Source organism: Staphylococcus sp. MI 10-1553, assembly GCF_010365305.1.
In the GTDB taxonomy this organism is placed as follows: Bacteria; Bacillota; Bacilli; order Staphylococcales; family Staphylococcaceae; genus Staphylococcus.
The window spans coordinates 1,441,784-1,557,126 of record NZ_CP048279.1; the positions used below are offsets into that span (position 1 = coordinate 1,441,784).

General features: G+C 36.4%; 117 protein-coding genes, 1 other RNA gene, 1 pseudogene and 1 other annotated feature (2 of these 120 running past the window's edge). Of the genes and pseudogenes, 112 read left to right on the top strand and 7 right to left on the bottom strand.

The genetic code is table 11. The annotated features are described in order from the left end of the window. The 22 genes from mreC to GZH82_RS06765 form a co-directional block, all read left to right on the top strand. Positions 1 to 794: the 3' portion of a rod shape-determining protein MreC gene (gene mreC / locus GZH82_RS06660; RefSeq protein ID WP_162681821.1), read on the top strand. Its footprint begins 43 nt before the window's first position; 794 of the gene's 837 nt are visible here — the last part of the coding sequence; its start codon lies beyond the left edge, outside the window; it ends in the stop codon at positions 792 to 794. Beyond that, positions 794 to 1,309 carry a rod shape-determining protein MreD gene (mreD, locus tag GZH82_RS06665; RefSeq protein WP_162681822.1) on the top strand — a complete coding sequence of 172 codons (516 nt, stop codon included), beginning with the start codon at positions 794 to 796 and terminating at the stop codon, positions 1,307 to 1,309. Before mreC ends, mreD begins: the two co-directional genes overlap by 1 nt. Before the next feature lie 35 nt (positions 1,310 to 1,344). Then, positions 1,345 to 1,418: a sequence feature (ribosomal protein L21 leader region), on the top strand. Between the two features lie 11 nt (positions 1,419 to 1,429). After that, the gene (gene rplU / locus GZH82_RS06670; RefSeq protein WP_014613714.1) at positions 1,430 to 1,738 is read left to right on the top strand and encodes a 50S ribosomal protein L21; all 309 of its coding nucleotides are present in this window, start codon (positions 1,430 to 1,432) and stop codon (positions 1,736 to 1,738) included. Between the two features lie 2 nt (positions 1,739 to 1,740). After that, on the top strand, positions 1,741 to 2,061 hold the full coding sequence (locus GZH82_RS06675) for a ribosomal-processing cysteine protease Prp (RefSeq protein ID WP_162681823.1): 321 nt from the start codon (positions 1,741 to 1,743) through the stop codon (positions 2,059 to 2,061). A 10-nt stretch (positions 2,062 to 2,071) separates the two neighbouring features. Further along, on the top strand, positions 2,072 to 2,356 hold the full coding sequence (gene rpmA, locus GZH82_RS06680; protein WP_014613716.1) for a 50S ribosomal protein L27: 285 nt from the start codon (positions 2,072 to 2,074) through the stop codon (positions 2,354 to 2,356). Positions 2,357 to 2,484: 128 nt separating this feature from the next. After that, complete coding sequence (gene obgE, locus GZH82_RS06685) at positions 2,485 to 3,774, top strand: GTPase ObgE (RefSeq protein WP_162681824.1); 1,290 nt, start codon at positions 2,485 to 2,487, stop codon at positions 3,772 to 3,774. A gap of 27 nt (positions 3,775 to 3,801) precedes the next feature. Then, positions 3,802 to 4,245: an ACT domain-containing protein gene (locus GZH82_RS06690; RefSeq protein ID WP_162681825.1), complete on the top strand. Its 444-nt coding sequence runs from the start codon at positions 3,802 to 3,804 to the stop codon at positions 4,243 to 4,245. 13 nt (positions 4,246 to 4,258) lie between these two features. After that, positions 4,259 to 4,858 (top strand): Holliday junction branch migration protein RuvA, encoded by a 600-nt coding sequence (ruvA, locus tag GZH82_RS06695; RefSeq protein ID WP_162681826.1) that lies wholly within the window; start codon positions 4,259 to 4,261, stop codon positions 4,856 to 4,858. Positions 4,859 to 4,871: 13 nt separating this feature from the next. Then, positions 4,872 to 5,870 (top strand): Holliday junction branch migration DNA helicase RuvB, encoded by a 999-nt coding sequence (ruvB, locus tag GZH82_RS06700; RefSeq protein ID WP_162681827.1) that lies wholly within the window; start codon positions 4,872 to 4,874, stop codon positions 5,868 to 5,870. A gap of 17 nt (positions 5,871 to 5,887) precedes the next feature. Further along, entirely contained in the window at positions 5,888 to 6,913 is a 1,026-nt protein-coding gene (gene queA / locus GZH82_RS06705) for a tRNA preQ1(34) S-adenosylmethionine ribosyltransferase-isomerase QueA (RefSeq protein WP_162681828.1), read from the top strand. A gap of 17 nt (positions 6,914 to 6,930) precedes the next feature. Continuing rightward, the gene (gene tgt / locus GZH82_RS06710; protein ID WP_162681829.1) at positions 6,931 to 8,070 is read left to right on the top strand and encodes a tRNA guanosine(34) transglycosylase Tgt; all 1,140 of its coding nucleotides are present in this window, start codon (positions 6,931 to 6,933) and stop codon (positions 8,068 to 8,070) included. 16 nt (positions 8,071 to 8,086) lie between these two features. Further along, complete coding sequence (gene yajC, locus GZH82_RS06715) at positions 8,087 to 8,350, top strand: preprotein translocase subunit YajC (RefSeq protein WP_162681830.1); 264 nt, start codon at positions 8,087 to 8,089, stop codon at positions 8,348 to 8,350. A 141-nt stretch (positions 8,351 to 8,491) separates the two neighbouring features. Then, entirely contained in the window at positions 8,492 to 10,771 is a 2,280-nt protein-coding gene (gene secDF, locus GZH82_RS06720; RefSeq protein WP_162681831.1) for a protein translocase subunit SecDF, read from the top strand. A 116-nt stretch (positions 10,772 to 10,887) separates the two neighbouring features. Continuing rightward, entirely contained in the window at positions 10,888 to 13,173 is a 2,286-nt protein-coding gene (gene recJ / locus GZH82_RS06725) for a single-stranded-DNA-specific exonuclease RecJ (RefSeq protein ID WP_162681832.1), read from the top strand. 11 nt (positions 13,174 to 13,184) lie between these two features. Beyond that, a complete protein-coding gene (locus GZH82_RS06730) occupies positions 13,185 to 13,703 on the top strand; it encodes an adenine phosphoribosyltransferase (RefSeq protein ID WP_096545126.1) in 519 nt (172 codons plus the stop codon). 380 nt (positions 13,704 to 14,083) lie between these two features. Further along, positions 14,084 to 16,273, top strand: a complete 2,190-nt coding sequence (locus GZH82_RS06735; protein ID WP_162681833.1) for a RelA/SpoT family protein — start codon at positions 14,084 to 14,086, stop codon at positions 16,271 to 16,273. A 12-nt stretch (positions 16,274 to 16,285) separates the two neighbouring features. Beyond that, positions 16,286 to 16,738: a D-aminoacyl-tRNA deacylase gene (gene dtd, locus GZH82_RS06740; RefSeq protein ID WP_162681834.1), complete on the top strand. Its 453-nt coding sequence runs from the start codon at positions 16,286 to 16,288 to the stop codon at positions 16,736 to 16,738. Continuing rightward, the gene (locus tag GZH82_RS06745; protein WP_162681835.1) at positions 16,735 to 17,610 is read left to right on the top strand and encodes an N-acetylmuramoyl-L-alanine amidase family protein; all 876 of its coding nucleotides are present in this window, start codon (positions 16,735 to 16,737) and stop codon (positions 17,608 to 17,610) included. The genes dtd and GZH82_RS06745 overlap by 4 nt, the downstream gene beginning before the upstream one ends. A 360-nt stretch (positions 17,611 to 17,970) precedes the next feature. Further along, a complete protein-coding gene (gene hisS / locus GZH82_RS06750) occupies positions 17,971 to 19,242 on the top strand; it encodes a histidine--tRNA ligase (RefSeq protein ID WP_162681836.1) in 1,272 nt (423 codons plus the stop codon). Then, entirely contained in the window at positions 19,242 to 21,008 is a 1,767-nt protein-coding gene (aspS, locus tag GZH82_RS06755; RefSeq protein WP_162681837.1) for an aspartate--tRNA ligase, read from the top strand. Before hisS ends, aspS begins: the two co-directional genes overlap by 1 nt. Before the next feature lie 70 nt (positions 21,009 to 21,078). After that, a non-coding RNA gene (gene ssrS, locus GZH82_RS06760) (6S RNA) lies at positions 21,079 to 21,271 on the top strand. Positions 21,272 to 21,353: 82 nt separating this feature from the next. Then, positions 21,354 to 22,121 carry a tRNA threonylcarbamoyladenosine dehydratase gene (locus tag GZH82_RS06765; RefSeq protein ID WP_162681838.1) on the top strand — a complete coding sequence of 256 codons (768 nt, stop codon included), beginning with the start codon at positions 21,354 to 21,356 and terminating at the stop codon, positions 22,119 to 22,121. Positions 22,122 to 22,188: 67 nt separating this feature from the next. On the opposite strand, the gene GZH82_RS06770 is transcribed toward GZH82_RS06765, so the two are convergent. Then, entirely contained in the window at positions 22,189 to 23,460 is a 1,272-nt protein-coding gene (locus GZH82_RS06770) for a replication-associated recombination protein A (protein WP_162681839.1), read from the bottom strand. Between the two features lie 109 nt (positions 23,461 to 23,569). On the opposite strand from GZH82_RS06770, the gene cymR reads away from it, so the two are divergent. The 7 genes and pseudogenes from cymR to GZH82_RS06800 all read left to right on the top strand — a co-directional run bounded on the left by cymR (position 23,570) and on the right by GZH82_RS06800 (position 27,775). Beyond that, the gene (gene cymR / locus GZH82_RS06775; RefSeq protein WP_162681840.1) at positions 23,570 to 23,989 is read left to right on the top strand and encodes a cysteine metabolism transcriptional regulator CymR; all 420 of its coding nucleotides are present in this window, start codon (positions 23,570 to 23,572) and stop codon (positions 23,987 to 23,989) included. Positions 23,990 to 24,029: 40 nt separating this feature from the next. Further along, positions 24,030 to 24,860 carry an aldo/keto reductase gene (locus GZH82_RS06780; protein ID WP_162681841.1) on the top strand — a complete coding sequence of 277 codons (831 nt, stop codon included), beginning with the start codon at positions 24,030 to 24,032 and terminating at the stop codon, positions 24,858 to 24,860. A gap of 67 nt (positions 24,861 to 24,927) precedes the next feature. Further along, positions 24,928 to 25,113 carry a CsbD family protein gene (locus GZH82_RS06785; protein ID WP_162681842.1) on the top strand — a complete coding sequence of 62 codons (186 nt, stop codon included), beginning with the start codon at positions 24,928 to 24,930 and terminating at the stop codon, positions 25,111 to 25,113. Between the two features lie 37 nt (positions 25,114 to 25,150). Next, the gene (locus tag GZH82_RS13935; RefSeq protein ID WP_203232796.1) at positions 25,151 to 25,312 is read left to right on the top strand and encodes a hypothetical protein; all 162 of its coding nucleotides are present in this window, start codon (positions 25,151 to 25,153) and stop codon (positions 25,310 to 25,312) included. Positions 25,313 to 25,513: 201 nt separating this feature from the next. Continuing rightward, positions 25,514 to 26,063: pseudogene (locus GZH82_RS14515) on the top strand (group II intron reverse transcriptase/maturase); the annotation flags it as partial. A gap of 540 nt (positions 26,064 to 26,603) precedes the next feature. Next, a complete protein-coding gene (locus GZH82_RS06795; protein WP_162681843.1) occupies positions 26,604 to 26,972 on the top strand; it encodes a hypothetical protein in 369 nt (122 codons plus the stop codon). Beyond that, positions 26,939 to 27,775: a serine/threonine-protein kinase gene (locus GZH82_RS06800; RefSeq protein WP_162681844.1), complete on the top strand. Its 837-nt coding sequence runs from the start codon at positions 26,939 to 26,941 to the stop codon at positions 27,773 to 27,775. The genes GZH82_RS06795 and GZH82_RS06800 overlap by 34 nt, the downstream gene beginning before the upstream one ends. Here GZH82_RS06800 and GZH82_RS06805 read toward each other — a convergent pair. Then, positions 27,755 to 28,249: a GNAT family N-acetyltransferase gene (locus GZH82_RS06805; protein WP_162681845.1), complete on the bottom strand. Its 495-nt coding sequence runs from the start codon at positions 28,247 to 28,249 to the stop codon at positions 27,755 to 27,757. The genes GZH82_RS06800 and GZH82_RS06805 overlap by 21 nt on opposite strands. A gap of 37 nt (positions 28,250 to 28,286) precedes the next feature. Between GZH82_RS06805 and GZH82_RS06810 the strand changes: the two genes are divergently transcribed. The 5 genes from GZH82_RS06810 (at position 28,287) to GZH82_RS06830 (ending at position 34,264) form a co-directional block, all read left to right on the top strand. Further along, positions 28,287 to 28,736, top strand: a complete 450-nt coding sequence (locus GZH82_RS06810; RefSeq protein ID WP_162681846.1) for a class III lanthionine synthetase LanKC N-terminal domain-containing protein — start codon at positions 28,287 to 28,289, stop codon at positions 28,734 to 28,736. Further along, positions 28,733 to 29,248, top strand: a complete 516-nt coding sequence (locus tag GZH82_RS06815; RefSeq protein WP_162681847.1) for a hypothetical protein — start codon at positions 28,733 to 28,735, stop codon at positions 29,246 to 29,248. Before GZH82_RS06810 ends, GZH82_RS06815 begins: the two co-directional genes overlap by 4 nt. 3 nt (positions 29,249 to 29,251) lie before the next feature. Then, positions 29,252 to 30,460: an MFS transporter gene (locus GZH82_RS06820; protein WP_162681848.1), complete on the top strand. Its 1,209-nt coding sequence runs from the start codon at positions 29,252 to 29,254 to the stop codon at positions 30,458 to 30,460. A 27-nt stretch (positions 30,461 to 30,487) separates the two neighbouring features. Beyond that, complete coding sequence (locus GZH82_RS06825; protein ID WP_162681849.1) at positions 30,488 to 32,524, top strand: HelD family protein; 2,037 nt, start codon at positions 30,488 to 30,490, stop codon at positions 32,522 to 32,524. Positions 32,525 to 33,121: 597 nt separating this feature from the next. Next, positions 33,122 to 34,264 carry an MFS transporter gene (locus tag GZH82_RS06830; RefSeq protein ID WP_162681850.1) on the top strand — a complete coding sequence of 381 codons (1,143 nt, stop codon included), beginning with the start codon at positions 33,122 to 33,124 and terminating at the stop codon, positions 34,262 to 34,264. 204 nt (positions 34,265 to 34,468) lie between these two features. Here GZH82_RS06830 and GZH82_RS06835 read toward each other — a convergent pair whose 3' ends face one another. Further along, positions 34,469 to 35,482: an LLM class flavin-dependent oxidoreductase gene (locus tag GZH82_RS06835; RefSeq protein ID WP_162681851.1), complete on the bottom strand. Its 1,014-nt coding sequence runs from the start codon at positions 35,480 to 35,482 to the stop codon at positions 34,469 to 34,471. A gap of 213 nt (positions 35,483 to 35,695) precedes the next feature. Between GZH82_RS06835 and GZH82_RS06840 the strand changes: the two genes are divergently transcribed. The 32 genes from GZH82_RS06840 (at position 35,696) to holA (ending at position 66,302) form a co-directional block, all read left to right on the top strand. Further along, positions 35,696 to 36,841, top strand: coding sequence for a cysteine desulfurase family protein (locus GZH82_RS06840; protein ID WP_162683024.1), 1,146 nt, complete (start codon positions 35,696 to 35,698; stop codon positions 36,839 to 36,841). Between the two features lie 32 nt (positions 36,842 to 36,873). Then, positions 36,874 to 37,953 carry a tRNA 2-thiouridine(34) synthase MnmA gene (mnmA, locus tag GZH82_RS06845; protein ID WP_457853117.1) on the top strand — a complete coding sequence of 360 codons (1,080 nt, stop codon included), beginning with the start codon at positions 36,874 to 36,876 and terminating at the stop codon, positions 37,951 to 37,953. Between the two features lie 15 nt (positions 37,954 to 37,968). Next, the gene (locus GZH82_RS06850) at positions 37,969 to 38,643 is read left to right on the top strand and encodes a tetratricopeptide repeat protein (protein WP_162681853.1); all 675 of its coding nucleotides are present in this window, start codon (positions 37,969 to 37,971) and stop codon (positions 38,641 to 38,643) included. Between the two features lie 2 nt (positions 38,644 to 38,645). Continuing rightward, positions 38,646 to 41,045 carry an SF1B family DNA helicase RecD2 gene (gene recD2, locus GZH82_RS06855; protein ID WP_162681854.1) on the top strand — a complete coding sequence of 800 codons (2,400 nt, stop codon included), beginning with the start codon at positions 38,646 to 38,648 and terminating at the stop codon, positions 41,043 to 41,045. Between the two features lie 247 nt (positions 41,046 to 41,292). Then, complete coding sequence (alaS, locus tag GZH82_RS06860) at positions 41,293 to 43,923, top strand: alanine--tRNA ligase (RefSeq protein ID WP_162681855.1); 2,631 nt, start codon at positions 41,293 to 41,295, stop codon at positions 43,921 to 43,923. A gap of 62 nt (positions 43,924 to 43,985) precedes the next feature. Further along, positions 43,986 to 44,258 (top strand): IreB family regulatory phosphoprotein, encoded by a 273-nt coding sequence (locus GZH82_RS06865; RefSeq protein WP_014613743.1) that lies wholly within the window; start codon positions 43,986 to 43,988, stop codon positions 44,256 to 44,258. Further along, positions 44,251 to 44,679 carry a Holliday junction resolvase RuvX gene (gene ruvX / locus GZH82_RS06870; protein WP_162681856.1) on the top strand — a complete coding sequence of 143 codons (429 nt, stop codon included), beginning with the start codon at positions 44,251 to 44,253 and terminating at the stop codon, positions 44,677 to 44,679. Before GZH82_RS06865 ends, ruvX begins: the two co-directional genes overlap by 8 nt. Positions 44,680 to 44,692: 13 nt before the next feature. After that, a complete protein-coding gene (locus GZH82_RS06875; RefSeq protein ID WP_162681857.1) occupies positions 44,693 to 45,019 on the top strand; it encodes a DUF1292 domain-containing protein in 327 nt (108 codons plus the stop codon). 937 nt (positions 45,020 to 45,956) lie between these two features. Then, on the top strand, positions 45,957 to 46,601 hold the full coding sequence (locus GZH82_RS06880) for an O-methyltransferase (protein ID WP_162681858.1): 645 nt from the start codon (positions 45,957 to 45,959) through the stop codon (positions 46,599 to 46,601). Next, a complete protein-coding gene (locus GZH82_RS06885; RefSeq protein WP_162681859.1) occupies positions 46,594 to 47,523 on the top strand; it encodes a peptidase U32 family protein in 930 nt (309 codons plus the stop codon). Before GZH82_RS06880 ends, GZH82_RS06885 begins: the two co-directional genes overlap by 8 nt. A gap of 18 nt (positions 47,524 to 47,541) precedes the next feature. Beyond that, on the top strand, positions 47,542 to 48,807 hold the full coding sequence (locus GZH82_RS06890; RefSeq protein WP_162681860.1) for a peptidase U32 family protein: 1,266 nt from the start codon (positions 47,542 to 47,544) through the stop codon (positions 48,805 to 48,807). Positions 48,808 to 48,810: 3 nt separating this feature from the next. Further along, on the top strand, positions 48,811 to 49,434 hold the full coding sequence (gene udk, locus GZH82_RS06895; RefSeq protein WP_014613750.1) for a uridine kinase: 624 nt from the start codon (positions 48,811 to 48,813) through the stop codon (positions 49,432 to 49,434). A gap of 26 nt (positions 49,435 to 49,460) precedes the next feature. Further along, a complete protein-coding gene (gene greA, locus GZH82_RS06900; protein ID WP_162681861.1) occupies positions 49,461 to 49,937 on the top strand; it encodes a transcription elongation factor GreA in 477 nt (158 codons plus the stop codon). Positions 49,938 to 50,206: 269 nt separating this feature from the next. Next, complete coding sequence (gene pxpB / locus GZH82_RS06905) at positions 50,207 to 50,941, top strand: 5-oxoprolinase subunit PxpB (RefSeq protein WP_162681862.1); 735 nt, start codon at positions 50,207 to 50,209, stop codon at positions 50,939 to 50,941. Continuing rightward, positions 50,931 to 51,956 carry a 5-oxoprolinase subunit C family protein gene (locus GZH82_RS06910; RefSeq protein WP_162681863.1) on the top strand — a complete coding sequence of 342 codons (1,026 nt, stop codon included), beginning with the start codon at positions 50,931 to 50,933 and terminating at the stop codon, positions 51,954 to 51,956. Before pxpB ends, GZH82_RS06910 begins: the two co-directional genes overlap by 11 nt. Next, positions 51,947 to 52,393 carry an acetyl-CoA carboxylase biotin carboxyl carrier protein gene (locus GZH82_RS06915; RefSeq protein ID WP_162681864.1) on the top strand — a complete coding sequence of 149 codons (447 nt, stop codon included), beginning with the start codon at positions 51,947 to 51,949 and terminating at the stop codon, positions 52,391 to 52,393. The genes GZH82_RS06910 and GZH82_RS06915 overlap by 10 nt, the downstream gene beginning before the upstream one ends. Before the next feature lie 12 nt (positions 52,394 to 52,405). Then, positions 52,406 to 53,776, top strand: a complete 1,371-nt coding sequence (locus GZH82_RS06920) for an acetyl-CoA carboxylase biotin carboxylase subunit (protein WP_162681865.1) — start codon at positions 52,406 to 52,408, stop codon at positions 53,774 to 53,776. Next, on the top strand, positions 53,766 to 54,524 hold the full coding sequence (gene pxpA, locus GZH82_RS06925) for a 5-oxoprolinase subunit PxpA (protein ID WP_162681866.1): 759 nt from the start codon (positions 53,766 to 53,768) through the stop codon (positions 54,522 to 54,524). The genes GZH82_RS06920 and pxpA overlap by 11 nt, the downstream gene beginning before the upstream one ends. Before the next feature lie 3 nt (positions 54,525 to 54,527). Further along, positions 54,528 to 55,766, top strand: coding sequence for an NRAMP family divalent metal transporter (locus GZH82_RS06930; protein ID WP_162681867.1), 1,239 nt, complete (start codon positions 54,528 to 54,530; stop codon positions 55,764 to 55,766). Between the two features lie 250 nt (positions 55,767 to 56,016). Further along, entirely contained in the window at positions 56,017 to 56,703 is a 687-nt protein-coding gene (locus tag GZH82_RS06935) for a 5'-methylthioadenosine/adenosylhomocysteine nucleosidase (protein ID WP_162681868.1), read from the top strand. Between the two features lie 72 nt (positions 56,704 to 56,775). Next, entirely contained in the window at positions 56,776 to 57,303 is a 528-nt protein-coding gene (locus tag GZH82_RS06940; RefSeq protein WP_162681869.1) for a YqeG family HAD IIIA-type phosphatase, read from the top strand. Beyond that, complete coding sequence (gene yqeH / locus GZH82_RS06945; protein WP_162681870.1) at positions 57,304 to 58,404, top strand: ribosome biogenesis GTPase YqeH; 1,101 nt, start codon at positions 57,304 to 57,306, stop codon at positions 58,402 to 58,404. Positions 58,405 to 58,419: 15 nt separating this feature from the next. Beyond that, on the top strand, positions 58,420 to 59,232 hold the full coding sequence (aroE, locus tag GZH82_RS06950; RefSeq protein WP_162681871.1) for a shikimate dehydrogenase: 813 nt from the start codon (positions 58,420 to 58,422) through the stop codon (positions 59,230 to 59,232). A 10-nt stretch (positions 59,233 to 59,242) separates the two neighbouring features. After that, the gene (gene yhbY, locus GZH82_RS06955; protein WP_162681872.1) at positions 59,243 to 59,536 is read left to right on the top strand and encodes a ribosome assembly RNA-binding protein YhbY; all 294 of its coding nucleotides are present in this window, start codon (positions 59,243 to 59,245) and stop codon (positions 59,534 to 59,536) included. 2 nt (positions 59,537 to 59,538) lie between these two features. Next, entirely contained in the window at positions 59,539 to 60,120 is a 582-nt protein-coding gene (gene nadD, locus GZH82_RS06960; RefSeq protein ID WP_162681873.1) for a nicotinate (nicotinamide) nucleotide adenylyltransferase, read from the top strand. After that, positions 60,098 to 60,682, top strand: coding sequence for a bis(5'-nucleosyl)-tetraphosphatase (symmetrical) YqeK (gene yqeK, locus GZH82_RS06965; protein ID WP_162681874.1), 585 nt, complete (start codon positions 60,098 to 60,100; stop codon positions 60,680 to 60,682). The genes nadD and yqeK overlap by 23 nt, the downstream gene beginning before the upstream one ends. After that, positions 60,683 to 61,039, top strand: a complete 357-nt coding sequence (rsfS, locus tag GZH82_RS06970; RefSeq protein ID WP_162681875.1) for a ribosome silencing factor — start codon at positions 60,683 to 60,685, stop codon at positions 61,037 to 61,039. Further along, a complete protein-coding gene (locus GZH82_RS06975) occupies positions 61,039 to 61,761 on the top strand; it encodes a class I SAM-dependent DNA methyltransferase (RefSeq protein ID WP_162681876.1) in 723 nt (240 codons plus the stop codon). The genes rsfS and GZH82_RS06975 overlap by 1 nt, the downstream gene beginning before the upstream one ends. A 53-nt stretch (positions 61,762 to 61,814) precedes the next feature. Further along, complete coding sequence (locus GZH82_RS06980; RefSeq protein WP_162681877.1) at positions 61,815 to 62,483, top strand: helix-hairpin-helix domain-containing protein; 669 nt, start codon at positions 61,815 to 61,817, stop codon at positions 62,481 to 62,483. A gap of 87 nt (positions 62,484 to 62,570) precedes the next feature. Next, positions 62,571 to 63,032, top strand: a complete 462-nt coding sequence (locus GZH82_RS06985; protein ID WP_162681878.1) for a ComE operon protein 2 — start codon at positions 62,571 to 62,573, stop codon at positions 63,030 to 63,032. A 140-nt stretch (positions 63,033 to 63,172) separates the two neighbouring features. Then, the gene (locus GZH82_RS06990; RefSeq protein WP_238989538.1) at positions 63,173 to 65,260 is read left to right on the top strand and encodes a DNA internalization-related competence protein ComEC/Rec2; all 2,088 of its coding nucleotides are present in this window, start codon (positions 63,173 to 63,175) and stop codon (positions 65,258 to 65,260) included. A gap of 67 nt (positions 65,261 to 65,327) precedes the next feature. After that, complete coding sequence (gene holA, locus GZH82_RS06995; protein WP_162681880.1) at positions 65,328 to 66,302, top strand: DNA polymerase III subunit delta; 975 nt, start codon at positions 65,328 to 65,330, stop codon at positions 66,300 to 66,302. A 181-nt stretch (positions 66,303 to 66,483) separates the two neighbouring features. On the opposite strand, the gene rpsT is transcribed toward holA, so the two are convergent. Continuing rightward, positions 66,484 to 66,732, bottom strand: coding sequence for a 30S ribosomal protein S20 (rpsT, locus tag GZH82_RS07000; RefSeq protein WP_014613771.1), 249 nt, complete (start codon positions 66,730 to 66,732; stop codon positions 66,484 to 66,486). A gap of 321 nt (positions 66,733 to 67,053) precedes the next feature. Here rpsT and lepA point away from each other — a divergent pair, with 321 nt between their 5' ends. From lepA to recO, 19 genes are all read left to right on the top strand, one after another. Further along, on the top strand, positions 67,054 to 68,877 hold the full coding sequence (gene lepA, locus GZH82_RS07005; protein WP_162681881.1) for a translation elongation factor 4: 1,824 nt from the start codon (positions 67,054 to 67,056) through the stop codon (positions 68,875 to 68,877). A gap of 67 nt (positions 68,878 to 68,944) precedes the next feature. Beyond that, positions 68,945 to 70,066, top strand: coding sequence for a radical SAM family heme chaperone HemW (gene hemW, locus GZH82_RS07010; protein WP_162681882.1), 1,122 nt, complete (start codon positions 68,945 to 68,947; stop codon positions 70,064 to 70,066). 103 nt (positions 70,067 to 70,169) lie between these two features. Next, on the top strand, positions 70,170 to 71,159 hold the full coding sequence (hrcA, locus tag GZH82_RS07015; protein ID WP_162681883.1) for a heat-inducible transcriptional repressor HrcA: 990 nt from the start codon (positions 70,170 to 70,172) through the stop codon (positions 71,157 to 71,159). 14 nt (positions 71,160 to 71,173) lie between these two features. Next, entirely contained in the window at positions 71,174 to 71,815 is a 642-nt protein-coding gene (gene grpE / locus GZH82_RS07020; RefSeq protein ID WP_162681884.1) for a nucleotide exchange factor GrpE, read from the top strand. 63 nt (positions 71,816 to 71,878) lie between these two features. Beyond that, a complete protein-coding gene (gene dnaK / locus GZH82_RS07025) occupies positions 71,879 to 73,714 on the top strand; it encodes a molecular chaperone DnaK (protein ID WP_162681885.1) in 1,836 nt (611 codons plus the stop codon). Between the two features lie 109 nt (positions 73,715 to 73,823). After that, positions 73,824 to 74,957, top strand: a complete 1,134-nt coding sequence (gene dnaJ / locus GZH82_RS07030; RefSeq protein ID WP_162681886.1) for a molecular chaperone DnaJ — start codon at positions 73,824 to 73,826, stop codon at positions 74,955 to 74,957. Between the two features lie 3 nt (positions 74,958 to 74,960). Continuing rightward, complete coding sequence (prmA, locus tag GZH82_RS07035; RefSeq protein WP_162681887.1) at positions 74,961 to 75,893, top strand: 50S ribosomal protein L11 methyltransferase; 933 nt, start codon at positions 74,961 to 74,963, stop codon at positions 75,891 to 75,893. A gap of 1 nt (position 75,894) precedes the next feature. Beyond that, positions 75,895 to 76,647, top strand: a complete 753-nt coding sequence (locus tag GZH82_RS07040) for a 16S rRNA (uracil(1498)-N(3))-methyltransferase (RefSeq protein ID WP_162681888.1) — start codon at positions 75,895 to 75,897, stop codon at positions 76,645 to 76,647. A gap of 4 nt (positions 76,648 to 76,651) precedes the next feature. Then, positions 76,652 to 78,001: a tRNA (N(6)-L-threonylcarbamoyladenosine(37)-C(2))-methylthiotransferase MtaB gene (mtaB, locus tag GZH82_RS07045; protein ID WP_162681889.1), complete on the top strand. Its 1,350-nt coding sequence runs from the start codon at positions 76,652 to 76,654 to the stop codon at positions 77,999 to 78,001. A gap of 209 nt (positions 78,002 to 78,210) precedes the next feature. After that, positions 78,211 to 78,387, top strand: a complete 177-nt coding sequence (gene rpsU, locus GZH82_RS07050; RefSeq protein ID WP_002471046.1) for a 30S ribosomal protein S21 — start codon at positions 78,211 to 78,213, stop codon at positions 78,385 to 78,387. A 384-nt stretch (positions 78,388 to 78,771) separates the two neighbouring features. After that, the gene (locus GZH82_RS07055; RefSeq protein WP_238989693.1) at positions 78,772 to 79,431 is read left to right on the top strand and encodes an NfeD family protein; all 660 of its coding nucleotides are present in this window, start codon (positions 78,772 to 78,774) and stop codon (positions 79,429 to 79,431) included. Between the two features lie 18 nt (positions 79,432 to 79,449). After that, positions 79,450 to 80,445, top strand: coding sequence for a flotillin-like protein FloA (gene floA / locus GZH82_RS07060; RefSeq protein WP_014613783.1), 996 nt, complete (start codon positions 79,450 to 79,452; stop codon positions 80,443 to 80,445). A 13-nt stretch (positions 80,446 to 80,458) separates the two neighbouring features. Then, complete coding sequence (locus GZH82_RS07065; RefSeq protein ID WP_162681890.1) at positions 80,459 to 81,073, top strand: hypothetical protein; 615 nt, start codon at positions 80,459 to 80,461, stop codon at positions 81,071 to 81,073. Between the two features lie 349 nt (positions 81,074 to 81,422). Further along, complete coding sequence (locus tag GZH82_RS07070; RefSeq protein ID WP_162681891.1) at positions 81,423 to 82,367, top strand: PhoH family protein; 945 nt, start codon at positions 81,423 to 81,425, stop codon at positions 82,365 to 82,367. 3 nt (positions 82,368 to 82,370) lie between these two features. Next, the gene (ybeY, locus tag GZH82_RS07075) at positions 82,371 to 82,832 is read left to right on the top strand and encodes an rRNA maturation RNase YbeY (protein WP_162681892.1); all 462 of its coding nucleotides are present in this window, start codon (positions 82,371 to 82,373) and stop codon (positions 82,830 to 82,832) included. Then, entirely contained in the window at positions 82,832 to 83,179 is a 348-nt protein-coding gene (locus GZH82_RS07080; protein ID WP_162681893.1) for a diacylglycerol kinase family protein, read from the top strand. The genes ybeY and GZH82_RS07080 overlap by 1 nt, the downstream gene beginning before the upstream one ends. Positions 83,180 to 83,194: 15 nt before the next feature. Next, on the top strand, positions 83,195 to 83,602 hold the full coding sequence (cdd, locus tag GZH82_RS07085) for a cytidine deaminase (RefSeq protein WP_162681894.1): 408 nt from the start codon (positions 83,195 to 83,197) through the stop codon (positions 83,600 to 83,602). Further along, positions 83,599 to 84,495 (top strand): GTPase Era, encoded by an 897-nt coding sequence (gene era, locus GZH82_RS07090; protein WP_162681895.1) that lies wholly within the window; start codon positions 83,599 to 83,601, stop codon positions 84,493 to 84,495. Before cdd ends, era begins: the two co-directional genes overlap by 4 nt. A gap of 24 nt (positions 84,496 to 84,519) precedes the next feature. Then, complete coding sequence (recO, locus tag GZH82_RS07095) at positions 84,520 to 85,290, top strand: DNA repair protein RecO (protein WP_162681896.1); 771 nt, start codon at positions 84,520 to 84,522, stop codon at positions 85,288 to 85,290. A gap of 634 nt (positions 85,291 to 85,924) precedes the next feature. Here recO and GZH82_RS07100 read toward each other — a convergent pair. After that, positions 85,925 to 87,319, bottom strand: a complete 1,395-nt coding sequence (locus GZH82_RS07100; protein WP_162681897.1) for a glycine--tRNA ligase — start codon at positions 87,317 to 87,319, stop codon at positions 85,925 to 85,927. Positions 87,320 to 87,815: 496 nt separating this feature from the next. Here GZH82_RS07100 and GZH82_RS07105 point away from each other — a divergent pair, with 496 nt between their 5' ends. From GZH82_RS07105 to GZH82_RS07130, 6 genes are all read left to right on the top strand, one after another. Next, complete coding sequence (locus GZH82_RS07105; protein WP_026066959.1) at positions 87,816 to 88,436, top strand: transcriptional regulator CcpN; 621 nt, start codon at positions 87,816 to 87,818, stop codon at positions 88,434 to 88,436. A gap of 14 nt (positions 88,437 to 88,450) precedes the next feature. Further along, positions 88,451 to 89,278 carry a pyruvate, water dikinase regulatory protein gene (locus tag GZH82_RS07110; RefSeq protein WP_162681898.1) on the top strand — a complete coding sequence of 276 codons (828 nt, stop codon included), beginning with the start codon at positions 88,451 to 88,453 and terminating at the stop codon, positions 89,276 to 89,278. 72 nt (positions 89,279 to 89,350) lie between these two features. Beyond that, a complete protein-coding gene (gene dnaG, locus GZH82_RS07115; RefSeq protein ID WP_162681899.1) occupies positions 89,351 to 91,138 on the top strand; it encodes a DNA primase in 1,788 nt (595 codons plus the stop codon). A 17-nt stretch (positions 91,139 to 91,155) separates the two neighbouring features. Next, positions 91,156 to 92,265 carry an RNA polymerase sigma factor RpoD gene (gene rpoD / locus GZH82_RS07120; RefSeq protein ID WP_162681900.1) on the top strand — a complete coding sequence of 370 codons (1,110 nt, stop codon included), beginning with the start codon at positions 91,156 to 91,158 and terminating at the stop codon, positions 92,263 to 92,265. Between the two features lie 75 nt (positions 92,266 to 92,340). Continuing rightward, positions 92,341 to 93,018 (top strand): tRNA (adenine(22)-N(1))-methyltransferase, encoded by a 678-nt coding sequence (locus tag GZH82_RS07125; protein WP_162681901.1) that lies wholly within the window; start codon positions 92,341 to 92,343, stop codon positions 93,016 to 93,018. Next, on the top strand, positions 93,015 to 94,118 hold the full coding sequence (locus GZH82_RS07130) for a Nif3-like dinuclear metal center hexameric protein (protein ID WP_162681902.1): 1,104 nt from the start codon (positions 93,015 to 93,017) through the stop codon (positions 94,116 to 94,118). Before GZH82_RS07125 ends, GZH82_RS07130 begins: the two co-directional genes overlap by 4 nt. Before the next feature lie 255 nt (positions 94,119 to 94,373). On the opposite strand, the gene GZH82_RS07135 is transcribed toward GZH82_RS07130, so the two are convergent. Beyond that, a complete protein-coding gene (locus GZH82_RS07135) occupies positions 94,374 to 95,342 on the bottom strand; it encodes a 4-hydroxy-3-methylbut-2-enyl diphosphate reductase (protein WP_162681903.1) in 969 nt (322 codons plus the stop codon). Positions 95,343 to 95,522: 180 nt separating this feature from the next. On the opposite strand from GZH82_RS07135, the gene GZH82_RS07140 reads away from it, so the two are divergent. From GZH82_RS07140 to GZH82_RS07160, 5 genes are all read left to right on the top strand, one after another. Then, positions 95,523 to 96,857, top strand: a complete 1,335-nt coding sequence (locus tag GZH82_RS07140) for a DEAD/DEAH box helicase (RefSeq protein ID WP_162681904.1) — start codon at positions 95,523 to 95,525, stop codon at positions 96,855 to 96,857. 24 nt (positions 96,858 to 96,881) lie between these two features. Then, entirely contained in the window at positions 96,882 to 97,775 is an 894-nt protein-coding gene (locus GZH82_RS07145) for a deoxyribonuclease IV (protein ID WP_162681905.1), read from the top strand. Between the two features lie 185 nt (positions 97,776 to 97,960). Further along, entirely contained in the window at positions 97,961 to 98,731 is a 771-nt protein-coding gene (locus GZH82_RS07150) for a metal ABC transporter ATP-binding protein (RefSeq protein ID WP_162681906.1), read from the top strand. Beyond that, positions 98,728 to 99,615: a metal ABC transporter permease gene (locus GZH82_RS07155; protein WP_162681907.1), complete on the top strand. Its 888-nt coding sequence runs from the start codon at positions 98,728 to 98,730 to the stop codon at positions 99,613 to 99,615. Before GZH82_RS07150 ends, GZH82_RS07155 begins: the two co-directional genes overlap by 4 nt. Further along, positions 99,578 to 99,985, top strand: a complete 408-nt coding sequence (locus tag GZH82_RS07160; RefSeq protein WP_162681908.1) for a Fur family transcriptional regulator — start codon at positions 99,578 to 99,580, stop codon at positions 99,983 to 99,985. The genes GZH82_RS07155 and GZH82_RS07160 overlap by 38 nt, the downstream gene beginning before the upstream one ends. Before the next feature lie 274 nt (positions 99,986 to 100,259). Here GZH82_RS07160 and ispG read toward each other — a convergent pair whose 3' ends face one another. Continuing rightward, positions 100,260 to 101,366, bottom strand: a complete 1,107-nt coding sequence (ispG, locus tag GZH82_RS07165; RefSeq protein ID WP_162681909.1) for a flavodoxin-dependent (E)-4-hydroxy-3-methylbut-2-enyl-diphosphate synthase — start codon at positions 101,364 to 101,366, stop codon at positions 100,260 to 100,262. Positions 101,367 to 101,712: 346 nt separating this feature from the next. Here ispG and GZH82_RS07170 point away from each other — a divergent pair, with 346 nt between their 5' ends. The 16 genes from GZH82_RS07170 to comGB all read left to right on the top strand — a co-directional run. Then, positions 101,713 to 102,312 carry a superoxide dismutase gene (locus tag GZH82_RS07170; RefSeq protein WP_096547006.1) on the top strand — a complete coding sequence of 200 codons (600 nt, stop codon included), beginning with the start codon at positions 101,713 to 101,715 and terminating at the stop codon, positions 102,310 to 102,312. A 291-nt stretch (positions 102,313 to 102,603) separates the two neighbouring features. After that, positions 102,604 to 104,658 (top strand): peptidoglycan D,D-transpeptidase FtsI family protein, encoded by a 2,055-nt coding sequence (locus GZH82_RS07175; RefSeq protein WP_162681910.1) that lies wholly within the window; start codon positions 102,604 to 102,606, stop codon positions 104,656 to 104,658. Positions 104,659 to 104,912: 254 nt separating this feature from the next. After that, positions 104,913 to 105,872 carry a PstS family phosphate ABC transporter substrate-binding protein gene (locus GZH82_RS07180; protein ID WP_162681911.1) on the top strand — a complete coding sequence of 320 codons (960 nt, stop codon included), beginning with the start codon at positions 104,913 to 104,915 and terminating at the stop codon, positions 105,870 to 105,872. 118 nt (positions 105,873 to 105,990) lie between these two features. Then, on the top strand, positions 105,991 to 106,917 hold the full coding sequence (pstC, locus tag GZH82_RS07185) for a phosphate ABC transporter permease subunit PstC (protein WP_162681912.1): 927 nt from the start codon (positions 105,991 to 105,993) through the stop codon (positions 106,915 to 106,917). A 2-nt stretch (positions 106,918 to 106,919) separates the two neighbouring features. Then, entirely contained in the window at positions 106,920 to 107,798 is an 879-nt protein-coding gene (gene pstA, locus GZH82_RS07190) for a phosphate ABC transporter permease PstA (protein WP_162681913.1), read from the top strand. Between the two features lie 17 nt (positions 107,799 to 107,815). Next, positions 107,816 to 108,658, top strand: a complete 843-nt coding sequence (gene pstB, locus GZH82_RS07195) for a phosphate ABC transporter ATP-binding protein PstB (protein WP_162681914.1) — start codon at positions 107,816 to 107,818, stop codon at positions 108,656 to 108,658. Position 108,659: 1 nt separating this feature from the next. Then, positions 108,660 to 109,310 carry a phosphate signaling complex protein PhoU gene (gene phoU, locus GZH82_RS07200; RefSeq protein ID WP_162681915.1) on the top strand — a complete coding sequence of 217 codons (651 nt, stop codon included), beginning with the start codon at positions 108,660 to 108,662 and terminating at the stop codon, positions 109,308 to 109,310. A 71-nt stretch (positions 109,311 to 109,381) separates the two neighbouring features. Beyond that, a complete protein-coding gene (gene rpmG / locus GZH82_RS07205; protein ID WP_014613813.1) occupies positions 109,382 to 109,531 on the top strand; it encodes a 50S ribosomal protein L33 in 150 nt (49 codons plus the stop codon). A gap of 148 nt (positions 109,532 to 109,679) precedes the next feature. Then, entirely contained in the window at positions 109,680 to 110,219 is a 540-nt protein-coding gene (locus GZH82_RS07210; protein WP_162681916.1) for a 5-formyltetrahydrofolate cyclo-ligase, read from the top strand. A gap of 18 nt (positions 110,220 to 110,237) precedes the next feature. Beyond that, complete coding sequence (locus tag GZH82_RS07215) at positions 110,238 to 111,677, top strand: rhomboid family intramembrane serine protease (protein ID WP_162681917.1); 1,440 nt, start codon at positions 110,238 to 110,240, stop codon at positions 111,675 to 111,677. Position 111,678: 1 nt separating this feature from the next. Further along, positions 111,679 to 111,882 carry a YqgQ family protein gene (locus GZH82_RS07220; RefSeq protein ID WP_014613816.1) on the top strand — a complete coding sequence of 68 codons (204 nt, stop codon included), beginning with the start codon at positions 111,679 to 111,681 and terminating at the stop codon, positions 111,880 to 111,882. Continuing rightward, a complete protein-coding gene (locus GZH82_RS07225) occupies positions 111,879 to 112,865 on the top strand; it encodes an ROK family glucokinase (protein ID WP_162681918.1) in 987 nt (328 codons plus the stop codon). Before GZH82_RS07220 ends, GZH82_RS07225 begins: the two co-directional genes overlap by 4 nt. After that, the gene (locus GZH82_RS07230; RefSeq protein WP_019165228.1) at positions 112,866 to 113,177 is read left to right on the top strand and encodes an MTH1187 family thiamine-binding protein; all 312 of its coding nucleotides are present in this window, start codon (positions 112,866 to 112,868) and stop codon (positions 113,175 to 113,177) included. A 12-nt stretch (positions 113,178 to 113,189) separates the two neighbouring features. Further along, on the top strand, positions 113,190 to 113,819 hold the full coding sequence (locus GZH82_RS07235; protein WP_162681919.1) for an MBL fold metallo-hydrolase: 630 nt from the start codon (positions 113,190 to 113,192) through the stop codon (positions 113,817 to 113,819). A 159-nt stretch (positions 113,820 to 113,978) separates the two neighbouring features. Beyond that, a complete protein-coding gene (gene comGA / locus GZH82_RS07240; RefSeq protein WP_162681920.1) occupies positions 113,979 to 114,953 on the top strand; it encodes a competence type IV pilus ATPase ComGA in 975 nt (324 codons plus the stop codon). After that, positions 114,922 to 115,343, top strand: the 5' end (the start) of a protein-coding gene (comGB, locus tag GZH82_RS07245; protein WP_162681921.1) for a competence type IV pilus assembly protein ComGB. Its footprint extends 646 nt past the window's final position; 422 of the gene's 1,068 nt are visible here — the first part of the coding sequence; it begins with the start codon at positions 114,922 to 114,924; its stop codon lies beyond the right edge, outside the window. Before comGA ends, comGB begins: the two co-directional genes overlap by 32 nt.

The following is a 115,343-nucleotide window of genomic DNA, read 5'->3' on the forward strand; positions in this document are numbered from 1 at the left end:
GTGCATTAATACTATTTATCGCTTTAATTGGATTATCAATTCGTTCGCACTCACAATCAGTTGCTGAACAGTATGTCAGTGATACCACTTCTTTTGGACAGAGGGTTTTCTCTTATCCAATTCATTTTATTGCTGGTTCAATTACGGACATTTTTCATAAGACTGAAAAGCCGACGAATAAAGAAAAACAATTAGAAGCTGAAAATGAACGTCTTAAATCAGAAAATAAAAGTCTCAAAAAAGAATTAGATATGAGCGATATTTCTGAATATGAACCCATTACTGCAGCTGTCATAGCGCGACAACCTGATCAATGGTTAAATACGATTGTCATTGATAAAGGGAAAAAATCTGGCATCAAAGAAAACATGGCAGTAATGACAGCAGATGGTTTAGTCGGCCGTGTCGCAAAAGTGAATCAATTTTCATCTCAAATTCATTTAATCACAACTAAAGGGCGCACAAATCGCCTATCTGTTAACGTACAACATGATGGGCATGAGGTTTTTGGTTTAATTGATCATTTCGATGAGAAAACGAACCATCTCATTATTAGTGATATTGATAATAATGAAGATATTAAAGCCGGAGACAAAGTCGTGACGAGTGGCTTAGGCGATCAGTTACCTAAAGGGCTTTACATAGGAGAAGTGAAAAAAGTTCAAAATGATCAATACGGTTTGTCTAAACAAGTTGCGATTGAAACAGGTGCGAATATTAATCATTTTGATCACGTTTATATTGCAAAGAGAGATCCTAAAACGATTGTTAATGATGAGGGTGACGGCTCATAATGAAATCTATTTACTATATTCTCGTTGCGATACTCATGTTCTATTTGGATACCGTTTTAACTTTCTTATCACCGATTATGATAGGGGGGCATCGCTTCATTTTAGTGCCCCATCTCGTGTTTTTATTTTTAGTGTTGATTACGGTTTATAAAAAAACCAGTATCGCTTTAATTCTCGGTGTATTATTAGGCACAGTTCACGATTTGTTTTTTGGACAGATTTATGGTGTCTATCTATTTGGTTATATCGTATCAATGTTATTTGCTGATAAGTTTTTAAAAGTATTTTTTCGTGATCATGTGATGGTCTATGTGATGACGTTGATTGGTGTGGTTTTTCTAGAAGTTTTTGTCGTTATGCTTTATTTGATTGTCGGCTTAGTTGAGTTCAATCTCATTCAATTTATCGTATTTCGTATATTGCCGACATTATTACTCAATGCGATTTTACTTACATTCCTTTACTTCGCTGCAAACTATTTTTTAAATCCTACACGTTCTATTGACACGAAGTAAAACGAATGGTATGATGCAATAGTTGAGTAGTTCATAGCTACATACAACCGCTCAAACATAGGTTTTAAGTACACTTTGTCACCTATGTATGGCGTGACTTATAATTAGGAGGTGCAAAGTATGTTTGCTATTATTGAAACAGGTGGAAAACAAATCAAAGTAGAAGAAGGTCAAGAGATTTTCGTTGAGAAATTAGACGTAAACGAAGGTGACACTTTCACTTTTGATAAAGTTTTATTTGTTGGTGGAGACAACGTTAAAGTTGGCGCGCCTACAGTTGAGGGTGCTACAGTTACTGCAACTGTTAACAAACAAGGTCGTGGTAAGAAAATCACTGTTTTCACTTACCGTCGACGTAAAGACTCTAAACGTAAAAAAGGCCATCGTCAACCTTACACTAAATTAACAATCGACAAGATTAATGCATAATCATGATTAATGTTGATATTAAGTTAAACGACGAAGGTCAAATTACAGATATCATTATGGATGGTCACGCAGAATATGGTGAACACGGTCAAGATATTGTTTGTGCAGGTGCATCAGCAGTTGTTTTTGGTAGTGTGAATGCCATTATAGGCTTAACTTCTGAACGTCCAGATATTGATTATTCTGAAGATGGTGGGTATTTTCATGTGAGAGTTGTCGATACAAATAACGAACAGGCTCAGTTAATACTCCAATCATTACTTATTTCTTTACAAACAATTGAAGAAGAATATAATGAGTATATTAAATTAAATCTGAAGTGAGGTGTAACTCATGCTAAAATTAAACCTACAATTTTTCGCATCGAAAAAAGGGGTGAGTTCTACTAAGAACGGTCGTGATTCTGAATCTAAACGTTTAGGTGCTAAACGTGCTGACGGTCAATTCGTTACTGGTGGTTCTATCTTATTCCGTCAACGTGGAACTAAGATTTACCCAGGTGAAAATGTTGGTCGTGGTGGCGATGATACATTATTCGCTAAAATCGACGGCGTTGTTAAATTCGAACGTAAAGGTCGAGACAAAAAACAAGTTTCTGTTTATGCAGTTGCTGAATAATTTGTCAATCTTTGACACCAGAAGGTAACTTCTGGTGTTTATTTTTTATATTAAACGAACCTATCGTTATATCATATCACGTGATAGGTACGTATCATTAAAGAAATTAAAGTAAAAGAGGTGAAAACATGTTTGTCGATCAAGTAAAAATATCATTGAAAGCTGGTGATGGCGGTAATGGTATCACAGCATACCGTCGTGAAAAATATGTCCCATTTGGTGGGCCAGCTGGCGGTGATGGTGGACGTGGGGCTTCAGTCGTGTTTGAAGTGGATGAAGGCTTGCGTACATTAATGGATTTTAGATATCAACGTCATTTTAAAGCTAAAAAAGGTGACAATGGGCAAAGTAGTAACATGCATGGTAAAAATGCTGAGGATCTCGTTTTAAAAGTACCACCAGGAACGATTATTAAAGATGTTGAGACTGGTCAAACGCTAGCTGATCTCGTTGAACATGGTCAAAGTGCGGTTGTTGCTAAAGGTGGACGTGGTGGACGTGGAAATTCTCGTTTCGCGACACCTAAAAATCCTGCTCCTGATTTTAGTGAGAACGGTGAGCCAGGTGAAGAGATTGAAGTGACATTAGAGCTTAAATTGTTGGCAGATGTTGGATTGGTCGGTTTTCCAAGTGTGGGTAAATCTACATTATTATCAATCGTTTCTAAAGCGAGACCTAAAATTGGCGCGTATCATTTTACTACGATTCAACCGAACCTAGGTGTAGTGGAAACACGTGACCAACGTAGCTTCGTCATGGCTGATTTACCGGGGTTAATTGAAGGTGCCTCTGAAGGTATAGGATTGGGTCATCAATTTTTAAGACATGTGGAACGTACAAAAGTCATTGTTCATGTTATTGATATGAGTGGCATGGAAGGGCGTGACCCATATGAAGACTACCAAATTATCAATCATGAGCTTAAAGCATATGCGCAACGATTAGAAGATCGTCCACAAATCGTTGTTGCTAATAAAATGGATATGCCAGATGCTGAAGCACAACTCGAAATGTTTAAAGAGCAACTTAATGATGAGACGGCAACTATTGTACCGATTTCGTCTTATACGCGAGAAAATATTGATCAATTGCTCTATGAAATTGCAAATACACTTGAAGAAGTAAAAGATGTTGATTTCTCAGGGAAAGAAGAGGTCGGCGTCAACCGTGTCCTTTATAAACATACACCGTCTCAAGATAAGTTTACAATTACACGTGATGACGATGGCGCATATGTCGTAAGTGGTAATGCAATTGAACGTATGTTTAAAATGACTGACTTTAACAGTGAACCAGCGATTCGTCGTTTTGCGAGACAAATGCGCTCAATGGGGATTGATGATGCATTGAGAGAACGTGGCGCTGAAAACGGAGATATTGTACGTATTCTAGGTGGAGAATTTGAATTTGTCGAATAATATTGAGAGTGGAGGTTGCGATGGTAGATGAAACATCAATTTTATATTATTCGTGAAGATGTGTTGCCCTATGTTGTGAAACGTGTGTTACAAGTGAAATCCTCTTTAAAAGCAGATCAATCACTCACGATTCAAGAAGCTGTAGATATGCATGATTGTTCACGTAGTGCGTTTTACAAATATAGAGATACTATATTTCCGTTAGCAGATGTTCAGCAACAGACCGAAGTTTTTACGATTATTTTATTTGTGACAGATAAAGTGGGTATATTAGCTCAAATACTCGAAAAACTTTCTGAATTAAACCTTTCTGTATTAACGATTCATCAAAGTGTCCCTACTGACCAAAAAGCATCAATTACGTTATCTTTAGACGGTCGAAATGCCAAGTGGGGGCCGTATCAAATCATTAATGAACTGCGCCAAATGGAAAATGTATATAACGTAGACATTATTGGAATGAACATGTAAGGAGTGCTATTGAATGTATGCATATATTTCTGGAAAATTAACAGCACTATATCCGACTCATATCGTCGTTGAAACGACATCTGGTATAGGGTATGAAATTCAAACACCAAACTCATATCGCTTTCAAAAACATTTAGAGCAAACAGTGAAAGTGTATACTTCGCTCATTGTACGTGAAGATGCGCAATTGCTTTATGGTTTCATTGATCAAGAAGAAAAAGATATGTTTTTAAGTTTGATTAAAGTGACAGGGATAGGTCCTAAGTCGGCGTTAGCCATATTAGCAGCAAGTTCGCCAAATGACGTGAAACGTGCAATTGAAAATGAAAATGATGCCTATTTAACGCAATTTCCAGGTATCGGTAAAAAGACTGCCCGTCAAATTGTACTCGATCTGAAAGGTAAAGTAGTTGTCTCAGAAGAAGTGAGTGAAGGGTTATTAGATATAGCGACAGAACAATATAATCATGCCGTACAAGAAGCTTTACTTGCGTTAGAGGCGTTAGGGTATTCTAAACGTGAACTGAAAAAAGTTGAAAAAGCGATGCAACAACAAACATTTAGTGATGTCGACGAAGCTGTTAAATATGGCTTAAAACAATTGATTTCATAAAGAGGTGAGGTAAATGAATCGAGACCGAATGATGGATGGACATGAGCAAGTAGATGAACACACATTTGAATTGTCATTAAGACCTGAGCGTTTAAGACAATACATAGGTCAGTCTGCAATTAAGTCAAACCTTGATGTGTTTATACAAGCTGCTAAAATTCGTGAGGAGCCATTAGATCACGTCTTGCTTTTTGGCCCACCTGGTTTAGGTAAAACCACTTTGTCACACATTATTGCAAATGAAATGGATGTCAATTTGCGTACTGTTTCCGGTCCGTCGATTGAACGCCCAGGTGATTTAGCTGCAATTTTAACAGGTCTGCAACCCGGTGATGTCCTTTTTATTGATGAAATTCATCGTTTAAGTAGTGTTGTTGAAGAAGTGCTTTATCCAGCGATGGAAGACTTTTTCTTAGATATCATAGTAGGTAAAGGAGAAGAAGCGAGAAGTATTCGTATTGACTTGCCTCCATTTACTTTAGTAGGTGCAACGACACGTGCCGGTAGTTTAACGAGTCCATTGCGTGATCGTTTTGGCGTGCATTTAAGGCTTGAATATTATACTGAAGAAGAATTAACACAAATTATTATACGAACAGCAGAAGTATTAGGAACAGCCATTGATGAAGAAAGTGCCATAGAAATTGCGAAAAGAAGTCGTGGGACACCGCGTATTGCCAATCGTCTGCTGAAACGTATTCGAGATTTTCAGCAAGTCAAACAAGACGATATGATTTATATTGAGACGACAAAGCATGCATTGAAACTACTTCAAGTGGACGATGAAGGATTGGATTATATCGATCACAAAATGATGGCTTGTATTATTGAACAATATCGTGGCGGCCCAGTGGGATTAGATACGATTGCTGTTTCAATAGGTGAGGAACGTGTAACGATTGAAGATGTTTATGAACCATTTCTCATACAAAAAGGATTTTTAGAGCGTACCCCTAGAGGCCGAAAAGCGACACCTTATGCGTACGAACACTTTAAATATATGAGCCAATAAGTGAAGGAGTCATTATTTTGAACATAGAAGAATTTGATTATGAATTACCAGAATCACTCATCGCCCAAACCCCTCTTAAACAGCGTGATCAAAGTCGTTTGTTGTATTTGAATCGCGAGACTGGGGAGACAGAGGATTTACATTTCAAGGATATTACGCGTTTTTTCAAAACTGGAGATACGTTGGTACTAAATGATACACGTGTGATGCCAGCGCGTTTATTTGGCATTAAAGAAGAAACGAATGCCAAAGTAGAAATGTTAATGTTGACGCAAATTGAAGGTGATGATTGGGAGGTCCTTTTAAAACCTGCGAAACGTATTAAACTAGGACAAACACTGAGTTTTGGGGAAGGCAAAATTAAAGCAACTTGTATTAAAGAATTGGATCAAGGTGGACGTGTGATGCGTTTAAGTTATGAAGGGATTTTACAAGAGCGCTTAGATGAACTTGGTGAAATGCCATTGCCTCCATATATTAAGGAACGTTTAGATGAAAAGGATCGCTATCAAACGGTTTATGCTAAAGCAGCAGGTTCAGCAGCTGCCCCGACAGCTGGTCTTCACTTTACAGATGCCTTATTAGAAGACATTCGAAATCAAGGGGTTCAAATTGCATTTGTGACGTTACATGTCGGTTTAGGAACGTTTAGACCTGTCAGTGTCGATAATATCGGTGATCACGAAATGCATAGTGAATATTATCAAATGTCACAAGAAACTGCCGACATTTTAAATGAAACGAAAGCATCAGGGCATCGTATTATTTCTGTTGGAACGACTTCAACACGAACGCTTGAGACGATTCGGACACAATTTGATACATTCAAAGAGACAAGTGGTTGGACAGATATTTTTATTTATCCTGGATTTGAATTTAAAGCGATAGATGGTTTGATTACGAACTTCCACTTACCGAAATCGACGTTAGTTATGCTTGTTTCGGCGTTTAGTTCACGTCAATTTGTGTTATCAGCTTATCGTCATGCCGTTGCTGAAAAGTATCGATTTTTTAGCTTCGGTGATGCGATGATTATTATTTAGTTTGAGAGGAGAATATGATGCCTGCAGTAACATATGAGCATATTAAAACTTGTAAACAGTCGGGTGCACGTTTAGGGATTGTGCATACCCCTCATGGTTCATTTGAAACGCCAATGTTTATGCCAGTTGGAACAAAGGCAACGGTTAAAACAATGAGCCCTGAAGAATTAAAACAAATGAACACTAAAATTTTATTAGGGAATACGTATCATCTATGGTTACAACCTGGTAATGATATTGTGAAAAAAGCTGGAGGGTTACACAAGTTCATGAACTGGGATGGCCCTATTTTAACAGATTCAGGTGGCTTCCAAGTGTTCAGTTTAAGTAACTTGCGTAAAATTACAGAAGAAGGTGTAGAATTCCGCCATCATACAAATGGTTCAAAATTATTTCTATCACCTGAAGATTCTATTAAAATTCAAAATGATTTAGGTTCGGATATAATTATGGCATTTGATGAATGTCCGCCGATGCCTGCTGGATATGATTATGTGAAAAACTCATTAGAACGTACAACACGATGGGCAGAGCGTTGTTTAGTTGCACATCAACGTCCTGATGACCAAGCTTTATTTGGTATTATTCAAGGTGGCGAATATAAGGATTTACGTCAACAATCTGCCGAAGAACTTGTAAAACTTGATTTTCCTGGTTATGCGATTGGCGGATTGTCTGTTGGAGAACCGAAACCTGTCATGTACGAAATGGTAGAACATACGGAGCAGTTTATGCCGAAAGATAAACCGCGCTATTTAATGGGCGTTGGTTCACCGGATGCATTGATTGAATGTAGTATTCGCGGTATGGATATGTTTGACTGTGTACTGCCTACACGTATTGCACGTAATGGGACATGTATGACATCAACAGGGCGACTTGTTGTAAAAAATGCACAATTTAAAGATGATTTCCGTCCTTTAGATGAAAATTGTGATTGTTATACATGTCAGAACTATACGCGTGCATACTTGCGACACTTGATTAAAGCAGATGAAACGTTTGGTATTCGTCTTACTACTTACCATAATCTGCATTTTCTGTTAAAATTAATGGAGAACATTAGACAGGCTATTCGAGAAGACCGTCTTTTAGATTTTAAAGAGGAATTTTTCGAACAATATGGTCTGAATGTTGATAATCCGAAAAATTTCTAGATAGGAGTTATGATTTATGTCTTCACTTATTAGTTTATTGCCATTAGTATTACTGTTTGTAGTGATGTGGTTCTTTATGATTCGTCCACAACAAAAACGTGCGAAAGCGCATCGCCAAATGGTTGAACAATTACAAGCAGGTCAACGTGTGACTACAATCGGCGGCATCAAAGGTACAGTTCGTGCAGTAGATGAAACATCAGCGGTTATTACTGTAAACGGTAAAGGTACAGAATTGACTTTTGAAAAGCAAGCCATCAAGCAAGTTGACCCATCATAATCATTGATTGTATCCATAAGTTTTCATACAATAAAGGACATGGCTTAACACCATGTCTTTTTTATTGGTTGCTCAAAATGACTTGCACTAATCGGAATATTTCAAGTATGCTTGTGACATAAGATTAAATGAGGTGTTCATGTGAAAAAAGTAAGTAGACTGATTGCCTTTATATTACTTGTAGTACTCTTGTTTGCGGGCATGGGTGCGACATACAAAAGCGTAATCAAAAATGTTAACTTAGGACTTGACCTTCAAGGTGGATTTGAAGTGTTGTACCAAGTTAATCCACTTGAAGATGGTGACAAAATTGATAACACCGCAGTACAATCGACAGCTAAAACGTTAGAGCGTCGTGTCAATGTTCTCGGGGTATCAGAACCTAAAATTCAAGTTGAAGATCAAAACCGTATCCGCGTTCAGTTAGCAGGGGTGCAAGACCAAAACCAAGCGCGTAAAATTTTATCTTCACAAGCGAACTTAACGATTCGTGATGCAGATGACAAAGTTTTATTAACTGGTAAAGATCTTGTGCAAGGTTCGGCTAAGCAAGAGTTTAAACAAAACACGAATCAACCCGCTGTTACTTTCAAATTAAAAGACAGTGATAAGTTTAAAAAAGTAACAGAAGAAATTTCTAAAAAACAAGAAAATGTGATGGTCGTTTGGTTAGACTTCGAAAAAGGCGACAGTTATGAAAAAGAAAAAACAAAAGAAGATCCTAAATTTATTTCTGCTGCTTCTGTAAACCAACCGATCAATTCTACTAACGTTGAAATTTCTGGTGGATTCCAAGGTGAAAAAGGTATTTCTGAAGCGAAACAAATTGCTGACTTATTAAATTCAGGTTCACTTCCTGTAGAATTAAAAGAAATTTACTCAACATCAGTGGGTGCGCAATTTGGACAAGATGCTTTAGATAAAACAATTCATGCTTCTATGATTGGTATCGGCATTATTTTCTTATTTATGTTGCTATTCTATCGCTTACCAGGTATTGTTGCTGTGATTACGTTAACGACGTACGTATACTTAACAATGGTTGCATTTAACTTTATTTCTGGTGTGCTCACATTACCAGGTTTAGCCGCACTCGTTCTTGGTGTCGGTATGGCCGTCGATGCAAACATCATTATGTACGAACGGATTAAAGACGAAATTCGCATCGGTCGCACATTAAAGCAAGCGTATAAAAAAGCAAATAAGAGTTCGTTTATCACAATTTTCGATGCCAACTTAACAACTGTGTTAGCGGCAGCTGTACTCTTCTTCTTTGGAGAAAGTTCAGTAAAAGGGTTCGCTACTATGTTATTACTTGCGATTCTGATGAGTTTCGTGACAGCTGTATTTTTAACACGTATTTTATTATCACTCATTGTACATTCAAATGTCTTTAAGAAAAAATTATGGTGGTTTGGTGTTAAACAATCACAAATCCATGATATTAATAAAGGTTATGATGTGCATGAATTAAGTACGCCGTATGATAAAGCGGATTTCGTGAAATGGGCAAAACCGTTATTCGCTCTGAGTGGCGTCGTTATTTTAGCTGGTGTGATCATTCTTGCTATATTCAAGTTGAACTTAGGAATTGATTTCACATCAGGTACACGTGTTGACATACAAAGTAATCAAAAATTGACACAAGCACAAGTTGAAAAAACGATGGAATCCATTGATCTTAAACCAAATCAACTTTCTATCGGTGGTAGCAACAACGAAAATGCTTCAATGCAATTTAAACGTGACTTGAATAAAGATGAAGTGGCAAAAGTAACAGATACATTGAAATCGCAATATGGTAAAGAACCGTCAGTCAATACGGTTTCACCAGTCATTGGACAAGAATTAGCGAAAAATGCCATGTTAGCCGTACTTATCGCTTCAATCGGCATGATTATTTACATTTCGTTACGTTTCGAATGGCGTATGGGTATTGCCTCTATCATTTCACTGTTACACGATGCATTTATGATTATTGCAGTCTTTAGTTTGTTCAGACTAGAGGTTGACATTACGTTCATTGCAGCGGTACTGACGATTATCGGTTATTCGATCAATGATACAATTGTAACGTTTGACCGTGTACGTGAGATGTTATCGAAAATAAAAGTGATTACGAAAGAAGAACAAATTGACTACATTGTAAATAGTTCCATTCGCCAAACATTGACGCGTTCGATTAATACGGTGTTGACAGTAGTCATCGTGGTCATCGCCTTACTCGTGTTGGGTGCGTCTAGTATTTTCAACTTCTCACTCGCGCTGTTAATCGGACTATTATCTGGTGTATATTCCTCAATCATTATTGCCGTACCATTATGGGGCATGTTGAAGAAACGTGAATTACGTAAATCACCGCATCACAAACTTGTCGTGTATAAACGTAAACGTACGAACGAAGAAAAAGTATTAGTATAGATTTCACACATTTTACAAAGAGGGGTTAAGACTGATTAGATGTCTTAGCCTCTCATTCTTTTTATTTTGGTAGATTTTCGATATAATACTGTGTGTAGAAAGTGGCGGTGAATGATATGATAAAATCTAAATTTCAATGGCAAACCGATACAAATCATCAATCGATGGACGACGCATTGGTTGATCAATATAAATTAACCCCTTTGATGCGCTATATTTTAGAAAGTAAAGGCTATACTGAGTCAGCACAGCTCGCACAAATATTAGCGACATCTAAAGAGAATATGTATGATCCAAGTTTGATGAGTGATATGGATAAAGCCGTTGAACGTATACATACAGCGATTCAAAATCAAGAAAAAATATTAGTGTACGGTGATTATGATGCAGATGGTGTGACGTCTACAACGATTATGGTCAAGACACTTCAGCAACTCGGGGCGATCGTCGGTTGGTATATTCCAAACCGTTTCACTGAAGGCTACGGTCCGAGTGAGCCCGCGTTTAAAAATGCGTATGATGAAGGTGTTTCTCTCATCATTACGGTAGATAATGGCATTCAAGGTCATGCAGAAATCGAAATGGTCCAAAATCTAGGTGTTGATGTGATTGTGACTGACCACCATGAAATAGGCGATACATTACCAGTGGCGTATGCGATTGTTCATCCGATGCATCCGGATTATGACTATCCTTTTTATAGTCTGTGTGGTGCCGGTGTAGCACTGAAATTAGCTCAAAGTTTGCTTGGGGATGTTCCGAATGTATTTTGGATTTATGCGATGATTGGTACCATTGCGGATCTTGTTTCATTAACAGATGAAAATCGTTTTATTGTTAAACATGGGTTGAAATTATTGAATGAAAGTCCACCTGCTTCAATTGCAGCCATACTCATTCAAGCGCAATTTAATGATACAGTTACGGAAGAGACGATTGGCTTTATCGTTGGGCCGAGATTAAATGCTGTAGGACGGTTAGACGATGCGACACTTGCTGCAGAATTACTCATGACAGACGATGAAGACGAAGCACTCTTTTTAGCTGAACAGGTCGAACATTTCAATGTTGAACGTAAAGATATTGTACAAAAGATTGTTGATGAAGCTATGGTAATGGCTGAAGATGCAGTCCAAGCGGGCGAACACTTTTTAGTTCTCGCAAAAGAAAATTGGCATGAAGGGGTCCTTGGTATCGTTGCCTCAAGAATAGTCGAAACTTTCCATTTACCAACAATGGTATTAAATATTGACCACGCGCAACAACATGCGAAAGGCTCTTCACGTAGTATTACACAAGTATCAATGTTTGAAGCATTAACATCACAACAAACATTGATTTCTAAATTTGGTGGGCACCATATGGCAGCAGGTTTAACGTTACCTATCGACCAAATCTCCGCGTTACGTGAAGGATTAAACACCTGGATGAGCACGCACATTGATACAACCGCAATACAACCGATTCAAAAAGTGGATGTCACTGTAGATGTTGGACACATTACGGTAGAACAAATCCAGTCGATTGAGCGTTTACGACCGTTTGGGACAGATTTTAAGCGACCGATCATTCAAGTTAATGGTCTGACTGTGCTACAAAGTAAAGGTATTGGGCAACAACAAGCACACTTAAAAATGACCTTTATCGAACAAAATTTACAAGCGTTATTTTGGAATCAAGGTGCGTTATCAAGTGAGTTAATGCCTTACCAACATGTCGATGTGACTGGTGAACTTCAGATTAATGAGTGGAACGGTAATCGTACAGCACAAATGGTTTTAACAGATATGAAAAGTAATGAGCGTCAAATTTTAGATTATCGTAGTAAAAATAAACGTTTGCCTGTATTTGATGATGATCAACACGTCTGTTATTTAATCCACCCGAATCAAGATAAAGCATCACCGCATGAATATTACTACGGTGAAAACGTTCCACAACAGTATGATAAATGTGTGATGCGTGACTTGCCTTTAACAATTGAAGATATTAAGTTATCTTGTCATTATTTAAATACATCCCAAGTTTATTTAGTGTTTCAACATGAACGTTCGATTTATTTTGAAGGCTTACCACAGCATGCAGATTTTAAAAATTGTTATAAAGCGTTGTATCAAAAAGGACAAACCGATTTACAAAAAGACGGGGTTGCTTTAAGTCAATTTATTAACGTTAAGCCGATGATGCTCAAATTTATTTTAAAGGTTTTTCTTGAACTTGGAATCATTTCTCAAAAAAATGGTATAATCGAGATTGTGCATTCAACAGATAAACAACACATTACTTCTAGCCGTGTTTATCAAGCACGTGTACAGCGGATTGAGGTAGAAAAACAGTTACTCTATGAAGAATTTGGCGCCATTAAGTCTTGGATAGAAAATGAACTGGCACGGAATGAATGAGGAGGATTTTAATGGATTTAAAACAATATGTATCAGAAGTAAAAGATTGGCCGAAAGCAGGGGTTAATTTTAAAGATATTACAACAATTATGGATAACGGTGAAGCATACGGTTATGCGACAGATCAAATCGTTAAGTTTGCGAAAGAAAAAAATGTGGATATCGTTGTTGGACCGGAAGCCCGTGGTTTTATTATCGGTTGCCCAGTTGCCTATGCGATGGGAATTGGATTTGCACCTGTACGTAAAGAAGGAAAATTACCACGTGAAGTCATTCGTTATGAATATGACTTAGAGTACGGTAGCAATGTATTAACGATGCATGCTGATGCGATTAAACCTGGTCAACGTGTCTTAATTACAGATGATTTATTAGCGACAGGTGGAACAATTGAAGCGGCGATTAATCTAGTTGAAAAGCAAGGCGGTATTGTTGCAGGTATTGCATTTATTATTGAGCTTGCATATTTAAATGGTATGGAAAAAATTAAAGATTATGATGTAATGTGCTTAATTAAGTATGACGAATAATCGTTAATATGATGAAACAGCTTCATGCCGTGATGTGTGGAGTTGTTTTTATTTATAATGAGATGATTCAGATTGTGTAACATTTGAAGGTATGCTGTGAAGCCATTTTTTAAATGCCTCAACTTGCATGATATTGTGTTGTTCTATTTCTCTTCGCATGTCGAACTTTGGTGTCATTTTTCCATTCATCGTTCGCACATTATTATTACAAAATAGTGCTTTTTCACTACAAATGATACATTTTGATGACTTTCCGTAAGAAAAATGAAGGATATTTTATAAATTACGGACTTTCTCTGAATTATGCGTTATGATTCGGTTCAATTATTTCAATTCATGTAGTATGATAGTATTATTATTGATAACGTGGGGGTGACCATATGAATAACGAATATCCATATAGTGTTGACGAAGTTTTACATAAAGCGAAACAATATTTAGATAAAGAGCAGTATGAATACGTGCTTAAAAGTTATCATATCGCTTATAAGGCACACGAAGGACAATTTCGTAAAAACGGTTTACCATATATTATGCACCCCATCCAAGTCGCAGGTATCCTAACAGAAATGCATCTTGATGGGCCTACGATTGTTGCTGGTTTTTTACATGATGTGATTGAAGACACACCTTACACTTTTGATGATGTCGCGGAAATGTTTAATGTAGAAATTGCAACGATTGTAGATGGCGTAACCAAATTGAAAAAGGTGAAGTACCGTTCTAAAGAAGAGCAACAAGCTGAAAATCATAGAAAATTATTCATTGCCATCGCTAAAGACGTGCGTGTCATTTTAGTGAAATTGGCAGACCGTTTACATAATATGCGAACATTGCGTGCGATGCCTCGTGAGAAACAAATTCGCATTTCTAAAGAGACATTAGAGATTTATGCGCCATTAGCACATCGTTTAGGGATTAATACAATTAAATGGGAGCTTGAAGACATTGCTTTAAGATATATCGATAATGTGCAGTATTTCAGAATCGTCAATCTCATGAAGAAAAAGCGTAGTGAACGTGAGGCATATATTGAAAATGCGATTGAAAATATCCGTAAAGAAATGGATATTATGGATATTGATGGTGACATTAATGGTCGTCCAAAACATATTTACAGTATTTATCGCAAAATGATGAAGCAAAAAAAGCAATTCGATCAAATTTTTGATTTACTTGCTGTCCGAGTTATCGTTCATTCAATTAAAGATTGTTATGCCGTTTTAGGTCTCGTACATACTTTATGGAAACCGATGCCAGGCCGTTTTAAAGATTATATTGCGATGCCAAAGCAAAATATGTATCAATCACTGCATACAACTGTAGTAGGCCCTAATGGTGATCCCCTTGAAATTCAAATTCGTACATTTGAGATGCACGAAATTGCAGAACATGGTGTCGCTGCACATTGGGCTTATAAAGAAGGCAAACAAGTTGATAAAGATAATGAAAACTATAATAAAAAGTTAAACTGGTTGAAAGATATTGCAGAAACGGATCATACGTCTTCAGATGCACAAGAATTTATCGAGTCGATGAAGTTCGATTTACAAAGTGATAAAGTGTATGCTTTTACGCCGGCAAGTGATGTTATTGAGTTACCTTATGGTGCAGTGCCTATTGATTTTGCATATGCCATCCATAGTGAAGTCGGCAATAAAATGATTGGTGCAAAAGTAAATGGTAAAATTGTACCGATTGATTACGTGTTGCAGACAGGGGACATTGTCGAAATTCGTACGAGTAAACATTCGTATGGTCCTAGTCGAGATTGGTTAAAAATTGTCCGCTCTTCAAGTGCGAAAAGTAAGATAAAAAGTTTTTTCAAAAAGCAAGACCGTTCTTCCAATATTGAAAAAGGTAAGTTTATGGTCGAAGCAGAATTGAAAGAACAAGGATTTAGACCAGAAGAGTTATTGACTGAAAAAAATATTAGAATTGTGAATGATAAATACAATTTCGCTAATGAAGATGATTTATATGCTTCAGTTGGATTTGGTGGTGTGACAGCACTACAAATTGTAAATAAACTGTCTGAGCGCTTACGTATTGAGCATAAACAAAAAGCGTTGAATCAAGCGCAAGAAGTGACAAAAGCTGCACCGATTAAAGATTCTATTACGACAGATTCAGGCGTCTATGTGGCGGGCCTGGATAATGTATTAATTAAATTGTCTAAATGTTGTAACCCGATTCCTGGTGACCGTATTGTCGGTTATATTACGAAAGGTCACGGCATCAAAGTTCACCGTACAGATTGTCCGAATATAAAAAACGAAAATGAACGGTTAATCGATGTAGAATGGGTGAAATCTAAAGATGCTTCACAAAAATATCAAGTCGATTTAGAAGTAACTGCATACGATCGCAATGGCTTACTCAATGAGGTGCTTCAAGCTGTTAACAGTACCTCAAGTCAATTGATTAAAGTTGCTGGGAAATCGGACGTTGATAGAAATGCTGTCATTCATTTAAGTATTATGGTAAAAAATGTACATGAAGTATATAAAGTTGCAGATAAAATTAAACAACTCGGGGATATTTATACAGTGACGCGAGTTTGGAAATAGGAGTGCATAAAGATGAAAATCGTTGTACAAAGAGTTCAATCTGCAAGTGTTAAAAATTATCAAATAGAGCGCACAATACAACAAGGATTTTGTCTACTCGTCGGTATTGGTGAAGGGGACACTCAAGCAGATGCGGAAGTTTTAGCGAAAAAAATTGCGAACTCTCGAATTTTTGAAGATGAAAACGAAAAACTTAATTTAAATATTCAACAAATCAATGGCGAGATTTTATCTATTTCGCAATTTACATTGTATGCGGATGTGAGAAAAGGAAATCGCCCAGGTTTTACGCAAGCGATGGCGCCTGATCAAGCAAATGAACTGTATGAATATTTTAATGATCAGCTACGTGCATTTCAAATTCCAGTTGAGACAGGTGAATTTGGAACAGATATGCTTGTCAATATTCAAAATGATGGTCCTGTGACGATTATTTATGAGAGTATAGATGGCAAAGTCGTATGAAAAAGGTTGATCAGTGGTTAAAACAAAAACGCATCCATCCGCAACGTTTTTATGGCGCGTGCTTCACGATCGCATTAGTTGGTATTCTTGTCGTGTCGTATTTTGTGTTGAGGCATAGTGACGATGATCATGTCAATTTAATTGAGGACGCGGAAATTCGTACAGGTCCAAACGCAGCGTATCCAGTACTTTATCAAGTGCATAAAGGCGATGAATTTCATCAAATTGGTAAACAAGGTAAATGGATTGAAGTACGTTCAGCTCATGGTAAGCAAAAGGGATGGATTGCGGGATGGCATACAAATCTCGACATACCTGCAGATGTCAATCCACAGGCGAATCCATTGAAAAATAAAACCATTGTTCTTGATCCAGGCCATGGTGGTGGTGATCAAGGTGCCTCTAGTCGACAAGGTGACAAAACTTTAGAGAAAGATATCACATTGAAAACAGGGTTAGAACTGAAATCATTGCTTGAAAAGAAGGGCGCTAACGTGAAAATGACGCGTTCGACGGATGAATATGTAAAATTAAAAGACCGTAATCTTAAAGGTGATGTCTTTATTAGTATTCATAATGATGCTCTAGAAACACCGAATGCCAATGGCGCGACTGTCTATTGGTTTCATGAACAACAAGAAGGGCTCGCTCAAACGTTAAACGCGAGTATACAAAAGAAAGCGATGTTATCGAATAGAGGTACGAGACAAGAAAATTATCAAGTGTTACGACAGACGGAAATTCCTGCTGTATTGCTTGAATTAGGTTATATTAGTAATCCGACTGACACCGTGATGATGAAAGACGAAAATCATCGTCAAGTCGTTGAACAAGCGATTGTCGACGGGTTAGAAAGTTATTTTTTAAGTTAATGTCTTGAAACTGATTGAAAAAACAGTTATGATTAACAGTGAATTTTATATTTAACACCGTTTGTATTCTTGAATGAACTAAGCAAAGAACGATGTAAGAAGAGAGTCTGTCCATTGGCTGAAAGATAGACCGTCGTGCTTAGTGAGATGAACACAAGGAAAGGTACTTTATGAAAGTAAGGTCGTGTCGCTCGCGTTAAGAGTCTAGAGTGAAGAACAGTCTATATTTGATTGTTCTTAATTAGGGTGGCAACACGGCATAATAAAGTACGTCCCTTGTATGTTTAGTGCATACAGGGGGCTTTTTTTATTCAAACAAATGGCTGAAGTTAAGAATAGAAATGAAAAGGAGCGATAAAGATGATTCACATTCCACGTGGGACGCAAGATATTTTACCCGAAGAAACTGCGAAGTGGCGATATATTGAAAACCAATTGCACAAATTGATGGAAGTTTATAATTATCAAGAAATCAGAACCCCAATTTTTGAAAGTACCGATTTATTTGCGCGCGGTGTGGGTGACTCTACAGATGTCGTACAAAAAGAAATGTACACGTTTAAAGATAAAGGCGATCGTAGTATTACGTTACGTCCTGAGGGAACAGCTGCTGTCGTACGTAGCTATATTGAAAATAAAATGCAAGGATTACCGAACCAACCGGTGAAATTGTACTATAATGGTCCGATGTTTCGTTATGAAAGAAAGCAAAAAGGGCGTTACCGTCAATTTAATCAATTTGGTGTAGAAGCGATTGGTGCTGAAAACCCAAGTATGGACTCAGAAGTGCTTGCTATGGTAATGCACATATATCAATCATTCGGTTTGAAAAAATTAAAATTAGTGATTAACAGTGTGGGGGATGCAGAGTCACGCGTGGATTATCAAAATGCATTACGTGAACATTTCCAACCGGTCATTCACAATTATTGTAAAGACTGTCAACAACGTATCAAAACGAATCCTATGCGTATTTTAGATTGCAAAGTGGATCGTCATCAGCCTGAAATTCAAACGGCACCGTCAATTACTGACTTTTTAAATGATTACTCCAAAGATTATTTTGAAGCGGTTAAATCACACTTAGATCGTCTTGGCGTTCCATACGAAGTGGATCCAAAATTAGTGAGAGGTTTGGATTACTACACACACACTGCCTTTGAATTGATGATGGATAACGAAGCCTATGATGGTGCGATTACGACTTTATGTGGTGGTGGTCGATACAATGGCTTACTTGAATTGCTAGATGGACCGAGTGAAACGGGAATTGGTTTTGCGTTAAGTATTGAAAGATTATTACTGGCATTAGAAGAAGAAGGCATTGAATTCCCACAAACTGAGCATATTGATTTGTTTGTAGCGACGATGGGAGAGAAAGCGGATGACTTTGCAGTAACACTCCTTAATCGTCTCAGACACGCTGGCATTTCAGTGGATAAAGATTATTTATCTCGCAAGTTGAAAGGTCAAATGAAACAAGCAGACCGACTTAATGCAACCTATACGATTGTTATTGGAGATCAAGAGCTTGAAGTAGGTGAAGTCGCTGTGAAACATATGGCGACAGGTGAATCTCAAACGATGAAATTTGAAGAAATAGAAAGTTATATTCATGGAGGTAAAGAATAATGGCAAAGCGCACGACTTACTGTGGTTTAGTGACAGAAGAATTATTAGGACAAGAAATGACGTTGAAAGGATGGGTACACAATCGTCGTGATTTAGGTGGCCTTATCTTTGTAGACGTAAGGGATAGAGAAGGTTATGTACAAGTCGTTTTCAACCCAGATTTTTCAAAAGAAGCGCTTGAAGTAGCTGAACGCATTCGCTCTGAATATGTCGTTGAAATTACAGGGACAGTGACTAAAAGAGACGATGAAACAATCAATCCTAAAATTAAAACAGGACAAGTGGAAGTCCAAGCGAAATCCATTGAAATTATCAATCAATCTGAAACACCTCCGTTTGCAATTAACGAAGAAAATTTAAATGTTGATGAAAATATCCGTTTGAAATATCGTTACCTCGATTTACGTCGTGAAAAATTAGCGCAAACATTTAAAATGCGTCACCAAATTACACGTTCAATTCGCCAATTTTTAGATGGAGATGGTTTCTATGATGTTGAAACGCCTGTATTAACGAAATCTACGCCAGAGGGTGCACGTGACTATCTCGTGCCTTCACGTGTACATGACGGTGAATTTTATGCGTTACCACAATCGCCTCAATTGTTTAAACAACTTTTAATGATCAGTGGTTTTGATAAATATTACCAAATCGTCAAATGTTTCCGTGATGAAGACTTGCGTGCTGACCGTCAGCCTGAATTTACGCAAATCGATATTGAGATGAGTTTCGTTGAGCAAGAAGACGTGATTCAATTAGGTGAAGCGATGGTTAAAAACGTACTTGCGGATGTAAAAGGCATTGAAATGACTGATGCATTCCCACGTATGACTTATGCTGAAGCAATGTCACGTTATGGTACAGATAAACCTGATACACGTTTTGGTATGGAATTGTTAGACGTATCAGAATTAGGTCAAATCATGGACTTTAAAGTATTCAAAGGCGCAGTGGAAAGTGGCGGTCAAGTGAAAGCACTCGTTGTTGAAAACGCTGCAGTTGACTATACACGTAAAGATATTGACGGTTTAACAGAATTTGTAAATATTTATGGTGCGAAAGGTTTAGCGTGGGTAAAAGTAGTTGATGACGGCTTAAATGGTCCAATCGCACGTTTCTTTGATGAGAATCATGTTGCTAAATTACAAGCATTAACAGGCGCTAAAGCGGGCGACTTAGTCTTATTTGTCGCTGATTCTAAAGATGTCGTTGCACAAAGTTTAGGTGCATTACGTAATAAACTTGGAAAAGAACGCGGACTCATCGATCCAGAACAATATAACTTCTTATGGGTGACTGATTGGCCATTACTTGAATATGATGAAGAAGCACATCGTTATGTGGCAGCACACCATCCATTCACATCGCCTAAAGTAGAAGATATTGATTTATTAGAAACAGCCCCTGAACAAGCACAAGCACAAGCTTATGACCTTGTATTAAATGGTTTCGAATTAGGTGGCGGCTCAATTCGTATTCACGACGGTGAACTTCAACAACGTATGTTTAAAGCATTAGGATTCTCTGATGAAGCAGCGCAAGAACAATTCGGTTTCTTATTAGATGCGTTTAAATACGGTGCACCTCCACATGGCGGTATCGCTCTAGGCTTAGACCGCTTCGTCATGATTTTAAGTGGCCGTACAAACCTACGTGATACAATTGCGTTCCCTAAAACAGCATCTGCGACAGATTTAATGACAGATGCACCGAGTACGGTATCAGAAAGACAATTAGACGAACTATCATTACGTATCAAACATTAATTTAAATACACTGTGCGCAAACTTTTTTCTTGAATAATCATTAAAGTGTGATATGATTAACTCATAAGATAGTCATCTGTAGTGTTCGTAAGTTCGCTTTATGTATTTTGACCTAACACTCTTTGATCAGGGAGCCCAATGGGTTTTCTTGCAGCGCACACGCCTCTTTAGGAGGACGTGCAAAACAAGAAACAGGGCACCCACCTGTATATAGCAGGCCAAAATGATCAAGCACTTTACAACTACGGCATAACGGATCTATCGGTACGCAGGGCCTCGTGTCTTGCGTATTTTTTATGTGTTCATTTAAAAGGGTATATAAATTTGTAATTAAAGGAGTTTAATATGAAACATCAATTTTCTCGTAACGAACTGGCTATCGGACAAGAAGGGCTCGACAAATTAAAACAAACAACAGTCGCTGTATTAGGTGTCGGCGGGGTAGGTTCTTTTGCTGCAGAAGCTTTAGCGCGTACGAACATCGGACATATTATTTTAATAGATAAAGATGATGTAGATATTACAAATGTGAACCGCCAATTGCATGCGTTAATGACAACAGTAGGACAAAGTAAAGTGAGTCTGATGGAAGAACGTATTCGCTTAATTAACCCTGACTGTAAAGTGACGCCATTACATATGTTTTACACAGAAGAAACGTACGAACAACTTTTTGAAGATTATGATATTGATTATGTCGTTGATGCGAGCGATACAATTATTTATAAAGTGCACTTAATGGAACAATGTTTAGCGCGTGGTATTCAAATCATTTCAAGTATGGGTGCAGCGAACAAAACAGATCCAACACAATTTGAAATTGCTGATATTTCAAAAACACATACGGATCCTATTGCACGTATCATTCGAAATAAATTAAAGCAAAAAGGGATTAAAAAAGGGATCCCGGTTGTGTTTTCAGGTGAAAGCCCAATCGTGATTCGTGAAGATGTGAAGGCGGTAGTGGGTGATGCTCAAGGTAAAAACCGAAAAGCACAAATGCCGCCATCATCAAACGCTTATGTGCCAAGTGTGGTCGGTTTGATTTGTGCAAGTTATGTATGTAATGACATTTTGAAAGATATAACTGTACAACGTATTAAAGATAAATAAGTCGGAAACATTAAAAGGGGTTCATACAATATCACGTCAGAGCCCCTTTTAATATTGAAATTCACTTTCACAATTCGTTTTGCTGTTGTTTAATATTTTCGTATATTTGTTTAAATTGTTGTTCTGACTTCGATGTGTCTTTAGGTGTATAATATTGTCTTTTCTTCAACAAGTCCGGCAAATATTGTTGTGCCACGAAGCCATTTGGATAATTGTGTGGATATTGATAGCCCACTGCACGTCCTAATGCTTTAGCCCCTTGGTAATGACCATCTTTTAAATAGTCCGGCACTTGACCGACATGCCCTTTACGAATGTCACTTAACGCGGCGTCAATAGAACGAATCGCTGAATTGGATTTTGGTGAGAGACATAGTTCAATGACTGCTTGACTGAGTGGAATGCGTGCTTCTGGAAATCCTAATCTTTCAGCGGATTCGATTGCAGCTAATGTCCGTTGACCGGCACCCGGAGAAGCTAAGCCGATATCTTCATAACTGATGACAAGCAGTCTTCTCGCAATTGTAGGAAGGTCACCTGCTTGAATGAGACGTCCTAAGTAGTGAAGTGCAGCATCCACATCACTCCCTCGAATGGATTTTTGAAATGCACTCATCACGTCATAATGCATATCTCCATCTTTATCACTTAAAAACGCCCCGCGCTGTAAACAATCTTCCGCATCTTGCAATGTAATATGAGGAGGCTGGTCGTTTGCACTTAGTACTGCTAACTCTAAAGCATTTAAAGCACTGCGCACGTCACCTTGACTTTGTGTTGCAAAATATTCAAACGCATCATCGTCAATTGTACCGTTGAATTGTTTTAAGCCTCTTTCTTCATCTTCTAGTGCATTAGCTAATGCCACTTTAATATCATCTTTATCGAGAGGAAATAATTCAAAAATTTGGGCTCTTGAACGAATCGCTGGGTTAATAGCGTGATAAGGATTTGAAGTTGTTGCGCCGATGAGTACAATTTTTCCATTTTCTAAATGTGGTAATAAAAAATCTTGTTTGGCTTTGTCTAATCTATGAATTTCATCCAGTAATAAAATGACTTGTCCTGACATTTTTGCTTCATCGACAATCATTTGCATATCTTTTTTCGTGTTCGTTACAGCGTTCAATTGTCTAAACTTGAAAGCAGTACTGCCCGCTATCGCTTGAGCAATACTTGTTTTTCCGATGCCTGGAGGACCGTAAAATATCATAGATGACAACCTTTTCGCGTTGACCATACGACGAATAATCCCCGTTTCTCCAACGAGATGTTGTTGTCCAATGACTTCATCAATATTCCGTGGACGCATTCTGGAAGCGAGTGGTTCAGTCAACATCGTTATCCCTCCATTGTTATTAGTTTTGTACTCTTATATACAATGGTATTATATTAATATAAAAAATGCTAAAATAAAAATAAATCGGATGATGTAAGGTGAGGTAAAAATGAAAATATCCACTAAAGGAAGATATGGTTTAACATTAATGATCGCTTTAGCCAAACGACACGGAACAGGTTGTGTGTCATTAAAAACGATCGCAGAAGAAAATGGTTTGAGTGATCTCTATTTAGAACAACTCGTAGGCCCATTAAGAAATGCGGGTCTCATTAGAAGTGTGAGAGGTGCAAAAGGCGGGTATGAATTAAAGGTGCCAGCTACTGAAATTACTGCGGGTGATATTATCCGCTTACTTGAAGGCCCATTGACTATCGTAGAACGTATGGAATCTGAACCACCTGGTCAACAACAATTATGGTTACGCATGCGCAATGCGGTGAGAGAGGTACTTGATCAAACGACATTACAATCTCTAGCTGATTATCAAGATAAAGATGCTTTAGAAGGCTACATGTTTTATATTTAATCTCATTAGGTGCAATTTGCCAGAATTTAAGGAGGATATTATGGAACAGTTTACTTTGAAAGATGGACAATCTATCGATCAATTAGGCTTCGGTACGTATAAATTAAATGGAACAAAAGGTGCTCATGCGATGACGGATGCATTGAATTTGGGTTATCGTTTATTAGACACGGCATACAATTATGAAAATGAAGGTGCTGTTGGGAGAGCGATTCAAAATAGTCACGTGCATAGAGACGAGATTTGGGTCACTTCAAAATTACCTGGACGCTACCAAAGTGAACCGCAAGTTTATGAAACCATTCAAGAATCATTATATCGTCTTGGTTTAGACTATCTTGATTTTTACTTAATTCATTGGCCTAATCCGAAACAAGGTAAATTTGTAGAAGCATGGAAAGCAATGATTGCAGCACAAAAATCTGGATTAGTCAGATATATCGGCGTTTGTAATTTCCTACCTGAACATATTGAGCAACTTGAAAAAGAAACAGGTGTGTTACCAGCGATTAACCAAATTGAGTTACATCCTTATTTTAACCAAAAAGATATGATCGCCTATCATGAAAAGAAAGGCATCTTAACACAAGCGTGGAGTCCATTAGGTCGAGACAACGGTGTGATGGACGAACCTGTATTAAAACAACTTTCCTCAAAATATGACAAGACGGTCGCTCAAGTCATTTTAAGATGGCATATTCAAAATGGAGTCATGCCAATCCCGAAAGCGACATCATCAAAACGTCAACTTGAAAACTTTGACATTTTTGATTTCCATATCACGGATGAAGATTTACAAGCGTTTGACCAACTGACACGTGTTGACGGTCGACGCAAGAACCAAGATCCCGCTGTTTACGAAGAATTTTAATAAGATGTTTAAGCCTCTGTAGAATGTGGAATAGTTACATTGAAACATTCTTAAGGAGGCATTACTTATGGCAGATCAAGAGAATAGATTTGAACAAGCTAAAGGTAACATCAAAGAAACAGTTGGTAATGTAACAGACAACCAATCATTAGAAAATGAAGGTAAGCAAGATAAAGCTTCTGGTAAAGCTAAAGAAGTCGTTGAAAATGTAAAAGATAAAGCAAATGACATGATTGATAAGTTTAAAAAATAATTTTTGGTTAAAAAAACATGATGAAAGGATGATTATAATGGATAAAAATCAAGGTGAAGAATATTTAAACAAAGCAAAAGACGCTTATGATAAATATCAAGATAGTCAAAAAGGTGACAACAAAGATAATAAAGATGGCGGTAGTTTAGTAGATAAAGCGAAAGATGCTTTAGATAAATTTACTGGCGGCAATAAATAATCAATAGATGACAGCGGTTGTAGGTATGTGCCTACAGCCGTTTTTTGGGTGCACCCGGCATGGGTAACACCTTGACGGTGAAAGTCCGTTACAGGCTTGGTAGTAGGAACTGTTAGCGAAAGACAAGGGTGTCCATTGTGAAGTGGAATCTGAAGGAAGTCGGACGCAAACACTCGCACCGACGAACAGAAACATCATACTAAGGCTATGTGGAATGTAACAAAATTTATTGAGAAACAATTAAAGTTGATTGTCAATGAAGACAAAAGCAGAGTCGGAGCAGTCACTCGTTTAAAGTTCTTGAGTTGTCTAATAACCAAGGTCAATGGGGTTTATCGTTTCAGACCGACTACGGAAGCAAAAAGAAATTTAATACGCGCCTTAAGGAAAATAACGAAACGAAATAGACCCGGTACTTTCAAGGATATTATCACTGAAATTAACCAAGTGACGCGCGGCTAAATGTAGAGGTTTTATCAGAGGATTTATTGAAACCACTCAATCTTGGCTAAACCGCCGACTTAGACAACGCATTCTTAAACGGTGGAAAAGAGTAAGAACTCAATATAAGATGTTGCGCCAATATGGTCTTGAGCATAGAAGTGCAATGAAAATCCCACAGTCTCGCAAAAAATACTGGCGATTATCGATCACGCTCGAGGTTCATCGTGCACTTACAACAAAACAACTCCACATGTGGGGACTGATACCATTAGCCCAGCTTGCAGAGTTGGCTTACGCAAGATATTGAACCGCCGAGTACGGAACCGTATGCTCGGTGGTGTGAGAGGACGAATAGTCAGTTAATGGCTATTCTCCTACTCGATTATTTGAAGAAACTAATCCTCAATGTCCCAGCCCCTTCCGAAGTACGCTATTAATCTTGTCATATAAGGATTGATTTTAATGGTAAAAGTATTGTCTTTTTCTGTAAAAGTTAAATCTTTATTGTCCATATAATGAGCACCTACCACTATTATCATATTTTTATTATCATTGAGTGAATCACGAGTGAGAATTAGACCTAATATGTTAGTTTTAGAGACTCTGCACAAAAGTAGATAAATCATAAAAACGCTTACTTTCATAGCTTAACAATACATTCACACAGGCAAATAGTCCAACTAAGAAAATTTCATTTTACTATTTAGGAATGTATAGTATTTTGTTTATTAAAATTATGGTTAATAGCCGAAGTAGCTTATTAGTATGAAAATATTCTAGAAATAAAAAAGCGTTTACTTTTCAGAAAATAAAGAATATAATGAAACTTAAAAAGGGGGGTATTAACATGAAAAACATTGAATATGAAATTGCAGAATTAGAATTAAAGAAGTTTTTTTCATTAGTAGACAATGATCAAATGTATTATATGCCAAGATGTGTAGTAGACAAGGTGTGGCATGAGAAGTTAGAAAACGAAGAAGAATATAAAGAATTTTGCAGAAAATATAGTGAAGCTTATATACAACATAAAGAAAATAAAGGAGAAGGTATCCTTCCTTGGGTACCAAAATACGAAAACAAATTTGGTAAGCTCTCGCCTGCATGGTTTACCAATGAGGAAGGAAATGTTAATACAGAAATATATGATAAATATATAAAAGAAGGGGATATAAGAGTAGAATGGGACTGCGCACCTATATCGACTACAGACTAAAAAATATAGGACAAGAACTATATAGTTTTTGTCCTATATTTTATAATCAGAGATTTTATGACGAAAACAATGGTCAGCTTGTTAGTATAAGTAAACACAATGAAATATGGAAAATAAAAAAAGGCTCAGATTATTACATTTTAAAGAAAGCAATAAATAATAATAATATTATAATAAATAACAATAAATTGATAGAAGAGGGGAGAAAATTAAAGAGATTAAGACATGAGAATATAATTAAATGTCATAAAATATATAATTATTCTGATGTGTACTTATTATTAGAATATATAGAGGGAAATACGCTAGAACATATACTTAAATCCAGGAGACTGAATATATCATTTATATATAAGATAACAGTAGAATTGTTAACTGCAGTGAATTATTTGCATGAAAAAAATATAATTCATAATGATTTGAATCCAAGCAATCTTATATTCTCACATAAAGAAAATAAGATTGTAGTAATTGACTTAGGAATTGCTACGTATGCCAGTTCTCGAAAAAATCAGATGGGGGCGGAGCAGTTCTCTGCGCCTGAGCAGTTATTAAAACAAAAGACAACTTTTAAAACTGATGTTTGGGCCATAGGTTGTATATTATTCTATTGTATCGAAGGCCATAGACCGTTTAGAAGAAAGTATGAGCAGTTTTATAAGGATAAGCCAGTAATTTTAAAATGTATTCCTAAGTCTTTTAAAACACTCATATTATCAATGTTAGAAAAAGATCCTCACAAACGACCAACTATTCCTGAAAGCATGGAGGAAATAAACAAGTTAAAAGAATTTTATAAATGATATATCACTATCATTTATAGTTAGTTCAGAGAAATGTAAATTTTTTAAAGTTTTAATGCATCTGTGGTTATTATAATTTGTATAAGCGATGATACTTTTAAAGTCATTTACTTCTTTGGAAAGTATGTGAAAAGCTTCAACTATGTATCCGTTACCAACATGTGCGCTATCTAACCAAAACCCTAATTCGGCTTGTAGTAATGACATGTTAATTTTACGTAAAGTAATGGAGCCAATTAACTCTTGATTTTCTATTTCGAAAATATAAAATCTATACTCTTTATTTTGGGCAAAAAAATTCTGATATCCAATAATCATTTGTTCAATGTCATTAATACTTTTTACTTTCTGAACCCATGGTAAAAAAAGATTGAAGTTTAAAAAATTATTGTTAACCAAATCAAATATATCTTTTGCCATATATAAATCTGGAGATCTTAATTCAATTCTATCTCCGATAATTAACTTCTTCATAAAAGACCTCCTTTAGTTATATGAAAGGTGAGAATAAATGGAAAATTACAATTCAATTTTACATAAAATAGTAGGAGAAAGTAAAGGGAGAATCGACATTACACTCAAGAGATACTGGTTAGTTTTTGGGAATAGAGCTGATATACCTAAAGCAGGAAAAAAGATACATGTATCTATTGGTAAAAAAATAGATAGTGATTTTATTATAAATATTAGCTCGATGTTAAATAGACATGGACATGTTTGGAAAATTCCGAATGATATATATATAGCAAAATATTTAATGAGTGATAGTGATAATTATAGAATAAAAGGTAAATTTTTCACAATTTATCCTAGAGATAATAAAGAATTTTTTGAAGTAATAGGTAGACTATTACTTGTTGATGAAATATTTGATGATTGTATAGATGTAAAAGGTGAGTATAGAATTTTAAATTCTAGGATCTTTTTTAGATATTATGATAAAGAGGTGGAATCTATATGAAGTTATCCAATATAGTAGATAAATACAAAGGAGATTGTCCATATCTAATGGAGGCATATAATAAAAATCTGATTGATTACTTTATAATCGATTTGTTCAATGTTGAAACAAAGAACCAAAGAAATTATATAATTAATGTCATTTCATTTTATACAGATATCCTTATTAAAAGAATTTACCATTCAAATTGCGATAAATTTTTGGTTTCTACTGTTATAAGGTTTAATAACATTCAGATTGAAGAAGCTGTATACAGTCAGGCTATTCATTTTAATAAAGTTCTTTATAAAAAAGCCCCTTTAGTTTATGGGAAAGTTTATTCTAAAAAATTTAATATTTTTATGGTTATTATCAGGCCCTATTTAGGAAAGATAGACAATAAATTTTTTAGAAATCACCCTGATGTAAAAGAGGGAAAGATTACAAACTTATCTTTTAAAAATGTAAAAACTCTTTTAAAATATGACAAAAATAGAAGTATTGATGGCAATCATGATAAATCAGGTGTATGAACGATGAAAATGAATATCATTAAATTTGTGACAAATGACTTTTTAGTAGGATTAGGGAGTAGTATTTTCAATTTGGCTATTATGTGGTACACGCTAGAAAAAACGGGTTCAGCTTTTCATACGGCGTTGATTGGTTCTTTGTCTCATATCGCTCAAATTAGTGTCGGATCATATGCAGGAATTAAAGCTGATCAATTTAATCAACCTATTAGGATGATGAAGTATAGCTTAAGAATAAATAGCTTAGTTTTATTACTGATATGTATCTTAATAGGAACTTCAGAAATTAATATATTTATATTAATTTTTTTGTTGTTAATAAGAGAAATAGTAATGGTTTTTCAATTTCCAAATCAGAACAAGCTCATACCTAAATTAAGTTACTCAAGAGAGAATGTTAAACGTATCCTTAGCTATAGGAGTTTAACTAAAAGTGTATCAATGATGATAGGTTTTTCTATGGCTGGTATTTTATTTGCGAAAATCCCCTTTCTATGGCTACTTAGTAGTATCATTATCATATTTCTAATTAGTTCTGTCATTATCAGTCAAATCAATATTTCTCAAAATGAAAACTTTAAAGAGACCCATTTGAATAAAAGTACCAATAAGGAACAGTTTTTAATGACGCTTGAAATGATTTTAAGTGATTATTATCTAAAAAGAGTTTTAATAAGTTCAATATTTTTAAATGTCATTAGTATGGTAGCACCCACATTTATCGTTTATTTTAATCAGTATTTGGAGGCAAACTCTAGTGATTATGGTATGTTTCAATTTTTGATAGCTCTAGGGAGTATATTGGCCGCTACATTAGGCATCAAAATGAAAAAGGTAATACCGCCTTATTCTATTTTGCTCAGTTTTTGGTTAGCTATGAGTATTACATTTATATATATGTATATTAATAGTTCTATCCATTTTGCGATCATGCTTGGCGTGATTATAGGGGTTTGTCTTACACTGCCAAATATCTTATTTAGCACTTATAAGATTGTGATTATAGAAGACGAATATAGAGGAAGAATATCTGGAATGATTCAATCTATAAGTACGATATTTATCCCATTTTCATATTATTTTTCAGCATATGTATCAGACTATTTTGGGGCTAATGTCGTATTTTTAATTGCAGGTTTGATGCAACTATTCATTTTGGCTATGCTCTTATTTGATAAGAAGTTAAGAGTGAATTTTAATAAGATGGTGTAATACCTACAACAGGATGGTGCATGTTTTATGTTATTAAACTTTAATGATGAAAAGAATTTTTTAAAAGAAACGGTTTCTTTTATTGAAAATGAAATTAAAAGCTTAAACTCGTATCACCTTAATGTAAAAAAGAAGATTATTAATCAACGTAAAAAGATGAATGATAATGAAAATTGGATGTTAAATTTTGACAGCGCAAATGCCGTAGATAATGTTCAAGATTTGACGTTTTTAAGGTCAGAAGAATCAAATTATAATCATATTGATGAAAAACTGACCATTTATAAAAGGCTGCTAAATCGGCCTTATTTTGGAAAAATCATGCTAGAAGAAGAATCAATATATATTGGCACACAGACAATTGTAGACAATGATTACAATATTTTGGTGTGTGATTGGAGAGCGCCAATCGCAAGTCTGTTTTATGAAACTGGAGTTGGTGATTTACAGTATAAAAGTGAGGATGGGAGGAAGATAAAGGAGTATGTGAAAGGAAGAAGACAATTTAAAATTAAAAATGGGGAGTTATTAAGTTTTGTTGACAGTGACGTATTTATTGGAGATTCGGAACTGATTAATTACAAAATAAAGTCTACAGACAGTAAACTAACTAATATTGTTAATACGATTCAACAAGACCAAAATGAAATCATTAGATTGCCAATCAATGAGGATGTCTTAGTTTTAGGCCCACCAGGAAGCGGTAAAACAGCGATTGCTATGCAAAGAATAGCTTATCTGCTTTTTAAATATAAACATAAGATCACTCATGATAATTTGATGTTCATTGCACCTAATCGCATATTTAATGATTATGTATCGAATGTCTTACCTGAATTAGGTGAGAAAAATATTCAAATTGATAGTTTGAAAAGTATGATTGCTAAAATATTGTATTTTAAAAATATGCGTGTGGAATCAAAAGCGAGAATGATTGACCGATTGTACGCGAGCAAAGAAGATTCAGATGTGTTTTATAAAAAAACGAGTGGTGAATTTTTGGATTTTATGAGAGATGAATTAGCCGAGGATAAATGTGATTTTCACTTTAAAGATGTCAAAGATGAACAGCACCATATCATAATAAATAGTACGACATTGCAGTCAATGTTTTTGGAGTTAAGAGAAAAACACGACGTCAAGACAACCATTCAAAAAATTAAAAATAGGTTAGTTAATGCATATAATAAGGAATATCAAAAAATATATAAGACTTTATTTATAAAACTTAATAGCAATGATGCTTATATAGGAGAAAAATCTGATCTCGATAAGCAAGCTAAAAAAGAAGCATCAAGAATGTTAAAACGAGCTAAGCGTACGATTAATAATTATCAATTTATCGATATACCTAAGATGTATCGTGATATATGTCATCATTATCAACTAGATTTCGAATATAAACAGAAAGAAATGTATCAGGAAGATTTTTGGGCACTGGTATGGCTATATACAAAAATAATAAAAGTATCGAACAATGATTTTAAACATATCCTCATTGATGAAGTACAGGACTATAGCATCATTCAGTTAGATATCATACACCAGTTATTTCCAGAAGCCCATTTCACTTTTCTGGGCGATATGAATCAAAGCTTTTTAGTTAAGTCTATAATAGATTTTTCAAAAATGACTATAAATACTAAAACTTTAACAACATCGTATCGATCTACAAAATCAATTAATCGCTATCTACAGACATTAAAATCAACCGACACAAAAGTTGTAGGAGAAGAAGGAAAGGATGTAGTGGAGGCGTCTCATGTGAGTACTTCATATATAATCGATATTGTTACGCAGTCTAGCGGTTCAGTAGCTATTGTAGTGCCGTCACAAAAAGAGGCACAAAGTTTATACGAAGAATTATCAGATAATATCGAAATTTATTTGATAGAAGAAAATGATACTTTTGTACCCGAAGGAAATGTTTTGATACCTTATTATCTCGTTAAGGGGTTTGAATATCACACAGTCATATCTTGGGGACATCATCACTATAATCAGAACATAAAATATATAATTGGATCTCGTGCGATTTCTCAACTTTATCTGATAGATACTTAGAAAAAGTATTACGACTTTACACGTCAAGCTACTAATAGTTTTTAACAAATTTACGGAATGTTGTGAATTCGCACAAGGTTTACTATTAACCTGATTTGAAAGTAGGTGTTTTAATCTTATATTTTTAGAGCAGTTAATTTGGTTTGTTTCATTAGAAAAATTGAAGTTACTTGAGGTCATGTTTTATGAAGTTACTAAGATTTAATGAAAATTTTCGCTTTTTTGGGTTCTAGTACACTTACTGCCGTCGGATCGGTATTATTTAACTTGATTTATATTGAATCTATGTCAAGAATCCAGACACAGATCCATACCTTTCATAACCCATTCGATTTTTATAAGTTAGGCATATGTTGAAAGAAATGGGTGTTACTATTCGTCTCATGTCAAAGTATTTTTGTCCAATAAAGTGATAAAAAGTATGCGTATTGAAGTATGGCAATGGGAGTGTAGCTCGGCTCAATGATATAACTATAAAAAATTAGGGAGATATAGATGTATTTATAGGGTGCATAAAGAAGCATGCATGTTGCAAGTGTATTATTTTAGCCATAGACTTAAAGTAGGAATAAATAATAATTTAAGAAGGAATGAAATATGCATAAAGAAGTCCATAGTCAATTACGTTTAACCATTGCGTGGATTACACTCTTTTTAGTAGGAACAGATTTATTTGTGGTGTCCCCATTACTTCCAAGTATGATCCACGAATTTAATATATCCGCACAACAAGCGAGCTGGATAGTCACATCATTTGCGGTGATTTATGCCGTCATGGCGCCGATATTTGGTGTTTTAGCAGATCGATGGGGCAAAAAGAAAAATATTGTGGTCGGACTCATCTTATTTTCTTTTGCAAATGCGCTTACGTTTATCGCAAGTTCATATTTAATGATGATTTTAAGTCGTATTTGGGCAGGTGGCGCTGCGGCAATGATTACATCTTCTGTTTTTGCGCTTACAGGTGATTTAGCACCTAAAAATAAAAACGGATTGTATCTTTCTATAGCTACATCAGGTTTTTTAACAGCGATATGGGTCGGCGCACCGGTGGGTAACTTAATTGGGAACATCACGGACTGGCGAACGGTTTTTATCATTTTAGCAACAGGTACCTTAGTATTAAGTGCTTTAAATGGTTTCGCTTTTCCAGAGCGTATAAATACACAACAACGTCAACCTTTGCATTTCGAACAATTCAAAAGTATGGGCCGTGATGTACTTGTCACGACGTTTTGGGCGTTAGCCGTCTATGGTGTATATACTTTTCTTGGTGAAATTTTCAAAAACGTGACGGGTTTATCTAGAGTAATGTCGAGTGTTGCATTTACATTTTATGGCATTGGGGCCCTATTCGGTAGTGTATCTGGAGGATGGCTATCAGATAAACTAGGCAATGATCGTGTAATCAAAATAGGGATGACGGGTTTAGGACTACTACTCATTGCTGTAGGATTCACTGTGACACATCCCTTACTCTTGTTTCCGCTTCTCACACTATGGGCTTTCAGTGGCTATTTTATGTTCTCGTCATATCAATCTTTCATCGCTAAGCGAAACGCTGCATTTTCAGGACGGATTATGGCTTGGAATCAAACGGCTATGTATGTCGGTATTACATTAGGTTCATGGCTTGGTGGGGGATTAATCGCGTATCATTATATCTTCTTATTATTTGTCTCATGCGCAGCCTCAGCTTTTATGGGATTAATATGGTATCGCTTCAAAATCATCTCATAAGTATAAAAAGGGATGGAACATTGATTTATAACTCATTGAAATAAACATACTAAGATTAGCTGTGAAGAGATTTATGACGATAGATTTCTTCACAGCTATTTTTTATATAGGAAAACTTGCCAACGCTTTTAATCAAATACGAAACGTTGGCAAATTAAAGTGAGTGCACTAAAAATAAAGTGCTCCTGTTAATATAATGACGTTTTATTGTTTTTGGTTACGTTCGTCAATCAATTCTTTAAAGTAACGATATGAGCGATGTTGCAATGCGGTGTCATAAATATAGCTGATGACCATCATTTCATCAATCCAACCGTGTTTTTGTAAAAAGGCGTCTAATTGTTGATTGACAGATGCTTTATCGCCAATCAGTGAATGCTGTAGACGTGCTTCAGCTATTGCAATTTCTCTCGGTGATAACAGTTGACTCAAATCTTCAGTAGGCGGTTGCATTTTATTCATTCTACCTTTTAATATACTTGCAAAGATTTGGGATTGCGTCGTAGCAAGATACTGTGCTTCTTCATCTGAGTCCGCCATAATGACATTTAAACAGACGATGACATATGGCGCTTGTAAATATTCGGATGGTTCAAACAGATCTTTATAGATTGCAATGGCTTCTTGCATTTGTTGTGGTGCGAAATGACCTGCAAAAACGTAAGGCAATCCTTCTCTAGCAGCTAAATGTGCAGAGTCCGTTGAAGAGCCGAGAATATAAATCGGTACGTTTTTGTCAACTGCAGGAATTGCTTTTACATAGCCTTGTTTCGTATCTGGACCAAAATATTGCAGTAACTGTTGCACTTCATCAGGAAATTGATAAACACCTTGATGTTGATCTCGACGGAGTGCACTTGCGGTTGCCATGTCTGTACCAGGTGCGCGCCCTAAGCCAAGATCTACACGATCCCCATATAACGTGTTTAACGTACCAAATTGTTCAGCTACAACAAGTGGGGCATGATTCGGTAACATAATGCCTCCTGAGCCAATTCTCATTTCGTTCGTATGGTGTAATGCATGTTGGATAAGCAATGCAGTCGCTGAGCTCACAAGATTTGGTGCGTTGTGATGTTCTGCAATCCATAATCGCTCGTATTGATGCTGTTCTAAATGCTGAGCGAGTGCCACCATTTGTGCGATGGCTTCTTTTTCATTATTACCTTTTCTAATCGGAACAAGATTTAATGCTGAGTATTTCATTGGATTTGGCATCGTTATAACACTCCTTTTCATAGCGATAGTATATCATTAGTATCATCATCAACACACAAAAACTGCTTTTTGGCATACATTGAATTATAAAGATGTAAAGATTACAATAGAAATGACTATAAACGTAAAAAACCACGCAATCACTGTACTAGAATTTTTAGAAAGCAAGTGCTAAAATAGGAACATTGATTATAAGAAAGGGCTGACGTAATGATGGGTGTTTATGCAGATTATGCGGCAACAACGCCGGTAAAACCTGAAGTTGCTGAAAAAATGATGGCTGTCTATCAAATACATTTTGGTAATCCTTCTTCGATACATTCACAAGGGCGAGATGCGAGAAGATTACTAGATGAATCTAGAAGAACGGTCGCACAATATTTGAATGCGAAACCGAATGAAGTAATTTTTACAAGTGGGGCAACCGAGTCAAACAACACTGTCATTAAAGGCATTGCCTATGCGAACGAAGCAAAAGGGAAGCATCTCATTACGACAAAGATTGAACATCACTCTGTATTACATGTTTTCGAATACCTCGAGCAACAGGGTTTTGAAGTGACATATTTAGACGTTGATGCTGGAGGAATCATTGATATAGAACAGTTGAAGCAAAGTATACGAGAAGATACGACGCTCGTGTCAATTATGTTCGTGAATAACGAGGTTGGTACAGTTCAACATGTGTATGATATTCAAGACGTATTAGCAGACCATGACGTCTACTTTCATATGGATGCCGTCCAAGCAGTCGGTCATTTGCCTATCGATGTGGAAGATTTAGCTGTCGATGCTTTAAGTATGACGGCGCATAAATTTGGTGGTCCTAAAGGGGTTGGCGTCCTTTATGTTAAAACTGACACACGTATCACATATCCGCAATTAGGTGGCGAACAAGAAACGAAACGTCGTGCTGGAACTGAAAATGTACCGCAAATTGTAGGACTTGCGACAGCTTTAACTTTAGCTGAAGCTTCACGTGACGATAATAATGTGCATTTGACACGATTAAAAGAACAATTGATAGTCGGTTTACAAGAACGTGCGATTCCATTCGAATACAATGGTTCAATGATTGATACGACGAACCATATTATTAATTTGCATTTCCCATTTGTTGATGTGGAGACATTATTAACGTTACTCGATTTAGCAGGCGTATATGTTTCATCAGGATCCGCTTGTACCGCTGGTTCAACTATTCCTTCCCACGTTTTGTTAGCGATGTATGGTGAACAATCATCACGTGTGGATCATTCGATTCGGATTAGTTTAAATGAACAAGTCACTGAAGCAGATATTAGAGAAATTGTCATTGAAATACAGAAAATATATTTAAGATTTAAGGAGGAACAATAGTGACCAACCAAAACACACGTGTCGTAGTCGGCATGTCAGGTGGTGTAGACAGTTCAGTAACTGCCCATCTATTGAAAGAACAAGGCTACGATCTGATCGGTATATTTATGAAAAACTGGGATGATACAGATGAGTTCGGTGTATGTACAGCGACAGAAGATTACAATGATGTGATTGCTGTATGTAATCAAATCGGTATCCCTTATTATGCAGTCAATTTTGAAAAAGAGTATTGGGATAAAGTGTTTACGTACTTTTTAGATGAGTATAAAAAAGGACGTACACCGAATCCAGATGTCATGTGTAATAAAGAAATCAAGTTCAAAGCCTTTTTAGACCATGCATTAAAACTCGGTGCGGATTATGTGGCGACTGGCCATTATGCACGCGTACGTCATCATGAAGATGGTTCTGTAGAAATGTTACGTGGCGTCGATAACAATAAAGACCAAACGTATTTCTTGAATCAATTGACTGAAGCACAATTAAGTAAAGTGATGTTTCCAATTGGTGATATCGATAAGCAAAAAGTTCGTGAAATCGCGTTGGAACAAGATTTAGCAACAGCGAAGAAAAAAGATTCAACAGGGATTTGTTTCATCGGTGAACGTAATTTTAAATCATTTTTATCGCAATATTTACCTGCACAACCGGGTGAAATGCGCACACTCAATGGTGAATTGAAAGGTCAACATGGCGGTCTCATGTATTATACGATTGGCCAAAGACATGGACTCGGTATTGGTGGCGATGGGGATCCTTGGTTCGTCGTTGGTAAAAATTTAGAAGATAATATTTTGTATGTCGAACAAGGTTTCCATCACGATGCATTATACAGTGACTATTTAATCGCTTCTGATGTGTCATTTGTGAACCAAACAGACTTAACTGAGCCGTTGAAATGTACAGCCAAATTTAGATACCGTCAAAAAGATGTCGGCGTAACTGTGACTGCACATGGGGACGATGCGGTAAAAGTGACTTTTGACGAGCCAGTCCGTGCTATTACACCTGGCCAAGCTGTCGTATTTTACGATGGAGATGTATGTTTAGGCGGTGCAACTATTGATGACGTCTATAAAAAAGACGGACAACTTGATTATGTCGTATAGGAAAAGGTGATTCAAATGGAACTTGAACAGATTCATCAACTCATTCACCAAGGGCAATTCGAACGTGCATTACAAGAAAGTTTTAACAATATAGAAGCACATCCTGATGAAGTAGAAAATTATATCAATTCAGGCGTGTTATTAGCAGAAGCAGGCGAAATTGAAAAAGCTGAACGATTTTTTCAACGTGCACTGACGATTAAACCGGATAATGGTGTGATTTATTATAATTTGGCGAATGTTTACTTTAATGAAGGCCGTTTTCAAGAAGCGATCAAATTATACCAAGAAGCTTTATCGCTCCATGTAGACCATAAAGACACACATTATATGTTAGGACTGTCTTTTATTCAGCTCGATGCTAAGAAGCAAGCCTTGCCTTATTTAATGCGTGCAGCAGAGTTAGACGCTCAATTTGAAGATCTCGAAGTCCAATTTCAATTTGCGTTGCTCATGTGTGAGTTGGAAATGTTCGACCAAGCGATACCGATTTTGAATCAAATATTAGAACACGATCCACAACATGCAGATGCACAGTATAACTTAACTTTAGCGCTTTATATGCTAAATGAAAATATCGATGCGGCCATTCAAGGCTTTGAACGTGCAGTACAAATGGACGAACAACATTTACTCAGTCAGCACGCACTTAAAACATTTCGATTAATAAAAGCCGAAGAGGAGGCGTAACCATGGAAAATCCAACACTGTTTGACCATACTTTTATTAAAGGCGCTGTAGAAATGATTTTGTTTCACAATGCGGACAGCCATTATACAGTGCTTAAAGTTGAAATTGAAGAAACGAATGGTGACTTTGATGATATGGCAACAGTTGTTGGATACTTTCCAAATATGGTGGAAGATGAGACGTACACTTTTAAAGGTCAAGTCGTGCAACATGCAAGATATGGGAAGCAATTAAAAGCAGAAACGTTTCAAAAAGAAATTCCTCATACAAAAGATGCCGTTATTGCGTATTTATCCAGTGAATTGTTTAAAGGGATTGGTAAAAAAACGGCTGAATCCATTGTCAATACGATAGGTGAAAATGCGATTCATGACATTTTAAAAGACGAATCTGTCATAGAACGGGTGCCTAAACTGTCTAAAGCGAAACAACGACAAATTGTAGAGCAGATTTATGCCAACCAAGAAAGTGAACAAGTGATGATTCGATTGAACGAACTTGGTTTTGGTTCAAAGCTAGCGATGGACATTTACAAGTTCTATAAAAGTGATACGTTAACCGTGATCGACAAAAACCCTTACCAACTTGTTTATGACATTAAAGGGGTTGGTTTTAATAAAGCGGACCAACTGGCTCAACAGCTCGGTATTCATCCAGAGCATCCAGATCGATTAAAAGCCGGATTACTTTATTTAGTTGAAGATACGTGTATTAAACAAGGTCATACATATTTACCTCAAGAAGCGTTAATCAATGAAACGATTCAATTGTTGTCTCAGGACAAAGAGTCAAGTATCGATCATGACATAATGACGCAAATTTTAACTGAATTGGTTGAAGAAAAGCGTCTAGTGAATCAAGATGAAATGGTTGCCATCCCAAGTCTTTATTATTCGGAAATTAAAAGTACGCAAAATTTATATAAAATATTTGCCAATCGAGAACATTTAACAACATTTGATGCGTCAGATATTCAATTACATATTGGGGAAATTGAAGAGGTCAATGAAGTACATTATGCCCCTTCTCAAAAAGAGGCCTTAGAATATGCCATCCAACATAAAGTCATGCTCCTCACGGGTGGACCAGGTACAGGGAAAACGACTGTCATTAAAGGGATCGTCCAGTTATACGCAGAAATTCATGGTATCTCATTAGATTACGATGACTATTCAGATGAAGATGATTATCCGGTCGTTTTAGCCGCACCAACCGGTAGAGCATCCAAACGTTTACATGAAGCGACAGGGTTAGAAGCGATGACCATTCACCGTTTAATCGGTTGGAATCAAGATACGAAACCTCAAGACAAATTAGATAACGAGATTCATGCCAAATTAATTATTATTGATGAAATGTCAATGGTCGACACATGGCTGTTCCATCAATTTATGGATGCGGTCCCTATAGATGCACAAGTTGTGTTAGTCGGCGATGAAGACCAATTGCCGTCAGTCGGCCCGGGTCAAGTTTTTAAAGATCTCATTGATGCGAATGTATTACCACGCATTAATTTAACTGAAGTTTATCGCCAACAGGACGGATCAAGTATTATCGATTTGGCGCATCGTATGAAACTCGGTGAAAAAGTCGATATTACCCAACGTTTTCACGACCGTTCGTTCATTCCTTGTCAAACTGATCAAATTCCACAAGTGGTAGAAAAAGTCGTGAACAACGCGGTACAAAAAGGATATACAATGGCAGATATTCAAGTGTTGGCACCGATGTATCGCGGTAATGCAGGAATTAAAAAGTTGAATCAAATCTTGCAAGCTATTTTAAACCCATTAACAGACGAATCGCAGCGTGAAATCGAATTTGGCGATGTGCTTTTCCGTAAAGGGGATAAAGTACTTCAACTGATTAATCGACCGAATGACAATGTATTCAACGGTGATATTGGTGTCATTGTCGGTATATTTTGGGCAAAAGAAAATGCGCTCAATAAAGATGTTGTTGTCGTCGATTATGATGGGAACGAAATCACATACTTACGCTCTGATTTGACGGAATTGACACATGCATATTGTACCTCGATTCATAAAGCGCAAGGTTCAGAGTTTCCGATTGTCATTATGCCTATTGTTAAGCAGTATTATAGAATGTTGCAAAAGCCGATTTTATATACAGGATTAACACGTGCCAAACAATCAATCGTTTTTCTTGGTGATGCAGATGCTTTTAATTTCGGCTTAGCGACTGCGGGTCAAACGCGATTAACGCAATTACAAACGTTTTTAACACAATATTTTAATCCAGAAGATGGCGACGATAACGCAGATACTGATACAGATTCGGCTGAGTTCATTTTAACTGAAGCGACAATGTTTAAAGTCCATCCGATGATTAATATGGGTGAAGTAACACCGTATGACTTTTTAGAAATTGACAAAGTTTAAGCCTTTTTTATATAATTAAAGTTAAGTTCAAATGCATAGCCGAGTAAATGAGTATCCACTTCACAGAGACGTACAGGTTGCTGAGAATGTACGAGTGTGATTCATTGAACGCTACTATGTATGAGCACGTATATGATAATGAGTGATGGCAATATAGCCATAACTAGGGTGGTACCGCGAAACATTCGTCCCTTTTTTTGAGAGACGGGTGTTTTTTTGTATTTATTTGAATCAAGGAGTTGTAAAGATGAAAAATTTAAAAGCTAGTGATATTCGTCAAATGTATATTGACTTTTTTGTCGAGAAAGGACATATGGTTGAACCTTCAGCGCCATTAGTTCCGATTGACGACGATTCATTATTATGGATTAACTCAGGGGTTGCGACATTAAAAAAATATTTCGATGGCAGAGAGATTCCGAAAAAACCACGTATCGTGAACGCACAAAAATCAATCCGTACGAACGATATTGAAAATGTAGGTTTCACTGCACGTCACCATACGTTTTTTGAAATGTTGGGTAATTTCTCAATTGGTGATTACTTTAAACGTGAAGCGATTGAATTTGCGTGGGAATTTTTAACAAGTGAACGCTGGATGGCGATGGAACCTGAAAAATTGTACGTAACGATTCACCCTGAAGATACTGAGGCGTATGATTTATGGACAAAGGTAGTCGGTTTGACTGAAGATCGCATCATTCGTATTGAAGGGAACTTCTGGGATATTGGGGAAGGACCGTCTGGACCAAATACAGAAATTTTTTATGACCGTGGTGAAGCGTATGGTCAAGATGATCCAGCTGAAGAAATGTATCCAGGTGGCGAAAACGAACGCTATTTAGAAGTATGGAATCTCGTATTTAGTGAGTTTAATCATAATAAAGATCATACGTATACACCACTACCAAGTAAAAATATTGATACGGGCATGGGATTAGAACGTATGACTTCTATTTCCCAAGACGTACGCACAAACTATGAAACAGACTTATTCATGCCGATTATCGGTCAAGTTGAAGCAATTTCAGGCAAAAAATATTTAGTCGATAAAGATAACGATGTCGCATTTAAAGTCATTGCCGATCATATTCGTACAATTGCTTTTGCTATTTCTGATGGTGCGTTACCTGCGAATGAAGGTCGTGGGTATGTCTTACGTCGTTTATTACGTCGTGCGGTTAGATTTAGCCAAACGCTAGAAATAAACGAGCCATTTTTGTATCAATTGGTGGATATTGTTGCGGATATTATGGAACCTTACTATCCAAATGTTAAAGAAAAAGCAGATTTTATCGCACGTGTCATTAAATCTGAAGAAGAACGCTTCCACGAAACTTTAGAAGAAGGTCTAGCGATTTTAAATGACTTAATCCAACAAGCCAAATCTTCAAACAAAACGATTGCGGGTGAAGATGCATTTAAATTATATGACACATACGGTTTCCCAATTGAGTTAACTGAAGAAATTACATTGAACGAAGATTTAGCCATCGATATGGATTCATTTAACGACCATATGGAAGCACAACGTGAACGTGCCCGTAAAGCAAGACAAAGCAGTCAATCGATGCAAGTTCAAAGCGAAGTGTTAAAAGAAATCAACACAGCGAGCAAGTTTATAGGCTACGAAGCGTTTGAAACGCAAGCTAAAATTACAGACATCGTGCGTGACGGTGAACGTGTGACGACGGCTGATGCAGGTGAAACAATTCATTTTATTTTGGATCAAACACCATTCTATGCAGTAAGCGGTGGTCAAGTGGCTGACAAAGGAACAGTAAGCAATGCGCAATTTGATATTCAAGTGACAGAAGTAATTAAAGCGCCAAATGGTCAACATTTACACACAGGTGTCGTTCAATTTGGTGAAGTTCGTGAAGCGGCTAAAGTAACTGCAACGATTGATCGTCAAGCAAGAACGGCGATTATGAAAAACCATAGTGCCACTCACTTATTGCATGCGGCATTGAAAAAAGTTTTAGGTGAACATGTCAATCAAGCAGGTTCATTAGTCGATAGTGACCGTCTCCGTTTTGACTTCTCGCATATCGCACCAATGATAGCTGAAGAAATCAAGCAAGTTGAACAAATGGTCAACGAAGAAATTTGGAACAGCATTCCAGTTGATATTCAAGAAATGAACATTGAGGATGCGAAAGCTAAAGGTGCAATGGCGTTATTTGGTGAAAAATATGGCGACATCGTCCGTGTTGTAGACATGCAACCATTTTCAATCGAGCTTTGTGGTGGAACACATGTACGAAACACATCAGAAATTGGTTTGTTTAAAATAACAAGTGAATCAGGTACAGGTGCGGGTGTCCGTCGTATTGAAGCGGTGACTGGACAAAATGCATTCCTTTATTTAGAACACTATTTAGACCAATTCAATACGGTTAAGCAACAAGTGAAAGCAAAATCGGACGCACAAGTCATTGAAAAAGTCGAACAACTTCAATATAATGAAAAAACATTGAAACAATCGATTGAAGACAAAAACAAAGCTTTAAATGAATTGAAAATGGGCAATATTAAAGACCAAGTGGAAACGATTAACGACATGCCTGTACTCATTGTTGAAGTTGAAGTGGACAATGCGAAAGCGATGCGTACAACAATGGATGACTTTAAATCAAAATTGCAAGATAGTATCATCGTTTTAGCAAGTGATGTCGATGGTAAAGTTTCATTAATTGCAAGTGTACCGAAAGGTTTAACGAATCGTGTGAAAGCAGGAGACATTATTAAAAATATGGCACCAGTCGTTGGCGGGAAAGGTGGCGGCCGTCCTGATATGGCGCAAGGTGGCGGTACTGAACCTGACAAGATAACAGAAGCATTACAATTTATTAAAAACTATATTAAATCGTTATAATGAGTGTTGAATTCATGTAAAATGAAAGAGTAATCTCATTATGGTTTAAGGAGTGTTAGACTATGGCTAATTTTGATAAAACAATGAAATTTAACTATGATGAACTTCCAAAAGACAATGTCGAAACAGTTTTAAACAACGTCTACAATACCCTAGAAGAACGCGGGTATAATGCTGTCAATCAGATTGTAGGTTATTTACTTTCAGGTGATCCTGCGTATATTCCACGTCATAACGAAGCACGTAATCAAATTAGACATATCGATCGAGATGATATTATGGAAGAGTTAGTGTCTTACTACTTACAAAACCATAGTAAGGACGAGCATGCTTAAACATAAAATTATCGGGTTAGATGTTGGAAGCCGTACAGTTGGTGTTGCGATTAGTGATTTGATGGGTTGGACAGCACAAGGTTTAGATACACTCCAAATTAACGAAGAAGAAAATGAGCTCGGCATCGATGCCTTAATTGACATCATACAAAAAGAAAATGTGGGTACGGTTGTCATTGGATTACCAAAAAACATGAACAATTCTATTGGCTTTCGTGGTGAAGCTTCGTTAAAATATAAAGATGCACTTGCAGACCGGATGCCAAATTTAGAAATTATTATGTGGGATGAGCGTTTAAGTACAATGGCTGCAGAACGTTCATTGTTAGAAGCCGATGTATCAAGAGCAAAAAGAAAAAAAGTGATTGATAAAATGGCTGCGGTATTCATTTTACAAGGCTATTTAGATGGATTGAATTAAGGAGAGAGCGAATATGACAAACGAAAACCATAATCAAGAAATTGAAATTAAAAATGACGAAACTTTATTAACTTTGTTTGATGAAGAAGGTAATGAAGTCTTATATCGTAAAATGTTAGAGTTTTATCACCCTGGTTTTGAAAAAGAATATGTGATCCTTGCAGAAGAAGGCGCACAAGCGGATGACGAAGATTTAATTGAATTGATTCCTATGATTAACGAGCCAGACGAATCAGGAGAAGGCGGACGCTTTTTACCTGTTGAGACGGATGAAGAATGGGATATGATTGAAGAAGTTGTCAATACGAATATGGATGATGAACACGACCATGATCATTAATTGTTAATATGAATTAAAGAGTAGGCATTGAAAGATGTGCCTGCTCTTTTTTGTTACTTTAAAGGATTGTTCACCTGGTCTCGTGTTCCGAGGTGGCTCACTTCAACTAAATTTGGCGTGATTAAAGTGTACACTTGATGGAAGCCAAATTGGATTTTCGCGAGCAGTACAGAAATCTCCTATGAAATAAAGATTTCGTAGTACTAAGGCTGACTAGACTACTCAAAAGCGGGCGTATTGAGAAGTCAGACAGCTACTGCGATAAACAGCAACCACTATTAAAGTATAGTGATGGAATTTGTTTACGCATTCATCGCTGCGGAGTCTCGACCAGTTCTGCAATCTCTTAAAGGCAAAATCGTTTTAAAATATCGATTTCATTTCCATTATTACAAAAAATACATACACATCATGTGGCATGTAGATTCATAATATTAAAAGTAAGATTACCTAAAGTTTTATTCGAGACTCCTTGTAATACATCCGTATTGGGTTAGTCTTTCTATGTATTTTAATTTTGTCAGCTATTTTTAAATCACAGTAGCAATTATAGATTTTAACTTGGATTAAACAGTAAAACGTAATCAGTAACTTTTGCTCTTTTTTGCTCAAATTTCTTCTTTAAAAATCAGGGTCTAAGTTGATATGCATTTCAACAAATCCGTAAAATAGGTTAATTTTGTAATCCTTACTTCTAAAACATTTTAAATAAGGTTTATCAAATTCCATGAAATGTTTCACTAAAATGATGATTGATGCTTATCAGTCAAGCAATTATGTGATAAAATGTATAGAAGTCATTGAAAAAGTGCTATGAATGAACGGATAAATAAACAACATTTCCGTGATGCATATACAGACATCAAAGTTAAATCAGTCCAACTTGGCTGGTTTATTTTTTGATGATTTTTAGAATATAAAAAGGAAGTCAAAATACATGGAAGATAAAAATCAATCATATCTTTTAAGCTTAAAACAATATGACAATGATATCGACCAATTGCGTGACTATGCAGAGACGCATCAAGTGCCTATTGTAGATCAGCTTTCTTTAGATCTCATTCAACAAATCATTCGTCTACATCAGCCGAAAGACATTTTAGAGGTGGGTAGTGCAATTGGTTATAGTGCGATGCAATTCGCTTCAGTGAATAAAGAAATTAAAGTGACGACCATTGAGCGTAATGAAGAGATGATTCAACAAGCGAAAGCGAATATCCATCAATATGGTTATGCGGATCAAATTCGTTTAATTGAAGCAGATGCGACAGAAGCATTTGAACTCGTGAATGACCGTATTTATGATATGATTTTTATCGATGCTGCTAAAGCACAGTCACAACGCTTTTTTGAGCTTTATAGTCCGTTATTACGCGAAAAAGGTGTTATGATTACAGATAATATTTTATACCATGGTTTCGTTGCGGACATCGATGTGGTAAGAAGTCGCAATGTCAAACAGATGGTAAAAAAGGTACAACGATACAATCAATGGCTAAGTCAACAACATGGTTTTACAACGAATTTTATTCATATGGATGATGGGCTAGCGATATCAATAAAGGAGAGTAAACATGACTGAGTTATTAGTGACACCGAAGTCTTTAAGTCACATCGAAACCTTAATTGAAAAAGGGGCAGATGCATTTGTTATCGGTGAAGAAAAGTTTGGCTTGCGATTAGCCGGGGAATTCAATCGAGAAGAGATGAAAAAAGCGGTTGAAATCATTCATCATGCTGGTAAAAAAGCATATGCTGCAGTGAATGGTATTTTCCATAACTACCATATTCTAGCACTTGAAGATTATATTGCATTTTTACATGAAATTAGGGTGGATCGTATCATTTTTGGTGATCCTGCAGTTGTGATGATTGTAAAGCAACAAGAAAACCCTATTCCGTTAAACTGGAATGCAGAAACACTCGTTACGAACCATTTCCAATGTAACTATTGGGGGAGACGTGGTGCGAAAAGAGCGGTGCTTGCTCGTGAGTTGAGTTTAGAAGAAATCTTGAACATAAAAGAAAATAGTGATGTTGAGATTGAAGTGCAAGTCCACGGCATGACGTGTATGTTCCAATCGAAACGTATGCTTTTAGGCAACTACTATACATTCCAAGACCGTCAAATGAAAATTCAACGTAATGAAGCGGCGACGGACAGTCAATTATTACTTTACGATGAAGAGCGTGATAATAAATATCCAGTTTTTGAAGATTATAATGGCACGCATATTATGTCGCCGAACGATATTTGTTTAATTGAAGAGTTAGAACCATTGTTTGAAGCGGGAATCGACAGCTTTAAAATTGATGGGGTGCTCCAAACAGAAGAATATATTAATGTAGCGACTGAGCAATATCGTGAAGCTATTGATTTATACGAAGAAGATCCAGAAGCGTATGAAGATGAAAAATTTATGCTTGTAGACCCAATTGAAGCAGTACAACCAGAGCATCGACCGTTTGATGAAGGATTCTATTACAAGCAAACAGTATACTAAAGATAGGAGAGGGCATGGATGAAGGTACTTGAAGCAGTTAAGACAGCAACGAAAGCGAAAATGAAAAAGCCTGAGTTACTCGCACCTGCTGGCAATTTAGAAAAGTTAAAAATCGCCGTTCATTACGGTGCAGATGCTGTATTCATCGGCGGTCAAGAGTACGGTTTACGTTCAAATGCGGACAACTTTACAATGGACGAAATTCGTGAAGGTGTTGAATTTGCAAATCGTTACGGTGCTAAAATTTATGTGACGACAAATATTATCGCACATGATGAAAATATGGACGGTCTTGATGACTATTTAGAACAATTAGAAGCGACAGGTGCAACAGGCATTATCGTAGCAGACCCATTAATTATTGAAACGTGTAAACGTGTCGCACCGAAGTTAGAAATCCATTTATCTACACAGCAATCATTAAGTAACTACAAAGCGGTAGAATATTGGAAAGAAGAAGGCTTAGACCGTGTCGTACTTGCGCGTGAAACAGGTGCGATGGAAATGCAAGAAATTAAAGATAAAGTGGATATCGAAATTGAAGCTTTCATTCACGGTGCCATGTGTATCGCGTATTCAGGTCGTTGTACATTAAGTAACCATATGACAGCACGTGATTCTAACCGTGGTGGTTGTTGTCAAAGTTGTCGTTGGGATTATGATTTATTAACAGTTGATAATGACGGCGAACTAGATGTCTATTATGAAGATGGCAATGCCGTTCCATTTGCAATGAGTCCACGTGATTTAAAATTAATTGAATCGATTCCAAACATGATGGATTTAGGTATTGACTCACTTAAAATCGAAGGCCGAATGAAATCTATTCACTATATTGCAACAGTTGTTTCAGTTTATCGTAAAGTGATTGATGCGTATGCTGCAGACCCAGAAAACTTCAAAATTAAATCGGAATGGCTCTTTGAATTAGATAAATGTGCGAACCGTGATACAGCACCAGCATTTTTCAAAGGTACACCAGGTTATGAAGAGCAAATGTTTGGAAATGAATCAAGTAAAAAAGCACCATTTGACTTTATCGGCTTAGTATTAGACTATGATAAAGACAGTCAATTGGCGACAATACAACAAAGAAATCACTTTAAACCAGGTCAAGAAGTGGAGTTTTTCGGACCTGAAATTCAAACCTTTAAACAAGTCGTCGATAAGATTTATGATGAAGAAGGAAATGAACTTGATGCGGCACGACACCCATTACAAATCGTGCAAATCAAAGTTGACCAGCCTATTTATCCAAACAACATGATGCGAAAGGAAGTTTAAAGAATGGCAACAACGATCATTGGTATTGCTGGAGGCTCTGGTTCGGGTAAGACATCTGTGACAAATAAAATTATGAATAATTTAGAAGGCCATAGTGTTGCACTCATTGAACAAGACTATTATTACAAAGACCAATCACATCTGACATTTGAACAACGTCTTAAAACGAATTATGATCATCCATTTGCGTTTGATAATGATTTGTTAATTCAAAATCTTAAATCATTACAGTCAGGTCAAAGTGTAGAAGTACCAACCTATGACTATACAAATCATACTCGTAGCGATAAAACGATTGCATTTCAACCTAAAGATGTTATTATCGTAGAAGGTATATTTGCGCTCGAGAATGAAGAATTGCGCAATATGATGGATGTTAAGATTTACGTAGACACTGATGCAGATTTAAGAATTTTGCGCCGTCTTGTCAGAGATACTAAAGAGCGTGGTCGTACAATGGAATCTGTAATTGATCAGTATCTTACTGTTGTGAGGCCAATGCACAACCAATTTATTGAACCAACGAAAAAATTCGCGGATATTATTATTCCTGAAGGTGGTTCTAACAAAGTTGCTATTGACATTATGACAACTAAGATCCAAGCACTTGTACGTAAAAAAGATTAAATCATAGTTAAAGGAAGATGCAGACAATGGAAAACCAAAAACAATATCCAATGACGCAAGAAGGATACGAAAAACTTGAAAAAGAATTAGAAGAATTAAAAACAGTCAAACGCCCTGAAGTCGTTGAAAAAATTAAAGTTGCACGTAGTTTTGGTGACTTATCAGAGAACTCAGAGTACGATGCAGCGAAAGATGAACAAGGCTTTATTGAGCAGGACATTCAACGTATTGAAACAATGTTACGCCATGCTTTAATCATTGAAGACACAGGCGATAACCATGTTGTCCAGATTGGTAAAACTGTAACATTCGTTGAGCTTCCAGGTAATGACGAAGAATCTTATCAAATCGTGGGTTCAGCAGAATCTGATGCTTTTAACGGCAAGATTTCAAACGAATCTCCAATGGCACAAGCACTTATCGGTAAACAATTAGATGACGAAGTACGCGTACCACTACCAAATGGTGGCGAAATGAACGTTAAAATTGTAGATATTCAATAATCAATATCGTCATTTTGCATGAATAAGCATTTAAATTGATTTTACATTTTAATATTTAATGTGATGCATCGTAAGAAAATGGCTGGGAAAACTTCATTGTATCCCAGCTTATTTCTATGCCTATAGATATTATTAGAAGTTAACCATCCTAAGAGCGGGTGCCATAATTCCGAGCGATAACATCTTATATTCATCAATACTTAATTGTCACTGATACTATATAATGATAAAATATATAATTGTAAGGGCTTTCCGAAAGGGGGATGCACATGCATTTTCGACAAATTAGTGAGCAATCTTTTATGATTTATTTCAAAGCCGAAATTAGTGAATCGGTATATGAACATGTCAACGCTGTAGTGGAATTTATTCAAATGATGAACCATCCGCACATTCATGAAATCGTACCTTCTTATCGTGCAATTATGGTATATTTCGATGGCATTCAAACAGATTTCGAAATGTTAATTAAAGCACTACAACTTGATACATTCAACATGCAACTAAGCAAGGCGAGTACGGGGCAAAAAAGAATCGTTAATATCCCAGTACTATATGGTGGGAAATGGGGGCCAGATATTGAGATTGTAGCAGATCATAACAATTTAACGGTTGATGAAGTGATTCAATATCATACGGAAAGTCATTATCTTGTTTATATGATTGGTTTTATGCCCGGATTTCCATTTTTAGGCGGTTTGAGCCCTCATCTTCATACACCGAGAAAAGAAGAACCAAGAATTAAAATCGATGCAGGCTCAGTTGGGATTGCGAATAATCAAACAGGTTTATATCCATCTGATTCACCAGGAGGTTGGCAAATTATTGGACGTACACCGATTGATGTTTTTAATCCGAAACGGGAGACTAAAATTTTATATCAACCTGGCGACAGAATTAAATTTTATTCCATTAATGAAGAACAATTTTTACATATTCAAAAGTATGTGACTAAAAATCAATTAGACTATGATGAATGGGTGATGATAGAAGATGTCCATTAAAATAATCAAACCTGGATTGTTTACGACAGTTCAAGACAAAGGACGTATAGGCCATCAGTTTGAGGGTTATTCTCCTGCTGGCGTGATGGATCGCCCGAGTTATGACATATTAAACACTTTATTAGAAACAGAGGGACAACCCGCATTAGAATTCACGATGATTGGCCCAACGATCAAATTTCTCGATCAAAACTTATTTGCGATGACAGGTGCACCATTTTCAGCCACGTTAAATGGCCAACCCGTGCCACATCAAACTGTCATCAAGGTTGAAAAAAATGATGTATTAGAAATAGGGCGTGTCATTCATGGGATGCGTGGTTATATAGGATTTGCGAAACCATTAGATATTCTACTCTTTGAAGGCAGCTATGCGACACATACACGTACAGGAATTGGTGGTTTCAAAGGACGTACATTGAAAGCCAATGATATTATTCCAACACAACCCTCTTATTTAGATTATCAGCTCATCGGTCGTTCGAGTGATTTTTCAAGTTTTACCAAAGCGCGACAATTACCGATTGGATTGATGGATGGACCACAACTAGAATCGTTTACACGACGTACGATTAAAGAACTTGAGCAGTTAGAATTCACTATTTCAGAAAATTCAGATCGTATGGGTTACCGACTTAAAGGTCCATCGATACAACCTTTTACAGATGCCGACATTATTTCTGAACCAGTCGCATTAGGAAGTGTGCAAGTTCCTAAAGATGGTCACCCGATTATTTTACTCAACGACCGACAAACGGTAGGAGGTTATACAAAAATCGGAACAGTGATCGATTGTGATATTGTTGATATTGTCCAAAAACAACCTGGTGATAAGGTGAAATTTGAATGGATGACATTTAATGAGGCGAATGAAATCTTAGCACGAAAAAATAGAAAGTTAGAAGAGGCGAAAGCACAAATTCGTCAACGGCCTCAACGCTTACTGCACAACATTAGACCTACGCAACAAAAAATTAAAACGGTTCTAAAAGGAGATAGTATATCATGGACTTAAAACAAATCGAGCAAACATTAAATTTATTAAAGCAATATGGCGCGAAGCATTTTAAATATCGTGATGACGAGATGGAGCTAGAATTGGATTTATCGTCCATTCAACAAACAGAAGCGCCTGTAGACCAACAACAAGGTACGCAACTGTCAAACCATCACGTAGAACAAGCTCAGCAAACGACTGATCGTTCAGAAGATGATACAAAAGCGATTCGCTCTCAGATGATTGGCACATTTTATTTACAAGATGAAAAAGAACTAACAAAACCTGCTGTAAAAGTGGGCGATAAAGTCAATAAAGGAGATATTATCGGCTACATTGAAGCGATGAAAGTGATGAATGAAGTGACAGCAGATGAATCGGGTGAAGTCCAAGAATTGTTGGTCGGTCATGGTGAAAATATTGAATTCAATCAAGTCATCTTAACATTGAAGTAAAGGGGGGATAACATGTTTCGAGTATTAGTTGCAAACCGAGGTGAAATTGCGGTTCGTATTATACGCGCGTTAAGAGAGCTGAAAATGGAGTCCGTCGCTATTTATGCTGTTGGTGATGAAAATAGTCTCCACGTTAAGTTAGCAGATCAGGCGGTTTGTATCGGACAAGCGAATCCTTTAGACAGTTACTTAAATATACGTAAAATATTAGCTGCTGCTGAAATTACAAAAGCAAACGCCATTCATCCTGGTTATGGCTTTTTATCTGAAAGTCCTGCGTTTGCTGAAAAGATTGAAAATGAAGGGCTTTACTTTATCGGACCGACGAAAGAAACGATGCAACGAATGGGCGATAAAATTACTGCACGTCAAACCGTTGATGAAGCAGGTGTGCCGATTATACCAGGATCTAAATCATCAGTCGAATCCGTTGATGAAATTAAAGCACTTGCTGAAGAAATCGGTTATCCACTTGTTATTAAAGCGGCGAGTGGTGGCGGCGGAAAAGGCATTCGTATCGTGAAAGAAGAGTCACAACTTGAGCGTGCTTTTAAAGAGGCGAAAAGCGAAGGAAACAAATATTTCAATGACGATCGTGTCTATGTTGAAGCTTTTATACCTGTTGCTAAACATGTCGAAGTACAAGTGCTTGGAGATGGACAATCACGTTATATTCATTTAGGGGAACGTGACTGTTCAGTGCAGCGTAAAAACCAAAAACTGATTGAAGAGTCACCATGTAGTGCATTAACTGAAGAAAAGCGTGAGAAGATTTGTAATGATGCTGTAAAAGTCGCAAAAGCAGCACAATATCGGAGTGCGGGTACGATTGAATTCCTAGTCACTGAAGATGCGTATTATTTTATTGAAATGAATGCACGTATTCAAGTTGAGCATACAGTGACGGAAATGCGTACAGATGTCGACTTAGTACGTGAACAATTACGAATTATGCAAGACGGCACACTCTCACTTACACAAGATGATATTCATTTTTATGGGCATGTCATTGAAGCTAGAATTAATGCAGAAGACCCACAAAAAGCATTTCGTCCGACACCTGGTACAGTTCAAAGATTACATTTGCCACAAGGATTTAATGTACGTGTTGACTCTTTACTTTATAGTGGTTATACTGTTTCTTCATATTATGATTCACTTGTCGCTAAAGTGATCGTCAAAGGTGAAAATCGTGCACATGCGATTGAAAAATTAAAAGTAACATTAGATGAACTTGTTATTGATGGCTTTACTACGACGGCAGATTTCTTATATGCAGTATTATCTTATCCACCATATTATGAGGGCGATGCACGCGATGTAGACATTAAATTCTTAGATCGTTATCGTATTTTCAAGGAGGAGAATGAAGATGAAAGTTGATTTAAACTGTGATTTAGGAGAAAGTTTTGGTAACTATCAAATCGGTAACGACAGAAAGGTTTTACCTTTGATTACTTCTGCTAATGTTGCATGTGGTTTTCATGCCGGTGATGAAAATGTGATGTCAGAAACTGTGCGACGTGCTAAAGAAAACGGCGTGAGTGTAGGCGCGCATCCTGGTTTTCCTGATTTACAAGGTTTTGGCCGACGCAATATGGATATGTCTTTAACTGAGATTTATAACATGGTCGTTTATCAAGTGGGCGCTTTAAAAATGTTTTGTGATATTAACGGTGTTGTGCTTAATCATGTCAAACCGCATGGCGCACTTTATCAAATGGCCGTGAGAGATGAAGCAATTGCACGTACGATTGCCTCTGCTGTTTATGATATTGATCCACAATTGTATTTAGTCGGATTATCAAAATCTATACTCATTGATGCAGGCAAAGCACAAGGGCTTAAAGTTGCCTCTGAAGTATTTGCAGACCGTCGTTACGAAAGTGATGGCCAATTAGTGAGTCGTAAAAAAGATGGTGCCACGATTGAAGACAGTGAAGAAGCCATTGCGCAAGTTGTACAAATGGTAACAGAAGGCACAGTTAAAGCAGTTTCAGGTGAAGTGATTGAAATTGAAGCGGATACAATTTGCATTCATGGTGATGGTGCACATGCACTTGAATTTGTTAAAGAAATTCGTTCGCGTTTATCAGAGGTGAATGTCGATATTGTAACTTTAGGGGGTTAAGCGATGAAGAAACAATCCAATCAAATTGAAAAACCAGGTGAATTTATATTCACTAAAGCGCATAAAAGGTTGTTGCTCGGCTCTGTATTTTTAATGGCCACTTCTGCAATTGGACCTGCGTTTTTAACACAAACTGCCGTGTTTACTGAACAATTTTTGGCAAGTTTTGCATTTGCGATTTTATTATCTATCATTATTGATATTGGGGCACAAATTAACATTTGGCGTGTCCTTGTCGTAACAGGCTATCGTGGCCAAGAAATTGCTAATGAAGTGGTTAAAGGGCTAGGCACTTTTATTTCTCTTCTTATCGCATTAGGGGGATTGGCATTTAATATTGGGAATATTGCGGGAGCTGGACTTGGTTTAAACGCGATCTTTGGTTTAGATGTTCGTGTAGGCGCCGCGATTACTGCTGTCATTGCTATTCTCGTCTTTATTTCTAAAAATGGCCAGAAAATCATGGATGTCGTTACAATGATTCTCGGCGTACTCATGATTTTAATTGTTGCTTATGTCATGATTCAATCCAATCCGCCATATGTAGAAGCAGCACAACGTATGGTCTTTCCTGAAAATCCTTCAGCACTTGTTTTACCTATTATTACATTAGTGGGTGGAACTGTAGGCGGCTATATTACATTTGCAGGTGCGCACCGTATTCTTGACGCAGGGATTAAAGGAAAAGACTATTTACCATTTGTGAATCGTTCTGCTATTTCAGCGATTTTAACAACTGGTGTGATGCGGAGTTTGCTATTTTTAGCAGTACTTGGTGTTGTTGTCACAGGTGTCGCTTTAAATCCTGAGAATCCGCCAGCTTCTGTCTTTGAACATGCTATTGGGCCAATCGGTAAAAATATTTTTGGTATCGTGCTGTTTGCGGCGGCGATGTCATCAGTCATTGGTTCAGCGTATACGAGTACAACATTCATTAAAACGATGCACAACAAATTGAGAACATACGATAATTATGTAGTCGTGACATTTATCGTTGTGTCGACTTTGATTTTCTTATTTATCGGTCGTCCGGTTAAATTATTGATTATTGCTGGGGCATTAAATGGTTTGATTCTTCCTATTATTTTAGGTACCGTATTGATTGCTTCGAAAAATAAGCGTATCGTTGGAGATTATCAACACCCAACTTGGATGTTATTATTCGGCATTGTTGCAGTCATCGTTACGATCTTTACCGGTTTCTTCTCATTACAAGGTTTAGCCGCATTGTGGAGCCAATAACAATTAAATACGATTAATGATTAAGGGCTAGGACATTCAGTTGTCTTGGCCCTCAATTGATTATAAGATTTACTATAGAAACTGATTGATAGACATTAAAGAACGTATATGGATATCTTTGTTTAATAATTTGTGTTCATTAAACGACAGTCATATCTCAATGATAAAACTGAACTCAAATATATAAATATGATAAAATGACAACGGTAAATATAAAGTGAAACACCAAATTTATTGAGGAGGCATTTGAATGATTGGAATCATCGGTGCAATGGAAGAAGAAGTAGCAATTTTAAAATCTCAAATGGATGCGGCAGAAGAAATTAAAATCGCGCATACCATTTTTTATAAAGGGACATTGAATGATAAAGATATTATTTTAACTCAAAGCGGTATCGGTAAGGTGAATGTAGCCATTTCTACAAGTTTACTTATTGATCGTTTTCAACCCCAATGTATTATTAACACCGGATCAGCGGGGGGATTACAGCCTGGATTAGCGCTCGGAGATGTTGTCATTAGTCAACAAGTCGCTTATCATGATGCTGATGCACGTGCGTTCGGCTATGGTATGGGACAAATTCCAGGTATGCCGACTTATTTTGAAGCAGATACATCATTATTTGAAAAAGTAGATAATGTCTTAAAGTCTTTAAATCAAAACGGTAGAGAAGGTTTGATTGTTTCAGGTGATAGCTTCATCGGTAAGAATGAACAGCGTCAAGTCATTTTAGAACATTTTCCTAACGCATTAGCTGTTGAAATGGAAGCAACTGCCATTGCCCATACATGTCACCAGTTTAATGTGCCATTTATTGTGACACGTGCGATTTCTGATTTAGCTGACGGTGAAGCGGGAATGACATTTGAAGCTTTCCTTAAAGTCGCAGCAAAGTCGTCTAGTCAAATGGTGAATGAACTTGTGAAAATCCTTTAACAAAACACACAATTATTGCACATAAATATGCTATAATATAACGAATGAAGTCTTTTAAAGTGGAGGATGAACATGGGTATCATCAAGCAATTATTTTTACCAAATCAATATGTGAATTCGATTTATGAAATTGATTTTGACAAACTAAAACAATTGAATATCAAAGGGATTATTACAGATTTGGATAATACATTAGTCGGATGGGATGAAGCACAACCTACGCCTAAAGTTGAAAATTGGTTTAAAACTATAGATGAACAAGGATTTAAAGTCACTGTTGTTTCTAATAATAATGAACAACGCGTAAAATCTTTTTGCCAAAATTTAAAAGTGGATTATATTTTTAAAGCACAAAAACCTAGAGGGAAAGCATTACGCCGTGCGACTGAACAAATGGGCATTCAAAAAGATGAAGTGGTTGTTATTGGAGACCAAATGTTAACAGATGTATTTGGCGGTAATCGACATGGCCTATATACAATTATGGTTGTGCCAGTGAAAAATTCTGATGGTTTTATCACAAAATTTAATCGTTTAGTTGAACGACGGTTATTAAAGCATTTTAAAAGAAAAGGCTATATTAAATGGGAGGAATCGTAATTGACTGAAACTTTAAAATGTATTGGTTGTGGGTCAACACTACAATCTGACGACCCTCAAAAACCGGGTTACGTTCCAAAAGCAAGTTTAGATAAAGAAGATGTCATTTGTCGTCGTTGTTTTAGATTAAAAAATTACAATGAAGTTCAAGATGTTGGCATGGAAAGTGACGACTTCTTAAAATTATTAAATGGCTTATCAGACAAACCGGGTATCGTCGTGAATTTAGTTGACGTATTTGACTTTGAAGGTTCTTTTATTCATGCGGTCAAACGTATTGTTGGAAATAAAAAGATTATTTTAGTAGCAAATAAAATTGACTTATTGCCAAAACAAATCAATAAGCGTCGTGTAACTGAATGGTTAAGACGTTTAGCCAAGGAATACGGTTTATATCCCGAAGATGTGTGTTTAATTTCTGCATATAAAGGTATCGGTATTGATGATTTGTTACAAACGATTGAAAAACATCGTGAAGGTCAAGATGTCTATATCGTCGGTACTACTAATGTCGGGAAGTCAACGTTAATTAACAAGTTGATTGAACAAACAGTAGGCGAAAAAAATGTCGTCACAACTTCGCGAATTCCTGGTACGACATTGGCTATGATTGATATTCCGATTGATGAAGAACACTATATGTACGATACGCCAGGGATTATTCAAGAACACCAAATGACCCATTACGTGTCGACAAAGGCATTAAATACGATTATGCCTAAGAAAGAGATTAAGCAACGTGTATATCAATTAAACGAAGCGCAATCGTTGTTTATTGGTGGTTTAGCGCGTGTCGATTATTTAAAAGGTGGTAAACGTCCGCTCGTCTGTTATTTTTCGAATGAATTGAATATCCATCGCACAAAATTAGAAAAAGCAGATGATTTGTGGCGCAAACAAATTGGTACGCTATTATCACCACCATCACCTAAAGATCGTTTTGACTTTGATCAGTTAAAAACAGTTCATTTAACAACGGAAAATGAGAAAAAAGACATGATGATTTCAGGTTTAGGATTTGTCACAGTGGACGCAGGTGCAGAATTAGATGTAATTGTACCTCAAAATGTAGAAGTGACATTGAGACCTTCAATTATGTAAGGAGTGTGAGGTTGAATGAAATTTGCAGTTATTGGACATCCTATTGACCACTCATTGTCACCACTCATGCACCATGCGAATTTTAAAAGTTTAAACTTAGATTATGGCTATGAAGCACTTAATATTCCGCCTACACATTTTAAACATATTCGAAGTATTATTGATGAAAAAGAACTTGATGGCTTTAATGTGACGATTCCGCATAAAGAGCGCATTATCGATTATTTAGACGACATGTCAGATGAAGCGCGAGCCATTGGTGCAGTGAATACTGTTAAAATTGAAAATGGTAAATGGACTGGCTATAACACGGACGGTACAGGATTTGTCAAAGGATTACAGGCAAAGTACGGCGATTTAACTGACGCGCACATTTTAATTATTGGTGCAGGGGGTGCAAGTAAAGGCATTGCTTATGCGTTATCTCAAGTGACTAAGAACATGATAGCCGTTGCAAATCGCTCTATGTCCCGATTCAATGACTGGCAACTTCAAATTCAACCGTTCTCACTTGAAGATGTCGCAACTATCGCACATCAATTTGATATTATTATTAACACGACACCTGTTGGGATGCATCAATCTCAAGATAGTGTCATGTCATTTGAGCAGTTAAAAGCTGGTGTGCTCGTATGTGACATCATTTATATTCCATTTCAGACGACATTTTTAAAAGAAGCTGCTGAAAAAGAATGTTTGACTTATAATGGATTAGATATGTTTATTTATCAAGGTGCTGAAAGTTTTAAAATTTGGACGGGTTTAGATAGTGATATTACGACAATGCGTAACGCGGTATTAAATAAATTAAATCCAACAATGACTTAAGGAGGCCATTATGGCATTAACAGGTAAACAAAAAAGGTTTTTAAGAAGTAAGGCACATCATGTTGCTCCAACTTTCCAAATCGGTAAGTCTGGGATTAATGAAAATATGGTAGAGCAATTAAAAGAAACACTCGAAAATCGTGAACTCATTAAAATTCATATTTTACAAAACAATATGGATGACAAAAGTGAACTGGCACAAAATATTAGTCAAGCAACGGATAGTGAATTAGTCCAACTTATCGGTTCAATGATTGTCCTTTACAAAGAATCTCGAGAAAACAAACAAATCGAGTTACCATAAATATGGAAAAAATTGTTGTTTTTGGAGGACAATTCAATCCGATTCATAGTGGACATGAAATGGTTGCAAGCGAAGTGAATGCAGCTATTCAACCGGATCACTTTTATTTTATGCCTAGTTTTATGTCACCATTGAAAAAACATGATGAATTAATCGAGGTTGAACATCGTATTCAAATGGTTGAGTTGGTCATTGAAAATTTGGGGTTTGGGACGCTTCGTTTAGATGAAATTGAACGTAAAGGACAAAGTTATACTTATGATACTTTGTTGAATATACATCAAGAATCACCTGATGCAAAGTTGTATTTTGTCATCGGAACGGACCAATATGAGCAACTTGATCGGTGGTATCAAATTGATGCACTGAAATCTTTCGTAACGTTTGTCGTCGTGAATCGTGGTTATTTGATTCAATCAGATGACGATTCAATAATGCCGATCAACATACCAGATATGGCGATCAGTTCAACCGAAATTCGTCATAGAAGGTCTCAACAACAAACGATTCATATGTGGGTGCCACTGAACGTCGAGCACTACATATTGAAGGAGGGGTTATATGGATCGAACATTCGCGATTGAACTTGTCGAACAAAAGCTACCGAAGAAGAGATTTGAACATTCTTTGCGTGTAGCGGAAACGGCAGTTAAATTGGCAGAAATTTATGAGGGAGATAAAGAAAAAGCTGAACTTGCAGGGATTTTGCATGATTTTTGCAAATATGACGATTTGAGCTTTTTATACCAACAGGTGACACGATACGATCTCAATCATGATTTATTAAGTTATGGCTCAGAGATATTACATGGACCTGTATGTGCAGCAATATTGAAGCACCAATATGGTATCCAAGATGACGAAATTTTATTAGCGATATACAACCACACTACAGGGCGTAAACATATGACTAAAACTGAAAAATTGGTCTTTATAGCTGACTATATTGAACCCGGTCGAAATACGCCAAAAGTGGAAGAAATTCGAGATATGGTATACAATGGCGGTGGGTTAGATAAAACAATTTATGAAATTTCAAAAAGAACTGTCTTGTACCTCGTCAAAAAAGATGTCAGTGTGTACCAAGCTACTATCGATTGTCTGAATTACTATAATTTTAATGACTCTAAAATAAAGGATGATTAAATGAACGCAAAAGATTTATTAATGTTAACAGTTGAAGCAGCCGATGCAAAAAAAGCAGAAGATATTATTTCGCTTAATATGAGCGGTGTTTCTGATCTCACTGACTACTTTGTTGTATGTCATGGGAATAACGAAAGACAAGTTCAAGCAATTGCTCGTGCTGTTAAAGAAAGTGCTGAGTCACACCAAATTGAAGTGAAACGTATGGAAGGTTTTAATGAAGCACGTTGGATACTTGTAGATTTAACGGATGTTGTTGTACATGTCTTCCACAAAGACGAACGCAGTTATTACAATCTTGAAAAATTGTATCAAGATGTTGAAATGTTGGGTTATAAAGAGGTCATTAACTCATAATGCAGTATGAAAATTTAAGTGCATTTTACGACCGACTCACAGATGATCAACCTTATGATCTGTGGCTCGATTTGATACAAGAGACACTTCAACAACAAAAGGTTTCTCGTGTGCTCGACATCGGTTGTGGCACAGGGACTTTGACACAGCATTTCACACAATTTGCTGATGAAGTCATTGGTATGGATTTAAGTGTTGAAATGTTAGCTCTAGCCAAACAAAAAACGAGTCAAGTGCAATGGATTGAAGGAGACATGTCGGATTTTAATCTGAATACCGACTTTGATTTAATTACAATTCTTTGTGACAGTTTGAATTATTTAGCTAATGAAACAGCTGTGATGGCAACATTTGAACATGTTTATCAACATTTGAATTCAGATGGCTATCTCATTTTCGACGTCCATACTACGCATAAAATGACACATCAGTTTAACGGACAAGTTTATCTTGATGACCGTGAAGATTTAACATTAGTATGGCAAACTGAACCTGCTGAAGCACCATACAGTGTTTGGCATGATTTAACATTCTTTATATTAAATAAAGCACAAACTTACGTCAGGCAAGATGAATCACAATATCAGCGCACTTTTGAAAAGGATGAGTATATTGATATGCTGAATCATGTCGGTTTTAATCACATCGAAACATTTTATGATTTTAATCGAGACACACAAGATCCAGAAAGTGATCGCTTATTCTTTATTGTAAAAAAATAACAAGTAAAAAACCTTCTTCATGCGTGTGATACGTATGATAGGAGGTTTTATTTATGTTTTCTGTAGATCAATTCATCGCGTTAGTCAAACAGTACAAAATTCAAACAGCAGTCGTCATTGCTTTTCTCATTGCGATTGGAGGGTGGCTCGTCTTTAATACGGGTGAAGAAGATGCTTCAAAAGATGCTTTAGCGATGCAACAAACACAACCGATTGAAGCCCATCAAGCAAAATCGAAAAGCAAAGATAAAAAAGAGCAAAAAGAACAAGCATTTCAAAAAATTGTTGTCGATATTAAAGGTGCAGTAAAAAATCCGAATACGTATGAAATGCAATCAGACGATCGAATGAAACAATTATTAGATAAGGCAGAACCGTTGAAAACTGCTGATTTGAGTCGTGTTAATTTAGCAGAAAAGTTAACTGATCAAAAAATGATTTATATTCCTACTCATGGAGAGGCTGTTCCCTCTAACCCTGGTCATGCAACACAACAAGATCATTCGTCAGCTGGGTCTACATCACAAAACATCTCTGTCAATTTAAATACTGCAGACGAGAAGGAACTGACCCAAATTCCTGGCATAGGGCCTTCAAAAGCACAAACGATTATTAAACACCGTGAAGAAAACGGACCTTTCCAAAGTGTTGAAAATTTGAAAGATGTCAAAGGAATTGGAGAAAAAACATTTGAAAAACTAAAGGACTATTTAACAGTTTAATCCTAAAGTAGGATGTAACTAGTCGAAGCAAGTCGAATCCTTTATAATGAGAATAAAATGAACAACGATACGAGGTGACAAAAAAGCATGAAACGCATTCAATGGCATGACTATTTTATGGCACAGTCTCATTTACTAGCATTGAGATCCACTTGTACACGTCTCTCTGTTGGTGCAACAATTACTAAAGATAATCGAATCATCGCGGGTGGTTATAACGGTTCAGTTTCGGGTGAAGTCCATTGTATTGATGAAGGATGTTTAATGGAAGATGGGCATTGTATTAGAACGATACATGCTGAAATGAACGCGATACTGCAATGTGCAAAACAAGGTGTCTCCACTGAAAATGCAACAATTTATGTGACACACTTTCCTTGTTTAAACTGTACAAAATCAATTATTCAAGCTGGCATCAAAACGATTTATTATGCAGAAGATTACCATAATCATGACTACGCCGTAAAGCTATTAGAACAATCCGGTGTGTGCTATGAAAAAATCAATTTTAATCCTCAACACATTGCGGAATATTTATTAAAATCGTAATGACTTATTGGTTGCTTACATATGTTATCGGTCACATTGCATATCATCATATGTTAACTGCATGCTTCATTTATAGCGTGTTAGCATGCAGTTTGTGTTTAAAGAGAAAGCCATGGTTATTTATCATTTCGACCTTGATTATGGTACTCATTGGCTATACAGTTGAGACGATACAGCATAAAAATGAGAGTTTAACCCCAACAGCAGCAACGATTTCATCTCCCCAAACGATTAACGTCCATTTGACAACTTTACCTATCGTGACGGATCATCTTTTATCTGTGCAGGCAACATTCAATAAAGAACCAATATTTATTAAAGGACGTATAAAACCACAGCAATTTATCCCTGATGCGCATTTTCTTCTGAATCATCAATGTCAATTGACGGGTACATTTCAGCCGCCACTTTATCGTCAACAACGACCGCTCTTTATCGTTAAAAAAATAGCATTTGATCAATGTCATATCACAACACCGACGTTAAAACAACGGATTACGTATTTAAGAAATGTTGTAACTGAGAGACTATTAGATTCACAACTTTTCGGAAAAGGGGAACTTATAGCGATTGCAACGGGGAACTCGAATTATTTAGATAGAGATATGAAAGCATTAGCGCAACAGTTAGGTATTTCTCATCTATTTGCTGTAAGCGGGACCCACGTAAGTATATTCATTTTAATTTTTTATGCGATTGGCAAACGCCTCCCGTTACCTATGTTTTACACAGAAGTGGCATTAATGCTCTTTTTACCCGTATTCTTGATCTTTGTGGGTGCCAGTCCAAGTGCGACACGTGCGGTTGCTATGACGTTGGTCATGCTAGTGGTTTCAAGAAGTTTTAATATGACTTCACTCCAGTCACTTTTGCTAGTTTATTGTGGTATGAGTCTTTTAAATGGCGACTATCACTATCACTTAGGTTTTTTATACTCTTTTTTAATTTCTGGCATATTGATTTTGATGAAAAGCGTTTTTACACAGCGCCCCTTTTATCAATCACTCTTTTTAGGTTCTTATATCGCTGTTATCGCATCTATTCCTTTAAACTATGCACAACTTAATGAGATTCAATGGCAAGGTTTAATCTCAAACCTATTCTTCATCCCACTCTACAGTATGATCGTCATTCCACTGTCGTTTATGCTTGCAACCATCGCAATCGCTGCGCCTGCCTTTGTACCTTTGTTCACGCATATCACACACTTTATTTTTAATATCCAAGCTTTTTTGTTAAAACGGCTCACAGTGTTAGAAAATTTCACACTACCGATTCCAGACTTTGGAGAATTTGGATTTCTTTGCTGTACGATAGCAACGTTTATACTTCTTTATTTACTTTCTCAAAGGCGATATATCATTTCTATAGTCCTGGTTTGTTGTCTGTGCATCATACTTTGGCAAGTTCATCCCCGTTATATTAACCAAATGACAATGATTGATGTGGGTCAAGGTGACGCTATATTATTCCAAAGCCAAACAGGAGAAACACTTATGATTGATACGGGTGGCGCATATGAAAATCATCAATTTAAGCAGTCGAATATCAATATTGTAAAGAAAAACATTTATCCGCTATTTAAGAAATTGGGGATAAAGCAAATCGACTATCTCGTCATCACACATGCACATCAAGATCATATGGGTGAAATCGAACATTTATCAAAATATGTGAACATTAAAAAGGTGATTATTAATCCATCACATTTTGATGAAGGGAAGTTTCAAATGATTCAACATGTGATCGCTAGTGAACATGCAAAATTGTATTCATATGAGGACATCTCTCGTATTGTGTTAGGTGATTTTCAATTTCAATTTTTCAATACAGACATTCCTGAAAGTGATGACCCTAATGAGCATTCAATTGTGACATTAGCTACAATTCACGATATTCATGTTTTGTTGATGGGCGATGCTACGACAAAAAATGAGGATGTGCTATTGAAGCAATATACTTTACCACAAATTCAAATATTAAAAGTAGGTCATCATGGCAGTCAGACAAGTTCATCTGAGGCCTTTCTGAGACAAATTCATCCAGAAGTCACACTCATTTCTGCAGGTAAACATAATATGTATCATTTGCCACATCCTTTAACAATACAAAAATTACATGATATTCATGCAAAAATTTACAACACCGCAGATAATCATCATATTCACGTCCTGTTTGATGACTTCAATGAAACTGGTTATACGTTGCGAACAGAGCCGTTGAACTGATAATGAAGTCAGCTTATTATTCATGTTATAATACAGCTAAAGCAATGAGATAGAGAGGAATCACATCATGTTAAATATTCATGTCATTCACGGTGAAGTCCCAGAATTAATTGATCGTGAAACAGAACAACTTACCAAAAAGTATTTGGGCAATGAACCTAAAGACGACTTTAATTTTGTTAAATACAATTTGTATGAAACGTCCTTAAATACAATCATTGAAGAAGCGATCACACTTCCATTTTTTTCAGATAAAAAGATTGTCGTTGTACAAAATAGCTATGTTTTTACCGGTGAAAAACCACCTAAAGAGGCACAGGCAAACGCAGACAGTTTAATAGAGTTTATTGAAAAGTATGATGGGGCTTCTTTAATTATTTTTCAAGTTCAAGCAGCGAAGTTAGACGAAAGAAAAAAAGTTGTTAAAGCATTGAAAAAAGTGGCAAACATCAAGAAAATTGAACAAATGACTGAACAAGAAATGCAAAAATGGATTCATCAATATTTGAACCAGTCCTTCAAAGAAATTAAACAAGATGCATTAGAAGCGCTTATTCAGTTAACAGGCATTCATTATCGTATGATTAAGCAAGAATTAGATAAGTTGTTGTTATTTGTCGGAGATCGCCCAACCATTAATAAAGATGATGTCCAGACAATTGTGAATAGAAGTTTAGAACAAAACGTTTTTTTATTGACGGATTATATTCAAAAAGGACAAAAGGCACAAGCCATTTCACTCGTTAAAGATTTAATACAATTAAAAGAAGAACCGATTAAATTATTGGCGCTAATTACGAGTAACTATCGTCTTTATTATCAAAGTAAAATTCTCAATCAAAAAGGATACACTGGTCAGCAAATCGCAAAAACGGTAGGCGTCCATCCTTATCGTGTAAAACTTGCATTAAATCAAGCACGAAAATATGATTTAGAAACGTTGTTAACCATTATAGATGTTTGTGCAGAAACAGACTATCAATTGAAATCGTCTTATATGGATAAGGTGCTTATTTTAGAGCTGTTTATTGTGAAGCTGTAAATGATGGATACAACGAAATGGTTTAGAAAAGCTAGATGATGAAGACGTTTGTGTAACTTCAAAATATGGGTATGATATATACACATATACACGTGTCGTTCTCGCTTTATAAAAATGAAGTGGGGGATAGCGTTAGTCGAATAAAAAAGAGCTATACCTCAAATGGCACAGCTCTTTTTCATTATTTTGCTGACATTAATTTTGATTTCATTCTATCAGCTTTGTTAGAATGAATTAAATTCTTTTGAGCAGCTTTATCAATACGTTTCACTGCTTTGCTTACTAATTCTTGTTTATTATCAGCATTAGTTTCAATTGCTTTTTTCGCGCTTTTCACTGCAGAACGCATGTCATTTTTTTGTGAAATGTTTTTGCTTTCTGCTGTATGAGTTGTTCTCACACGTTTAATTGCAGATTTGATATTTGGCATGAAAGACACCTCCTATAATCGTCTTCGTATCAAAATAATTTGATTACAACAAGATTCATTCTATCAAAACTCTATTCATTGTGCAATAATTAATTGAACCGTTGAATTATTTTTTCGACGAGATGTACTGGAGTGACAATATCATTTCATTAATGGAAGCGTGACCTCGACAAAAATGATTTCTGTTTGAAGTTTTGAATTGACGCATTTCACACATTGTTTCGCGTCATGATGGAGTTGCAATTAACGCTTAAAAACGTTATTATAGCAAAGATGTAATCGTTAATTTACGGGTAAACTTATGAAAGTGAGTATGATGATATGGATAACCAAGAACGTTTAAATAGACGTGAAAATATCAGGAATTTTTCGATCATAGCGCATATCGACCACGGAAAATCAACATTAGCTGATCGAATTTTAGAAAATACAAAGTCTGTTGAATCTCGAGAAATGCAAGCACAACTGTTAGATTCTATGGATTTAGAGCGTGAACGTGGTATCACAATTAAATTAAATGCAGTACGTTTAAAATATGATGCTAAAGATGGACAAACCTACACGTTCCATTTAATCGATACACCAGGGCACGTCGACTTTACATACGAAGTGTCACGTTCGTTAGCTGCTTGTGAAGGTGCGATTCTTGTCGTCGATGCTGCACAAGGCATCGAAGCACAAACTTTAGCGAATGTATATTTAGCACTCGACAACGATTTAGAATTGATTCCTGTCATTAATAAAATCGATTTACCAGCTGCTGAACCAGAACGTGTGAAACAAGAGGTTGAAGATGTTATTGGTTTAGACAAAGATGATGCAGTTCTAGCGAGTGCGAAAGCCAACATTGGTATTGAAGAAATTCTAGAAAAGATTGTTGAAATGATTCCACCTCCAGATGGGAATCCGGCTGCACCATTAAAAGCATTGATTTTCGACTCTGAATATGACCCATATCGCGGTGTCATTTCTTCTATACGTGTTGTTGACGGTGTTGTCAAAGCGGGCGACCGTATCCAAATGATGGCGACTGGCAAAACATTTGAAGTGACTGAAGTCGGCATTAATACACCAAAAGAATTACCGGTTGAAGAGTTAACTGTCGGTGATGTAGGTTATATCATTGCAAGCATTAAAAATGTAGATGACTCACGTGTGGGGGACACCATTACCCATGCCAATAGACCTGCTGAAACGCCTTTAAAAGGGTATAAAAAAATGAACCCAATGGTATATTGTGGTCTTTTCCCAATCGACAATAAAGACTACAACGATTTACGTGAAGCATTAGAAAAATTACAGCTCAATGATGCATCATTAGAATTCGAACCAGAATCTTCAAAAGCGCTTGGATTTGGTTATCGTACAGGATTCCTCGGTATGTTGCATATGGAAATTATCCAAGAACGTATCGAACGTGAATTTGGAATTGAACTCATCGCAACAGCACCATCAGTTATTTATACGGTGATTTTGAGAAATGGCGATGAGATTCAAGTAGATAACCCTGCACAAATGCCTGACAGAGATCAAATTGATAAAGTGTTTGAACCTTATGTCCGTGCAACAATGATGGTTCCAAATGATTATGTCGGGGCAGTCATGGAACTGTGTCAACGTAAACGGGGTCAGTTTGTTAATATGGATTATTTAGATGATATTCGTGTGAGTATCGTTTATGAATTACCATTGTCAGAAGTCGTTTTTGATTTCTTTGACCAATTGAAGTCCAACACGAAAGGTTATGCTTCTTTTGATTATGAATTTATCGAGAACAAAGAAAGTAACCTTGTGAAAATGGATATTTTACTTAACGGCGATAAAGTAGATGCTTTAAGTTTTATTGTGCATCGTGATTTTGCATACGAACGTGGTAAAACACTTGTAGAAAAATTAAAAACGTTAATCCCTAGACAACAATTCGAAGTGCCTGTTCAAGCTGCAGTTGGACATAAAATTGTCGCGAGAACGAACATTAAATCAATGGGTAAAAACGTACTTTCGAAATGTTATGGCGGTGACATTAGCCGTAAACGTAAATTATTAGAAAAGCAAAAAGCCGGTAAAGCTAAAATGAAAGCAGTCGGTAGTGTGGAAATTCCACAAGATGCTTTCTTAGCTGTACTGAAAATGGACGATGAATAAAGCGAAAATTACATGCTCCCGCGCATCTTGAGGTGTCGAGGGGGCATATTTTATGAGGTGAATACTAATGGTGGCAAAAAGTGCGTATATTCATATTCCTTTTTGTGTAAAAATTTGTACGTATTGTGATTTCAATAAATATTTCATCCAAAATCAGCCGGTCGATCAATATTTGGCTTGCTTGGTCGAAGAGATGAAACAATCAAAAGCAACTCAACTAGAGACGATGTTTGTCGGTGGTGGTACGCCTACCGCATTATCTGAATCCCAATTAGAATATTTATTACAAGCGATTCAAGACCAGTTTGATATTAAAGGGGAATATACCTTTGAAGCGAATCCTGACGAACTGACAGAAGAAAAAGTGGCGTTATTGAAACAATATGGTGTGAATCGACTCTCACTCGGTGTTCAAACTTTTGACGATGCTTTACTTCAAACGTTAGGTCGCAGTCATCAAAAAGCTGATATTTATCAAGCTATAGAAAACGCACGTCGACACGGTATTCCATCCATTAGTTTAGATTTAATGTATCATTTGCCTGGCCAAAGCATGCAACAATTTCAAGACAGTCTAGAAGAAGCACTCCGTCTTGATATTGACCATTTATCCAGTTATGGCTTAATTCTAGAACCTCAGACACAGTTTTATAATCAGTATCGTAAAGGGAAACTGAAAATGCCTAACGAAGATGTCGGTGCAGAAATGTACCAGTATTTAATGAATCGGATGAAAAATAGTCCATTACAACAATACGAAATTTCAAACTTTGCTAAAAAAGGACATGAATCTATCCATAATCAAGTCTATTGGAAAAATGAAAGTTATTACGGCTTTGGTGCGGGTGCGAGTGGTTATATTGATGGGGTGCGCTATACGAATATTAATCCGGTCAATCACTACATTAAAAAAATTCAACAACATGAACTTCCACGTTTAACTGAAACGACACCGACTGTTAAAGAACAAATTGAAGAAGAAATGTTTCTTGGATTAAGAATGAATACAGGGATTGATAAAGCGCAATTCAAAAAGAAATACAATCAAACTATTGAAGATATTTATGCTAAAGAAATCGTCACTTTGAAAGGTCAAAACCTCATTGAACTAACAGACGCTCACATTGCCTTAACAGATCAAGGAAGAATCGTTGGAAACACGGTATTTGAGGCATTTATTCAAGTATAAAAACTTTTTTCGATAAATGATGCTTTAACATTGACTTACTTTGACCAATTTGATAAATTATAGTTAGCACTTGGGTAGAAAGAGTGCTAATGAGGTGAAAAACATGATTACGCCAAGGCAATTGAAGATTTTAACTGCAATTGTTGAAGATTATGTTGACTTAGGACAACCTATTGGATCTAACACATTAATACAAAGGCACAATGTGGATGTTAGTCCTGCGACGATTCGCAATGACATGAAGACGTTAGAAGAAAAATCACTTATCACTAAAACACATTTTTCTTCTGGTAGAATCCCATCAGAAGCAGGATTTAGACTGTATGCCAATCATTTGTTAGAACAACCCTACAATTTTGAAATGCAAGGTGATCTTGATATTCATCAGATGCTAGTGAATCATCATTATGATCTATCATCGACATTAGACACCTTTGCGAAAGTGTTTTCAAATCAAGCACATTATACCACTCTTGTAATAGGACCTGATCATTCAGAGGCCTCTATACTGGATGTGCATTTGATGAAGTTAAATCCACACCATTTAATCGTAGTGATGATTGATAAGATGGGACAAGTGAAACATTTGCATGTGACAAGTGATCAACCTTATGATGATCATTCGGTCATTAAAGTATCCAACTATCTATCCGAGCATGTTAGTCATTTTTTTGATGGCAATGACGTGCAATCGATAGAGATGTATCGTATGTTAGGTTTTAATGCGCAAGAAGCAGACTTAATCATTCGTATTGTTCACTTGCTACATCAATATCGTAACAATCAATCTACGCGTGTTTATTTAGGTGGTAAACATCAACTTATTGAAGGATTGAACGAGTCAACTGTGGCGTCCATACAACCTATATTAAAATATATTGAGTCCTATCGTATTGCCGATGTGATTCACAATATGTCTGACCAATTGATTAATGTTCGTATTGGGACCGAGATTGAACAAAATTTACACGATATTGCGATATTAAGTCGTTCATATCAAATAGACAAAGATTTAACAGGTCATATTGCTGTTATCGGTCCTACTGCTATGCATTATCAAAATGTGATACAATTGTTAAGTCGGATTTCATAACGAAGTGATACGAAATGTTTAAACGTAATGGAGGTTTGAAAATGTCGGAGGAAAAAGACATGCGTAAGGACGAAGAGATTAAAGAAACTGAGTCGCAAGAAACAACAGAAAGTTCAGAACCAGAAATGGAAAATGAAGAAGTTGCAGTAAATCAAGACTCTGAAACTGTAAATGATGCAAGTAATGATGAAACGCAAGATCCTAAAGATGAGGAAATCGCTTCTTTAAAAGCTGAAGTTGATGCGAAGGAAGAACAATATTTGCGTTTATATGCAGAATTTGAAAATTATAAAAGACGTATTCAAAATGAAGCGCAAACACAAAAGAAATATCAGGCACAAAAAGTACTCACTGATGTATTGCCAGCACTAGATAATTTTGAACGTGCTCTAAAAATTGAAGGTGATGAGGAATCATTTAATGCACTGAAAAAAGGTGTAGAAATGGTTTACGATAGCCTTTTAAAAGCACTAGAAGATAACGGATTAGAAAAAATCAAAACTGAAGGTGAACAGTTTGACCCGAACTTCCATCAAGCAGTCATGCAAGATGAAAATCCGGATTTTGTATCTGGACAAATTACCGAAGAATTACAAGCTGGCTATCAATTGAAAGATAGAGTCTTACGTGCTTCAATGGTAAAAGTAAATCAATAATTTTGACGAAGAAAACCATTTATGTGAAAATAATTATGTTTGAAAATTAGGAGGAATTTGACTATGAGTAAAGTAATTGGAATTGACTTAGGTACAACAAACTCTTGCGTATCAGTATTAGAAGGTGACGAACCTAAAGTCATTCAAAACCCTGAAGGCGCAAGAACAACACCATCTGTCGTTGCATTTAAAAATGGTGAAACACAAGTTGGGGAAGTTGCTAAACGTCAGGCTATCACAAACCCTAATACAATCCAATCTATTAAACGTTATATGGGTACAGACCATAAAGAAAATATTGACGGTAAATCTTATACACCACAAGAAATTTCTGCGATGATTTTACAAAACTTAAAAAGCACTGCAGAAAGCTACTTAGGTGAAAAAGTTGAAAAAGCTGTTATTACAGTTCCTGCTTACTTCAATGATGCAGAACGTCAAGCGACTAAAGATGCGGGTAAAATCGCTGGTCTTGAAGTTGAACGTATTATCAACGAACCAACAGCTGCAGCATTAGCATATGGTTTAGATAAAACTGACAAAGATGAAAAAGTACTTGTATTCGACCTTGGTGGCGGTACTTTCGACGTATCTATCCTTGAACTAGGTGACGGCGTATTTGAAGTATTAGCAACAGCAGGTGACAATAAACTTGGTGGGGACGATTTTGACCAAGTGATTATTGATTACTTAGTACAACAATTCAAATCTGAAAATGGTGTTGACTTATCACAAGATAAAATGGCATTACAACGTTTAAAAGATGCTGCTGAAAAAGCGAAAAAAGACTTATCAGGTGTATCTTCAACACAAATTTCATTACCATTTATCTCAGCTGGTGAAGCTGGTCCATTACACTTAGAAACAACTTTAAGCCGTGCGAAATTTGAAGAATTAGCATATGATCTTGTACAAAAAACAATGGGACCTACACGTCAAGCAATGAAAGATGCTGGTCTTTCAAACGCTGACATTGATGAAGTCATCTTAGTAGGTGGTTCAACACGTATTCCTGCAGTACAAGAAGCAATTAAAAAAGAAATCGGTAAAGAACCAAACAAAGGTGTAAACCCTGACGAAGTCGTTGCGATGGGTGCAGCAATCCAAGGTGGGGTAATCACTGGTGATGTTAAAGATGTTGTATTATTAGACGTAACACCGCTTTCATTAGGTATCGAAATTATGGGTGGCCGTATGAATACTTTAATTGAAAGAAACACAACAATCCCAACATCTAAATCTCAAGTTTACTCAACGGCAGCAGATAACCAACCAGCTGTAGACATTCACGTCTTACAAGGTGAACGTCCAATGGCATCAGATAACAAAACATTAGGTCGTTTCCAATTAACTGATATTCCACCAGCACCACGTGGGGTACCTCAAATCGAAGTGACATTTGATATCGATAAAAATGGTATTGTAAATGTAACTGCAAAAGATTTAGGTACAAATAAAGAACAAAACATCACAATCGAATCTTCTTCTGCATTATCTGATGAAGAAATCGATCGTATGGTGAAAGATGCTGAACAAAACGCTGAAGCAGATAAAAAACGACGTGAAGAAGTAGACTTAAGAAACGATGCTGATCAACTTGTATTCCAAGTCGACAAAACTTTAAAAGACTTAGGCGACAATGTGAGCAAAGAAGATAAAAAAGAAGCTGAAGCGAAAAAAGACGAATTAAAAACTGCATTAGAAGGTAGCGACATTGAAGACATTAAAGCGAAAAAAGAAGCTCTAGAACAAGTCGTACAACAATTATCAATGAAAGTTTATGAGCAAGCACAACAAGCTGCACAACAACAAGATGGCGCGAATGCTTCTCAAAACGATAGTACTGTTGAAGATGCAGAGTTTAAAGAAGTTAACGACGACGACAATCAACAAAAATAGGTCATTCGATCATATAAATTGACTGTAAAAGGTCGCTCAAAGGGGCTAGGACATTCAATCGTCCCAGCCTCTTTTTATTCAAAAAATCAATTCAAAAGGAGAGAGTGCATTGGCAAAACGAGATTATTACGAAGTCCTTGGCGTGTCCAAGAGCGCGAGTAAAGATGAAATCAAAAAAGCCTACCGCAAATTATCGAAAAAATACCATCCAGATATTAATAAAGAAGAAGGTTCGGACGAGAAGTTTAAAGAAATCTCTGAAGCCTATGAAGTATTAAGTGACGAAAATAAACGTGCGCAATACGATCAGTTTGGTCATAGTGGTCCTCAAGGTGGCTTTGGACAAGGGTTTGGTGGTCAAGACTTCTCTGGATTCGGTGGCGGCGGCTTTGAAGATATCTTTAGCCAGTTCTTTGGCGGTGCACAACGTCAACGTGATCCTAATGCGCCACGTCGAGGTGACGATCTTCAATACACAATGACTGTCACTTTTGATGAAGCTGTTTTCGGTACAAAGAAAGAAATTTCAATTCGAAAAGAAGTGACATGTCATACATGTGATGGCGAAGGTGCTAAACCAGGTACTAAAAAGAAAACATGTTCATACTGTCATGGTGCAGGGCACGTTTCTGTCGAACAAAATACCATTTTAGGCCGTGTAAGAACTGAAAAAGTTTGTCCTGAATGTAATGGTACTGGAGAAGAATTTGAAGAGCCATGTCCAACATGTCACGGTAAAGGAACGGAGTTAAAAAATGTTAAACTTGAAGTGACAGTGCCTGAAGGTGTCGATAATGATCAACAAATTCGTTTGGCAGGACAAGGTGGACCAGGTGAAAATGGTGGACCGGCTGGTGATCTTTTCGTTATTTTTCGTGTGCAACCATCTGATAAATTCACACGTGAAGGTGATGACATTTTATACAATCACAATATTAGCTTTGCACAAGCTGCATTAGGTGACGAAGTTAAAATTCCTACATTAAAAGGTCATGTCATGCTTACAGTGCCTGAGGGAACACAAACAGGCAAACAATTTAGACTCAAAGGTAAAGGAATTAAAAATGTTCACGGTTATGGCTATGGTGATTTATTTGTTAATATACGTGTTCAAACACCAACCAGCCTTAACGAGCGTCAACGTGAACTGTTAAAAGAATTTGCCGAAGTAAGTGGAGAAACAGTTAACGAACAACCTTCAAATTTTAAAGATAAAGCACGTCGTTTTTTTAAAGGAGAATAACCTATGAATTGGATTGAACTTTCAGTAACTGTTAACCAAGCAGCAGAATCTATCGCCACTGAAATTTTACAAGAAGCAGGTTCTAACGGTGTTGCGATTGAAGACTCAAGTGAGGTTTCTAAAATTCGAGAAGATCGTTTTGGTGAAATTTTTGAACTTAATCCAGCTGACTATCCAGAGCAACATATGATTGTTAAAGCTTATTTTAATGATTTACAATTTGACGAAACTTTGAAAAACAGCATATTTGCACAACTTCAAGCTTCCCCCTTGATGGACCAAAATGTGTTGGCGATAGAAGAAAAGTTCATCCAAGAGTCTGATTGGGAAAACGAATGGAAAAATTACTTCCATCCATTTCAAGCATCTGAACGCTTTTTCATAGTGCCAAGTTGGGAATCTGTCGAGCGTGATGATACGCATCTCTATATTGAATTGGATCCAGGTATGGCCTTTGGTACTGGGGATCATCCGACAACAAGTATGTGTCTCAAAGCGCTTGAGCAGATTGTCCAACCACATCATCGTGTCATTGATGTCGGTACAGGTTCTGGTATTTTAAGTATCGCTTCATATTTATTAGGTGCGCAATCGATTAAAGCGACGGACTTAGATGAAATGGCTGTCCAAGTTGCAAAAGAAAACTTTGAAAAAAATCATTGTTTAGACGCGATTGAAACGGCAACAAGTAATTTACTGACAGAGGAAAAGGGTCAATATGATGTCGTCATTGCCAACATTTTAGTGCACATTATTGAAAAAATGGTTCAAGATGCATATGATCATTTAAATCCTGAAGGCTACTTTATCACTTCTGGTATTATTGAAGAGAAACGTGAATCGATTCAAACATTAATGGAAGAAACAGGGTTCACAATTAAGGAAGTTAAAAACGATGAAGGTTGGATTTGTATCATCGGTCAGAAGGTGAATTAACATGCAAAGATACTTTTTAAATGAAAACGCTGAACACTGTCAGCGTTTTTTTATCACTAATAGTAATGATATACATCATATTAAAAGTGTGATGAGACAAACTATTGGTGATGAACTCATTATGAACTTTTTAAATGCAGTCACGTATCGCTGTAAAATTATTGATATTGAAGCACAACGAATTACGATTGAAACTGTGGAACGTATAGAAATAGAAACAGAGCTCCCTTTGAATATCACAATTTGTAGCGGTTTAATTAAAGGTGATAAATACGAGTGGCTGCTACAAAAAGCGACTGAACTCGGAGCTACATCGTTTATCACAACACAAATGGATCGTTCTGTCGTTAAACTGAATCAACAAAAAGCTGCCAAAAAGGTTGAACGTTGGCAAAAAATAGTGAAAGAAGCTGCTGAACAAAGTTATCGCCAAGTCGTTCCTCAAGTGAAATTTGTCTCGAATTTACACGAAATATATGATATGATAGGTCAATATGATTGTGTACTTATGGCATATGAAGTAGCTGCTAAACAAAATGAACGCGCTCTGTTTAAGCAACAATTACGTCAATTCAAACACGGGTCCCATGTGTTATTTTTATTCGGCCCGGAAGGTGGTTTTTCTGAGAGTGAAATCGCACTTTTTGAAGATGTTGCACAAAGCGTAGGGCTAGGACCTCGTATTTTACGTGCTGAAACGGCGCCACTTTATGCATTAAGTGCCATAAGCTACGAAATAGAATTAATGGGGTGAATCTATGTCTACAGTTGCCTTTCATACATTAGGTTGTAAAGTAAACCATTATGAAACTGAAGCAATTTGGCAGTTATTTAAAGATGCAGAATATAACCGTGTAGATTTTGAACAAAACGCGGATGTATTCGTGATTAATACATGTACAGTAACAAATACGGGTGATAAAAAGAGTCGCCAAATCATTCGTCGTGCGATTCGACAAAATCCTGATGCGGTCATTTGTGTGACAGGGTGTTATGCACAAACGTCATCAGCTGAAATTATGGAAATTCCTGGTGTCGATATTGTTGTCGGTACGCAAGATCGCCATAAATTATTAAATTACATCGATACGTATCAAGACGAACGTCAACCGATTAACGGTGTAAGTAATATTATGAAAAACCGTACATACGAAGAGTTAGATGTGCCATATTTTACAGATCGAACACGTGCATCGCTTAAAATTCAAGAAGGATGCAACAACTTTTGTACGTTCTGTATTATTCCATGGGCACGTGGCTTAATGCGTTCAAGAGATCCACAAAAAGTCATTGAACAAGCGACACAGCTCGTTAACTCAGGGTATAAAGAAATTGTGTTAACTGGTATTCATACTGGTGGCTACGGTCAAGACTTAAAAAACTACAACTTAGCACAATTATTAAGGGATTTAGAAACAGTAGATGGCTTAGAACGTATTCGTATTTCTTCAATTGAAGCAAGCCAATTAACGGATGAAGTGATTGAAGTATTGCAACAGTCACAAAAAGTGGTTCGTCATTTACACATTCCACTTCAATCGGGCTCAGACAGTGTGCTCAAACGTATGCGCCGTAAATATTCAATGGCTCATTTTTCTGAGCGTATTCAAAAATTACACGTTGCGTTACCTGGTTTAGCCGTTACAAGTGATGTCATTGTTGGTTTCCCAGGTGAGACTGAAGCAGAATTTCAAGAAACGTATGATTTTATCGTTAATCATCATTTTTCTGAATTACATGTCTTTCCATATTCACCACGAATTGGTACACCTGCAGCACGTATGGATGATCAAATTGATGAAGAAATCAAAAACGAACGTGTGCATAAACTGATTGAATTGAGCAATCAACTTGCTAAAACATATGCATCAAAATTTGAAAATGATGTATTAGAAGTGATTCCTGAAGAAAAAGGTTCTCAAACTGGCGTGCTTGTTGGCTATGCAGATAACTATATGAAAGTAGAATTTGTAGGTGACGAGTCACTTATTGGGCAAATTTGCAAAGTGAAAGTGTCACAAGCCGGTTATCCAATCAATCAAGGGACGTTGTTACGTGTCGTTGAACATGCGACAAATGCTTCAGAAAATGAAAAAGTTTTAAGTTAAGCATATGATTCAACATACTACTCGAGTAAATTGACTACTTTTATTTACATTTTTTATTATCACGTAAAAAAGATTCATATTCTGTAAAAAAATGTAAATTTGAAGATTGACCGAGAAAAAGATTTAATTTATACTATTCATTACATGGTTACTTACTGTGTAAATGATGAATAAAAGTTTTTTTGATATTTGGAGGGAGGGAAATACAGATGTCTAAAACAGTAGTCCGCAAAAACGAATCATTAGAAGATGCTTTACGTCGTTTTAAACGCTCAGTTTCAAAAAGCGGTACAATTCAAGAAGTTCGTAAACGCGAATTCTATGAAAAACCAAGCGTAAAACGTAAAAAGAAATCTGAAGCTGCGCGTAAACGTAAATTCAGATAATCATTCATTGTGTTGAACTCCCTCAACATTCAAATGATGATATAAAAGAACGCTTACTCGCGATTGAGTAAGCGTTCTTTCTAAATATGACTCTCTTATTACTATTCCTATTTCAAACTTTTAATTCCCTGAAACGTTATTACTGTCTTTTAACTAAAACTATACAACTCATATTTTCTGTGTGTTCTGCGTTACTATCAATCATTTTTCCATACAATAGAAAATCGTAATAACAATTTAAATTAAAATCAATAAAGTCAAAAACTTTTAATAAATTTTTGATAACACTACATGATTCAACATTTTTCATGTATACTACAAGGAAGAGAGTGAGGTGTGTGACATATTAATTATCTCATACATATAAACCCAATCATCGGGAAAATTATTGGATCAAATGTTTTTCGTCAACTTGTAGAATGGTTAACTTCCCAAACGATTTCGCTAATTTTAACATGTATTGTCTTTCTTGGTTTTTTATATCAACTCTATTCTCGAAAGATTAATTTTGGCGGTATCATCGCATTATTCGCTTTATTAACAATCTTTTTAGGTTTCGTCATTCAAGGTAGTTTAACGATTGTTACAATAATGTTATTCGTCATTGGTGTGATTTTAGTCATTATCGAATTATTCGTATTCGGTGCAGTGTTGGGGATGATTGGTATGATTCTCATCATCATCAGTTTTATTACACTTGGAAATGACTTATCAATGATGTTATTCAATGTCGTATTCGCATTAATTTTGACATTAATCGAGTGGGTGATTTTAGTGAAATTCTTTAAAAAGAGTATAGCGATATTTGACAAAGTTGTATTAAAAGATTCAACGAGTAAAGAATCTGGCTATACATCTCATAATGACCGCTCTCATTTCGTCGGTGAAACTGCAGTAACCTATACTGATTTACGTCCTTCAGGCATTATCATTTTGAACAATCAGCGTATTGATGCTGTTTCTGAAGGGTCATACATTAGTAAAGACACTGAAGTTACAATTATTGAAGTTGAGGGCACACGTGTTGTCGTAAGAGAAATTTAAATATAAGGAGCGAATGTAATGTTAACAAGTGGATTAATTACTTTCATCGTCATTGCCGTATTAATTATTGTTGCTTTATTGATTTTATTTTCGTTTGTCCCAGTCGGCTTATGGATTTCTGCATTAGCTGCTGGTGTAAAAGTAGGAATTGGTACATTAGTAGGGATGCGTTTACGTCGTGTTTCACCGCGTAAAGTCATTGGCCCACTAATTAAAGCGCATAAAGCAGGTTTACATTTAACAACAAACCAACTTGAGTCTCATTATTTAGCAGGCGGGAATGTGGACCGTGTTGTTGATGCGAATATCGCGGCGCAACGTGCGGATATTAATTTACCATTCGAACGTGGTGCGGCTATCGATTTAGCAGGTCGTGACGTATTAGAAGCTGTACAAATGTCAGTAAACCCTAAAGTGATCGAAACACCATTTATTGCGGGTGTTGCGATGAACGGGATTGAAGTAAAGGCAAAAGCACGTATTACTGTACGTGCAAACATTTCACGCTTAGTCGGTGGTGCTGGTGAAGATACGATTATTGCCCGTGTGGGTGAAGGGATTGTCTCAACAATTGGTTCTAGTGAACACCACACACAAGTTTTAGAAAACCCTGATAACATTTCTAAAACCGTTTTAAGTAAAGGTTTAGATTCAGGAACAGCCTTTGAAATTTTATCTATTGATATTGCTGACGTAGATATTAGTAAAAACATTGGTGCCGATTTACAAACTGAACAAGCCATTGCAGATAAAAACATTGCACAAGCGAAAGCGGAAGAGCGTCGTGCGATGGCTGTTGCGCAAGAGCAAGAAATGAAAGCGCGTGTACAAGAAATGCATGCGAAAGTAGTCGAAGCTGAGGCACAAGTACCACTCGCTTTAGCAGAAGCATTACGTTCTGGTAATATCGGTGTGAAAGATTATTATAATCTGAAAAATATTGAAGCAGATACAGGGATGAGAGAAGCAATTAATAAAAGCACTCAAAACAACAACTCAACACCTGAACAGTAATTGAGGTGATTAGATGAGCATTGGAACGATTATATTTATTATCACCATTGCCATTTCTTTATTTAGTGCAGTTAGTGATAAAAGTCATGAGAAACGCCAAAAACAAAAAAAACCTCAAAATACCAAAAAGGAAACAACACCTCAAAAAAGTGGTGGTTTCCTAGAGAAAATGCAACAAAAGCTTGAAGAGTTTGAACAAGAACTTTCAGATTTTGATGAACCAACCGAACCGTCTGAACCACAGCCAACACAACAACCGAAACGTGAAAAGATGGTAAGACCTCAACCTACTCAATACGAAAAACAAGCTGAATCGACAAATTCAAAAACGCAAGAAAAACAAGAGCAGGCTACAGAAATGCAACAGATGTTGAATCAACATATGCATGAACTCGATAAACAACTTGATAAAGAAAGACAAAAGCGAATTGCACACATTGAAAGACGCGCCAAAAATATCATTCAAGATAGCTATTTATCGAATCGTACAAAGCAATTCAAATTGAAAAAATTGTTGGAAGAAAACAATACAACCGCTATCCAACAAGGCGATTTAACATTTTCCAATAATGAGGTCGTGAATGGGCTCATTTGGTCAGAAGTTTTAAACCGACCAAAGCAGTTATAAAACTCTCTTAAGATGAGACAAGAGATGATTTCAGTAGAGAAGCTGAGATTGTCGCTTGTCTCATTTGTTTTGCTCTTTTAATGTCGAGACCGAGTAGTAACATTTGAACGGAAACCGTATCGCTTCACGGAAAAATGCACATAGCCATTCTATCTTTAAAATGTTAAAATAGATGCTCTATAAAAACGCTAAAAAGTTGTATTTCAACACTTGAATTGAATGTGATTGACAAGTAACAAATGGCGTAAACGTGCTATAATAAGTGTGTAGCAATCGCAAAATATGAATAGTATCACACATTACAATTTGATACATTGATAATAAACAATATGAGCAAAGGAGTTACTTTATGCCTGAATTGATTCAGATCGACGACATCAACCAAGCACAAGCTTTATTAGGAAACAATGATGAACACATTCAACTTATTGAAGAAGCATTTGATGTTGTCATTCATGCCAGAGGACAAGAAGTTGCAGTTAAGGGCGAAAGAGTCAATGCTGTAACCGAAGCTGAATCTGTGCTAATCAACTTATTAAAAGTCATCGAGCAAGGTGCATCCATCACTGTTAAGGATGTACAAGCTGCAATTAAAATGGCTAAAAATGGACAAATTGAGCATCTCATTGATTTATATGAAGAGGAGATTACTAAAGATGCATTCGGTAAAACGATTCGAGCTAAAACGATGGGACAACGGATGTATATCCATGCGATGAAAAATAACGATTTAGTGTTCGGTATTGGGCCTGCGGGTACAGGTAAAACATTTTTAGCAGTTGTTTTTGCTGCTAAAGCTTTGCGTGCTGGACAAGTGAAACGCCTCGTCTTGACACGTCCAGCTGTAGAGGCGGGAGAATCACTTGGCTTTTTACCAGGTGACTTAAAAGAAAAGGTTGATCCTTATTTACGTCCACTATACGATGGTTTAAATACAGTTTTAGGGACTGAACAAACGGCACGACTCATTGAACGTGGCGTAATTGAAATCGCACCTCTTGCTTACATGCGTGGTAGAACTTTAGATGATGCGTTTGTCATTTTAGACGAAGCGCAAAATACGACACATGCACAGATGAAAATGTTTTTAACGCGACTGGGGTTCGGTTCAAAAATGGTTGTCACTGGAGATAAAACACAAATCGATTTACCTCGTGGTGTTAAAAGTGGTCTGATTGAAGCTGAACAACGATTGAAAAATATTAAAGGGCTCGCTATTCAACATTTATACCAAGCTGATGTGGTCCGCCATCCGTTAGTAGGTCAAATCATCAGTAGATATGAGGAGGACTAATTGATGTTTACAATTGATTTTAGTGATCATACCGACCAAGTGAAAGATGACTGGTACACACAGATTCGAGATGTGTTAGAATTCGCTAAAAATGAAGAGGGCATTGAAGAAGACGCCGAACTTTCTGTCACTTTTGTAGATAAAGCTGAAATTCAAGAGATAAATCGTGATTACCGTCAAAAAGATAAAGTCACAGATGTCATTTCATTTGCATTTGAAGAAGATGAAGACATTTTTGAAGGAATGGATGTGCCACGCGTGCTAGGAGACATTATTATTTGTACGGATATCGCAGCAGAACAGGCACAACAATACGGACATTCTTTTGAACGTGAACTCGGCTTTTTAGCACTACATGGCTTTTTACATTTACTGGGCTATGATCATATGACAGAAGAGGACGAAAAGGTCATGTTTGGGCGTCAAAAAGACATTTTAAATCGATTTGGATTGACGAGAGACTAATGTTAAATCGTTTTAAATATGCCTTTCAAGGTTGCCGAACCATATTAACAAAAGATCGAAACTTTTTGTACCACCTTATGACGGCACTCTTGATATTCATTTTAGGATGGACACTGTCATTAAGTACGATAGAATGGCTCTTCATCATTTTAGCGATATTTCTTGTCATTATTACGGAAGCCATCAATACTGCAATAGAATATGTGGTTGATTTGGCGACACAAGATTTTCACGTTTTTGCGAAACATGCAAAAGATGTGGCAGCATTTAGTGTCTTACTTGCATCACTCTTTGCATTCATTGTAGGATGTATCATTTTTATACCGAAATTCGTTTCATTTTTATAAGAGGAGAAGATAAACATGGGCTATACAGATAAACACTACACAGAGGTTAGAAAAGCACAACAAAAAGCTTATGCACCATACAGTCAATTTAAAGTTGGCGCATACTTAGTCACTAAAGATGGACAAACATTCCATGGCGTTAACGTTGAAAATGCAGCTTATCCATCATCAATTTGTGCAGAACGTTCCGCATTAGTGGCTGCGATTTCACAAGGCTACAAACCGGGAGATTTTGAATCGCTCACCATTACAGTAGATAGTCCAGAACTTGCATCGCCATGTGGACCTTGTCGTCAAGTGATTAAAGAACTTTGTGATGACGATATGCCAGTATATATGACAAATCAAACGGGTGAAATGCGTGAAGCAACAGTAGCCGGACTATTACCTTATGGATTTTCAGGAAAGGATTTAAATATATGAGTGAATATAAGTCAGGATTTGTGACAATTATCGGACGCCCGAATGTAGGGAAATCAACGTTTGTCAATCGTGTTATTGGTCACAAAATAGCGATTATGTCCGATAAAGCGCAAACGACACGCAATAAAATACAAGGTGTCATGACACAAGAAGACGCGCAAATTGTTTTTCTAGATACGCCTGGTATTCATAAACCGAAACATAAATTAGGCGACTATATGATGAAAGTCGCTAAAAACACACTTTCAGAAATTGATGCGGTCATGTTTATGGTCAATGTTAATGAAGAAATTGGTCGCGGTGATGAATACATTATGGAAATGTTAAAAACCGTTAAAACGCCTGTCTTTTTAGTGCTTAACAAAATAGATTTAGTTCATCCAGACGCTTTAATGCCGAGAATCGAACAATATCAACGTTATATGGATTTTGCAGAAATTATACCTATCTCTGCTTTAGAAGGACATAACGTAGATCATTTCATCAATGTCTTAAAAGCTTATTTACCAGAGGGCCCGCAATATTATCCTGATGGCCAAATCTCAGATCATCCTGAACAATTTGTAGTCAGTGAACTCATTCGTGAAAAGATTTTACAAACGACAAGCGAAGAAATTCCTCATGCCATTGGTGTAAACGTTGAACGCATGACTCAGGAATCCGAAGATCGCGTCCATATTGAAGCGGTCATATTTGTGGAACGTGACTCACAAAAAGGTATCGTAATCGGAAAAGGCGGTAAAAAGCTCAAAGAAATCGGTAAGCGCGCTCGTTTGGACATTGAATATTTATTAGGTTCTAAAGTTTATTTAGATTTATGGGTGAAAGTTCAAAAAGATTGGCGTAACAAATCAAGCTTTATTAAGCAAATGGGCTATGTAGAAGATGAATAATCGTTAACCAGAGGTGGTGATGAAGTGCTCGTTAAACAAAAAGGTATCATTATAAAAGAAGTAGATTATGGTGAATCTGACAAAATCATTACCATCTTGAATGAACATGGAGCAAAGGTGCCGCTCATGGTCCGCCGTGCTAAAAAAGTTAAATCCGGCCTCCAAGCTACGACTCAAATTTTTGTACAAGGTTTGTTTATTTATAATCAGTGGAAAGGGATGGGGACGCTCACTTCTGTCGACGTCCTCAACCTCAATTATGAACTACGCCAAGACATTTATGCGCACAGTTATGCAAGCTTATGTTTGGAAACGATTGACCGTGCGATGGAAGCGGATGAAGTCAATCCAGGGATGTATCGATTGCTTAATTTCGCTTTTGATCGCCTCCAGCAAGATGTATCTCCACAACTCATAGCAAATATTGTTATGTTGAAATGTATGCCTCGTTTTGGGTTTGATGTGGATTTATCGAAATGTGTTATGACAGGTGAGACAAACCCTGCAAAGTTGACTCATTTTAGTTTTAAGTTTGATGGCATTATCGCAACAGAAGTTACACATCGTGATCCTCACGCATTGCCTTTATCGAATAAAACGATTTATTTAACGTATGTCTTAAAAGACTTACCGTTAGAAAAAATCAATTCATTGCGCATTCAAGATACGATTGTAGAAGAAATGTCTAAGCTCATCTTACTGTTATATAAAGAATATGCAGGGATGTATTTTAAAAGCCAACGTTTGATTAATCAATTGAATCGATTGAAGGTCACAGATGCCACTGATCATTGATTTGTTGAGGGGATGAGGCACAATAATTTTTGATGCTATTGATGCCGCATTCTTGTTTAACTTGCCCTCTCCTTACGATTTGTGTTTTTGATTGCCCTCATGGCTTCGCGTTATTAGGGCTGAACCTTCAACTCAATTCGGCTTGATTGAAGTGTACACGAGATAGATATCAAATTGGATTTTGGGAGCAGTACAGAAATCTCATGTGTCACAAAGATTTCGTCGTACTGCCCCCGCAAGGCTAACTAGACTTCTCAAAAGCATGTGTATTGAGAAGTCAGACAGCTACTGCGATAAACAGCGACCACTATTAAAGTAAAGAAGTGACTGTTAGCAGTATGCACTCATTCCCTCAGGAGTGTCAGCCTTCTGGGCAATCTTACATCAAACACAAGAAAACTGAGGCCAAGTTCATAAAACCAAGAAAAGCAATAGCATCATTTTTTGCTCTATTCATCTTCAATTTTCGATTGATTTATAACTATAAATGAAAAATAAAGTAGGTAGAGGCTGGGAAAACTTAATATCCCAGCTCAACCCCAGATTAAGCAGTTATTTATCAAATTCGCCATTCATAAAAAAACCTCGTCCGATAGTTCGTATCATTGGACGAGGTTTTTTTATTCTATATTGATTAGAATTTAACTTTTTCAGCTAAAAATGCATTGAGTTCGCTAATTGGCATACGCACTTGTTCCATTGAGTCACGGTCACGTACAGTCACTTGTTGATCTTCTAATGAATCGAAATCAAATGTAATACAGTATGGTGTACCGATTTCGTCTTGACGGCGGTAACGTTTACCGATAGATTGAGATTCGTCAAAGTCTACTACAAAGTCCTCACTAAGTTGCTCGTATACTTTAATCGCATCTGCAGATAATTTCTTACTTAAAGGTAACACAGCAGCTTTATATGGCGCGATAGCAGGGTGGAAGTGAAGAACAGTACGTGCATCTTTGCTTCCTTCAACGCCTTCTTCATCATAGGCATCACATAAAAATGCTAATGTCACACGGTCTGCACCTAATGAAGGTTCGATACAATAAGGAATGTATTTTTCATTCGTTTCAGGATCGTGATAGCTGAAGTCTTCACCCGAATGTTCGCTATGTTTTTTCAAGTCAAAATCAGTACGACTCGCGATACCCCATAGTTCACCCCAACCAAATGGGAAGCGATATTCGATATCTGTTGTAGCGTTTGAGTAATGTGATAATTCATCTTCATCATGGTCACGTAAACGCGTATTCTCTTTATCAAGCCCTAAACTTTCAAGCCAATTTGCTGCAAAATCTTTCCAGTAGTTTTGCCATTCGATTTCAGTACCAGGTTTACAGAAGAATTCAAGTTCCATTTGTTCAAATTCACGCGTACGGAAAATGAAGTTACCTGGTGTAATCTCATTACGGAATGATTTACCAATTTGACCGATACCAAATGGCAATTTTTTACGCATTGAACGTTGAACATTTTTATAGTTGACGAAAATACCTTGTGCTGTTTCTGGACGTAAGAAAATTTCGTTTGTAGAATCTTCAGTAACACCTTGGAATGTTTTGAACATTAAGTTGAATTGACGGATGTCTGTCCAGTTTGCAGTACCACTAACAGGACACGTAATGCCTTCTTCATCAATGATACGTTTCATTTCATCAAAACTTAAACCATCCGCGATAAAATTTTCGTCACCTTTCACATTAGCCATATAATCTTCAATTAACTTGTCCGCACGATAACGAATTTTGCTGTCTTTGTTATCAATCATTGGATCGTTAAAGTTACCTAAGTGACCTGAAGCTTCCCAAGTTTTAGGATTCATTAAAATAGCAGCATCTAAACCAACGTTATAAGGGGACTGTGTTATAAACTTTTTCCACCATGCTTTTTTAACGTTATTTTTAAGTTCAACACCTAGAGGACCGTAATCCCAAGTGTTCGCTAAACCACCATAAATTTCACTACCTGGGAAAACAAACCCTCTATGCTTTGCCAGTTGTACAATCGTATCCATGTTTTTCTTTTCCATATTTTTTACACTCCTTAAAAATTAAAAAAATCCCAAGCCAAAGAATAAACTTTGCCTTGGGACGAATTATTAGAATAATCCGCGGTTCCACCCAAATTAGTGTAGCCACTCACTTTTATTTAAATTTATCGTTACGCCAAATTGAAGTGTTAAGCTTTCACCGTCCTTAACTCGCTTTATTTTTAATTTTAAATTATACGAAAACGAAAGGCAAGGAAAAACATAATTGTCTGATAATCCATAACAAGTTATAATGGAAATTGTATTCAATAAAAAGATGCATTGATTTATACCATATGACCATTCCATGTGATGTTCCATATTTATCGTGTTTTCCGCTGATGAATATAGAGACACGTCACAAAGTAGTCAGTTCGAGTAACAAATGATGATACTAGATGTAAAAAATATAGTGCTAATATGTAAAAAGGGGGCACTTCTGCTATTTAATTAGCATAACCGCTTACTTGTTGGTTTTAAATAGACAGAGACTCAGATAGAACTCAATCCAAGACAGGAACATATTGTTGAAATTGTAAAATCTGATGGGCCTATTACTGGGGAAAAAATTGCTGAACAACTGAATTTAACACGTGCAACATTACGTCCAGACCTTGCTATATTAACGATGGCAGGATTTTTAGAGGCAAGACCGCGCGTAGGTTATTTTTATTCAGGAAAATCGAGCTCGCAACTTTTGACCGAAAAATTCAAAAAATATATTGTAAAAGACTACCAATCCCAGCCTGTCATTTTAAAAAGTAATGTTACCGTTTATGAAGCGATTTGTTCAATTTTTATTGAAGATGTTGGAACGTTATTTATCGTTAATGAAGATAATGAACTCGTGGGTGTATGTTCTAGAAAAGATTTGCTCAGAGCGTCGATGGCAGGACAAGATATTCATACGATGCCCGTCAATATCATTATGACACGTATGCCCAATATTGTTTTACTTAGAGAAAACGACCTCGTGCTTTATGCTGCGAGACAAATGATTCATAAGGAAATCGACTCAATACCTATTGTAAGAGAAAAAGATAACGGCAAATTTGAAGTCACTGGCCGTATCTCCAAAACGACGATTACGAAATTATTTGTATCGTTGTTCGATTAGTAGGAGGATAATCTATGACGAATGTAAAAATCATTATTGCTTCAGACTCAGTGGGAGAAACAGCTGAGTTAGTCGCAAAAGCGTGTATGTCTCAATTTAATTATAGCGATTGCACAAATCATATTCTTCGCTATCCTTATATTGAAACGAAAGAAAATATAGATGAAGTCATAGCGGTTGCAAGAGAGGTAGAATCTATTATTATCTATACACTAGTGCGACCAGATATTAGAGCACATATTCAAGAAAATATCGATAAATATGGCCTCAAATCTGTCGACGTCATGGGACCTATGCTCAATGTAATGGAGGATACATTCCACAAAAAACCATTGAATGAGCCTGGTGTCGTGCATAAATTAGATGAAGATTACTTTAGAAAAATTGAAGCGATGGAATTTGCAGTGAAATATGACGACTGTAAAGATCCAAAAGGGTTACCTAAAGCGGACATTGTACTTATCGGTATCTCCCGTACATCAAAGACGCCCATCTCACAATATTTAGCGCATAAACGTTATAAAGTGATGAACGTGCCGATCGTACCTGAAGTGACACCACCGGAATCATTATTTGAAGTGGACCCGAAGAAATGTGTGGCGCTCAAAATTAGCTCCGATAAATTAAATGCCATTCGAAAAGAGAGATTAAAACAACTTGGCTTATCTGATTCAGCACGTTATGCAACTGACCAACGTATTGCTGAAGAGTTAGCGTATTTCAATCAAATTGTCGAACGTATTGGTTGCCCAGTGCTAGATGTTTCTAATAAAGCGATTGAGGAGACGGCCAATAACATTATCCAAATTATTGAGCATAATCATTCCTTTACGAGTGAATAAGTTGTATAATGTTACAACTATGTGTAAATTGTACCAATAACATAGAGATGAATGGTAATACAAGGTGATGACATGAGAATACCACAAAATACGATTGAAGAAATTAAGCAACAGTCTGACATACTCGACATTGTGAGTGAATATGTAAAGCTTGAAAAAAGAGGGCGCAATTATATCGGTTTGTGTCCTTTTCATGATGAGAAGACCCCATCGTTCACTGTTTCTGAAGATAAACAAATTTGTCATTGCTTTGGGTGTAAAAAGGGAGGCAATGTCTTTCAGTTTATTCAAGAAATTGAAAATATATCCTTTACAGAAGCTGTTCAACATCTCGGTGAACGTGTCAATATAAAGGTTGATATTGGTGAGACAAATGATGATATGCATATCGCTTCCGATGATTTAAAAATGATTCAAATGCATGAAGAGATATTGTCATATTATCATTATTTGTTGAAAAAAACTGTTGAAGGTGAACAAGCTTTAAATTATTTATATGAACGTGGCTTTACAGATGATATGATTGATGCACGTAAAATTGGCTTTGCACCAGATTCATCACATTTTGCTACGGATTTCATGGAAAAGAAAGGTTATGAATTACAGCTTGGCTATGAAGCAGGTATTTTGTCCCGTAATGACACAGACTTTAATTACTATGATCGCTTTCGGAACCGTATCATTTTCCCACTTGCTAACGCACAAGGGCGCATCGTAGGCTATTCTGGTCGAACATACACAGAGCAAGAACCGAAGTATTTGAATAGTCCAGAATCACCTATTTTCCAAAAACGAAAACTGTTATACAACTTGTCTGAAGCACGTAAAAGTATTCGACAAAAAGATGAAGTTATTCTTCTTGAAGGCTTTATGGATGTGATTAAAGCCGATGATGCAGGTTTGAAAAATGTTGTGGCAAGTATGGGAACACAGCTTTCTAATGAACACATCACATTTTTAAAGAAGCTCTGTAGTCACGTCACGTTGATGTTTGATGGTGACTTCGCCGGAATTGAAGCGACAATGAAAACAGGACAACAACTTTTGCAACAACAGTTTAACGTTTATGTCGTACAATTGCCGTCAAAAATGGACCCAGATGAATATATTATGAAATACGGAGCGGAGAAGTTTAATACATTTGTGAATACTGAGAAAAAAGCATTTGTCAGTTTCAAACTTCAACAACATCAGCATGAGATTCAAAACAACGATTTAGCATATGAAAAGTACTATCACATGTTTATTGAAGATGCTGCATTAATTTCTTCTCATATTTTAAGAAATAAAGTCGTACAAAATGCTTCAGAAGTGTTTAAAGTGAGCGCTGATAGTCTAAATAAGGAAGTAGAAAGTGTTCACCCACAGCAACATTTTGAACAAGCCGGACCTGTATCGACACAAACGACACAGTGGATGCAACATAACAAATATGAAAAAGCTGAACGTGCAATTTTAAAGCATTTCATTATGGATAAAGAAGTATTTTTAAGTTTTTATCAAGATATTGATGATACAGACTTTACAAATGAATATTTTAAACGTATATTTATTACCTTACGAGAATTTTATTCAAAATTTGATTCGTTTACGATGAGTGAATTTATCACGTATATAGATCACGATATGTTAAAAGAAGTGTTGATATATTTATGGGATTATCCACTTAACCGGGAGCCGTATGAAAATGAGATTGCTGACTATATACAAGTGATGACTGAACATCGCTATTCTGAGTCGATTGAAACACTCCACGAAAAATTGCGAGAAGCGACACGTGTTGGAGATATTGCATCTCAAAAATATTATTTAGAGATGATTGTTAATAAAAATAGAGCTAGATTGAAGAGTCAAGAATAATTTTGGGAGGCCTTTTTATGTCAGATAACCAGGTAAAAGTAATCAAAAAAGAAACCATCGATCCGACACTCACATTAGAAGATGTAAAAAAACAACTTATTGAAAAAGGTAAAAAAGAAGGTCATCTAAGTCATGAAGAGGTAGCAGATAAATTACAGAATTTTGATATGGATTCTGATGAAATGGACGAATTTTTTGATATGATTAATGACAGTGACATTCAACTTGTTAACGAAAAAGACAGTTCTGATACGGATGATAAATTGAATCCTAATGATTTGAGTGCACCTCCAGGCGTTAAAATCAATGACCCTGTTCGTATGTATTTAAAAGAGATTGGTCGTGTCGATTTGTTAAGTGCGCAAGAAGAAATCGAGCTTGCGAAACGAATTGAACAAGGTGATGAAGTAGCGAAAGCGCGATTAGCTGAAGCGAACTTACGTCTTGTTGTCAGCATTGCTAAACGTTATGTCGGTCGTGGCATGCTATTTTTAGATTTAATTCAAGAAGGTAATATGGGCCTCATCAAAGCAGTTGAAAAATTTGACTTTAGTAAAGGTTTCAAGTTTTCTACTTATGCGACATGGTGGATTCGACAAGCGATTACACGTGCGATTGCTGACCAAGCACGTACGATTCGTATTCCAGTACACATGGTTGAAACGATTAACAAACTGATTCGTGTGCAACGTCAATTATTGCAAGACTTGGGACGTGATCCAGCACCTGAAGAAATTGGTGAAGAAATGGATTTACCACCAGAAAAAGTTCGAGAAATTCTTAAAATTGCTCAAGAACCTGTATCACTTGAAACACCAATTGGCGAAGAAGACGATAGCCATCTTGGAGACTTTATTGAAGACCAAGAAGCACAAAGCCCATCTGACCATGCGGCTTATGAATTATTGAAAGAACAGTTAGAAGATGTCCTCGATACATTAACTGACCGTGAAGAAAACGTATTACGCTTACGTTTTGGTTTAGATGATGGCCGTACACGTACACTTGAAGAAGTAGGTAAAGTATTCGGTGTAACTCGTGAACGAATTCGTCAAATCGAAGCAAAAGCATTACGCAAATTAAGACATCCAAGTCGAAGCAAACGCTTGAAAGATTTTATGGACTAATACAAATGAAAGGGATGGCGACAGAGGATGTCCCATTCCTTTTTATTATGATTATCAATATGAAGGAGAAACATCATGATTCCTATTAATAAACGACTGGATAAAGTAAGCGAGTTCGTGCAGGGAGACGTGCTTGCAGATATTGGTTCTGACCATGCCTTTTTACCTATTTATTGTATTCAAAATGGTACCATTCAACGTGCAATTGCTGGAGAAGTGATCAAGGGCCCTTACCAATCTGCATTAACGAATGTGACGACACATGGCTATCAACAACAAATTGATGTTCGTTTAGGCAATGGTTTAACGATATTAAAACCGACAGACCGCGTGGATACTGTGACGATTTGTGGTATGGGAGGTCCGCTCATTACACGTATTTTAAATGAAGGGATTTTATATATTTCGAATCAACCGAGACTCGTCCTCCAATCAAATATTCAAAGCGAACTGATTCGTCGTTTTTTACAACAACACGGCTATCGCATTACAACAGAAACTTTGGTGAAAGAACGCGCGCATATTTATGAAATTATCGTTGCAGACCCAGGAAAAATGCAATTATCTAACAAAGACTTTAAATTTGGTCCATATCTTCATCCAGAACCAAATGCATTGTTTGTAGAAAAATGGGAACGTGAACTCGAAGCGCTAGCAGATATTAAGAAACAATTAGATCCTGATAAGCATCATCATCGTTATCATGAAATTGAAGCTCAAGAAAACGACATTAAAGAGGTGTTATCACAATGAAATTACATGAATTGTTAACGACATTAAATCAAGAAGTGCCGTTTTATACTGCTGAATCTTGGGATAATGTCGGTTTACTCATCGGGGATAAACAAAGTGAAGTCAACGGCATTTTAACGACATTAGATTGTACTTTAAACGTTGTAGAGGAAGCTATCAACCAAAATATCAACACCATTATCGCACACCATCCGCTTATTTTTAAAGGCGTGAAAAACATTTTAGAAGATGGTGGATACGGTTCGATTTTATATCGTCTCATTCAAAACAATATCAATTTGATTGCATTGCATACGAATTTGGATGTCCATCCGAAAGGGGTAAATGCGATGCTTGCTGAAAAGATTGGGTTAAAAAATTATGAAGTGTTAGATAGACAAGCAACAGCGTATTATAAAGTACAAGTGTTCATTCCTAAAGAGAATGCAAAGGGCTTTAAAGGTACTTTAGCTGAGCATAGTTTGGCGACTGAGGGCAATTATGAATATTGTTTTTTCAATACTGAAGGACAGGGCCAATTCAAGCCAGTGGGTGAAGCGAATCCGCATATTGGACAAATTGGTAATATTGAAACCGTTAATGAACTAAAAATTGAGTTTATGATTCGCAGTGGTCAAATGACATTCGTACAAAAACTCATTGAAGACAATCACCCATATGAAACGCCTGTTTATGATTTTATACCGATGAAAAAAATGAGTCAGTATGGCCTCGGAATGATAGGTGAGTTACCTGAAACACAATCGGTTGAAAGCTTTGTACAGTCGGTCAAACAAGCACTTCAAATGCCAAGTGTGCGTTATATCGGCAATCGAAAAGCGACAATTAAACGTGTTGCAATAGTGGGTGGTGCAGGCGTTGGTTTTGAAAATCTTGCACATCAACGCGGTGCAGACATATTCATTACAGGAGATATTAAACACCATGAAGCTTTAGATGCCAAAATGTCGGGAATCAATCTATTGGATATTAACCATTATAGTGAGTATGTGATGAAAGAAGGGTTAGTGTCATTATTGGAAGACTGGTTAGCAGATGTAGCGGCTCAAATACCTATAAAAGCTTCAACAGTACACACTGATCCTTATGATTATATGTAAATAGAATACTAATTTGAGCATAATTTACCAAAAGCAATGACATGCTGAATCGATTGCCAGAAAACACATGCTCAAAAAGTTTAAACAGTGAAAAAGCCTGAGACTCAACATCCCAGGCTTTTATTATGATCTTATAACATTTCACAAAGCTAACATACATGAATTTGTCTTAATTTAGCAAAATAAGCGTGATGATGACTTGAACGTTTTTCATTACTTGAGTCACTTTTGACCTTTTACTAAATTGAACATTATTTATTCCATAATTTTAACCGGCTTAGCTTTTTTAATTTTAGGTAAGATTTTTTCAACCGGCACGTTAGATGCAGTGACATGTGTCTCAGGGTTCATTGGATCATAATCTTTTAAGAAATTAATCACTTCTTTAACAATAGGGGTTGGGGTTGAAGCACCCGCAGTCACCGCTACAGTTTCCACGCCTTCTAACCAACGCAAATCAAGTTGTGATAAGTCAGCAATACGATAAGAATTTGTCTGTGCAATATCTTTTGACACTTGAGCAAGTCGATTTGAATTATTACTTTTTGGATCGCCTACAACGATGAGTAAATCTGCAGCACCCGCTTGATCTGCGACTGCTTCTTGACGTACTTGTGTCGCTTGGCAAATCTCTTTATGCTGCTCGACATGAGGGAATCGTTCTTGTAAATCATCCATTAAATGTAAGACATCCCATTGTGACATCGTCGTTTGATTTGTCACGATTAAAGGATAGTCGTTCAGTGTATCAGGCAACGCTTCAACGTCTTCTTTCGTTTCAACGAGATAAACGATATCAGGTGCGACACCAACAGCTCCCTCTGGCTCAGGATGTCCTTTTTTACCAATATAGACGACATGATAGCCCTGCGCCTTTTTATCCAAAATGAGTTGATGTGTATTTTCAACATCTGGACATGTCGCGTCAATACATGTAAGTCCTTTATCTTTGGCACGTCTTTTAACTTCCGGTGATACACCATGTGCAGTGAAGATAACTGTTCCTTCATTAATCTGATCTAATATTTCTAAACGATTCGGTCCGTCTAATGTAATAATTCCGTCTGATTCAAAAGCATCTGTCACGTGCTTATTATGCACAATCATTCCTAATATATATATCGGACGTGGTAAGTTCGGGTCAAGTGATGCATTGCGCGCAATCACCATAGCATCGACCACGCCATAACAATAACCACGTGGGGTAATTTTAATGATTTCCATTCTGTAAGCGAACCTCCTTTAATAACTCATTATACCAATTACATAGCAGTTTTAAAATTAATACACAATTAGCGATTTGTAAAGTCAAGGACATTAAAAACCAAAAACATTCACTTGCATGTTTTCATTAATCATAAATTCATTTATAATATAGAGACGAATCTTTAAGGAGGCCAAACCATGGCAAAGCATCCATTTGACCAATTTCGTTTTGATTCAACTTTAATTGAAGCAATAACGGCATTAAATTTTAAACAACCGACAGAAATACAACAACGTGTTATCCCTAAAATGATGAAGCAAGTCAATCTTATTGGTCAAGCACAAACAGGGACAGGTAAATCACATGCATTTCTTTTACCATTATTCCAACAAATCGACCCGGAAATTCACAAGCCACAATCCATCGTTGTAGCGCCAACACGTGAACTTGCTACACAATTGTATCAAGCAGCCACACAGTTAAGTGAATATAAGACAGGGATTAAAGTAAGTCTGTTTATCGGTGGAACGGATTTTGAAAAAGACAAACAAAAAACGACAGTACAACCCCAGTTAATCATTGGGACACCGACACGTATTAACGATTTGGCTAAAATTGGTGCACTCCACGTTCATCTTGCGCGTTATTTAGTCATTGACGAGGCAGATTTAATGATTGACTTAGGTTTAATTGAGGAAGTCGATCAAATAGCTGCAAAACTTGATGATGACGCAAAAATGGCTGTATTTAGTGCAACCATTCCCAAATCGCTACATCCATTTTTAAATAAATATTTAGAACACCCTGAATTTGTCGAAGTGAAAAGTGAGACAAAAAACAAAAAGAGTATCGAATTTTATCTCATCCCAACTAAAGGGGCTCAAAAATTCGAAAAAGCAGTTGCATTGTTTGAAATGTTGAATCCATACTTAGCGATTATCTTCTGTAACAGTAGAGACAGTGCAAATCAACTTGCAAATGAACTTCAACATCAAGGCATTCAAGTGGGTATGATTCATGGTGGTTTAACGCCTCGTGAACGTAAACAACAAATGAAGCGCATTCGTAACCTTGACTTCCAATATGTTATTGCGAGTGATCTAGCTTCTCGCGGTATTGATATTGAAGGGGTCAGTCATGTCATAAACTTTGACGTCCCTAAAGATATTGATTTCTTTACGCATCGTGTCGGCCGTACAGGTAGAGGGAATTATAAAGGTGTGGCGATTACGCTTTATACACCTGAAGAAGATGATTTAATTGCAGCTATCGAAAATAAAGGCTATCATTTTGAAAATGTCGATATTAAAGATGGCGAATTAAAACCAATCAAAGCCCACAATACACGACAATTGCGTCAAAAAAAGGATGATCATATTACACAAAAAGTAAAACATAAAGTGAAGCGCAATACGAAAAAGAAAGTAAAACCGGGCTATAAAAAGAAATACAAACAAGAACTCGATCAACTGAAACGCCAAGAAAAACGTCAATTTAGTCGTATGAAAAAGCGTCAATCTCGAAAAAAATAGTTCATTAAAAAGGATAGGATAAATATGTTAATCGGATCACATGTGTCTATGAGTGGTAAAAAAATGTTAGAAGCATCAGCTGAAGAAGCACATCAATATGGCGCTTCAACGTTTATGATTTATACAGGGGCACCTCAAAACACACGTCGTAAAGCGATAGAAGAACTGAATATCGAAGCAGGCCACAAAGCGATGGAACGTTACAATCTTTCAAATATTGTCGTGCATGCGCCTTATATTATTAATATCGCGAATACGCAAAAGCCTGAAGTGTTTGAATTAGGTGTTAACTTTTTACAAAATGAAATTGAACGTACTGAAGCGCTTGGTGCGACAGATATTGTGTTACATCCAGGTGCACATGTCGGCTCAGGAGCTGAAGTAGGCATTAAACGTATTATCGAAGGATTGAATGAAGTTTTAACGAATCAAAACGATGTCAGAATTGCATTAGAAACGATGGCAGGTAAAGGTTCAGAAATCGGTAGAACTTTTGAAGAAATCGCACAAATTATCGATGGTGTAACAAACAATGAGCGATTATCTGTTTGTCTCGATACGTGTCATATTCACGACGCTGGCTATGATGTAGTGAATGATTTTGATGGTGTTTTAAACGAATTCGACCGTATTATTGGTGTCGATCGTATTAAAGTTGTACACGTTAACGATAGTAAAAATCCGATATCAGCACATAAAGACCGTCATGAAAATATTGGTTTTGGACATATCGGTTTTGATGCATTAAATTACGTTGTACATCATGAACAATTCAAAAATATACCTAAAATTTTAGAAACACCATATGTCGGTGAAGATAAGAAAAATAAACAGCCACCGTATCGATATGAAATTGAAGCATTTAAAAATGAAACGTTTGATCCAGAAATGAAAAATAAAATTTTATCACAAGCATAATCAAATCTTGAAAACAGCTGTATCTCAATTGAGGTATAGTTGTTTTTTATTTTCACAACGTTGGCAACACTTGCTTTCTCTCTTTAAACCCATCCAAATTGTGGTATAATAATAAAGTCTTATCGTAAACGTTACTATTTACATTTCCGTATAGGAGCGTTATAGTTAGAGATTGAGGTGAAAAAATGTCACGACCTGTATTTGAACTCAAAAATATAGATTTCTTTTACGAACATAAAAAAGTGCTAGAAAATATTAATATTCGCATTCATAATGGCCAGTTTTTAGCCATTGTCGGTCCGAATGGGGCAGGTAAATCAACGCTCCTTAAATTAATATTGGGCATTTTACCAATACAAAAAGGTGAGATTTATATTGACGGTGAATCTTACAATAAAAAGTTAACGACTGATAAAATTAGTTATGTGTCCCAAAAAGCATCGTCCGTCACTGCAGGTTTTCCAGCAACCGTGAAAGAGGTTGTATTGAGCGGTCTCACACGTAAGAAAAAACTGTTTAAATGGTTTAGTAAAGAAGACGATCACAAAGTGGACCAAGTATTAGAAAGACTGAATATCTCAGCACTAAAACATAAAAATATCGCGCAGCTTTCTGGAGGTCAACAGCAACGTGTATTAATCGCACGTGCATTAGTGTCTGACCCTGCTGTACTTGTTTTAGATGAACCGACGAATGGTATCGATGCCAAACATGTGGGTGAGTTTTATGAAACATTAAGTCATCTCAAACAAGAAGGTGTGACGATTATCCTCGTGACACATGATATCGGTGTTGTTGCCGATACAGCTACAGATGTGGCTTGTTTAAATAAGCATCTTCACTTCCATGGTGCAGTCAGTGAATTTAAATCATTAGATGAAGTTGAAATATCAAAAATCTATGGTCACCCAATTAAATTTGTAGACCATAAACGTGATAGGGATTGTTGTGTATGATTGATGCAATATTAAATTTTGAATTTATAAGATACTCATTTATTAGTGGTATACTCATTGGCTTGATTGCACCACTCATCGGGACATTTATCGTGGTGAGGCGTCTCTCACTGATTGCTGACGCATTGAGTCACGTCACGTTAGGTGGTATCTCATTCGGGATGTTTTTAATTACGCTTTCACCTCTATTTGCATTCGTCAATCCGATTTGGACAGGGATTATATTTGCAATTATCGGTGCACTGTTAATTGAATATTTAAGAACTTCATATAAAAATTATCAAGAAATTGCGATACCGATTATTATGAGTACTGGCATTGGTTTAAGTGCCATTTTTATTTCATTGGCTAAAGGGTTTAATCAAGAACTCGTAGGCTTATTATTCGGTTCGATCAGTGCGGTATCCATCAGTGATTTAATTACTATTGTAACCATATCTGTTTTAGTATTTGTTTTCATTATGTTGTTTTATAAAGAATTGTTCATCCTTTCTTTCGATACAGAATATAGCCAAGTGATTGGCATTCCGAAATGGATACAATTTTTGTTTATTGTTATAGTCGCACTTGTTATTTCTGCATCGATGCGTGTCATTGGTGTTCTGTTAGTGAGTGCACTCATTACTTTGCCTGTCGCTATTGCAATGCGTTGGACAAAAGGGTTTAAACAATTTATATTAATAAGTATCATTATCGGAGAGTTTTCAGTTATTGTAGGGCTAGTTACAGCGTTTTATTTAAATATCTCACCTGGTGGAATCATCGTAGTCATTTTAGTCATCATGTTAGGTTTAACACTTTTCTATCAGTCCTTTGTTACTGGGAAACTAAAAGGAGTGAAGCGTAATGAAAATGGAAGAAGCCATTCGTATATTGAAAAATAATGGGCATAAATATACAGATAAACGTCGAGATATGATTGAAATGTTTATCAACGAGGATAAATACATTAATGCAAAAACAGTACAACAACAAATGAACAATCATTATCCAGGAATTTCATTTGATACGATTTATCGTAATCTCCATCTATTTAAAACTTTGGGTATTATTGAAGGAACTGAGTTGGATGGAGAAATGAAATTCCGTGCTGCATGTACTTCACATCACCACCATCATTTTATTTGTACTGTTTGTGGCGATACGAAAGTCATTGATTTTTGTCCAATGACAGAAATTAAAGAATCATTGCCTAATGTAGAGATTGAAATGCACAAATTAGAAGTATACGGTATGTGTGAAAAATGTAAATAATAAAAAAGCACTCAATGTAGACGAAAAGAGACATTGAGTGCTTTTTTAAATTTCAACATCAAGGAGAAACACAGCTGCTGTTCTACAATTTTACGCATTGACAATAATTCCTCTAGAAATGCAACAGTTCAATTCAGCGTTGGTGAGTTGAACTGAGACTCCGGGGAAGGGAGGGATAGTACGGCGGTCAATAGATTAATCAAACATAAAAGCTCCCCACAAAAGTAGGAAGCTAAATTGTAATGAATATATTTTTATGTGGAAAATGAAGTTTTTAATTTTGAGCCGCTTCTTGTTTCTTGTTTTCTTCCCATTCAGCCGCTAATTTATCAATCTCCATCTTCAATTCGTCAACCATTGTTTCTTCAGGTACTTTACGCACAGTTTTACCTTTCATGAAAAGTAATCCTTCACCACGCGCACCGGCAATACCGATGTCCGCTTCACGTGCTTCACCCGGACCATTTACAGCACAGCCCAACACCGCAACTTTTAATGGAATTTGTAGTTTTTCGATGTATTCTTCAATTTCATTCGCAATTGAAATTAAGTCGATTTCGATACGTCCACAAGTTGGACATGCAATCAAAGTTGCTGCGTTACTTGCAAGACCAAATGATTTTAATAATGATTTTGCGACTTTGACTTCTTCAACAGGGTCTGCTGATAAAGAAATACGCATTGTGTTACCGATACCTAAAGATAAAATCGCACCTAAACCTGCTGAAGATTTCACTGTACCATTAAACAATGTACCACTTTCTGTAATACCTAAATGTAATGGATAGTCGAAAGCTTTTGCTGCTTTTGTATAGGCTTCAATAGCTAAATTAACGTCACTCGCTTTCATTGAGACGATAATGTCATGGAAGTCGAGTTCTTCTAAAATTTTAATATGATGTAAAGCACTCTCTACCATACCATCTGCAGTAGGGTATCCGTATTTTTTTAAGATGTGCTTTTCTAGTGAGCCCGCGTTCACACCAATACGAATCGGAATACCTTTTGCTTTACATGCTTCTACTACAGCTTCTACTTTTTCACGTCTACCGATATTACCTGGATTGATACGAATTTTATCCGCACCATTTTCAATCGCAATTAAAGCGAGTTTATAATTAAAGTGAATATCAACGACGAGTGGGATATTAATTTGTGCTTTTATATCTTTAATTGCGTGTGCGTCTTCTTCATTTGGACAAGCAACACGTACAATTTGACAACCTGCTTCTTCTAATCGCTTAATTTCAGCTACTGTTGCCTCAACATCGTGAGTTTTAGTCGTTGTCATACTTTGGATAACAACTTCATCTGCACCACCAATTGTTAGATTACCAACTTTAACTGGTCGTGTATTTTTACGATGTGTTATTTCAGCCATGTTAGGAACTCCTTTATAAATAATTTTAACTTGAAAATGTACTTCTCAGAGACCATTAATCAACGTTATTACATATTATACAATATGTGTGCGTGTTTATTCAAAATAATATGTTTAAAACGACGCCAAAATTTCACGATATCGTCATTTTTTCATAGTTACGATTACGCCTCAGTCTTTTGGAGTATTTTAAATGCGTATGTTTAAAAATCCAAGAAATGAGCTATAATGTATAGTGTAATTCTTAAAATGATTACACAACTTTATACCCATAAGCAAATTGATTGATTAAAGGTACAAAGTTGATACAATAAATATGGAATCAAATTTAGGAGGATGATTAATTATGGCTTTTGAACTACCAAAATTACCTTATTCTTATGATGCATTAGAACCAAACATTGATAAAGAAACTATGGAAATCCATCACAGCAAGCATCATAACACTTATGTAACAAAATTAAATGCTGCTGTTGAAGGTACTGAATTTGAAAATAAATCATTAGAAGATTTAATTGCAAACTTAGACAGCGTACCAGAAAACTTACGCACAGCAGTTCGTAATAATGGTGGCGGTCACTTAAATCACTCTATTTTCTGGCAAATCTTATCACCTAACTCAGAAGAAAAAGGTGAAGTCGTAGATAAAATTAAAGAGCAATGGGGTTCTTTAGACGAATTCAAAAATGAATTTGCAGACAAAGCAGCTGGACGTTTCGGTTCAGGTTGGGCTTGGCTAGTTGTTAACAATGGTAAATTAGAAATCGTTACAACTGCAAACCAAGATAGTCCATTAACTGATGGTTTAACACCAATCTTAGCTTTAGACGTATGGGAACATGCGTATTATCTTAAATTCCAAAACAAACGTCCAGACTACATTAGCACATTCTGGAACGTTGTTAACTGGGAAAAAGTTGACGAATTATACAAAGCTGCAAAATAATATTTAGTTTTCACAATTCAAATGTAAAAATAATGATTGAGGCTAGGCAATGCGATATTGCTTAGTCTCATTTTGATTTAAACGCTCACAAATCTAAACCTAACTTGTCATGACTGTCGTTTACATATATCAAATATAGAAAAACGTCGCATCATTCACACGATTGAACGTCATTTGTTTAATAAAAACATGGGGTGAATTTTTTTGTTTGATTCATCACAAAACATTAGCAAAAACGATGTATTTCATATATCATTTTAAAGAGAACTATGTGAATAGAGGTCGGTTGTATTGTTAAAACGATTAAAAGAAAAAACAAATGACGAGAAGATGCGTCATCATATGAATAAACGGATTAACTTTATATTTGCAATCATCATTTTTGCGTTTGTCGCGATTGTATTAAGATTAGGTTATTTGCAAATCGCTCAAGGTTCACAATACAATCAAATGATTCGTGAAAGTGAAAATGTTTCTGTGAATGAATCTGTGCCAAGGGGACGCATTCTGGATAGAAACGGTAATGTGATTGTAGACAATGCATCAAAAAAATCCATTACATATACACGTGGCAAAAATACAAATCAACAAGAAATACTTAACACAGCGAAGAAGCTTTCAAAATTAATAAAAATGGATACTTCTAAAATTACTGAACGCGATAAAAAGGACTTTTGGATTCTAAAACATCCTAATGAAGCAAAGGATTTAATGAAAAAAGAACAACAACTGTATGAAAATGGCGATATATCTCAAGAAGACTATGACCAACAGTTGCTAACAAAGATTTCCGATCAACAACTCGACAGTCTCTCTAAAAAAGACTTGCAAATATTAGCAATTTATCGTGAAATGATGCAAGGGTCCACATTAAGTCCGAGAACGATTAAAAAAGATAAGGTCACTGATGAAGAGTACGCATCAGTTTCTCAAAAGTTGGCAGATTTACCAGGCATTAATACGGAAATGGACTGGGATAGAAAATATCCCTACGGCAATACGCTTCGAGGTATTTTAGGAAGTGTTTCGACACCTGAAGAAGGTTTACCGAAAGAACTGACAGACGATTATCTTTCAAAAGGGTATTCACGTAATGATCGTGTAGGTAAAAGTTACCTTGAATTACAATATGAAAATGTGCTGCGTGGTAAAAAGAAAGAGATGCGCTATACAACAGATAAATCTGGTGCAATTATTGATTCAGAAGTTGTGAATGAAGGTTCTCGCGGGGACGATTTAGTGCTCACGATTGATATTAAACTCCAACAAAAAGCTGAATCTTATTTAGAATCACAAATTAAGAAATTGCGATCAGAAGGCGCCCAAGATATGGATTCCGCAATGATGGTTGTTCAAGATCCTAAAAATGGTGATATTTTAGCCATGGTCGGTAAAAAAATTGCAAAAGATGGCACTTTAACCGACTATGACATCGGTACATTTACTTCTCAGTATGCAGTCGGTTCTTCAGTCAAAGGAGCGACATTACTTGCAGGTTACCAAAATGATGTCATTCACGTTGGCGATAAAATGGTGGACGAACCTTTGACATTTAAAGGCGGATTAACAAAACGGTCATATTTCAATAAAAATGGTCAAAAACTCATTGATGATAAAGAAGCGCTAATGCATTCTTCAAACGTATACATGTTTAAGACAGCACTGAAATTAGCAGGACTCGAATATCAACCACATATGTCATTACCAACAGATGTGACTGTACCGGGTCAAAAATTGCGTAAAGGATTAAACCAAGTCGGTCTTGGTGTCAAAACAGGTATCGACTTACCTAATGAAGTCAGTGGTCAAATTGAACCTTTAAAAGACAATCCAGGTAATTATCTCGATTTAGCGATTGGTCAATATGACACTTATTCACCGCTACAACTGTCGCAATATGTATCGACAATCGCCAATAACGGTTACCGTATTCAACCGCATATAGGAAAAGAGATTCATAAAGCGACAAGTGATGACGAATTAGGACCGGTTAAACATAAAATTAATGGCCGCGTACTTAACCGTGTCAACAATACACCGGATCAAATTAAAGAAGTTCAAAAAGGTTTTGACATGGCATTTAATAAGCCACAAGGTACCGGTTATGTCAGCTTTAATAAAACGAAAGTGCGCGCAGCTGGTAAAACCGGAACAGCCGAAGTATTCCAAGATGGCGAACCACGTGTTAACTCAACATATATCGGTTACGCACCAGCAGATGATCCACAATTAGCGTTCTCAATCGTTTATACGAACCAACCTGTGCCAGAACCTTGGCTCAATGGTGGGGATTTAGGGCGCGATGTCATCAATTATTATTTTGATAAATCAACCACATCTGAATAACTGAATTGAGTCAAACAGGGCTAGAACCTCCAATTATTCTAGCTCTGTTTTTTATTACTCTCTGAAGCCTCTTCAACTTCTACATTACTATTCCCCCCAAACCAATCAACTTTTACTAAACTGAATTTAATGCACAAAAATATATCGAACAATAAATTAACGCAAACTTTACACTTGATTCATTCCAAATTAATAAAACATTTGTATCCTTAAATTGTAAGCAAATCGAAAGTTAATTCTAGGAGGATGTTTCAATGAAAAGATGGCAAACACTGGGTGGTACACTTATTGGTGCTTCATTAGTTTTAGGTGCATGTGGTGGTGCATCTCAACAAAGTGGTGATCAAGGTGATACGAAAAGTTCTAACGTTGAAGGAACAGTTAAAGGGAACGGTTCATCAACAGTAGCCCCAATCATTGAAAAATTGAACGAAGATTTTTCTTCAAGTCACGATAAAGCAACAGTAGAAAACGTGACTTCAGGAACTGGTGACGGGTTCAAACAATTCATTGCAGGTAAAACTGACTTCTCAAATGCATCACGTCCCATTAAAGATGAAGAAAAATCACAATTGAAGGATAAAGGGATAGATTATACAGAATTCAAAGTGGCTCAAGATGGTTTAACGATTGCAGTCAACAAAGATAACGACTTTCTTAAAGAGATTTCATTAGAAGATCTGAAAAAGATTTATTCTGGAGAAGCTAAAAAGTGGTCAGATGTTGATGCTGATTATCCTGACGAACCGATTAAAGCATTCTCGCCAGACCAATCCCACGGTACATATGATTTCTTTACTGAAGAAGTGATGGATGATGCGGATATTCAAGCTGAGAAAAATCAAAATACTGATGTCATTGTAAAATCTGTTCAAGATAACAAAGAAGGTATCGGTTTCTTCGCGTATAACTTCTATAAAGAAAATGAAGATAGCTTAAAAGCGGTCAAAGTGAAAGGCGATGATGGTAAAGCAGTTGGGCCAGATCAAAAAACAATACAAGATGGTTCATATCCATTAAGCAGACCATTATTCATTTACGCTAACAATGAAAAACTAAAAAATAATGATGCTTTCGCTGAATTTATGAAATTTACATTAGAGGATAAAGGTAAAGCAGCTGAAGCAAAAGGTGTAGATTATGTTGCATTACCTGAAAAAGATTATGATACGCAACTTAAAAAATTAGAAGAAATTACGGGTGAAGATAAATAATAATCTCACGTGCTTACCATACTGATTAAACAATTGAATTGTAAGTAGTCGTGTTCGGGGTTGAGTATTGTCACTAAATGATAATACTTCAACCCTTTTTAGAAAAGGAGTCAGTAAGATGAAATCACAAAATAATATTAGAGCACTCATTCAAAAGAAGAGTCATGCGGGCTCATCTCTCAGCGCTAAAATGATGCCGATTATTTTAGCCATTATTGCTGCGATATCCATTTTGACAACTCTTGGCATTGTGATCACGTTGCTCACCGAAACAATCACTTTTTTCACACGTGTGCCGTTATCCAAATTTTTTCTTGAAACTGATTGGAATCCTTTTAGTGCCACACCTAAATACGGCATTTGGGCATTAATTGTAGGAACTTTAAAAATTACGTTAATCGCGACAATTTTTGCAGTACCAGTTGGTTTAGGTGCCGCAATTTATTTGAGTGAATATGCTTCCAAAAAAACACGTAAAATCATTAAACCGATTTTAGAAGTTTTGGCAGGTATTCCCACAATTGTTTACGGCTTTTTTGCACTCACGTTAGTTACGCCTGTACTGAGAACAATTTTCCCAAGTATCGGCAGTTTTAATGCGATCAGCCCAGGTTTAGTTGTAGGTGTCATGATTATTCCAATGATAGCGAGTATGAGCGAAGATGCGATGTCTTCGGTTCCTCAAAAAATTCGCGAAGGTGCACTGGGCCTCGGTTCTACTAAGTTAGAAATGGTGTTCAAAGTGGTCATCCCTGCAGCAACATCAGGTATTATGGCTTCAATTGTATTAGCTATTTCACGTGCCATTGGTGAAACGATGATTGTGTCACTCGCAGCAGGTTCAAGTCCATCATTTGACTTGTCATTCTCGCATTCGATTCAAACAATGACAGCCTATATTGTTCAAGTCTCACAAGGGGATGCAACGAATGGGTCCGATCTTTATTACAGTATTTACGCAGTCGGATTCACATTATTTATTTTCACATTAGTGATGAACTTTATTTCACAATGGATAACTAAACGTTTCAGGGAGGAGTATTAATTATGAATTTAGTGGATCAAAAAAATGTCGAAGCACAACTCTCTGGTCGTTTGACTAAAAACAAAGTATTTAAAACGATTTTCTTTATTTGTACATTATTAGGACTCATCGTTTTAGCCATTCTTATTATTGATATTTTAAGAAAAGGGCTACCAGTAATGAGCACTGACTTTTTTACGAACTTTTCTTCATCGTCAGCAAGTTCAGCTGGGGTAAAAGGCGCCTTAATCGGAACATTGTGGCTCATGATGACCTTAATTCCTATCGCGCTCGTTTTAGGAGTTGGTAGTGCGATTTATTTGGAAGAATATGCAAAAGACAATGCATTTACTAAATTTATTCGTGTCAATATATCAAATTTAGCTTCAGTTCCTTCTATCGTTTACGGTTTATTGGGCGCAACGATTTTTGTCGCATTACTGCAATTAGGGAATTCGGTCATAGCTGCTGCATTAACGCTAGCATTACTCATTTTACCTGTTATTATCGTCGCTAGCCAAGAAGCCATTCGCTCTGTACCTCATTCAGTGAAGGAAGCATCATATGGATTAGGGGCGAATAAATGGCAAACGATACAACAAGTCGTGTTACCCGCAGCAATTCCCGGCATTATTACAGGTGTTATTTTAGCCATTTCACGTGCCATTGGCGAAACAGCACCATTAGTCGCGATTGGTATTCCGACGATTTTATTACGAACACCGAACAGTATATTAGATTCGTTCCAAACATTACCTTTACAAATTTATGATTGGGCACGTAAACCTGGCATCGATTTCCAAGCGTTATCGTCTGCTGCCATTATCGTATTACTCGCTATTCTACTTATTTTAAATACTATTGCAGTCATTATTCGGAACAAATATTCTAACAAGTATTAAGGAAATGAGGGTTATTCATGACTGAAATTCAAACATTGGAAAGAGAAACTGAAATCGTTAATCAAAAGCAACAAAGTCATATACACCAACAAACAGAACAAAATCATGCTATCGTATATTCTACGCAAAACTTAGATTTATGGTATGGTGAACAACATTCTTTAAAAAATATTAACTTAGACATTTACGAAAAGAATGTCACTGCGATTATTGGGCCATCTGGTTCTGGCAAATCAACATATGTGAAAGCACTTAATCGTATGGTTGAACTCGTTCCATCTGTGAAAACGTCAGGCAAAATTTTCTATAGAGATCAAAATATTTTCGATAAACGTTATCCGGTTGAAAAGTTACGTACACAAGTTGGGATGGTTTTCCAACAACCGAATCCATTTCCAAAATCCATTTACGACAATATTACGTACGGGCCACGTATTCACGGCATTAAAGATAAGAAAATATTAGATGAAATTGTTGAAAAATCACTTAAAGGCGCAGCGATTTGGGATGAATTAAAAGACCGTCTGAACCAAAATGCATATAGCCTTTCTGGTGGTCAACAGCAACGTGTATGTATTGCGCGTTGTTTAGCAATTGAGCCTGATGTCATTTTAATGGACGAACCGACATCAGCGCTTGACCCTATTTCGACGTTAAAAGTGGAAGAACTGATTCAAGATTTAAAGAAAGATTATTCTATTATTATTGTCACGCATAATATGCAACAAGCGGCACGTGTTTCTGACAAAACGGCCTTTTTCTTAAATGGTTACGTGAATGAATATGATGACACGGATAAGATTTTCTCAAACCCTTCTGATAAGCAAACAGAAGATTATATTTCAGGACGTTTTGGTTAATATGACAGTCATTAGAAAGCGTTATGAAGGTCAACTCAATGATTTGCTAAAAGATTTACGTGTTTTGGGGTTGCACACGTACAGTATGGTTCAGAAATCCGTAAAAGTCTTATCAGATGAAGATATTACACATGCGCGACAAATTGTGAAAAGCGATAGAAAAATCAATCAAATGGAATATGATATTAACGAAAAAGTCGTGATGCTAATTACACGACAACAACCGATTGCGAAAGATTTAAGAATGATGATTGCAACACTTAAAATCGCTTCCGAATTTGAACGTATAGGGGATAATGCCGCAAATATCGCTAAAATTAGAACACGTGCACAGATTACCGATCACTATATTATAACACGGCTTGAAACAATGGGCGCCTTGGCGTTGTTGATGCTTCAAGATTTATATGATGCTACTAAAAACGATGATTTAGATCTTGTTAAAGAAATTATAGAACGAGATATTGACATTGATGATTTATATAAGCAGATTATTAATACGAGTTACTTAATAGATAATGATCCGTTTGTCGCTGGTCAGGCGCATCTTGTTGCACGATATCTAGAGCGCATTGGTGATCACGTCGTCAATATCGCTGAACATTTGTATTATTTTATTACCGGTGATCGCTATGAATCTTATACGAATTAACGCTTCCCAATTTTCATTTAAAATGGTATGATAATAAGGTCGTATTTTAATGATAGATGAGGAGGGTTAATATGCGCGTAAACGTTACTTTAGCATGTACAGATTGTGGAGATCGTAACTACATCACTACTAAAAACAAACGTACTAATCCTGAACGTATTGAAATGAAAAAATTCTGTGCACGTGAAAACAAACAAACATTACACCGAGAAACAAAATAATTGTTTCAATCTTGGGCTAGGACATTGTGTTCTAGCCATTTTTTATACCTATTTTTCAAAAAACTGTACGTAAATTCGAGACGATCTTTCCATGACACAACGTCCAATGCACGATATAATAGGTTGAGATGTGAGGAGTGAAGATGAAATGACTAAAAAGGCATTACGCCAAACTACATTACAAAAAATGAAAATGCTTCAAACCGAACAAAAGAAAACAGCAGATCGTTGGTTATTTGAACAACTCATTCAACATCCTAAATATCAACAGGCAAAGCAACTCGGCCTAGTATTGTCAATGGCACATGAAGTTACGACTGATCCCATTATTCGGCATGCAATAAACGAAGGCAAAACCGTTTATGTGCCTACAACAGATTATGAAAAGAAAGCAATGGTGTTCCAACAGTTCACAACATTTGATCAGTTAGCAACAGATGACAAGGGGATTCGCTATATTCAAGCTGATAGTCCGGTGCAAAACGAATTAGATTTAGTCATTGTACCTGGTGTTGTATTCAATAAAGACGGATATCGGATTGGTTATGGTGGCGGTTATTTTGATCGATATCTGTCAGAATATGAGCCTACCAATTTAAGTCTCATTTATGATATACAACTCAACGAAATAGTGGACATTGAACCTCATGACTATCCTGTGTCAGAACTCATTATTGCAAAGACATAAAAAGACTGGAGGTAACATATGTTTGAAGAAAAACACTTATGGCAAACAAGTTTTCTATGGATGCGATACTTAAACTATGACTGCGTTCATTACGAAAAAGATAAAAATGAAGTCTGGCTTGCACATAAAAAAAGGCAACATGTTGTTATTTTTAAGCAAGGGGCATTCACTACTCAAGAACTCGATTTCGATAAAGATCGTATTGTAGAACATCAACAACAAATTGCTGTGTTCTTAGGGTATGATATTAAACGCTATGATGTCTATGTGTTAACAGATAAACCATTTAACACGGTGAACTTTAACGTACATGAACCGCTTCAAGTGCAATTCCATAGTATTCATAATGTAAAAACACTTCGCAATATGACAACGCATCCCATCATCAAAAGAAAATTAGGTCAAAAAGACTCAAAATCATTAAAAGAGTACCAAAAACGTGTCCTTAATCAAAATATCGTTGAAAAAGCAATGTATCGTTTTACGCCGATTACATATGCAGTCGTTGCAATCAATGTTTTAATTTGGATGATTGTCACTTGGTTTACACCACATCATACAGATTATGAAATTATAAATTTAGGTGCACTTGCTCATTTTAATGTCGTTCATGGGGAATGGTACCGACTCATTACATCAATGTTTTTACATATTGAATTTCAACATTTATTATTAAATATGTTGTCACTCTTTATCTTCGGCAAACTCCTTGAAGCATTTATCGGTCCTTTGAAAATGTTAGGGATTTATTTATTATCAGGCATTATCGGCAACCTGATTTCTCTTGCTTTTATTACAACGAGTTTTTCATTAGGTGCGAGTGGCGCGATTTTCGGTTTAATGGGTGCTTTAGTTGCGCTCATGATAATAAGTCGTCGCTTTGATCAAAAAGTGATCTTACAAATGGTGATAGCTGTTGTTGTCATGGCGAGCTTAACACTTCTGATTCAAAACGTGAATGTCGTTGCACATTTAGGTGGGCTGCTTGGCGGTGTACTTGTCGTTTATTTAGGTTATTATTTCAATCAAAAACGTCTTTATTTTTATATTTTACTCGGTATTTCAATCGTCACATTGATACTGATTTGCATTAAAATCTTTATGACATCCGATACGAATATTTATAATCAAATTATTCAACAAGAAATGCATGATGGGCAATATACCGAAGCCAAAGATATGATTAAACAAACTTATCAAAATGGATATGCAGATGATGTGACTTATTACTTATCAGGTATTATTATTGCTACACAGGATTCTAAAGCTGAAGCAATGGCTGAATGGGAGCGAGGTCTTAAATATTTTCCCAACTCTCCAACGTTAAATTATCATATGGCCATTGCGAATCGCTCATTAGGAGACGATAAACAAGCCAAATCTTATATCCAGAAGGCCATTAAAGCAAGCCCGAAAAATCAAGATTATCAGAATTTGAAAAAAGAACTGGATGATTAATATGCAAACACAATTGAATACGTTTTATGATGTACTCCAACTATTAAAAAAATTTGGCTTTATTATTTATTTCGATAACAAAGGTGATATGCTAGAAATGATTGAACAAGAAATTCAAACATTATATCGCCATGAATTAATCACTAGAGACGAATTTGTCCAATCTAAATTATTAATTAATCAAAGAAGGATGAATAAAGAATGAGCAAACATTTAATTTTAGCTGCAGATATTGGTGGCACGACATGTAAATTAGGTATTTTCGATAAATCATTAACACAATTATCTAAATGGTCTATAGAGACTGATATCTCAGATCCAACAGGTGAAGTATTACTTAAACAAATTTATGATGCGTTTGTGCACGAGATGGAACGCAACCACTATGATATGAATGAAGTGGTTGGTATGGGTATTGGTGTCCCAGGTCCTGTTAAATTTGAATCTGGTGTTGTCAATGGTGCCGTTAACTTAAATTGGCCACAACCCGTTAACGTTTCAGAAATTATGCAACAATTCGTGTCATTTCCAGTGTATGTAGACAACGATGCAAACGTGGCCGCACTCGGTGAAAAACATAATGGTGCTGGTAAAGATGCGGATGACGTCGTTGCAATTACGCTAGGGACTGGCTTAGGCGGTGGTATTATCGCTAATGGTGAAATTGTTCACGGTCATAACGGCTCAGGTGCTGAACTTGGACATTTTCGTGTCGACCACGATCAACGTTTCAAATGTAATTGTGGTAAATCAGGGTGTATTGAAACAGTTGCTTCTGCGACAGGTGTCATGAATTTAGTTCATTTCTACTATCCGAAGCTCACTTTCAAATCTTCAATTTTACCGCTGATCAAAGAACATAAAGTAACAGCTAAAGCAGTATTCGATGCGGCAAAAGCAGGTGATCAATTCTGTATTTTCATCACAGAACGTGTCGCGCAATACGTCGCATATCTTGCCAGCATTATCAGTGTAACAACAAACCCTAAATACATTATTTTAGGTGGTGGTATGTCTGATGCAGGCGACATATTAATTGAGAATATTAAAACAGAATATTTCCACCTTGCTTTCACACCATCACAACAAGGGACTGAAATTGTACGTGCTGAATTAGGGAACGATGCAGGTATCGTGGGGGCAGCAGGGCTCATTAAAACATATATCATTGAAAAGGAGCGTATTTAAATGGCGATTGTTGATGTAGTAGTAATTCCCGTTGGCACAGAAGGACCAAGTGTCAGCCAATACATTGCAGAAATTCAAACAAAATTAGAAGAATATAAGCAAGAAGGTAAAATCGACTATCAACTTACACCAATGAATACATTAATTGAAGGGGACTTAGCCGATTTATTTGAAGTCATCCAAGCTATTCATGAATTACCGTTCAATAAAGGGCTCGATCGTGTATGTACAAACATTCGTATAGACGACCGTCGTGATAAACAACGTAAAATGAACGATAAATTAGATTCTGTCAAAAAACATTTGAAATAATGAGGGTGTCACATGAATATTTCTAATCTTACTTTAGGATTTGTTAGCACTAACACTTACTTTGTGGAAAATGATACAGAGATGATTTTGATTGACCCAGCTGGTGAAATTGATAAAATTGATGACAAAATTAAACAGTCTGGGAAGCAACTGATTGCTATTTTGTTAACACATGCCCATTTTGATCATATCGCTGCATTAGACGATGTGCTCAAACGATATGATGTACCTGTTTATATGCATCCGGAAGAGTTTTCATTTTTAACGGATCCACAAAAAAATGGTTCGGCGAAATTTACAGATTACGGTCTTCCTATTATTACTAGCCAAGCAGAAGCTCAAGAACTTGATGAAGGTGCACATCAAATTGGTCAGTTTAACATTCAAACATTGCATACACCAGGACATTCACCTGGCAGTTTGACTTATGTGTTTGATGAATTTGCCGTAGTAGGCGACACGTTATTTAATAATGGGATTGGTCGAACAGATTTATATCAAGGGGACTATGAAACATTAGTCGACTCTATTAAAGATAAATTATTTAGTTTAGACGAACAGTTACCATTATATCCGGGTCACGGGCCTTCTACAACAGTTGAAGATGAATATATGAATCCGTTTTTAGATGGTCAAAGTTAAATAAAAGAGCAGAAGAAAATGTCAATGAAAACTTTTCTTCTGCTCTTTTTATATGCAAAACGGTCGTTTCAGAATAGCACAAAAATTTAATGACTTTTTTAGTGGAGCAACAAGTAATTTCTTCACCTCCTGCGTGTATGTATGCAAGAGGTGATTTTTATGCAACTACTATTAGATCATGTAATACAATTTGCACTTCAAAATGAGGCATCAGACATTCATTTCATCCCTTCACAATCACAAGTCGAAGTTAAACTCAGAGTCAAAGATCAACTTGTATTATATGACACATTAAATCTAGAAACATATCAAAAATTGTTAACTTTGTTGAAATATCAAGCCGGATTAGATATTTCAACACGCCACAAAGCACAAAGTGGGCGCTACATTTATGAACATAAAGAGTTATTTTACTTAAGAGTGTCCACGTTACCTATAAACTTAGGTACTGAAAGTTGTGTCATTCGTATCACACCCCAATATTTTCAATATGCGAAAGCTCACAGTGTCTTAGATATTAAATCCAATATGGAGAAAAAGCAAGGTTTAATTCTGTTTAGTGGTCCAACAGGTGCAGGAAAAAGCACATTAATGTATCAAATGGTCGTCTATGCTAAACAAAAATTAAACCTTAATATCATCACTATAGAAGATCCCGTGGAGCAGCTTGTAAACGGGATTACACAAATTTCAGTTAACGAAAAAGCAGATATTACGTATGGTTCATCGTTAAAAGCAATCCTTCGTTGTGATCCGGATGTCATCTTAATTGGAGAGATTCGTGACAGTCATATTGCAAGGGATGTTATTCAAGCGAGTTTAAGCGGTCATTTAGTATTGTCGACGATACACGCCAATGATTGCCAAGGGGTACTCCTGAGACTGATTGAAATGGGACTCTCACAGCAAGATCTATCTCAATCTATTAACCTCATCATCAATCAAAGACTCATTACAACAAAAAATGAACAGCGACAGCTCGTCTATGAAACGATGGATCAACAAGAGATTCACTACTTTTTGAACAATAATTTTCAACTACCAACTGCTTTCACAAGCCTTTCTGATAAGCTTCAACTTCTGAATAAAGAAGGTGTCATAGATGAAAAGATTTTACGAAAGTATACGATTTAAACGCACGTTAAAACAACTTAATGTGCAGCACTTACTCATTATGGAACGCCTCTATCAATTATTATTACATGGTTTTACTTTTGCTGAAGCGATGCTGTTTATATATGAACAACTCAATATACGACATCCTACATTTGAAAATCAACTCATCGAAAAATTAAAAGGAGGTGCAAACTGTTACGACATTTTCCGGATGTTTGGTTATCCTGAAACAATCTTGATGCAGCTTTATTTTGCTGAACGGTACGGCTCACTACCCGAAACGTTAAAATTGTGTCATCAATTTTATACTAAAAACCGCAAACTTAAAAAACAACTGATTAAAACCATCCAATATCCAATCGCACTCATTTTAATCTTTCTCGCCCTGATTGTGACTTTGAACCAAAC

What these genes read in the sequence shown, in the direction of transcription:
- mreD (WP_162681822.1), top strand. Translation starts at nt 794, where the DNA reads ATGAAATCTATTTACTATATTCTCGTTGCGATACTCATGTTCTATTTG.
- rplU (WP_014613714.1), top strand. Translation starts at nt 1,430, where the DNA reads ATGTTTGCTATTATTGAAACAGGTGGAAAACAAATCAAAGTAGAAGAA.
- GZH82_RS06675 (WP_162681823.1), top strand. Translation starts at nt 1,741, where the DNA reads ATGATTAATGTTGATATTAAGTTAAACGACGAAGGTCAAATTACAGAT.
- rpmA (WP_014613716.1), top strand. Translation starts at nt 2,072, where the DNA reads ATGCTAAAATTAAACCTACAATTTTTCGCATCGAAAAAAGGGGTGAGT.
- obgE (WP_162681824.1), top strand. Translation starts at nt 2,485, where the DNA reads ATGTTTGTCGATCAAGTAAAAATATCATTGAAAGCTGGTGATGGCGGT.
- GZH82_RS06690 (WP_162681825.1), top strand. Translation starts at nt 3,802, where the DNA reads ATGAAACATCAATTTTATATTATTCGTGAAGATGTGTTGCCCTATGTT.
- ruvA (WP_162681826.1), top strand. Translation starts at nt 4,259, where the DNA reads ATGTATGCATATATTTCTGGAAAATTAACAGCACTATATCCGACTCAT.
- ruvB (WP_162681827.1), top strand. Translation starts at nt 4,872, where the DNA reads ATGAATCGAGACCGAATGATGGATGGACATGAGCAAGTAGATGAACAC.
- tgt (WP_162681829.1), top strand. Translation starts at nt 6,931, where the DNA reads ATGCCTGCAGTAACATATGAGCATATTAAAACTTGTAAACAGTCGGGT.
- yajC (WP_162681830.1), top strand. Translation starts at nt 8,087, where the DNA reads ATGTCTTCACTTATTAGTTTATTGCCATTAGTATTACTGTTTGTAGTG.
- recJ (WP_162681832.1), top strand. Translation starts at nt 10,888, where the DNA reads ATGATAAAATCTAAATTTCAATGGCAAACCGATACAAATCATCAATCG.
- GZH82_RS06730 (WP_096545126.1), top strand. Translation starts at nt 13,185, where the DNA reads ATGGATTTAAAACAATATGTATCAGAAGTAAAAGATTGGCCGAAAGCA.
- GZH82_RS06735 (WP_162681833.1), top strand. Translation starts at nt 14,084, where the DNA reads ATGAATAACGAATATCCATATAGTGTTGACGAAGTTTTACATAAAGCG.
- dtd (WP_162681834.1), top strand. Translation starts at nt 16,286, where the DNA reads ATGAAAATCGTTGTACAAAGAGTTCAATCTGCAAGTGTTAAAAATTAT.
- GZH82_RS06745 (WP_162681835.1), top strand. Translation starts at nt 16,735, where the DNA reads ATGAAAAAGGTTGATCAGTGGTTAAAACAAAAACGCATCCATCCGCAA.
- hisS (WP_162681836.1), top strand. Translation starts at nt 17,971, where the DNA reads ATGATTCACATTCCACGTGGGACGCAAGATATTTTACCCGAAGAAACT.
- aspS (WP_162681837.1), top strand. Translation starts at nt 19,242, where the DNA reads ATGGCAAAGCGCACGACTTACTGTGGTTTAGTGACAGAAGAATTATTA.
- GZH82_RS06765 (WP_162681838.1), top strand. Translation starts at nt 21,354, where the DNA reads ATGAAACATCAATTTTCTCGTAACGAACTGGCTATCGGACAAGAAGGG.
- GZH82_RS06770 (WP_162681839.1), bottom strand. Translation starts at nt 23,460, where the DNA reads ATGTTGACTGAACCACTCGCTTCCAGAATGCGTCCACGGAATATTGAT.
- cymR (WP_162681840.1), top strand. Translation starts at nt 23,570, where the DNA reads ATGAAAATATCCACTAAAGGAAGATATGGTTTAACATTAATGATCGCT.
- GZH82_RS06780 (WP_162681841.1), top strand. Translation starts at nt 24,030, where the DNA reads ATGGAACAGTTTACTTTGAAAGATGGACAATCTATCGATCAATTAGGC.
- GZH82_RS06785 (WP_162681842.1), top strand. Translation starts at nt 24,928, where the DNA reads ATGGCAGATCAAGAGAATAGATTTGAACAAGCTAAAGGTAACATCAAA.
- GZH82_RS13935 (WP_203232796.1), top strand. Translation starts at nt 25,151, where the DNA reads ATGGATAAAAATCAAGGTGAAGAATATTTAAACAAAGCAAAAGACGCT.
- GZH82_RS06795 (WP_162681843.1), top strand. Translation starts at nt 26,604, where the DNA reads ATGAAAAACATTGAATATGAAATTGCAGAATTAGAATTAAAGAAGTTT.
- GZH82_RS06800 (WP_162681844.1), top strand. Translation starts at nt 26,939, where the DNA reads ATGGGACTGCGCACCTATATCGACTACAGACTAAAAAATATAGGACAA.
- GZH82_RS06805 (WP_162681845.1), bottom strand. Translation starts at nt 28,249, where the DNA reads ATGAAGAAGTTAATTATCGGAGATAGAATTGAATTAAGATCTCCAGAT.
- GZH82_RS06810 (WP_162681846.1), top strand. Translation starts at nt 28,287, where the DNA reads ATGGAAAATTACAATTCAATTTTACATAAAATAGTAGGAGAAAGTAAA.
- GZH82_RS06815 (WP_162681847.1), top strand. Translation starts at nt 28,733, where the DNA reads ATGAAGTTATCCAATATAGTAGATAAATACAAAGGAGATTGTCCATAT.
- GZH82_RS06820 (WP_162681848.1), top strand. Translation starts at nt 29,252, where the DNA reads ATGAAAATGAATATCATTAAATTTGTGACAAATGACTTTTTAGTAGGA.
- GZH82_RS06825 (WP_162681849.1), top strand. Translation starts at nt 30,488, where the DNA reads ATGTTATTAAACTTTAATGATGAAAAGAATTTTTTAAAAGAAACGGTT.
- GZH82_RS06830 (WP_162681850.1), top strand. Translation starts at nt 33,122, where the DNA reads ATGCATAAAGAAGTCCATAGTCAATTACGTTTAACCATTGCGTGGATT.
- GZH82_RS06835 (WP_162681851.1), bottom strand. Translation starts at nt 35,482, where the DNA reads ATGCCAAATCCAATGAAATACTCAGCATTAAATCTTGTTCCGATTAGA.
- GZH82_RS06840 (WP_162683024.1), top strand. Translation starts at nt 35,696, where the DNA reads ATGGGTGTTTATGCAGATTATGCGGCAACAACGCCGGTAAAACCTGAA.
- mnmA (WP_457853117.1), top strand. Translation starts at nt 36,874, where the DNA reads ATGTCAGGTGGTGTAGACAGTTCAGTAACTGCCCATCTATTGAAAGAA.
- GZH82_RS06850 (WP_162681853.1), top strand. Translation starts at nt 37,969, where the DNA reads ATGGAACTTGAACAGATTCATCAACTCATTCACCAAGGGCAATTCGAA.
- recD2 (WP_162681854.1), top strand. Translation starts at nt 38,646, where the DNA reads ATGGAAAATCCAACACTGTTTGACCATACTTTTATTAAAGGCGCTGTA.
- alaS (WP_162681855.1), top strand. Translation starts at nt 41,293, where the DNA reads ATGAAAAATTTAAAAGCTAGTGATATTCGTCAAATGTATATTGACTTT.
- GZH82_RS06865 (WP_014613743.1), top strand. Translation starts at nt 43,986, where the DNA reads ATGGCTAATTTTGATAAAACAATGAAATTTAACTATGATGAACTTCCA.
- ruvX (WP_162681856.1), top strand. Translation starts at nt 44,251, where the DNA reads ATGCTTAAACATAAAATTATCGGGTTAGATGTTGGAAGCCGTACAGTT.
- GZH82_RS06875 (WP_162681857.1), top strand. Translation starts at nt 44,693, where the DNA reads ATGACAAACGAAAACCATAATCAAGAAATTGAAATTAAAAATGACGAA.
- GZH82_RS06880 (WP_162681858.1), top strand. Translation starts at nt 45,957, where the DNA reads ATGGAAGATAAAAATCAATCATATCTTTTAAGCTTAAAACAATATGAC.
- GZH82_RS06885 (WP_162681859.1), top strand. Translation starts at nt 46,594, where the DNA reads ATGACTGAGTTATTAGTGACACCGAAGTCTTTAAGTCACATCGAAACC.
- GZH82_RS06890 (WP_162681860.1), top strand. Translation starts at nt 47,542, where the DNA reads ATGAAGGTACTTGAAGCAGTTAAGACAGCAACGAAAGCGAAAATGAAA.
- udk (WP_014613750.1), top strand. Translation starts at nt 48,811, where the DNA reads ATGGCAACAACGATCATTGGTATTGCTGGAGGCTCTGGTTCGGGTAAG.
- greA (WP_162681861.1), top strand. Translation starts at nt 49,461, where the DNA reads ATGGAAAACCAAAAACAATATCCAATGACGCAAGAAGGATACGAAAAA.
- pxpB (WP_162681862.1), top strand. Translation starts at nt 50,207, where the DNA reads ATGCATTTTCGACAAATTAGTGAGCAATCTTTTATGATTTATTTCAAA.
- GZH82_RS06910 (WP_162681863.1), top strand. Translation starts at nt 50,931, where the DNA reads ATGTCCATTAAAATAATCAAACCTGGATTGTTTACGACAGTTCAAGAC.
- GZH82_RS06915 (WP_162681864.1), top strand. Translation starts at nt 51,947, where the DNA reads ATGGACTTAAAACAAATCGAGCAAACATTAAATTTATTAAAGCAATAT.
- GZH82_RS06920 (WP_162681865.1), top strand. Translation starts at nt 52,406, where the DNA reads ATGTTTCGAGTATTAGTTGCAAACCGAGGTGAAATTGCGGTTCGTATT.
- pxpA (WP_162681866.1), top strand. Translation starts at nt 53,766, where the DNA reads ATGAAAGTTGATTTAAACTGTGATTTAGGAGAAAGTTTTGGTAACTAT.
- GZH82_RS06930 (WP_162681867.1), top strand. Translation starts at nt 54,528, where the DNA reads ATGAAGAAACAATCCAATCAAATTGAAAAACCAGGTGAATTTATATTC.
- GZH82_RS06935 (WP_162681868.1), top strand. Translation starts at nt 56,017, where the DNA reads ATGATTGGAATCATCGGTGCAATGGAAGAAGAAGTAGCAATTTTAAAA.
- GZH82_RS06940 (WP_162681869.1), top strand. Translation starts at nt 56,776, where the DNA reads ATGGGTATCATCAAGCAATTATTTTTACCAAATCAATATGTGAATTCG.
- aroE (WP_162681871.1), top strand. Translation starts at nt 58,420, where the DNA reads ATGAAATTTGCAGTTATTGGACATCCTATTGACCACTCATTGTCACCA.
- yhbY (WP_162681872.1), top strand. Translation starts at nt 59,243, where the DNA reads ATGGCATTAACAGGTAAACAAAAAAGGTTTTTAAGAAGTAAGGCACAT.
- nadD (WP_162681873.1), top strand. Translation starts at nt 59,539, where the DNA reads ATGGAAAAAATTGTTGTTTTTGGAGGACAATTCAATCCGATTCATAGT.
- yqeK (WP_162681874.1), top strand. Translation starts at nt 60,098, where the DNA reads ATGGATCGAACATTCGCGATTGAACTTGTCGAACAAAAGCTACCGAAG.
- rsfS (WP_162681875.1), top strand. Translation starts at nt 60,683, where the DNA reads ATGAACGCAAAAGATTTATTAATGTTAACAGTTGAAGCAGCCGATGCA.
- GZH82_RS06975 (WP_162681876.1), top strand. Translation starts at nt 61,039, where the DNA reads ATGCAGTATGAAAATTTAAGTGCATTTTACGACCGACTCACAGATGAT.
- GZH82_RS06980 (WP_162681877.1), top strand. Translation starts at nt 61,815, where the DNA reads ATGTTTTCTGTAGATCAATTCATCGCGTTAGTCAAACAGTACAAAATT.
- GZH82_RS06985 (WP_162681878.1), top strand. Translation starts at nt 62,571, where the DNA reads ATGAAACGCATTCAATGGCATGACTATTTTATGGCACAGTCTCATTTA.
- GZH82_RS06990 (WP_238989538.1), top strand. Translation starts at nt 63,173, where the DNA reads ATGGTACTCATTGGCTATACAGTTGAGACGATACAGCATAAAAATGAG.
- holA (WP_162681880.1), top strand. Translation starts at nt 65,328, where the DNA reads ATGTTAAATATTCATGTCATTCACGGTGAAGTCCCAGAATTAATTGAT.
- rpsT (WP_014613771.1), bottom strand. Translation starts at nt 66,732, where the DNA reads ATGCCAAATATCAAATCTGCAATTAAACGTGTGAGAACAACTCATACA.
- lepA (WP_162681881.1), top strand. Translation starts at nt 67,054, where the DNA reads ATGGATAACCAAGAACGTTTAAATAGACGTGAAAATATCAGGAATTTT.
- hemW (WP_162681882.1), top strand. Translation starts at nt 68,945, where the DNA reads ATGGTGGCAAAAAGTGCGTATATTCATATTCCTTTTTGTGTAAAAATT.
- hrcA (WP_162681883.1), top strand. Translation starts at nt 70,170, where the DNA reads ATGATTACGCCAAGGCAATTGAAGATTTTAACTGCAATTGTTGAAGAT.
- grpE (WP_162681884.1), top strand. Translation starts at nt 71,174, where the DNA reads ATGTTTAAACGTAATGGAGGTTTGAAAATGTCGGAGGAAAAAGACATG.
- dnaK (WP_162681885.1), top strand. Translation starts at nt 71,879, where the DNA reads ATGAGTAAAGTAATTGGAATTGACTTAGGTACAACAAACTCTTGCGTA.
- prmA (WP_162681887.1), top strand. Translation starts at nt 74,961, where the DNA reads ATGAATTGGATTGAACTTTCAGTAACTGTTAACCAAGCAGCAGAATCT.
- GZH82_RS07040 (WP_162681888.1), top strand. Translation starts at nt 75,895, where the DNA reads ATGCAAAGATACTTTTTAAATGAAAACGCTGAACACTGTCAGCGTTTT.
- mtaB (WP_162681889.1), top strand. Translation starts at nt 76,652, where the DNA reads ATGTCTACAGTTGCCTTTCATACATTAGGTTGTAAAGTAAACCATTAT.
- rpsU (WP_002471046.1), top strand. Translation starts at nt 78,211, where the DNA reads ATGTCTAAAACAGTAGTCCGCAAAAACGAATCATTAGAAGATGCTTTA.
- floA (WP_014613783.1), top strand. Translation starts at nt 79,450, where the DNA reads ATGTTAACAAGTGGATTAATTACTTTCATCGTCATTGCCGTATTAATT.
- GZH82_RS07065 (WP_162681890.1), top strand. Translation starts at nt 80,459, where the DNA reads ATGAGCATTGGAACGATTATATTTATTATCACCATTGCCATTTCTTTA.
- GZH82_RS07070 (WP_162681891.1), top strand. Translation starts at nt 81,423, where the DNA reads ATGCCTGAATTGATTCAGATCGACGACATCAACCAAGCACAAGCTTTA.
- ybeY (WP_162681892.1), top strand. Translation starts at nt 82,371, where the DNA reads ATGTTTACAATTGATTTTAGTGATCATACCGACCAAGTGAAAGATGAC.
- GZH82_RS07080 (WP_162681893.1), top strand. Translation starts at nt 82,832, where the DNA reads ATGTTAAATCGTTTTAAATATGCCTTTCAAGGTTGCCGAACCATATTA.
- cdd (WP_162681894.1), top strand. Translation starts at nt 83,195, where the DNA reads ATGGGCTATACAGATAAACACTACACAGAGGTTAGAAAAGCACAACAA.
- era (WP_162681895.1), top strand. Translation starts at nt 83,599, where the DNA reads ATGAGTGAATATAAGTCAGGATTTGTGACAATTATCGGACGCCCGAAT.
- GZH82_RS07100 (WP_162681897.1), bottom strand. Translation starts at nt 87,319, where the DNA reads ATGGAAAAGAAAAACATGGATACGATTGTACAACTGGCAAAGCATAGA.
- GZH82_RS07110 (WP_162681898.1), top strand. Translation starts at nt 88,451, where the DNA reads ATGACGAATGTAAAAATCATTATTGCTTCAGACTCAGTGGGAGAAACA.
- dnaG (WP_162681899.1), top strand. Translation starts at nt 89,351, where the DNA reads ATGAGAATACCACAAAATACGATTGAAGAAATTAAGCAACAGTCTGAC.
- rpoD (WP_162681900.1), top strand. Translation starts at nt 91,156, where the DNA reads ATGTCAGATAACCAGGTAAAAGTAATCAAAAAAGAAACCATCGATCCG.
- GZH82_RS07125 (WP_162681901.1), top strand. Translation starts at nt 92,341, where the DNA reads ATGATTCCTATTAATAAACGACTGGATAAAGTAAGCGAGTTCGTGCAG.
- GZH82_RS07130 (WP_162681902.1), top strand. Translation starts at nt 93,015, where the DNA reads ATGAAATTACATGAATTGTTAACGACATTAAATCAAGAAGTGCCGTTT.
- GZH82_RS07135 (WP_162681903.1), bottom strand. Translation starts at nt 95,342, where the DNA reads ATGGAAATCATTAAAATTACCCCACGTGGTTATTGTTATGGCGTGGTC.
- GZH82_RS07140 (WP_162681904.1), top strand. Translation starts at nt 95,523, where the DNA reads ATGGCAAAGCATCCATTTGACCAATTTCGTTTTGATTCAACTTTAATT.
- GZH82_RS07145 (WP_162681905.1), top strand. Translation starts at nt 96,882, where the DNA reads ATGTTAATCGGATCACATGTGTCTATGAGTGGTAAAAAAATGTTAGAA.
- GZH82_RS07150 (WP_162681906.1), top strand. Translation starts at nt 97,961, where the DNA reads ATGTCACGACCTGTATTTGAACTCAAAAATATAGATTTCTTTTACGAA.
- GZH82_RS07155 (WP_162681907.1), top strand. Translation starts at nt 98,728, where the DNA reads ATGATTGATGCAATATTAAATTTTGAATTTATAAGATACTCATTTATT.
- GZH82_RS07160 (WP_162681908.1), top strand. Translation starts at nt 99,578, where the DNA reads ATGAAAATGGAAGAAGCCATTCGTATATTGAAAAATAATGGGCATAAA.
- ispG (WP_162681909.1), bottom strand. Translation starts at nt 101,366, where the DNA reads ATGGCTGAAATAACACATCGTAAAAATACACGACCAGTTAAAGTTGGT.
- GZH82_RS07170 (WP_096547006.1), top strand. Translation starts at nt 101,713, where the DNA reads ATGGCTTTTGAACTACCAAAATTACCTTATTCTTATGATGCATTAGAA.
- GZH82_RS07180 (WP_162681911.1), top strand. Translation starts at nt 104,913, where the DNA reads ATGAAAAGATGGCAAACACTGGGTGGTACACTTATTGGTGCTTCATTA.
- pstC (WP_162681912.1), top strand. Translation starts at nt 105,991, where the DNA reads ATGAAATCACAAAATAATATTAGAGCACTCATTCAAAAGAAGAGTCAT.
- pstA (WP_162681913.1), top strand. Translation starts at nt 106,920, where the DNA reads ATGAATTTAGTGGATCAAAAAAATGTCGAAGCACAACTCTCTGGTCGT.
- pstB (WP_162681914.1), top strand. Translation starts at nt 107,816, where the DNA reads ATGACTGAAATTCAAACATTGGAAAGAGAAACTGAAATCGTTAATCAA.
- phoU (WP_162681915.1), top strand. Translation starts at nt 108,660, where the DNA reads ATGACAGTCATTAGAAAGCGTTATGAAGGTCAACTCAATGATTTGCTA.
- rpmG (WP_014613813.1), top strand. Translation starts at nt 109,382, where the DNA reads ATGCGCGTAAACGTTACTTTAGCATGTACAGATTGTGGAGATCGTAAC.
- GZH82_RS07210 (WP_162681916.1), top strand. Translation starts at nt 109,680, where the DNA reads ATGACTAAAAAGGCATTACGCCAAACTACATTACAAAAAATGAAAATG.
- GZH82_RS07215 (WP_162681917.1), top strand. Translation starts at nt 110,238, where the DNA reads ATGTTTGAAGAAAAACACTTATGGCAAACAAGTTTTCTATGGATGCGA.
- GZH82_RS07220 (WP_014613816.1), top strand. Translation starts at nt 111,679, where the DNA reads ATGCAAACACAATTGAATACGTTTTATGATGTACTCCAACTATTAAAA.
- GZH82_RS07225 (WP_162681918.1), top strand. Translation starts at nt 111,879, where the DNA reads ATGAGCAAACATTTAATTTTAGCTGCAGATATTGGTGGCACGACATGT.
- GZH82_RS07230 (WP_019165228.1), top strand. Translation starts at nt 112,866, where the DNA reads ATGGCGATTGTTGATGTAGTAGTAATTCCCGTTGGCACAGAAGGACCA.
- GZH82_RS07235 (WP_162681919.1), top strand. Translation starts at nt 113,190, where the DNA reads ATGAATATTTCTAATCTTACTTTAGGATTTGTTAGCACTAACACTTAC.
- comGA (WP_162681920.1), top strand. Translation starts at nt 113,979, where the DNA reads ATGCAACTACTATTAGATCATGTAATACAATTTGCACTTCAAAATGAG.